Here is a 112,455-nt window from a genome sequence, read left to right as displayed (position 1 = left end):
GGCCGTTACCTGGACCCGGTCGAGACCCGCGCGGTGCTGGCTGCGCGCCTGGCGTCGCTGGTGCGTGGCATGTCCGGTGTCAGTGTGCCGCTGCTGGAAGGCCTGGCCACACTGCTGCAGCACGACGTGCTGCCGATGATTCCGGCCGAGGGCTCGGTGGGTGCCAGCGGTGACCTGACCCCGCTGTCGTACGTGGCCGCGGTGCTGTGCGGCGAGCGCGAGGTGCTGCACGACGGCCGCGTGCAGCCGGCGGCGGATGTGTTGGCGAAGATCGGCATGACCCCGTTGAAGCTGCGGCCGAAGGAAGGCCTGGCGATCATGAACGGTACCGCCGTGATGACCGGCCTGGCCTGCCTGGCCTGGCAGCGCGCCGATTACCTGGCGCGCATGGCCACGCGGCTGACTGCGTTCAACGTGCTGGCCAGCGACGGCAACGCGCATCACTTCGACGAAACCCTGTTCGCCGCCAAGCCACACCCGGGCCAGGGCCGCATCGCCGCGCGCCTGCGCAGCGACCTGCACAGCGAGCGTCCGCCGCGCAATGAACAGCGCCTGCAGGACCGCTACTCGCTGCGCTGCGCGCCGCATGTGATCGGCGTGCTGGAAGACAGCCTGCCGTTCCTGCGCCAGCTGATCGAAACCGAGCTGAACAGCGCCAACGACAACCCGCTGATCGACGCCGATGGCGAGCGCATCCTGCACGGCGGCCACTTCTATGGCGGCCACATCGCGCTGGCGATGGACACCCTGAAGAACACCGTGGCCAACCTTGCCGATCTGCTCGACCGGCAGCTGGCGCTGGTGGTTGATGCCCGCTACAACCACGGCCTGCCGGCCAACCTGTCGGCGGCCACCGGCCCGCGCGCGGCCATCAACCATGGCCTGAAGGCGCTGCAGATCAGCGTTTCGGCGTGGACCGCCGAAACGCTGAAGCAGACCATGCCGGCCAGCGTGTTCTCGCGCTCCACCGAATGCCACAACCAGGACAAGGTCAGCATGGGCACCATTGCCGCGCGCGATTGCCTGCGCGTGATCGAGCTGACTGAACAGGTGGTGGCCGCGATGCTGATCGCTGCCCGCCAGGGCCTGGCGCTGCGCGAACGGGTTGGCATGAACGCGCAGCTGCATGGCAGTCTGGCCGACATGTACGCCGACCTGGGGCAGCGCATCGCCCTGGTTGAAGAAGACCGCGCGCTGGATCGCGAACTGCGGGAGCTGCTGGTGGAGATCCGCGCGCAACGTTGGGAGCTGTATGCCGGTGAATGAAGCAATCGAACGGGCCGGCGAGATTTCGCTGACCCCCGCCTTCCATGACTGCGATCCGATGAACGTGGTCTGGCATGGCAACTACTTCAAGTACTTCGAGATCGCGCGCTGCGCGCTGCTCGGGCGCTACGACTACGACTACCCGCAGATGCTCGAATCGGGCTACCTGTGGCCGGTGGTCGATGCGCGGGTGAAGTACGTGCGTCCGTTGCTGTTCAACCAGGCCCTGCGCGTGATCGCGCGCATCGTGGAATGGGAGAACCGGCTGAAGATCGAGTACGAAATTCTCGATGCGCAGAGCGGCCAGGTGCTGACCCGTGCGATGACCATCCAGGTTGCGGTGGACGCGACCAGCAAGGAAATGCTGTACCAGTGCCCGCCGGTACTGTGGGAACGCCTGGGAGTGCCTGCTCCATGAACCGAGCGAACCGTTTCGCCCGTGCGCTGCTGTGCGCGCTGCTGCTGGCCGCACCGCTGGTGCAGGCGGCCGACCCCGCCATCGATGCGATCACCCAGGCGGTGGCGCGGCCGGACGTGCTGCGCGGCCAGTTCAGCCAGGAAAAGCAGGTCAGCGGCTTCAAGAATCCGCTGCGCTCGCAGGGCCGGTTCGTGGTCGCGCGCCAGCACGGTGTGATCTGGACCACGCTCAAGCCGTTCCCCTCCGAGGTGGTGGTCACCGCCGACCGCATCCTCAGCCGCCAGCGCGATGGCAGCACCCGCGTCGAACTCGATGCACGGCAGCAACCGGCGATGCGTTCGGTGAACGCGATCATGTTCGCGCTGATGAGTGGCGACGTGCAGGCGCTGTCCAGCCAGTTCAACGTTGCGGCCAGCCGTGAAGGACAAGGCTGGCGGCTGCGCCTGACGCCGAAGTCGGCGATGCTGGCCAAGGCTTTCGAATCGCTGACCCTGCAGGGCGACCGCTACGTGCGCCAGGTCGAGATCGTGGAGGCCAACAAAGACCGCACGCAGATCCAGTTCAGCGCGTTGAGCGAGACGCCGGCCACGCTCAATGCCGACGAGGCCCGCCGCTTTGAGTGAGGCCGCGGCATCGAACGCACCGGACCGGTTGCGGCGCTGGTGGCACTGGCTGGGCATCGCCTGGCTGCTGGTGCTGCTGGTAATGGGTGCGCAGCAGTGGCGCCTGTGGAGCCAGCAATCGCGGATCGACACCGACATCCTCGCCCTGCTGCCGCAGGATGCACACGACCGCCTGTTGAGCGATGTCACCCGGCGCATTGCCGATGGCAGTTCGCGGCAGGTGGTGGTGCTGCTGGGCAGCAAGGACGGCGCCGCCGCCAAGCGTGCGCAGGCGGCTTTTGCCGCGGCCATGGCCAAGGACGCCGATCACGCCCTGCTGGTACCCAGCGGCTCGATCGAAGGCTGGTTCGATGAGGCGCGCGCGTTCTACGCGCCGTACCGTGACCGCCTGCTGACCCCGGCCCAGCGCGAGCAGCTGCAGGGCAGCGAGCCGGGCGCGCTGGCCGAACAGGCGTTGGCCGCGCTGTACGGCCCGATGGGCGCGCCGCGCCTGACCGACTGGCGGCAGGACCCGTTGTCGCTGTGGTCGCAATGGTGGCAGCAGCAGGCGCAGGGGTCGGGGCTGCGGTTGGGCGATGACGGCCTGCTTGAAGCCGAGGGCAGGCACTGGGCCGTGCTGCAGTTCGATACGCCCGGCTCGGCGTTCCAGCTGGACGGCGAGCGCCATCTCGATGGCCTGCTGGAACGCGCCGGGCAGGCCGCCACGGCAGCGGCGCCGGAGCTGGAAATCCTGCATGCCGGCGTGCCACTGCACGCCGAAGCGGCCGCGGTGCAGGCCAACCAGGAGATCAACACCATCGGTTGGGGGTCGCTGGCGGCGGTGCTGCTGCTGGTGTGGCTGGCATTCCGCTCGCTGCGGCCGATCCTGCTGGTCGCCGCCTCACTGCTGATCGGCTGTGGCGTGGCGCTGGCAGTGACCGTGCTGGTGTTCGGCAAGGTGCACGTGCTGACCCTGGTGTTCGGTGCATCGCTGGTGGGCGTGGCCGAGGATTACGGCATCCACTGGTTTGCCTCGCGCCAGGCCGAGCCGGCCGATCGTCGCTGGAAGCTGCTGCGGCATCTGCTGCCTGGCCTGTGGCTGGCCCTGCTGACCAGTGCGCTGGCCTACCTGGCATTGGGCCTGGCCCCGTTCCCGGGCCTGCGCCAGATGGCGCTGTTCTCGGTGGTCGGCCTGGCTGCCGCCTTCCTCACGGTGATCTTCTGGTTCCCGTGGCTGGATGGTGGCGAGATCCGCCAGACCCGCTTCTCGCAGTGGCTGGGCAACACGCTGGAGCGTTTCCCGCGCCTGCATGGCCGCCGCGCGGTGACGATGTTCGTGGTGATCACGCTGGCACTGTCTGCCATCGGCATCGCGCGCCTGCAGAGCAACGACGACCTGCGCAGCCTGCAGTCGTCGCCGCCGGCATTGATGGCGCAGCAGATCCGCCTGAGCCAGTTGCTGGGCATGCCCAGCCCGGCGCAGTTCTACCTGGTGCAGGGTGCCGATGCCGCGCAGCTGCTGCAGCGCGAAGAAGCGCTGACCGAACGCCTGCGTGTATTGGCCAACGGCAAGCGCATTGGTGGCTATCGCGCGATCAGCGATTGGCTGCCGTCGCCGTCGCGGCAGCAGGCCGATGCCGCGCTGACCGCGAAGGTGGAACCCGGCGTGCTGTCAGCCGTGTCCGAGGCCGTGGGCGAGCCGCTGCAGCGACCGCAGTTCGCGGCAGCGCCGCTCAGCGCCGAAGCCTTCCTGGCCTCGCCGGCCTCGCAGCCGTTCCGTCATCTGTGGGTGGGCGAGGTCGGTGGGCAGATGATCAGCGTGGTGATGGTCGATGACCTGTCGCGCGCCGATGCGCTGACCACCCTGCAGGGCGCGGCCGAAGGCCTGCCGGGTGTGCGCTGGGTGGACCGCACCGCCGACTTCTCCACGCTGCTGGGTCACTACCGCAAGCTGATGGGTGGGCTGCTGCTGGTCGGCATCGCGCTGGTGTTCGGCGCGCTGTGGCTGCGCTACCGCCGCCAGGCCTGGCGCGTGTTCGCGCCGACCCTGATTGCCGGTGCCTTGACCCTGGGCCTGCTGGGCCTGTTCGGCCAGCCGCTGCAGCTGTTCAACGTGCTGGCACTGATGCTGCTGCTGGGCATGGGCATCGACTACGGCATCTTCCTGATCGAGCACCGTGGCGATGCCAGCGCCTGGCTGGCAGTGTGCGTGGGCGCGGCCAGCACCTGGCTGTCGTTCGGCCTGCTGGGCCTGTCGCAGACCCCGGCGCTGCGCGCGTTCGGCCTGACCCTGCTGTTCGGCATCGGCCTGGTCTGGTTGATCTCGCCGCTGTTCCGGCCGCCGCCACATGACCTGCCGCCAGCTTGAACCTGTCTTCCGACTTCCTTCTTTCCACCTGATCGAGCAACAAGGACGCACCGATGAATACTGCTGTGGATGCTGTCGAACGTACTGAAATCCTGATCATCGGCGCGGGCCCGGCCGGCTCGGTGGCCGCGGCGATGCTGCGCCAGCAGGGCCGCCAGGTGCTGATGCTGGAGCGCCAGCAGTTCCCGCGCTTCTCGATCGGTGAAAGCCTGCTGCCGCAGAGCATGGAGTACATCGAAGCGGCAGGCCTGCTGCAGGACGTGGTCGAAGCGGGCTTCCAGCACAAGAACGGCGCCGCCTTCGTGCATGGCGAGGCGCGCACCGCGTTCGACTTCAGGAAGAAGTTCTCGCCAGGTTGGGGCACCACCTACCAGGTGCAGCGCGCCGACTTCGACAACGTGCTGGCGCGCGGCGCCGAACGCATGGGCACCACGCTGCGCTTCGGCGATGAAGTGCTTGCGGTCGAGCAGGGCGAGCAGCCGGCGGTGACCGTGCGCCGTCCGGACGGCAGCGAGTACCGCATCGAAGCCGATTTCATCCTCGATGCATCCGGTTTCGCACGCCTGCTGCCGCGCCTGCTGCAGCTGGAATCGCCGTCCAACTTCCCGGTGCGCGGCGCGATCTTCTGCCACGTGCGCGACAACATTCCGGCCGAAGCGGACTTCGATCGCAACAAGATCCTGATCACCACCCATCCCGAGCACATCGACGTCTGGTACTGGACGATCCCGTTCTCCAACGGCTGCTGCTCGCTGGGCGTGGTCGCCGAGCCGTCGTTCTTCGAACGCTACGAAGGCGACGACCTGCAGAAGCTGCAGGCCATCGTCGGCGAGGACCCCAACCTGACCCGGCTGCTGGCCAACGCCGAATGGGCGGTGCTGCCGGTGCGTCGCATCACCGGTTACTCGGCCAATGTCAGCTCGTTGTGGGGCCCGGGCTACGCCCTGCTGGGCAATGCCGGCGAGTTCCTTGACCCGGTGTTCTCCTCCGGCGTCACCATCGCCTTCAAGTCCGCGCAGCTGGCCAGCGAATGCCTGGCGCGCCGCTATGCCGGCGAAACCGTCGACTGGGAAGCTGAATTCTCGATCCCGCTGCGTGCCGGCGTGAAGACCTTCCGCCGCTTCGTTGAAAGCTGGTACGAGGGCGGCTTCCAGAAGATCATCTACCACCCGCAGCAGCAGCCCGAAGTACGCGACATGATCAGTTCCATCCTGGCCGGCTACGCCTGGGACACCAACAACCCGTATGTGGCCGACGAAAGCGGCCGCCGCATGCGCGTGCTGGAGCAGCTGTGCAGCGCCTGATCGCCCGTACCGCGGCCGTGCTGCTGTGCCTGCTGCTGGCCGCCTGTGCCGGCCGCATGCCCAAGCCATTGGTGGAACTGCCGCCGCTGCGCCTGTCGCCGGCCAGCCTGCCGGCGCCGCTGGCATTGCAGCAGCAGCTGCATTTCCGTTTCGGTACGCATGAGCGCGACCTGGATGCTCTGCTGGAAGCCGATGCGCAGCAGGTGCAGCTGGCGGTGCAGGCGATGGGCCAGACCGGCGTGCGCCTGCAGTGGGACGGCCAGCAGCTGACCCAGCAGCGCGCACCGTGGCTGCCGCCGCAGGTACGTGCCGAGCGTGTGCTGGATGACCTGCAGTTCGCGCTGTGGCCGACCGCGGCCATTGCCGCCGCGCTGCCGGCCGGCTGGCAGGTCAGCGATGACGGCCGGCAGCGCAGCCTGTCGCGCGACGGCACGGTGTGGCTGCAGCTGCAGCGCCTGGACGATGGCAGCGTGCAGTTGGACAACCGCGCCGAAGGCTATGCGCTGCGCATCGAATCGATCGACATGGCCGGGCAGGACCGATGAGTGCACCGATCTACCTGAACGACCTGGGCGTGGTCTGCGCGCTCGGCGATGGCCGCGCCGCGGTCGCGTCGGCGATGTTCGCCGATGTGCCGGGCGGGCTCAGCGACAACGACAGCCTGCTGCCGGGGCGCACCCTGGCGCTGGGAGAGGTGCGCACGCCACTGCCGGCGCTGGAGGACCTGCCGGTGGCCCTGCGCGGGCGCAACAACGCCCTGCTGGACGTGGCACTGGCGCAGATCGCACCAGCGGTGGCCGCCGCGATCGCCCGCCATGGTGCCGAGCGTGTGGCGGTGGTGCTGGGTACCAGCACCTCGGGCATTGGTGAATCCGAGCAGGCCCTGCGCACCCACGCCGAACAGGGCCAGTGGCCGCAGGGCTTCGATTACGCCCAGCAGGAAATGGGCACCGCCGCGCAGTTCGTGCGCCAGCGCAGTGGTGCACAGGGGCCGGCATGGACCCTGTCCACCGCCTGCTCGTCCAGCGCCAAGGCGCTGATGTCGGCCGCCCGGATGCTGCGCGCCGGCATCGTCGATGCGGTGATTGCCGGCGGTGCCGATTCGCTGTGCCGCTTCACCGTGGCCGGCTTCAGCGCGTTGGAATCGGTGTCGGCACTGCGCTGCAATCCGTTCTCGCAGCACCGCTCCGGCATCAACATCGGCGAGGGCGCCGCGCTGTTCCTGCTTACCCGCGAGCCGGGTCCGGTGTGCCTGGCCGGGTGGGGCGAATCGGCCGATGCCCATCACATGTCCGCCCCCGATCCGCAGGGGATGGGGGCCATCGACGCCCTGCAGCAGGCGCTGCTGCGCGCCGGCTGGGGCGCCGACGAAGTGGATTACGTGAACCTGCATGGCACCGCCACCGGGCACAACGATGCGATGGAAAGCCTGGCGGTCTCGCAGGTGCTGGGCAATGGCGTGCCGGCCAGTTCGACCAAGCCGCTGACCGGCCATACGCTGGGTGCCTCGGGCGCGATCGAGGCGGCGCTGTGCTGGATCCTGCTGGCCGAGAACCCACAGCAGCAGCTGCCGCCGCACTGGTGGGACGGCGTGCCCGACCCCGCACTGCCGGTGCTGCCGCTGGTCGCGCCGGGCTCCTGCCTGGCGCAGGCGCCGCGGCGGGTGCTGAGCAATTCGTTCGCCTTCGGCGGCAGCAATGCCGTGCTGGCACTGGAGCGTCGATGAACACGCTGTACGCGATCGAGGACGTGGTGCCGCACCGCCAGGACATGTGCCTGCTGGAGCGCATCACGCAGTGGGACCAGGACACCCTCGAGGCTGAACTGGTGGTGCCCGAATCCGGCCTGTTCGTGGAGAACGGCGAAGTGCCGGCGTGGGTCGGCATCGAATACATGGCGCAGGCCATCGCGGCCTGGGCCGGCTGCCGCGCGCGTGCGGCCGGCAAGCCGCCGCAGCTGGGCTTCCTGCTCGGCAGCCGCCGCTACAGCAGCGCGCGCAGCAGCTTCCCCAGCGGTTCGCGGCTGCGCGTACAGGCGCGCTGCGAGCTGTTGGGTGACAATGGATTGGGGATGTTCGCCTGCCGCATCCTGGCGGGCGAGGACGAATGGGCGACAGCCAACGTGTCGGTGTTCGAACCGGCCGACGCGATGGCCTATCTGGAGAGTGGACAGGCATGACAGGGAATCGAAGCGTGCTGGTGACCGGCGCCAGCCGGGGCATCGGCCGGGCCATCGCGCTGCGCATCGCGCGCGATGGCTTCGACGTGGTGGTGCATTGCCGCAGCCGCCTGGAAGAGGCACAGGCCGTGGTGGCCGAGATCCAGGCCATGGGCCAGCAGGCCCGCGTGCTGGCGTTCGACGTAGCCGACCGCGAGGCCGCACGCGCCGCGCTGGAGGCCGATGTCGAAGCGCACGGCGCGTACTACGGCGTGGTCTGCAATGCCGGCATCGCCCGTGATGGCGCCTTCCCGGCGCTGTCGGCGGAGGATTGGGACCAGGTCATCCACACCAACCTGGATGGCTTCTACAACGTGCTGCATCCGCTGATCATGCCGATGGTGCGGCGGCGCAAGCCGGGCCGCATCGTCACCCTGTCGTCGGTGTCCGGGCTGGCCGGCAACCGCGGCCAGGTCAATTACAGTGCCGCCAAGGCCGGCATCATCGGTGCCACCAAGGCGCTGGCGCTGGAACTGGCCAGCCGCCAGATCACCGTCAACTGCGTGGCCCCGGGCCTGATCGAGACCGAAATGCTCAACGATGAAGTGATCGAACACGCGCTCAAGCTGATTCCCGCCGGCCGCGTCGGTCGTCCCGACGAAGTGGCGGCCACGGTGGCGTTCCTGCTGTCCGAGCCGGCCGGCTACATCACCCGCCAGGTGATCTCGGTGAACGGAGGCATGCTCTGATGGCTGCCGATCGTCGCGTGGTGGTCACCGGTGCCGCTGCCATCAGTCCGCTCGGCCACGACTGGCCGACCATCGAAGCGCACCTGCGCAGCTGCTGCAATGCCGTGCGCACGATGCCCGAATGGGATGTCTATGCCGGCCTGAACACCAAGCTGGCCGCGCCGGCGCAGGACTTCGAGCTGCCGCCGAACTACAACCGCAAGACCACCCGCTCGATGGGCAAGGTCGCGATCATGTCGGTGCGCGCCACCGAGGTGGCACTGCGCGAGGCTGGCCTGCACGAGCACCCGGTGCTGCGCAGTGGCCGCACCGGCGTGGCCTACGGCTCGTCCTCGGGCAGCCACGAGGCCACCGGTGAATTCGGCCGCATGCTCAACGAGTTCACCACCGACGGCATCAGTGCCACCACCTACCTGAAGATGATGAGCCACACCGCGCCGGTCAACATCGGTGTGTTCTTTGGTTTGTCCGGGCGCGTCTACACCACCTCCAGTGCCTGCACCTCGGGCAGCCAGGGCGTGGGCGCGGCCTACGAAGCGATCCGCAGCGGCAAGCAGACGGTGATGGTGGCTGGCGGTGCCGAGCAGCTCGATGCCACTGCCGCGGCAGTGTTCGACACCCTGTTCGCCACCAGCGTGCGCAATGATGCGCCGCAGACCACGCCGCGCCCGTTCGATGCCGGCCGCGATGGCCTGGTGCTGGGCGAGGGTGCCTGTACGCTGATCCTGGAAGACCTGGAGCACGCGCAGGCACGTGGTGCCACCATCCTTGCCGAAGTGGTCGGCTACGGCACCAACAGCGATGGCCAGCACGTCACCCAGCCCAGCGCCGACACCATGGCCCAGGCCATGCGCCTGGCGCTGGAGGATGCCGGGCTGGACGCGGCGCAGATCGACTACGTCAACGCCCACGGCACCGCCACCGACCACGGTGACATCGCCGAGACCCAGGCCACCGCGCAGGTGTTCGGCAGCCGCATGCCGATCAGCTCGCTGAAGAGCTACGTCGGCCACATGCTGGGCGCCTGTGGTGCGTTCGAGGCCTGGATGAGCATCGAGATGATGCGCGCCGGCTGGTTCGCGCCCACGCTGAACCTGGCCGAGGTCGATCCACGCTGCGGCCAGCTCGACTTCATCACCGGGCAGGGCCGTGAACTGCAGGCCGAGTACGTGATGAGCAACAACTTCGCCTTCGGTGGCATCAACACCTCGCTGGTGTTCCGCCGCTGGCGCGAGTGATCCACCGCCCCACCGCCGCTGTTCCCGCAACCTACCCGCACCCTCGACAAGGAGATGTTCCGATGCGCCGCACTCTCATGATCGCCACCGCCACCACGCTGCTGGCCCTGGCCTCCACCGCTTCTGCCCGCGATACCCGCGTGGAGCAGTCCCTGCAGGAACTGGTCAGTTCGCAGGCTGCCAAGGACGCCGGCATCGACGGCAGCGTCCGCTTTTACCTGGCCGGCCAGCCGGTCAGCGTGCAGCAGCGCCTGGGCGAAGACGTGACCAACAAGAAGACCAACGCCGCCAACAAGAGCGATGCCGAGGCCTGCCGCTGGGTCGCGCTGTCGGCGCTGCGCGCGCTGCAGGACGGTGCCAAGTCGCGCGGCGCCAACGCCGTGGTCGACATCGTCAGCTACTACAAGAAGAACGAGTTCAAGAGCAGCACCAACTACGAATGCTATGCCGGTGCGATCCTCGCCGGTGTCGCGCTGAAGGGCACCTACGCCAAGGTCAAGTAAGCGCCCGTGTGGCGGCGGCGTTGGCTGAACGCCGCCGCCACATTGCTGAATCCCGCCGGGGAAACGCCGCCGATCACGCCGCCATCGTCGGCTGACGGCTTTCCCCGGTGTCGGCTTTCCGACACAATCATGGCTCTTCCCGGGTTATCGTCCCGCGGACATGCACGCCTACGTCTATAAAAGCCAACTCAAGCCGGACACCTACGTCTACGTTCCCCGTCGCGATGATTTCAGCGCGCTGCCTGCGCCGCTGCTCACCTCGCTGGGGACGCTCGCCTTCGTCCTGGACGTGGCCCTGGATGCCCAGCGCCGCCTGGCCCAGGCCGATCCGGACAAGGTCCGCAGCGAAATGAGCGAGCGCGGGTTCTACCTGCAGGTGCCGCCATCGGTGGCCAGCCTGATGCCGCGCCACTATGACTGACACGTCCCGTCCGCGCGCCCTGTCGATCGCCTTCGCCGTGGGTGCCGTGCTGGCGCTTGGCGCCGCCGTGGGCGGCGTTCCGGGTGCCATCCTTGCTGCACTGGCGCAGCCGGCGTTCGCGCTGGGTGTGTCGTGGTGGCGTCGCAGCCGCGCGCTGCTGCCGCTGAAGATCGTCGCGCGCCAGGACCTGCCGGCGCTGCTGGCATTGTGGACGGCAGCGCCGCTGTTGCTGGCGCTGCTGCTGGCCTGGCCGCTGGCGGCGCTGCGTGACAGCGGCAGCCTGGCCGCGGTGCTGGGCCTGAGCGTGCTGGTCAGTGCCGGCCTGCTGGCGGCCTGGCGCACCTGGCCGCTGTGGAACGATGTCGAACGCCTGGATGGCAATCTCGCCCAGCATTGGCAGGCACTGGCCGGACGCGACCTGACCGCCTGGCGCGGTCTCGGTGTCGCCGCGCTGGTGATCGCGCTGGCCGCGCTGGTGGTGCTGCCGGCCTGGCCGGGCCTGTTGCCGGAAGGCGCGCGCTGGCCCGCCGCGCTGGCGGTGGTGCTGCTGTCTCCCGTGCTGCACCTGCTGCTGCAGCGGGTGGCGCCGGCACCCTTGGTGTCGCTGCGCGCGAGCCCGTTGGCCAGCGCCGGCAACGAGCACGAACCGATGTTCGCCGCTGCGGCCGAAACCGCGCCGCTGGAGGCGATGGCGCCGCAGGAGCTGACCCCGGCCCTGTATGAAGCCGCCCGCCATGGCCGCATCGACCGTGGCCTGCAGCTGCTGCAGGCCGGTGCCGATCCGTATGCGCTGCCGGACCCGAACTGGCGCGACCAGCGCAGCCTGGCGGTGCTGGCCGCGGTGCTGCCGGACCTGCGCCTGCTGCGCGAACTGATCGCCCGCGGCGTCGATGTGAATGCGCCGCACCGGGGCATGACCCCGCTGCTGGCCGCCACCCGCGACAGCTGGCACGGCCGTCCCGAAGCGGTGATGACCCTGCTCGCCAACGGTGCCGATTCGCGTGCCATCGACAGCGATGGCAACACCCCGCTGCACCATGCGGCGCGCAGTTCCGACCCGGGCGTGGCCGCGCTGCTGCGCGATGCCGCCGCCGAAGTCGACGCGCTGAACAACGAGGGCTGGTCGCCGCTGGCCGTGGCCTGCCAGGTCGGCAACTGGCGCCTGGCCCGCTTCCTGCTCGAACGCGGTGCGCGCAGCGAACCGGCCGAGGGTACGCCGGTGCTGCTGGCCGCCGCCGCCACCGAAGACGACGATCCGGCCGGCGTGCAGCTGCTGCTCAAGCACAAGGCGCGGGCTGACGCGCGTGATCGCCAGCGCCGCAGCGCGCTGCATGAGGCCGCACTGGCTGGCCACGTCGAGATCATCGGCGTGCTGCTGGGTGCCGGTGCCAATCTGGAAGCGCGCGATGCGCTGGGCCGTACGCCGTGGCTGGAAGCGGCCCGTGCCGGCCGCGCTGCCGTGGTCGAGCATCTGCTGCCGCACAAGCCGGATCTGGTTGCGGTGGACGGCGAAGGCCGCAATGCGGTGCAGCTGGCGGCGATGGCCGAGGATGTCTCGCCATTGCTGATCAAGCGCCTGGTCGAGCTGGGCATCGCCGCCGATGCCACCGATCCGGTTGGCCGCCGTGCGGTGGACTACGCCGCCGAAGCCGGTCGCTGGGCGATTGTGGCCCTGCTGGACCCGTCCTATCCGTTGCCGGCCGCCGTCAGTGATGGCCTGGCCGAGCGCGGCGAAGCCGCCAGCGCCAGTGGCCTGCTGCCGGACCGTCCGCCGCTGACCCTGCTGCGCGAAGCGCTGGGCTTCGGCAACACCGATGGCATGGCCGCGCTGGCCAAGCTGTGCCAGCCGGAAGAACTGGGTGGCCTGCTGCTCGATCCGGAACTGGCACTGGAGCCGCGTGCGGTCGATTGGCTGCTGGGCCACGGCGCCGATCCCTACGTGCGTGACGCCTGCTCCGACACGCCGATGTTCGCGCTGCTGTCGCGCGGCATCGATGCGGTGCCGGCGCTGCAGGTCATGCTGCAGCGCGGCCTGTCGCCGGCCGGACGCGGTGGCCTGGCGCGCTTCCTTGCCGCCTGCGCACAGCACGATCAGGCGGCCCGTGGCCTGGAGCAGCTGGCGCTGGAACTGCTGGAACGTGGTGCCGATCCGTTCGCGGCCTCGCCGGCGGGTGACCCGCCGTTGTCGCTGGCAGTGCGCCTGGGCTGGCTGCGCCTGCAGCAGGCCCTGCTCAAGGCCGGTGTCGATCGTGAAGCGCGTGACAGCCATGGCATGACCGCATTGCATCTGGCCACCGCATTGGCCCGCGAAGGCGCGCTGAAGCTGCTGGTGCAGCACGGTGCCTCGCCGGAAGCACGTGCCGCCGATGGGCAGACGCCGCTGGGCGTGGCGCTGTCGATCGGTCGCCGTGACCTGGCCGACTGGCTCGACTGGCGGGTGTGGCCGTTGCCGCGCCGCACCCTGCGCGAGGCCGATCTGCCGGCCGCTGCGATGGCCGGTGACGTCGATGCGGTGCGCCGCCTGATCGATCTGGGATTTGCCGTCGACGCAGTCGACGCACAGGGCTGCACCGCGCTGCTGCGTGCGGCCGGTGGTGGCCATCTGGCAGTAACCGACCTGCTGCTGGCACGCGGCGCCGATCCGCAGCACGCCGCTGCCAGTGGCGCGACGCCGCTGTCGGCGGCGGTCAGCATGCGCCAGGTGGACATCGTTTCGGCCCTGCTCGACGCCGGTGCCAAGCTGGAACACCGCCTGCCGGGCGGCGTGACCGTGCTGATGCTGGCCTCGGCGCTGGGCCTGCCGGACATCGTCGCGCGCCTGCTCACCGCCGGTGCCGACGTGCATGCCGGTGACGCGCAGCAGCTGGGCCCGCTGCACTGTGCCGCGCTGTACGGTTTCAGTGCCCGCGACCGCTCGCGCCTGCTGGCCCTGCTCGACACCCTGCTGCTGGCCGGTGCCGAACCGGACCAGGCCGCTGCCGGTTCGGTCACGCCGCTGCTGCTGCTGCTGGGTGCGCGTGCCGAGCCGGGTACCGCCTGCGACGAGCAGGTGGTGATGGCGGCGGTGGAACGCCTGCTGGATGAGGACGTGAGCCTGGACGTGCGTGATCCGCGCGGTTTCGGCCCGCTGCACCTGGCCGCGCTGCATGGTCTGCCGCTGCTGGTGCAGCGCCTGCTGCGCGCCGGTGCCGATCCGGAAGTGCGCGACAGCCTCAACCGCAGCCCGCGCGAGATCGCGGTGATGCGGGGCTTCATCGACGTGGCCGGCGAGTTCGAGCCGCGCGTGCCTGGCGTCTCGTCGATGGCGCGGTTCCTGCGCGACAACGGCTGATCGGGACCCAGTAGATCCACGCCATGCGTGGATGATCGTGTCCGGAATCCAAAGCATCCACGCATGGCGTGGATCTACTGCCGGAATCCGCAGTGGGTAGTGCCGGCCGCTGGCCGGCAACCTCATGAAACCACCGGAATTTCGAGGCTGCCGGCCAGCGGCCGGCACTACCGCAATCTGTGGTGGGTGCCGACCGTTGGTCGGCACGCCTACTTGCCGTCGCTTTCCGCGTCGGCCTCGAACAGGTGCATCAGGTCGTTGCGTGCATCGCGCGAGGTCTGGATCACCGCAGCCTCGTCGTCGTACACCAGGTACTGGTCGCGCAGCAGCTGCTCGTCGTGCTCACGGAAGCGCTGCACGTGGCGTTCAGCCACTTCAGGTGCAACACCCAATGCAGTCAGCACGCGCCCGCTCATTTCCAGGCTGGTGCCGAACACTTCGCGGAACGGCTCAGCCGACATGTCCATCAGGCGCCACGCATGCTGGCGGTTGCGTGCGCGCGCCAGCACCTTCGCGTCCGGGTACAACCGGCGCACCATGCGCACCGCGCGCAGGTTGGTCTCCGGGTCGTCCACGGTGATCACGAACACATCGATGTGCTCGCCGCCGGCCGCGCGCAGCATCTCCGGCCGGGTCGGGTCGCCGTAGTACAGCTGGTTGCCGAAGCGGCGCAGGTCGGCCACGGTATCGGGGTTCGCTTCCAGTGCCACGAACGGCACCTTCTGCGCGGTCAGCAGGCGCGCGATGACCTGGCCGAAGCGGCCCATGCCGGCAATCAGCACCTTCGGCCGGTTGTCCGGCGCCACCTTGTCGGCCTCGGCTGCCTCGCGCGGCGTTGCCTTCTCCTGGCCGAGCAGCTTGAGCAGCGCGATCATCAGCAGTGGCGTGATCGCCATCGACAGGCCGACGATCGCCACCAGGCGGTCATGGTTGGCGTTGCCCAGCAGGTGCGCGCGCTGCGCTTCGTTGAACACCACGAAGGCGAACTCGCCGCCCAGCCACAGCACGCTGCCCAGTAGCAGCGAGTGCCGTGAACTGAGCTTTGCGATGCGCCCGATCACGTACAGCAGGCTGAATTTGACCACCAGCAGGATCGCCACGCCGGCGGCGATCAGCCACGGCTCGGCAACGATGCGGTCGAGGTCGATGCCCATGCCCACCGCAATGAAGAACAGGCCCAGCAGCAGCCCCTTGAACGGCTCGATCTGCGCTTCCAGTTCGTGCCGGAACTCCGAATCGGACAGCAGCACGCCGGCCAGGAACGCGCCCAGGCTGGGGCTGAGGCCGGCCTCCTGCATGAACCAGGCGGTGCCCAGCACCACCAGCAGTGCGGTCGCGGTGAATACTTCCGGGCTGCGGGTACGCGCGATGATGCCGAACACCCTGCGCAGCACCGGTCGCCCGCACAGGATCACCACCGCCAGCGCGCCGAGGGCCACGGCGGCGTCTTCCCAGCGCAGGGTCTCGTTCTTTACCCCGCCCAGCAGCGGGATGGCCGCCAGCAGCGGAATCGCGATCAGGTCCTGGAACAGCAGGATGGCGAACCCGAGCCGGCCATGGTCGCTGTTGATCGCCTTGTGTTCTGACAGCAGCTGCAGGCCGACCGCGGTGGACGACAGCGCCAGTGCCACGCCCACCACCAGTGCGCTCTTCCATTGGAAATGGTCGAGCAGCAGCAGGCCGCCCAGCACCAGCCCGGACAGCGCCACCTGTGCCGCACCGGCACCAAACACCGAGCGCCGCATCACCTTCAGGCGGGCCGGCGACAGTTCCAGACCGATCACGAACAGCAGCATCACCACGCCGATCTCGGCGGCGCCGAGGATGCGGTCGGCGTCCTGCACAAAGCCCAGCCCGTCCGGGCCCAGCACCACACCGGCCGCCAGATAGCCCAGCACCGCGCCGAAGCCGAACTTCTTGAACACCGGCACGGCGATGACCGCCGCCAGCAGCAGCACCAGGGCCAGTTCCAGACCACCGCTATGCATGGGAATACCTGGTCATCGGAGAAGCCCGCGGTGCGTCCGTTCGGGTGGGGGAAGGGGAGGCGAGTGCCACCGCGTCATTATGCGCGCCGGCCCGTGTATGCACGAGAACAACCTGCCGGGCAGGCGCCCTGCGCAAGGCTGCCGGGTTGACCTGCATGGCCCACGGGTCCAGACTGCCCGCCGCTGGCGGCGCGTCCGTCGGCATACGCATCCCGGAGTCCCCAACCCATGTCCAGCGACAGTAGAAGTCGACCTCGTTCGACGCCAGCGATGGCCACCGCCTGACATCGGGACGGTTTGCCTGCGTTGGCGTTGCGCGAGGTCGCACCCCCACAAGGCAAAACCGATGAACCAGAAGCAATTGCTGCGCCCGGTGGCCGATGCCGCCGCACTGGCCGCACCGCTGGCGAACTACAACACCGCCGACGCGGTGGAATTCCTCAATACGCTGGAACTGACCCGCGCCGCGGAAACGCTGGCGGCGCTGCCGTTGCCGCGCGCGGTGAAGATGCTGGAAGCGCCGGAGCTGCACCGCAGTGGCGAACTGGTGGCCGCGCTGCCGCCGGCGCGGGCTGCGGCGCTGCTGGGACTGATGGCCGATGACCGCGCCACCGACATCGTCCACGAGCTGGATGAGGAAGAACGCGCGCGGCTGATACCGCTGCTGGGCACCGACGCCCGCCAGGCCATCCAGAAGCTGCTCAGCTACCCACCGAACACTGCCGGTGCGCTGATGACCACCGAGTATGTGGCGGTGCCTGCCAGCTGGACCGTGGCGCAGACCCTGCAGCACATCCGCCAGGTCGAGCGCACCCGCGAGACGGTGTACGCGATCTACGTGCTGGACCCAGCCAGCCAGCAGCTGCAGCAGGTAGTGACCATGCGCCGGCTGATCACCGGCCTGCCCGAGGAATCGATCCTGGATGTGGCCCAGGTCAATCCGCCGGTGACGGTGGATGCGCTGATGGACCAGGAGGAAGTGGCACGGCTGATCCGCCGCCACGACCTGCTGGCGATCCCGGTGGTCGACGCGCAGCAGCAGATGCTCGGCATCGTCACCGTGGACGACGTGCTCGATGCGCTGATCGAGGAATCCACCGAGGACGCGCACAAGTTCGGCGGCATGGAGGCACTGGACAAGCCGTACATGCAGATCGGCTTCTTCGAGATGCTGCGCAAACGCGCCGGCTGGCTGAGCGTGCTGTTCCTGGGTGAGATGCTGACCGCGAGCGCGATGCAGCACTACGAGGATGAACTGGCGCGCGCCGTGGTGCTGACCCTGTTCATTCCGCTGATCATGAGTTCGGGCGGCAACTCCGGCTCGCAGGCCACCTCGCTGCTGATCCGCAGCCTGGCACTGCGCGAACTGCGCCTGCGCGACTGGTGGAAGGTGGCCCTGCGCGAAGTGCCCACCGGCATGGTGCTGGGCGCGATTCTCGGCTGCCTGGCCATCGTGCGCATCGTGATCTGGCAGCTGGGCGGCCTGCACGACTACGGCGAGCACTGGATCCTGCTGGCGATCACCATCGGCGCGGCGCTGGTCGGCATCGTCACCTTCGGCTCGCTGTCCGGCTCGATGCTGCCCTTCATCCTGAAACGGCTCGGCTTCGACCCGGCCAGCGCTTCGGCGCCGTTCGTGGCCACCCTGGTGGACGTGACCGGCCTGGTGATCTACTTCAGCATCGCCGCGATGATCCTGCACGGCACGCTGCTGTAAGCCGGAACCATCGTGCTCCGGTAGGTGCCGACCTTGGTCGGCATGCAGAACAAAAAGGGGACGGAGGGGATTAAGTCGTTTAAGGCACATGAGGCACAAACGACTTAATCCCCTCCGTCCCCTTTTTTGGGTACCGTAGGCGCATGAGTACCTACCACCTGCAGTCTGTGTTCCGTCCGCAGTCGGTCGCGGTGATCGGCGGCAGCCCGCGCGAGCGCTCGGCCGGGCGCGCGGTGATGCGCAACCTGCGCGGCACCGGCTTCCCCGGCAAGGTGGCCTGGATCAACCCGCGACACGCCGAGATCGATGGCATCCGCACGGTCAAGCGGTTGAAGGACCTGGACTGGGTGCCCGAGCTGGTGGTGATCACCGCACCGGCGGCGATCGTGCCGCAGGTGATACGCACCGCCGCCGAGCGCGGCGTGCAGGCCGCGATCATCCTCACCGCGCATCTGGGCGAAGGCCCGGGCTCGTTGTCGGAACAGGTGGAAACGGTGGCGCGCAAGCACGGCCTGCGCATCCTTGGCCCGCACTGCCTGGGCGTGATCGCACCGCATGCGCGGCTCAATGCCAGCATCGCCGCGCACTTCCCGCAGGCCGGCGACCTCGCGCTGATCTCCGAATCCTCGGCGATTGCGGCGGCGCTGGTGGAATGGGGTGTGGCGCGCTCGGTCGGCTTCTCCGCCGTGGTCTCGCTGGGCGACACGATGGACGTCGACTTCGGCGACCTGCTCGACTACTTCGCCACCGACTACCGTACCCGCGCCATCCTGCTCTATGTCGAGCAGATCAAGGATGCGCGCAAGTTCATGTCGGCCGCGCGTGCCGCCGCGCGTGCCAAGCCGGTGGTGGTGGTGAAGTCCGGCCGTGCCGAGCGCGTGCAGCCGGGCAGCCGCGATACCCATGTGCAGGCCCTGGCCCGCGCCGATGATGTGTACGGTGCTGCCTTCAACCGCGCCGGCCTGCTGCGCGTGGGGGCGCTGGACGAGCTGTTCACCGCCGCCGAATCGCTGGGTCGGTTGGGGACGTTCCCCGGTCGCCGCCTGGCCATCCTCAGCAACGGTGGTGGTGTGGGTCGCCTTGCGGTGGACCAGCTGATCGCATTGCGTGGCACGCTGGCCAACCTGTCCGACAGCACCATCGAGAAACTCGACGCGGTGCTGCCGCAGGGCTGGTCGCGCAGCAATCCGGTCGACATCGTGGTCGACGCCGATGGTGATCGCTATGCCGCGGCCATCGAAGCGCTGCTGGCCGACAACGAGAATGACGCGGTGATGGTGGTGAACGTGCCGACCGCGTTCACCTCATCGGCGGACGCGGCGCAGGCGCTCACCCGCACACTCGGCCTGCGCCCGCGCCATCACCGCGACAAGCCGGTATTCGCGGTGTGGCTGGGCAACGACGACCAGGCCACGGCCACGCTCAACGCGGCACGCGTCCCGACCTACCCGACCGAGGCCGAAGCCGTACGTGGCTTCCAGCACCTGGTGCGCTACCGCGAAGCGCAGAACGCGTTGATGGAAACGCCGCCCAGCCTGCCGCAGGATTTCAGTGTCGACACGGCCGCCGCGCGCGCACTGGTCGATGCCGCGCTGGCCAACGGCCAGCAGTGGCTGGACCCGCTGGCCACCCATGAACTGCTCAAGGCCTATGGCATTCCGTCCGCGCCGGTGATGCATGCGCGCGATGCGCACGAAGCGATGGATCTGGCGCAGCCGCTGCTGGAGCGCGGTGCCACGGTCGCACTGAAGATTCTCTCGCCGGATATTCCGCACAAGTCGGAAGTGGATGGCGTGCGCCTCAACCTGGCCACGCTGCCGGCGGTGCAGAGCGCGGCCAACGCGATCCTGTCGCGCGCACGCCAGCTGCGGCCGGATGCACGCATTGATGGCCTGCTGGTACAGCCGACCATCGTCCGCCCGAAGGCGCGCGAACTGATCGTCGGCATCGCCGATGACGCGACGTTCGGTCCGGTGATCGTGGTCGGTCGCGGCGGCACTGCCGTCGAAGTGATCAACGACAAGGCACTGGCGCTGCCGCCGCTGGACCTGCGCCTGGCCCATGAGCTGATCGGCCAGACCCGCGCCTCGCGCATCCTCAAGGCTTACGGTGACGTGCCGGCGGCTGACGAGCGCGCACTGGCGCTGGCGCTGGTGAAGCTGGCACAACTGGCTGCCGATATCCCCGAAGTGCGCACGCTGGACATCAACCCGCTGCTGGTCGACGGCAAGGGCATCCTCGCCCTCGATGCCCGCGTAGCGGTGGCACCGTCGCGCATTCTGCACAAGGGCCGCGGCCATCCGCGTTTCTCTGTGTTCCCGTACCCGAAGGAGTGGGAGCGCACCATCGAGCTGTCCGATGGCGGCCGTGCCTTCGTGCGCCCGGTGCGGCCGGAGGACGACGCACTGTTCCGTGCGTTCTTCGCCCGCGTCAGTGACGAGGATCTGCGCCTGCGTTTCTTCCAGTCGGTGAAGCACTTCAGCCACGAGTTCATCGCGCGCCTGACCCAGCTCGATTACGCACGCTCGATCGCGCTGGTGGCGATCGAACCGCGCAGCGGCGAAATGCTGGGCGCGGTACGCCTGCACGCCGATGCCGATTACCACCGTGGCGAGTACGGCATCCTGATCCGTTCGGACCTGAAGGGCCACGGCATCGGCTGGCGGTTGATGGCGATCATGATCGAGTACGCCAAGTGGCTGGGCCTGGACGTGGTCGAAGGCCAGGTGCTGCGCGAGAACAGCACCATGCTGGCGATGTGCCAGAGCCTGGGCTTCAAGACCAGGCTGGATCCAGACGATCCGACGGTGATGATGGTGACCCTGCCGGTGCAGCAGGTCGAGGTGCCGGCACCGGACTTGTAGAGTCGAGCTTGCTCGACTGTCGCCATCGGGAAGCAGTCGAGCAAGCTCGACTCTACGGCCAGGTTAGCGGAGGGGCTCCACCACCACCGCCGTGCCATAGCACAGCACCTCGGTCAGCCCGGTCATCACATCGGTGGCGTCGTAGCGCATGCCGATGATGGCGTTGGCGCCCAGCTGCCGCGCGTGCTTGACCATGTCGCGGTAGGTTTCCTCGCGAGCCTGTTCGCACAGTTCGGTGTAGATGGTGATGTTGCCGCCGAAGATCGTCTGTATACCGCCGAGGAAATTGCCGACGATCGAGCGCGAGCGCACGGTGATGCCGCGGACCACACCCAGATTGCGCACGACGCGATGGCCGGGCAGCTCGAAGGCGGTGGTGACCAGCGCATCGTCGAAGCGCAGCGCGGGCGGGGAAGGGGAGCCGCTGTTGTAGGGGTCTGCCATGGTCGCGTCCGTGTCGTTGCTTTCTGTAGAGTCGAGCCATGCTCGACTGGCTGTGGCGCAGTCGAGCATGGCTCGACTCTACAACGCAGCCGCCCGTTGCGGCATGGCTCCGTCACCGTGATGGCGCGACAATACCCCCATGACCAACCGTATCCCCCTGTTGCTACTGCCCGGCCTGCTCAACGATGCCGAGCTGTGGCGCTCACAGCTGGCTGACCTGGCCGACATCGCCGATTGCACGGTGGGCGACCAGACCCGCGGTGAAACCCTGCAGGGCGTGGCCGAAGACGTGCTGGCTCAGGCGCCGGAGCGCTTTGCGCTGGCAGGTTTCTCGCTGGGCGGCTTCGTCGCCCAGCAGATCCTGCGCATCGCGCCGGAACGTGTGCTGCAGCTGGCGCTGATCGATACCTCGATCCATGCCGATTCGCCGGAACGTGCCGAGCAGCGCCGCAGCCAACGTGCCAGCGTGCGCTTGCCGGGAAAATTCCACGGCTTCGGTGACGCGTTGATGCGCAGCTACATCGATGCCTCGCGGCTGGACGACTACGTGCTGGTGCAGCGTGTGCGCGACATGACCGGGCGGTTGGGCGCCGAAGTGTTCCTGCGCCAGAGCGCGCTGGAGCGCCGCGACGGCCATGACGTGCTGGCCGGCTACCGCGATCCGCTGCTGATCGTCTGCGGTGCGAACGACCGCATCACGCCGCTGGCGGTGAGCGAGGAGATGCACGCCCTGGTGCCGCACTCGCAGCTGGTGGTGGTGCCCGATTGCGGGCACCTGGCACCGATGGAAAAGCCGGACGAGGTCAGTGCGGCCATGCGTGGGTGGTTGCTGCAAGGCGAGGGATAGCGCTGCCTTGGGTAGGTGCCGACCCTGGTCGGCACGATGTGTCATCGACTGACCAGAGGCCAGTGCCGACCATGGTCGGCACCTACGATTCCGATACGTAACCCCAGTTGGGATCAATCCCAGGCCGGGGCAATCCCTTCCGGATTCGCGAGGCGATGGCCGCGATCCAGCTTGGCGATCTGCGCCATGTCTTCGTCGGTCAGGCGTACGGCCGCTGCTTCCAGGTTGGCTGCCAGGTTTTCGCGCTTGGTCGACGACGGAATGACCGAGAAGCCCTGCTGCAGCGCCCACGCCAGCGCAACCTGCGCCGGCGTAGCCTGGTGACGGCCGGCAATGGCCTGGATCACCGGGTCCTTCAGCACTTCGCCATAAGCCAGACTCATGTAGGCGGTGATGTGGATGCCGTTGTCCTGCAGGAACTTCACCAGCAGGCGGTTCTGCAGGTACGGGTGGATCTCGATCTGGTTGGTGGCGATGGCTTCGGCGCCGAGGATCTCGATCGCCTTGCGGGTCTGCGCGATGGTGAAGTTGGAGATGCCGATCTCGCGGGTCAGCCCCTGCGCCTTGGCCTCGGCCAGTGCCGGCAGGTATTCCTCCATCGGCACGTCGACCTTGTCATTCGGTGACGGCCAGTGGATCAGCGCCAGGTCGACGCGGTCGGTGCGCATCTTCTCGAGGCTGGTACGCAGGCTGGCCAGCAGCGCATCGCGCTTGAACTCGGTGATCCACACCTTGGTGGTCAAGTACAGATCATCACGCGGCACGCCCGACTCGGCGATGGCCTGGCCGACTTCGGCTTCATTGCCGTAGATCTGCGCGGTATCGATGGCGCGGTAGCCGACCTCCAGCGCATTGCGCACCGAGTCGATCACGGTCTGGTCTTTGAGGCGGAAGGTGCCGAGACCGAAAGCGGGGACAGTCATGGGAAGCTCCAACGGGGGAAGGGAGTAGCAGAGGGAAGAGGGTAGGACAGGCACCGTATGCATGCCGGCAACGGTGCATTGCATGGATCAATGCGCGGTGGCGGCAATGCCGTCGGCGCGGTGGTCGACGCCATCGCGGCGGTCGAGGCGGCCACTGAGCACGGTCAGCGCGTAGGCCAGCACGACCACCAGCGCGCCCAGCCAGGGCGTATGCATCAGGCCGATGTGCTCCACCACCAGGCCGCCCAGCGAGGCGCCCAGGGCGATGCCGACGTTGAACGCGGCGATGTTCAGGCCCGAGGCCACGTCGGTGGCCTGCGGTGCATAGCGCTGCGCCTGCTTGACCACGTAGACCTGAAGGCCGGGCACGTTGCCGAACGCTACCGCACCCAGCGCCAGCACCGTCAGCAGCATCAACCAGGTGTTGTAGGCAGTGAACGTGAGCACGAACAGCACTAATGCCAGCAGTCCGAAGATGCGCTTCAGTGCGGGCACCGGGCCCATGCGGTCGGCCATGCGCCCGCCCCACAGGTTGCCGATCGCCACTGACACGCCGTACACCAGCAGCACCAGGCTCACGGCGTTGGCCGGAAGGCCGGTGACGTCCTGCAGGATCGGCGCCAGATAGGTGAAGGCCAGGAAGGTGCCACCGTAGCCCAGCGCGGTCATCGCATAGACCAGCAGCAGGCGTGGCTGGCCGAGCACGGCCAGCTGCTGGCGGAGGCTGGCCGGCGGACTCTGCGGCAGGGTGCGCGGTACGAACAGCAGCGCGCCGATCAGGGCGACCACGCCGAGGCCGGCCACCGCCAGGAAGGTCGCGCGCCAGCCCAGATGCTGGCCGATGAAGGTGCCCAGCGGCACGCCGGTCACCAGTGCCACGGTCAGGCCGGTGAACATGATGGCGATCGCGCTGGCTGCCTTCTCCTTCGGTACCACGGCGGTGGCGATGATCGCGCCGATCGAGAAGAACACGCCGTGCGCCAGGCCGGTCAGGATGCGGGCGATGATCAGCGAGGTATACCCGGGTGCCATCCAGGCGACGACATTGCCGAGCGTGAACAACACCATCAGCGCCACCAGCAGTTGCTTGCGCGGTACGCGTCCGGTCAGCGCAGTCAGCACCGGCGCGCCGATGGCCACGCCCAGCGCGTACAGCGAGACCAGCAGGCCGGCCGAGGGCAGGCTGACCTGCAGGTCTCCGGCGATGGTCGGGATCAGGCCGACGATGACGAATTCGGTGGTGCCGATGGCGAAGGCACCGAGGGTCAACGCCAGCAGGGCGAGGGGAATGCCACGGGTCATGACAGGGTCCAGCAGGAGGAAGAGGCTGCGCAGTCTGCGCCGCCGACCTTTGCCGAAAAACCGGTCTTCACGTCAATCACTATTGCCGTGCAGTCAATAATAGGGACATGAAGACCACTCTAGATGAAATGCAGGCGTTCCTTTCGGTGATCGACAGCGGCTCGATCAGTGCCGCCGCCGAGCAGCTGGGGCAGACACCCTCGGGCGTGAGCCGCGCGCTGGGGCGGCTGGAGGACAAGTTGGGGATCACCCTGCTGACCCGTACCACCCGCCGCCTGCACCTGACCGCCGAAGGCGAGGCGTTCCTGCGCCATGCGCGCGCGATCATCGATGCGGTGGAATCGGCCGAGGAACAGATGGCGGCGCGCCGCGAGCGCCCGGCAGGGCGCCTGCGCGTGGATGCGGCGATGCCGTTCGTGCTGCACGTGATCGCGCCGCTGGTGGCCGGCTATCGCGCGCGTTACCCGGAAGTGCAGCTGGAGTTGAACAGTTCCGACCGCTACATCGACCTGCTCGAACGGCGCACCGATCTGGCGATCCGGATCGGCCCGCTGGCCGACTCCACCCTGCATGCGCGGCTGCTGGGCCGCTGCCAGCTGCGGCTGGTGGCCAGCCCGGACTACCTGGCCAGGCACGGCGAACCGGCCAGCGTCGCCGCACTGGGCCAGCACACGCTGCTCAGCTTCAACGAGCCGGAATCACTCAACCGTTGGCCGCTGCCCGGAGAGTCGGATGGGCTGCTGCTGGTACGGCCGGATATCGCCGTGTCCAGTGGCGAGACGTTGCGCCGGCTGGCGGTGGAAGGTGTGGGCATCACCTGCCTGTCCGACTTCGTCACCGATCGCGACCGCAGCGCCGGCACCCTGGTGCAGGTGCTGGCGGGGCAGACGCTGGATGTGTACCAGCCGATCCATGCAGTGTACTACCGCAACACCGCCGTATCGTCGCGGATCAGCTCGTTCGTGGATTACCTGGCCGACGCGATGGCGCAGAGCGATTACGTGCGCTGAGGATGCCGGCCAGCGGCCGGCACTACCGCTCATCGCATGGGTAGTGCCGGCCGCTGGCCGGCAACCGGATCAATCAGGCCGCGCGCGCCAACGCGTCCTTCGCCGCTGTTGTGGTCGACAGATCGAACACATCCACCGCGTCGATCAAGCGGTTCGCCTGTTGTTCCAGGCTGCGTGCGGCGGCACTGGCTTCCTCCACCAGCGCGGCGTTCTGCTGGGTGGTGCCATCCATCTGGATCACGGTCTGGCTGACCTGCTCGATACCCGCGCTCTGCTCCTGCGAGGCCGCGGAAATCTCCGCCATGATGTCGGTCACGCGTTGCACCGATGCCACAATCTCGGCCATGGTGTCACCGGCCTCGCGCACGCGCTGTGCACCGTGTCCGACCTGCTCAACCGAGGTTTCGATCAACGCCTTGATCTCCTTCGCGGCCGCCGCCGAGCGCTGCGCCAGCGTGCGTACTTCACTGGCGACCACCGCGAAGCCGCGGCCCTGCTCGCCGGCACGCGCGGCTTCCACTGCCGCGTTCAGCGCCAGGATGTTGGTCTGGAACGCGATGCCATCGATCACGCTGATGATCTCGGCGATCTGCCGCGACGAGGTTTCGATCGCGCTCATCGTCGTCACCACCTGGCCGACCACGTTGCCGCCCTGCGAGGCGACCGTGTGCGCGCCGATCGCCAGCTGGTTGGCCTGGCGTGCGTGCTCGGCGTTCTGGCGCACGGTGGAGGTCAGTTCTTCCATCGACGCGGCGGTTTCTTCCAGATTGGCCGCCTGCTGCTCGGTACGGCGCGACAGATCATTGTTGCCGGCGGCGATCTCTGCAGCCGCAGTGTGGATGTTGCCGGAGGCGTGCTTGATGTCGGTGACGATGGTCGCCAGCTGCGCGGCGGTGGTGTTGGCATCGCCGGCGATGCGCGCGAACACGCCCTGGAAATCGCCATGCATGCGCGCGCCGAGGCGGCCATCGGCAATCGCGCGCAGCATGCTGGAGACCTCGCCGAGGTTCAGTTCGGTCGTCTGCATCAATCGGTTCAAGCCGTCGACCATCGCGCGGAAGTCATGCTCGAAGCGCGCGCTGTCGCCACGCTGGCTGAAGTCACCCCTGGCAGCGGCTTCGGCCAGGCGGCGGATCTCGCCATTGATCGTGCCCAGATTGGCCTTGGCGGTATCCAGTGCGTCGGTGATCACCGCCTTCTCGCCGGGCAGGCGTTCCATGTCCTGGCTGAGGTCACCGATGGCGTAGCGCCCCATGATCGCGATCGCGCGCAGCTTTACCTGGATGTGCGCATCGACCAGCGCGTTGCTGTCGGCCACCATCGTGCCGAACGCGCCGGGGAAGGCACTGGCATCCATGCGGTGGCTGATGGTGCCGGCTTCATGCGCCTGTGCCATCGTGGCCTGTGCATCGAGCACACCGCGCAGCGTGGACTGCACCGCCTGCATGGCCTGCGCGAGGCGACCGATCTCATCGCGGCTGCGCACCTGCACAACATGCTGCAGATCACCGGCGGCCACTGCACGCGCAGCGGCTTCCACCGCCAGCACCGGCTGCACCACCGCACGCCGCAGCCACCAGCCCAGGCCCATCAGCAGCAGCACGGCGGCCAGCACGGTCAGCGCCGCGCACAGCAGCAGCGTCTGCCGCGCCTGCTGCGAACGGGCCGCTACCGCCGCTTCGGCCACCTGCGTGGCGTGCGTACTCAACGCATCCAGCGCGGTTGCCACCGGGCGGTCCTTGCCGCGCACGAGGTTGTCGCCGGCGGCGGGATCGTAGCTGGCCTCGGCGAACGCCTGCAGCGCCGCGTGATAGTCCTGCTGCAGCTGCGCATGCAGGCCGATGAAGGCCTGCGCCAGTTCGCGCGTGCGTGCATCCGGGCTGCTGACCAGGCCCTTGGCCAGCTGCTCGACCAGACGACCCTCGCTGTCGAAGGCGTCCAGGTGGCGTTGGCGCAACGCGTCGTCGTGGCCGCGCAGCAGCACGTTCTTCCATTCCTGCACCTGGCCGCGGAACTCGCGCTGCAGGCGTTCGGCATCGCGGCTGTGCGCGACTTCGGGTGGAACCTCGGTGGACAACTTCAACCAGGCGGAGGCCAGGCCGGCCAGAGCGCACAGCAGGACCACAGCCAGACCAACAGAAACCGCGCCGAGCAGCTTGGACTGCAGGCGCGGAGCACGGACAGACGCATTCATGGGGAAGAACTCTCGGGAAGGGGCACTGCGGTATCGACCCGCTGCGCACGCCCTGAAGTGGGATGTTGATCACATTCGCGTTTCGTTTAGTGATGTGAAGGAGATGTTTCATAGGACAGATGTGTCCATATGGAACGAAAGCAGACCCTCGACAGAGGAATTAAATGTAACTAATGTTGTTACATGAAATCCGCGAACCCACTCTCCGACGCCCTGCACGTGATGGCGCATCTGGTCGGCCATGCCGCCCCGCGCACGTCCGAACAGCTGGCGTCGTGCCTGCCGACCCATCCGGTGGTGATCCGTCGTCTGCTGGCACAGCTGCACAAGGCCGGCCTGGTGCGCAGCACCCGTGGTCACGGCGGCGGCAGCCTGCTGGCACGCGATGCCGCGGCGATCACCCTGCATGACATCTATCTGGCGGTGGGAGCACCGCCGCTGGTCCAGGTCGGCGCTCGCGATTCCGGCGGTGGCTGCCCGATCCAGCAGCTGGTCAACAGCGCCCTGCTCGAAGGCGCGCGCGAGGCGCAGCGGCTGCTTGAGCAGCGCCTGCAGGCGACCACGCTGGACCAGCTCGGCGCCGACTTCGCCCGCCATCTTGCCCATCACCGTTCCCTGGAAGGTCACCATGAATCCTGATGTGCTCATCGTCGGCGGCAGCTACGCCGGCATTGCCGCCGGCCTGATCCTGGCCCGTGCCCGTCGCCCGGTCACCGTCATCGATGCCGGTTCACCGCGCAATCGCTTCGCCAGTCATTCGCACGGGGTGCTGGGGCTGGATGGCATCAGTGGCGCCGAGCTGCTGAAGACCGCGCGTCAGCAGCTGTTGGACTACCCCACGGTGCGTTGGGTGCATGCCGAAGTGGAGCACGCCCGCACCACCGCCGAAGGCGTGGAAGTGCGTACCGCCGATGGCCAGGTGCTGGCCGCGCGCAAGCTGCTGCTGGCCAGCGGCATCGCCGACCAGCTGCCGGAACTGCCCGGACTGGCCGAGCGCTGGGGCAGCACCGTGCTGCACTGCCCCTACTGCCACGGCTATGAAGTCGGTGGTGGTGCCATCGGCCTGCTCGGCGGCCATCCGATGTCCGCCAGCAAGGCGCCGCTGTTCGCCGACTGGGGCAATGTCACGTTCTTCAGCTTGGGTCTGGAGATCACCGATGAGGAACGCGCCGCCATGCAGCAGCGTGGCGTGCACATCGAGACGTCACCCGTGCTGGGTGTGCAGGGCGACCAGCCGACCTGGCTGGAAGTGGAGCTGGCCGATGGCCGCCGCATCGCACAGCGTGCGCTGTTCGTGCCGGCTACCCAGGCGATGGCCACGCCGCTGGTGCAGCAGCTGGGGTGCACCTTGGTCGAGAGCCCGCTGGGGGTGCTGATCGAGGTCGACATGATGAAGCAGACCTCGGTGCGGAACGTGTACGCCGCAGGCGATGCAACCACGGTTGGCAACATCACCCTGGCCACCGCCGAGGGCGTGCGTGCGGGGATCGGCGTGCATCATGCGCTGGTGGCCGAGGACAGCGTGCCGCGCTGACCCCCGACGCGACGTGCTGCTCTGGTAGATGCCGACCTTGGTCGGCGCCGTTTCATCCACGCATGGCGTGGATCTACTGCAGGGTGGTCGGGCACCATTGAGGCACGGTGGGTGCCGGCCGAGGCCGGCACCGTTCCATCATCCCTTCACGCACAGCACCTGGCGCAGCGTGTGCACCACGTCGACCAGGTCGAGCTGCGCCGCCATCACGTCGTCGATCGACTTGTACGCGGCCGGCGATTCATCCAGCACGCCGCTGTCCTTGCGGCATTCCACATGCGCGGTGGCCTCGCGGTGCTGGGCCAGCGTGATCTGCTGCCGCGCAGTGCCACGGCTCATCACCCGGCCGGCACCGTGGCTACAGCTGTGGAAGCTGTCCGCGTTGCCCTTGCCACGCACGATGTAGCTGCGCGTGCCCATGCTGCCGGGAATGATGCCCAGCTCGCCCTCGCGGGCACTCACTGCACCCTTGCGCGTAACGAGCAGCTCCTGGCCGTGGTGCGTCTCCTTCTGCACGTAGTTGTGGTGGCAGTTCACCGCCATCGCCGCCAGCTGGAACTTCGGCAGCCGGTGGCGCATCTCGGCCAGCACCCGCGACATCATTGCCTCGCGGTTCTGCCGGGCGTAGTCCTGCGCCCACGACACTGCTTCGACGTAGTCATCGAACAGCGGCTCGCCTTCCATGAAGAACGCCAGGTCCTTGTCCGGCAGGTGGAAGCCGAGCACACGGCGCGCAAGCTCTTCGCGCGCCTTCTCGATGAAGTAGGTGCCGATCAGGTTGCCGGTGCCGCGAGAACCGCTGTGCAGCATCACCCACACCGTGTCCGTCTCGTCCAGGCACAGTTCGATGAAGTGGTTGCCGCCGCCCAGCGTACCCAGCTGGCGGTCCAGCTTGTCGGTGCGGATTCTGCGGTGCTTGTCCTTGATCTTCTCCAGACCGGCGGCCAGCCCGGACTGCACCAGCCGCGTGTGGATGCTGTCGGGCATGCGGTGGTGCTCGCCGCCACGGCCGTTGCCGACCGGGATGCTGCGCTCGATGCTGGTGCGCAGCTGCCGCAGGTCATCGGGCAGGTCGTTGGCACGCAGCGTGGTACGCACCGCCGCCATGCCGCAGCCGATGTCGACGCCGACCGCGGCCGGGATGATCGCACCGCGGGTCGGGATCACCGAGCCCACGGTCGCGCCCTTGCCCAGGTGCACGTCCGGCATCACTGCCACCCACGGCCCAACGAACGGGATCGCGGCGATGTTGCGCAGCTGCTCATGCGCCTGCGCTTCCAGCGGCACACCGTTGACCCAGCCCTTGATCGGCGTGGTGCCCTCGGCGTGCAGCCATTGATAGTTGTGTTGAGTGTCCATGTCTTCGTGTTTGTCCTTGATGGGCCGGCGGCGCGTCCCTGCGCCGCCGCGACCCCCTACCTGATCGTCACCAGCTGCTTCAGCACGCCATCCAGGCCGCCGAACACGGTGAGCTTGTCGATCTTCTCGGTGACCTTCTCCAGTGCCTCCAGCTCCTTCAAGCGCATCAGCACCGGGTTGTCCTCGATCAGCTTTGCGGTGTTGAGCTGCGAACGCGTGGCGTTGGCCTCCTCGCGACGGCGGATCACGCTGGCCTGGGCCTGCTTCTCGGCCAGCACCACACCGTTGAGGATCTCCTTCATCTCACCCGGCAGGATCACGTCCTTGATGCCCACGCCGAGCAGCCGCACGCCGTGGCCCTCGATCGCTGCCTGCACATGCGCGGCGATCTCGCCGTCCAGTGCGGCCTTGTCGCCCAGCAGCTCGTCCAGGCTGCGCGCGGCAATCGCCTGGCGCAGGCCGAACTGCAGCTGCCGGTAGACGAACTCATCGGCATTGCTGAGCGTGCGGTGCGCACGCACCGGGTCGACCACCTGCACGGTCGCGGCCAGGTTCACCCGCAGGGTCACCTTGTCGCGGCTGAGCAGTTCCTGGCCGGACACGTCCAGCGAACGCGCACGCAGCTCCACACGCTCCACCGACACGTTGCCGTTGAAGTTCCAGAACGCGTGCAGGCCGGCGTCCAGCGTCTGTCGCAGCGTGCCATCGATGAACAGCAGGCCGACCGACTCGCTCGGCACGGTGCTGATCACTGCCACACGCGGCAGCACGCCCAACTGGCCCAGGCGCTGCTGCACGTCCGCCGGAATGCGCGGCTCGTCACCCAGCGCCATCACGCGCACCTGGGTGTCGACCGAACCCCGCCAGTACAGACGGCGGCTGCCCGGCGGCAGCACTTCATCGATGCGGCCGTTGCGCAGCAACAGGCCGACCTCGCTGGCGCCGACGTTGGCCAGCACGAAGTGCGTGTCCAGCTCGGTGCCCAGCGCCTCGATCAGGCTGTCCTGGTCGCTGCCGGTATAGGCCGCGCCCTTCGATGCGGTGTGGATGTCCACGTGCGGGCGGCCGCCGAACGGCGACAGGCGGTGCACGCCCGGCAGCAGGATCTGCTGGAAACGACGGTTGCGATACACCAGGCCGCGCTCGCCGTCGCCGATCACGACCTTGATGGTCCAGAACATGGGAGTCTCTCCTTGTATGGCTCTGGTGGTTCGACCCGATGGGAATGAATCGCCATGACCCGGGTCGATCAGGTCGTGGCGAGGCCGCCTGCACACCACGTGCAGGCAGCGGAAGAGGGCGGCCATCGGCGGGCGGTCCGCGCGCGGAGCCTTCGGTGCACCGGCACGGCTGCCATCGTCGTTCCCGGCAGGCAGCACCGGTGCGGAACGTGGCTGGCAGTGGCGGCGGGCCGGGGCCCGGCGTGCGGTCCGTTGCCTTCCACGTTCCTGCCCGAAGGCGTTGTCCGTGGACGGCGACGATGGCCGCTGGGGCTTGCGCCCCGGGTGTTGCTTCAAGTCATGACGTGACAGGTCATGTGGTTTGGAGTGGGAATCGAACCCACGACAGACGGAATCAGGATCCGTTGCTCTACCCGACTGAGCTATCCAGTGGTGAACCGCGCGGAATCGAACCGCGTACCGGCGAACCGGTGCCTGCCTCCAGCAGGCGATCCAGGCGATGGCATGTCCGCGACCTCCGGCATACGCCACGGCAACGCCGCGCGCACCAGCCCGTGGTGGAAACGGGACCGTTGGAGAATCGAGGGTGCAGGCCACCGACATTATCGCGAGCGATAATGTTTGGGTGCGATGCAGATAATGTCCAGGCGCTGCCACTCGCGCGAAGTAAATCCTTCGGCGGGGCGGAAAAGCCTGGGTCAGTGAGCGGCGGGTTGCCGCGCGGGGTGCAGTTCTGGCATCGCGGGTCCTTGTGCCGACGCAAACGAAAACGCCCCCGGGACTTGCGTTCCGAGGGCGTCGTCAGGCCTCGGAGATCGGGGTGGCCGATCTCCGCAGGGCGGGTATCAGGCCGTTGTCAGCTGGTCTTCCTTGCCGAACGCGCGCGCCAGCACGTCCATGCGCAGGCATGGCAGCAGTTTGGCGATGGCGACGGAATGCGCGTTCAAGGGAAGTTTCCAGTGGTTGTTGAAACGAGGTGCGCACGATAAACCACGATTTACTCGCGCGCAACCATTTTGTTCAATTATTTTCTTCTTTACCGCGCAATGCCGGCCAGCGGCCGGCACTACCGGGTCTCAAGCTTCCGTGCTGGCGGCATCCAGCTGCGCGACATCCTGCACGCTCAGCGACACGTTGGCTGCGGCCAGCAGATCGTGCAGCTGCTCGACGCTGGTGGCGCTGACGATCGGCGCGGTGATTGACGGCCGTGCGATCTGCCATGCCAGTGCGATCTGCGCGGCACTGGCGTTGTGCTTGCTGGCCACGTCATCCAGTGCCTGCAGGATGCGCAGGCCACGCGGATTCAGATAGCGCTTCACCACGTTCTCGCCACGCGCCGGGCTCTTGGCCGCATCGGCCGGCGTGCGGTATTTGCCGCTGAGGAAGCCACTGGCCAGCGCGTAGTAGCCGATCACCCCGATCTGTTCGCGCTGCACCAGCGGTTCCAGTTCCTTTTCGTAGCCGGCGCGGTCATACAAGTTGTACTCCGGCTGCAGGGTTTCGTAGCGTGGCAGTTTGTAGTCGGTGGATACCTTCAGCGCATCGGCCAGGCGCGTGGCGCTGTAGTTGGAGGCACCGATCGCACGCACCTTGCCGGCTTCGATCAGCCGGCCGAATGCGGCCAGGGTCGCTTCCAGCGGCGTTGACTCGTCATCCTCGTGGGCCTGGTACAGATCGATCACGTCGGTCTGCAGGCGGCGCAGCGAATCTTCCACCGCGGCGTTGATGTTGTCCGGGGTCAGGCCGGGGCGCTCGGCCCACTTGGCCACCTTGGTCGCCAGCACCACCTTGTCGCGCTTGCCGCTGCGGGCAAACCACTTGCCGATCAGCGTTTCCGATTCGCCGCCGGCATTGCCCGGCACCCAGGCCGAATACACATCGGCGGTGTCGACCAGGTTGAAGCCGGCATCGACGAAGGCATCGAGCAGGGCGAAGCTGGCCTTCTCATCGGCGCTCCAGCCGAACACGTTGCCACCGAAGGCGAGCGGACGTACATGCAGGCCGGAACGGCCCAGTTCGCGGGTTGCCGTCATGGGCACGGACTCCTTGGGGGAAGTGTTCCAGAATAGAACGCGTTGTGTGACCGTGCTGCGGCGGTGACCACAAAACAGTGTTCCGCGATACGCACGCAGCTAACGTTTTGTGAACACCTGGGACGCCGCGGCTGCTAGTCTCGCCGCATCTTCCGCTGGAGTCGCTCCGATGATGCCTGCTTCGTCCCTGCGTGGTTGCCGCCTGCTGCTTGCTTCGGCCCTGCTTACCGCTGTTCCCGCGTTCGCCGCACCGGCCACGGTGGCACCGGCGAAGATCCAGGTGTCACCGGCCATCGATGCGGCGGTGAAGGCGTCGACCCGTGATGCCAACAACGTCAAGCGCGATGGCTTCCGTCATCCGGCGCAGACGCTGTCGTTCTTCAAGGTGACGCCGGAAAAGACCGTCATCGAGATCACCCCCGGCAACGGCTGGTACTCGGAGATCCTGGCGCCGCTGCTGCACGACAGGGGCCACTACGTTGCTGCGGTGGTCGATCCGACGGCCGTTGCCGAAGGGCGCGGCCGTGACTACCAGCAGCGCAGCCGCGACAGCCTGGAAAAGAAGTACGCCGGTGCGCCGGCACAGTTCGGCAAGACCGCCGTGGTCGCCTACGATCCGGCCAAGCCGGTGTTCGGCCCGGCCAGTTCAGCCGACGTGGTGCTGACCTTCCGCAACGTGCACAACTGGCGCAAGGCCGGCCAGGCGCAGGGCATGTTCCAGGGCTTCTTCAACGTGCTCAAGCCGGGCGGCGTGCTGGGTGTGGTTGAGCACCGCGCCAAGGCCGACGTGGCCGATGACGATGACACCGGCTATGTCGGCCAGCAGCAGGTGATTGCAATGGCCGAAGCCGCCGGCTTCAAGCTGGACGCGCGCAGCGAGGTCAACGCCAACCCGCGCGACACCAAGGACCACCCGAACGGCGTGTGGACGCTGCCGCCGACCAACCAGCACGACAAGGCAGATGATGCGAAGTACCAGGCCATTGGCGAAAGCGACCGCATGACCCTGCGCTTCATCAAGCCGTAAGAGGGGTGCCGGGCTGGCGCATGTTGACTCTGTAGAGCCGAAGGCAGCGGCAGGAGCCGCTGCCAACGTCGCGTGCGACGGCCCGAAGGGTGCCGGTCAGGACGGCCGGCATCGTCCCTGCTCGGCTCATCGCGCGTAGCGCGGCGCATGGCTGGTCCCAAGACCGGCCATGCGCCGGAATTCGATCGTATGCAAGGACATGAATTGTTGAAGAAGGTCTTTTACATCGCTGTCGCGGTGCTGGTGCTGGGGCGGTTGATCGATTTTGTGTTCTACGGTGGTCATGCCCACGATCTGATGGCGACGGTAGGGTTTGCCGTGCTGTTCGCGGGTGCCATTCTGGAGGAACGTTCGCGCAAGGCCGACCCGCCGGCCGCAGGCCTGCGGCGCCGGGCCAATGTCATCGCCGCGTGCGGCATCGCACTGGTGCTGGGCTCGTTCCTGCTGGAATGGAAGGTTTTCGGCTGAGCCGGCCGAGATTGGGGCGGCAGGAAAGCGCAGCCGCAACCACGCTCACCGCGCGCAGCGCAACGTATGGCTGGCCCCAGGTCCGGCCATGCGCCGGAGTCCAATCGAATTCAAGGACATGGACCGTTGAAGAAGGTGCTGTATATCGTCATCGCGGTGCTGGTGCTGCCGAGGCTGTATGACTTTGTGTACCACGGTGGGCATGCTTACGACCTGCTGGGAGCGACGGGTTTTGCGGTGCTGTTCTTTGGCGGGGTGCTGGACGAACGCGCCCGCATGACCTGTCCGCCACCCGCGGCCCTGCGTCGCCGGGCCAATGTCGTCACGGCATGCGGTTTCGTGTTGGTGCTGGGGTCGTTCCTGCTGCAGTGGAAGGTATTCGGCTGAGCCCTTCGTGTTCGTGGTCGCAGGAAAGCGCAGCCGGGCATGGGCTATGCCGGCCGACTTGACCGGCACCTTTCGAGCCGCCGCAAGCGGCATGGGACAATGCCCCACCCGCCGCCTGCCGTGCCCGCAATGCTGATCGCCTTCAACAAGCCCTTCAACGTGCTCTGCCAGTTCACCGACCGCAGCGTGCCGCCGCGGCCGACCCTGGCCGGGTTCGGCCTGCCGCCGCGCGTGTATGCCGCCGGTCGCCTGGACCATGACAGCGAAGGCCTGCTGCTGCTGACCGACAACGGTACGCTGGCGCACAAGCTGACCGACCCGAAGCACAAGGCTGACAAGACCTACTGGGTGCAGGTGGAAGGCATGCCCAGCGACGAACAGCTGCAACAGCTGCGCGACGGCGTGGTGCTCAATGACGGGCCGACCCTGCCGGCGAAGATCGAGCGCCTCGATCCGGCGCCGTCGCTGTGGACACGCGATCCGCCGGTGCGCTTCCGCAAGACCGTGCCTGACAGCTGGTTGGCGATCACGATCCGGGAAGGCCGCAACCGGCAGGTCCGGCGGATGACCGCGGCGGTGAGCCTGCCGACGCTGCGGCTGGTCCGCGTGTCGATGGGGCCTTACCGGCTGGACGACCTGCAGCCGGGGCAGTGGCGGCAGATCGGTTGATGCAGAAAGGGCCGGATACCTTCCGGTGTCCGGCCCTCATGTAGTGCCTTGGGGTCAGAGTCCTTCCTGTGGAAAGGATCCGACCCCGGCAGGCTCAGGCGTCGCTGCCGATATCGCTGTGCTCGTCCACCACGGTGTCGTTGCGGCGGTCACGTGCGTTGATCCGCTGCGCCTGCCCATTCACCACGTGGCCATTGGCGGCCTTCTTCTTCTGCTGCTTGCGGTACAGCGCGTAGCCGAGCAGGCCTACACCGACCGCAGCGGCGGCCACGGCCACTGCCGGATTGCGGCGCACGAACTTGGTTGCGGCCTTGCCGCCGGTCTTCACTGCGCCGATGGCGGCGCCGGTCTTGATCCAGTCCGCATTGCGCAGGCTGCCACCGGCGCTCTTCAGGCCATCGCCAGCGGTGTGGGCCAGCTCCAGGGCGCGCTCCAGAGCGCGGTCGGTGATTACGGTCAGCTTGCTCATGCGGGGGTCCTTTGCCTCGGGTCGAAGTCCAGTGTCGCGTGTTGCCCGTAAACGGTATGTCAGTCGAGGTCACACGTGGCGTGACTTTACCGCAGCCATTCAGGATCAGGCAGGGTCCGCAGCCGGCCCCACCGGTCAGGTCCCGCGCGGCTTGGCCCGATGGGTGGCCGTCGCCGTCCACGGGTCATCCGGCCACGGATGGCGCGGGTAGCGGCCCTTCATTTCCTTTTTCACTTCCGCGTAGGTGTTTTCCCAGAAATTGCGCAGGTCCTGGGTGACCTGCAGCGGGCGGCCACCGGGCGAGAGCAGGTGCAGGGTAAGCGGCACGCGGCCGTCGGCGATGCGCGGGGTGTCAGCCAGGCCGAACAGTTCCTGCAGCTTCACCGCCAGCACCGGCGGCAGCGGTTCGCCGCTCTCGCTGTCCAGCGCATAGGTGATCGGCCGCTCCAGCCCGGACGGCACGGTGATGCGGGTCGGCGCATGACGCTCGACCAGCTGACGCTGTGACCACTCCAGAGGCGACTTCAGCGCTTCGCCGAAGCTGGACTCGTCCAGCGCATCCAGGCGGCTCTTGCCGGCGAACGCGGGCTGCAGCCATTGCGCACGCGTGGCCAGCAGGGCGTCGTCGCTGCAGTCGGGCAGGCCGAGTTCGGGCATCCAGCGCCGCAGCGACTCCACGCGTGCCTGCCATTGGCGCAGGCCTTCGGTCCACGGCAGCGCCTGCAGGCCGAGTTCGGCCACCGCGTCGGTCAGCGCCTGTGCGGCGTGCTGCGGATCAACCCGCCCGGCCGAGCGGCTGTCCAGCACGATGCGGTCGAAACGGGTCTCGCGCAGTGCCACCAGGGCGCGACGCTCGCTGTCCCAGCGCACCACATCCTCGGTCACGAAGCGCTCCGGCCACGCCTTGCGCAGCTGGCCCTCGTCCACCGGTGCGGCACGCAGCAGCAGCGCGTCGCGTGCCTCGAAGCGCAGTTCACTGGCTACCAGCCACGGCTCGCCGCGCAGGTCGCTCAGATCGTGCAGGCGTGCGCTGCGACCGTTGGCCAGCAGGTAGCGCAGTGGGTCGCTGGGGTGCTGGACACCGATGCGGTCGGGGAAGGCGTGTGCGAGCAGGTCACCGAGTTCATGGGCTTCGATGCTGGCCGGCGGTGCGGCATCGCAGCGCAGGCGGCGACGCCACTGTTTGGCGGCGGCATCAATCGCGGCCAGGCCGCTGCGGTTGGCGTCGCCCGGTGCGCGGCCATTGCGGAACGCCGCCAGCGCACGCCAACGCGCCGCCAGCGCGTCACCGCCCTGGCGCAGCGGGTCGCGCGCCTCCAGCAGGGCGGCCAGGTCGGCGGCCAGGGCTTGCGCACGTGCACCGGGCGCCGCCAGCAGCATCGCCGCCATCCGCGGATGCGTACCCAGCGCCAGCACGCGCCGGCCAAGTGCGGTGATCGCGCCGCTGCTGGACAGCGCGCCGAGCCGCTGCAGCAGTTCGCGGGCGGCACCCATCGGGCCGGCCGGTGGCGGATCGAGGAAGCGCAGGTCGCTGCTGCCCCAGGCGGCCAGTTCCAGCGCCAGTCCGGCCAGCTCGACCTGATCGATCTCGGCGCGGCGCTGCGGCTCCAGCCGCTGCGACTGCGGCCACAGCCGCCAGGCCACGCCTTCGGCCACGCGACCGGCGCGACCGGCGCGCTGGTCGGCCGACGCCTGCGCGATGGCCACCACGTCCAGCCGGGTGAAGCCACTGTTGGGGTCGTAGCGCGGTTCGCGCGCCTGGCCGCTGTCGATCACCACGCGCACGCCCGGCAGCGTCACCGAGGACTCGGCCACGTTGGTGGCCAGCACCACGCGCCGACGACCATCACTGGCCGCCTGCAGGACCCGCGCCTGCTGCTCCACCGGCAGTTCACCGTGCAGGGCCAGCACTTCAACACCCGCATCCAGCGATTCCTGGAGCCCGGCCTGCACCCGCGCGATCTCGCGCTGGCCGGGCAGGAATACCAGCAGGTCACCCGGGTGCTCGGCCAATGCCTGCTGCACCGCGCGGCGAACCTGCAGTTCCAGCGCCTCATCGCGGCGCGCCGGGAAATGGCTGACCGTCACCGGGTAGCTGCGGCCTTCGCTGCTCAGCCGCGGCGCATCAAGGAAGCGGGCAAGTCGCTCGCCATCCAGCGTGGCCGACATCACCACCAGGCGCAGGTCGTCGCGTAGCTGCGCCTGCACGTCCAGCGCCAGTGCCAGGCCGAGATCACCGCTGAGGTGGCGTTCGTGGAATTCGTCGAACAGGATCGCGCCGACCTCTTCCAGCATCGGGTCGTCCTGCAGCATGCGGGTCAGGATGCCTTCGGTAACCACCTCGATGCGGGTGCGCGACGAGACCTTGTTCTCGAAGCGGATGCGGTAGCCGACGGTGCCGCCCACCTCTTCGCCCAGCTGCCGCGCCATGAACAGCGCGGCGCTGCGTGCGGCGACCCGGCGCGGTTCCAGCAGGATGATCTTCCGCCCCTGCAGCCACGGTGCATCGAGCAGCGCCAGCGGCACCTGGGTGGTCTTGCCGGCGCCGGGCGGTGCCTCCAGCACCAGTCGTGGCTGCGCGGCGAGGTGCTGCTGGATCTGCGGCAGCAGCGGGGAAATCGGGAAGAGCGGGGCGTTCATGTGCAAAGGATAAAGGGCCATGGCAGCCGCAGGTACAATGCGCGGGCACTTTTCCCCCGCGATGACCATGCACCTGATCGATATCGGCGCCAACCTGACCCACGACTCCTTCGACCGCGACCGCGATGCCGTGCTGGACCGCGCGCGCCAGGCCGGCGTGGTGCAGATGGTCATTACCGGCGCCAGCCGCGAGCACTCGCCGCTGGCCGTGCAGCTGGCGCAGCAGCATCCTGGTTTCCTGTATGCGACCGCCGGCGTGCACCCGCACCATGCGGTGGAATACACCGAGGAATGCGACGCCGAGATGCGCGCGCTGCATGCCCACCCGGAAGTGGTGGCGGTGGGCGAGTGCGGGCTGGACTACTTCCGTGACTTCTCGCCGCGCCCGGCCCAGCACCGCGCGTTCGAGCGCCAGCTGCAGCTGGCCGCAGACAATGGCAAGCCGCTGTTCCTGCACCAGCGCGACGCGCATGCCGATTTCATGGCACAGATGAAGAACTTCGAAGGCCGTGTCGGCCCGGCGGTGGTGCATTGCTTCACCGGTGAGCGTGACGAGCTGTTCGATTACCTGGACCAGGACTGGTACATCGGCATCACCGGCTGGCTGTGCGACGAGCGCCGTGGCGCGCACCTGCGCGAACTGGTGAAGAACATCCCGGCCAACCGCTTGATGATCGAGACCGACGCGCCGTACCTGCTGCCGCGCACGCTGAAGCCGATGCCGAAGGACCGCCGCAACGAACCGATGTTCCTCTCGCACATCGTGGAAGAGCTGGCGCGCGACCGTGGTGAAGACGTGGCGGTGACCGCCGCGAATGCAACTGCCGCGACGCGTACGTTCTTCCGCCTGCCGGACGCGGGTTGATCAGGTAGTGCCGGCCGCTGGCCGGCAGCAGCATGAACGCCGCAAACATCGCGCGGTTGCCGGCCAGCGGCCGGCACTACCGGAGCAGGTCGCGCAGGCCCTCACGGTAGCTGGGGAAGCGCGGCTCCCAGCCCAGCGCCTCGCGCGTACCGGTGCTGTCGATGCGCTTGTTGCTCTCGTAGAAGCGCCGCAGCGTCGGGCTGAGTGCAGGGTCGTCCCATGCCACTGCAGGTGGCATCGCAAAGCCGCCCAGCTGCGCGGCGAAGGCCAGTACCTCCTGCGATGGTGCCGGCTCGTCATCGGCTGGCAGATACAGCCCATCCACGCACGGCCGCTGCATCGATGCGATAACGACCGTTGCCAGGTCATCCACGTGCAGGCGGTTGAACACCAACCCTGGACGCACTACGTGGCGCGCACGTCCCTGTGCCAGCTGCAGCAGCGCATTGCGTCCCGGCCCGTACAGGCCGGGCAGGCGGAATACCGCCGAGGCGATACCGCGCTGCTCCGCCAGCGCACGCCACTGGTCCTCGGCGCGTCTGCGTTGCATGCCGGTCGTTTCAGTGGCATCGGCCACGCTGGTTGCGTTGATCCAGCCGCCGGCCCGATCGGCATAGACCGACGTGGATGACAGATAGCCCACCCAGTGAAGTGCTGGACTTTCCTGCAGTGCCGGCAGCAACAGACGCAGTGCCGGGTCACCCCCGGCATCGGGCGGCACGCTGCACAGCACGGCCTCGGCCTGCGCGATCTCACCGAGCAGAGCGGGCGATGGCGTGTCGTCGGCACGTAGCTGATGGCGCAGCAGGCCATCGTGCGGTGCTGATGCCAGGTCGCGCACCGTGCCGGCCACGTGTACGCCCAACGCCCGCAGATGCGTGGCCAGCACGCACCCGCTCCAGCCCATGCCGAGGATCAACACCCGCGCGGGCAGGGCGTTGGCCTGCGTCGTATCGCTCACGCGCTGCGCAGCGCCTGGTAGGCCTGCAGGCTGCTGTAGGCGACCTGCAGCAGCAAAGCTTCCTGGTCGGCCTTGCGCGCGCGCGCCAGCATGTCGCCGACGATCTGCTCGGCTTCCACCTGCTGGCCGGCTTCCAGGTCTCGCAGCATCGATGCCTTCAACGCAGAGCCCGCCTGGGTGAGGGTGCCGCGTGCGGTGTCCTGCGCGGCATCAGGAATCGGTTCACCGGCAGCCTCGGCCACGGCCAGGCACTCGTCGTACAGGCCACGCACGATCGCCTCGCCATCATCGGTGGCGACGATGCTGCCGATATCCGCGCGCAGCAGGCAGGTCGCGGCGGCCAGCGCGGTCAGGAAGGTGTACTTGATCCACTGTTCCTGGCCGATGTGCTCGCTGGCCAGGTGATCGAGGTTGGCCTGCGCGCAGGCGGCGGCGAAGGCACGCATGCGTTCTGAGATGGCACCGCCGTCGCGCTCGCCGAAGGTGAGCTTGGCCGGCTTGCCCAGGTGCAGCACGGCGCCGTCGGGGGCCTTGGTGGCGCTGATGAAGCATAGGCCACCGAGCACAGCGTCGCGGCCGAAGCGCAGGTCCAGCGCGTTGTAGTGATGCAGGCCGTTGAGGATCGGCAGCACGGTGGTGTTTGCGCCCACGGCCGGAGCGATGGCATCGATTGAGCTGTCCAGGTCGTAGGCCTTGCAGCTGAGGATGACCAGGTCGAACGGCTTCTGTGCGGCCAATGCGGGTAGCGCATCGGCGGTGACGTGCTGCACCGGGAAGCTGGCATCGCCGAGTGGGCTGCGGATGACCAGGCCGTCGCGGTCCAGCTGGGCGGCGCGTGCGGGGCGCACGAGGAAGGTCACATCTACGCCGGCCTGAGCCAGGCGACCGCCGAAGTAACCGCCGGTACCGCCGGCGCCGAGGATCAGGATGCGCATTGCACGTTCACCGTTTTCTGGGGAATCAGGAGTGCGATTGTGCCGGAGATTGCGGCCAACGGCGGAGCCCCTCGTGGTGGAAGAAGCACAAGCCGTGCCTGGTCGGGCGGTCCCGGTGCGCGGGGGGCGCCGCAAGTACGTCCGTGTAGCAACTGTGTTGCTGGAGAGTCTCAGGCCCGTCAGGTAAACGGGCACGGTAGTGCCGGCCGCTGGCCGGCAGCCTTTGGTCTTTCGCCCTGGCTCGCCTCAGGCGGGGACTAGCCCGCTTTCAGCGTCGCGCACACGGGCGTTGAGGATGACCAGCATCTTCCGCATCACTGCCACGATGGCCACCTTGCCTTCCTTGCCGCGGGCTCGTAGCGACTGGTAAAAATCGCGCAGCCGAGGTTCATGCCGCATGGCCGACATTGCCGCCATGTAGAGCACTTGCCGGATTTCGGCTCTTCCACCGTGGATGCTTCGTTTTCCTCTCATCGTGCCGCTGTCGTGGGACATCGGGGCTACCCCGACCAGGCTGGCGATGCGCTTGCCAGTGATCCTGCCAAGCTCTGGCAGATAGCTGGCTAGAACTGCCTGCAGCACAGGCCCTACGCCCTTCATCGACTTCAGCATCTTCAGTTGAGGCTGCTGACCAACCTGCTCGACGATCTGCTTGCCCAGACGCTCAACCAACGTTTGTAGGCGGGTGATGTTGCCCTGCAGTAGTCGGCGCAGTTCACGATCAAGCACCATTTCCTGCTGTTGCCGCGCGATGGTCAGGGCGTCTATCGCCTGCCGACGTGCCCGAACGAACTCCCGCATCTTCTGCTGCCAAGACTGCAGCGGCTGATAGGGAGGCAGCTTCACCAGGGCGGCCATCTGCGCCAACGCGTAGGCATCCAAACGGTCGGTTTTGGCAGTCTGACCCAACCCCTGAGCCAGTTTCCGGGCGCGCAAGGCATTGGCACGGGCCACCGGATGACCGGCCTTGTGCAGGAAATCCAGCACCGGCTGCTCATAGCCACCCGTGGCTTCAAGCACGATCTGGCGGGTCGGACGCTTCTTCAGCCAAACATCCAGTTCAGAAAACCCGGAGCGGTTGTTGCTGACCTGCAGGGTTTCTCCGTCCGTCGTACCGATATCCAGCTGACGCTTGCTGACATCAATCCCGATCCCGTTCATCACCTGACTCCGTATAGTCTGGAAGGGTCGAGAGCTCCCCCGCTTGCCCAGTCTTATCGCTTCGAGTGGTCGCTCCAGCAACTGTTCGGGCGGATCAAGGGAGATTCCGGCGTGGGCGCCAAGCTACATGGCGATCGTCGCGATCCTGGTTACGGATCGTCGAGATCTAGGCTCGCACGGCGGCCCACGCCGGCTCTCGACGCCTACGCTGCCAGATTCCGATCAGATAAGGCTTGGCCGCCGCATCCATGCGGCGGACACCCCCGCGCACCCGGACCGCCCGACCCCTGACAGTTTCCGGGTGCGGCCACCACGGAAGACAGATCAGGAGCGAAAGCGGGTCGCTCGCTGCGCTCGCTCGTGTGGAGCGGTGCTCAGGGCAGTTGTTCGCTGAAGTCTTCGGTGTAGCCCAATAGCAGTGTGGTGCGGGTGGCCAGCGTTGCAGCCAGTTGTGACCAGGTGTCGTGCGTTCCGGCCGCGTAGACGCGCTGCAGGTCCGCGACCAACGCGCTCGCCTCTGCAGGCGACGGTGCGCGGTCGCGCTGGAAGCCGAGCCACGACGCACCGAGTCCGAACAGGCGGTAGCCGTATCGCTGCTGAAGGTGCCGGATCAGGGCGTGGTTCTGGAAGAGGTCCCAGTCCGCGCTGAAGTAGCCGTTGGGCAGGGCGGCAATCAGCAGGTCATCGCGGGCCACGGGTACCTGCTGCACGCAGACCACGTCATCGATGATGAGATCCGGCTTCGCATTGGCGGCGACCAGCGCCTCGATGTCTTCGTCGCTGCACATCAACGTACCCGCCAGCGCTGTCCACTGCAGCCGATGCGTGGAATGCTCAAGCTGCGCGACGACGTGCGCCAGCAACCGCCCGCGTGCCGCCAACGCATCTTCCGGCGTCGCCGGGTCTTCGTCCTCGTACAGCGCGATGCGTTCGTCATCGGACGCGTGCATGCTGGTGTAGCGGCACTGGCCGACATCGTCGAGCGTGCATAGATAACGATGAAGGGGATCAGCCGCCTGCAGCGAGGCCAGGCAACCGAGCACCTCATCCAGCGTAGGCGAATCGCTCAGCAGGACGTGGCTGAACGCATCGATCGGACCATCCGACACGGCCTTGTCCAACGGAATGGAAGTGATCTTCATCGCCACAGCCTAGCCGTAATCCGAAACGAAAAGAGCCAAGCATCGGCTTGGCTCTACAGGAACGCTTCATCCACGCATGGCGTGGATCTACCGTGTCGACCAAGGTCGACACCTACCAGCAGCAGCGGAGAACGCTGTCCCGACAGATCGCAGAAACCTGTCGAAGGCGGGGTGGGTCCGGTTGCGGGGGCGTGAGCCGCATGGGCCCGAGGCATGCCTCGGGCGGGTTGGGCAGGACGCCCAACCCCGGTCTTGCCGTGTGCGCAGGACAGCGCACACGAGCAAGCGGCGACCGAGCTTACATGGGTGAGGGCGCTTTGCTTGCGAAGCATTGCTTCGCAAGCGCCCGAACGCACAGCCGCCAGCGGCTGGGCCGGGCCCCGGAGGGGGACTTGCAGCGTCCCCCGCAACCGGATCCACCCCGCCAACCCACGGAATGCCAGCTTTTGACGTTGCCGTAGAAGTTGACGTTGACGTTGATTCGGCGGGTGCAGGGCCGCAGGCCCTGCAGGCAACCCTCAGCTGCGCATGCCCACGCCACGGCGCAGCAGCCACAGCGCCAGCGCCGTCAGCACCACCACGAATCCGATCATCAGCCCGTAGGCCACCGGCAGCGGCACATCGCTGCTGCCCAGCAGGCCATAGCGGAATGCATTGACCATGTAGAAGATCGGATTCGCGTGCGTGGCGGCCTCGGCCCAGCCCGGCAGCAGCTTCACCGAATAGAACACGCCACCCAGGTAGGTCAGCGGGGTCAGGATGAAGGTCGGCACGATCGCCACGTCATCGAACTTCTTCGCATACACCGCGTTGATGAAACCGGCCAGCGAGAAGATCGTCGCACCCAGGATCACCGTGGTCAGCATCACCAGCGGGTGCGGGATGCGCACCGGGGTGAAGAACATCGCGATGATCAGCACGATCACGCCCACCATCAGGCCGCGCAGCACCGCACCGGCCACGTAGCCCCACAGGATCACCCAGTTCGGCATCGGGCTGACCAGCAGCTCTTCCACGTGGCGGCCGAACTTGGCGCCGAAGAACGAGGAGCTGATGTTGCCGTAGCTGTTCTGGATCACGCTCATCATCACCAGGCCCGGCACGATGAACTGCATGTAGGTGTAGCCGCCCATGTCCCCCACGCGCGACCCGATCAGGTTGCCGAAGATCAGGAAGTACAGGGTCATGGTGATCGCCGGCGGCACCAGGGTCTGGCCCCAGATGCGCATGATGCGGGCGACTTCGCGGCGCACGATGGTCATCAGTGCGACGCGGTTGCGCTGGCCGTCGGTCAGCTCGGTGGTGCTCATGCAGGCTTCTCCAGGTTGCCGGTGAGGCGCACGAACAGCTCCTCCAGGCGGTTGCTCTTGGTACGCATCGAACGCACACGGATACCGGACTCGTTGAGCGTGGCAAACACGCGGTTGAGGTCCATTGCGCGCGGCATGTCGATGTCCAGCGTGTGCGGGTCCGGTGCGGTCAGCGTCGCGCCCTCGATCACCGGCAGCTGCGCAGGCAGGTCACCGTCGATGTCCAGCAGGAAGCCTTCCACGTCCAGCTTGGCCAGCAGGGTGCGCATCGGCCCCTGCTCGACGATCTGGCCATGATTGATGATCGCCAGGTGGCGGCACAGGTACTCGGCTTCTTCCAGGTAGTGCGTGGTGAGGATGATCGTGGTGCCGGCGGCGTTGATCTCCTTCAGCACGCGCCACATGTCGCGGCGGATCTCGATGTCCACGCCGGCGGTCGGCTCGTCCAGGATCAGCAGGCGCGGGCGGGTCATCATCGCGCGGGCGATCATCAGCCGGCGCTTCATGCCACCGGACAGCGTACGGCTCATCACCTGTGCCTTTTCCCACAGGTGCGCCCGCTTCAGTTCCTCTTCGGCACGCTGCTCGGCTTCCTCGCGCGGCACGCCATAGAAACCGGCGTAGTTCACCAGGATGTCGAAGGGCTTTTCGAACAGGTTGAAGTTGATCTCCTGCGGCACCAGCCCGATCAGGCGCATGGTGGCGCTGCGGTTGCGCACCAGGTCGCTGCCGAACACTTCCACCTGGCCCTCGCTGAGGTTGACCAGGGAGCTGATGATGCCGATCAGGGTGGACTTGCCGGCACCGTTGGGGCCGAGCAGGGCGAAGAAGTCGCCCGGGGCCACTTCCAGGGAAACCCCCTTCAGGGCCTGGGTGCCGTTGTCATAGGTCTTGCGCAGGTCGCGCACGCGCAGGGCGGGCGCCGTATCGTTCTGGGATGCCAAGCTCGAAGCCTTCGCGCCCATGGGCTGGCGCTGGAGAGGGGCGGGGAGGGGCTATTATAGAAGACCCCGAGGGCTTGCCCCGGCTACACACTGTCCCGAAAAGTCGTGCCTGTTCAATTCCCCCTCAAGCTGGTCGGCTGCCGCATGCTGGCCCCGACCGTCGGCCACTACCAGTTCGTGCGTGACGATGGACAGCCGCTGGATTTCCAGCCCGGCCAGTTCATCCAGGTCCATTTCAGCTACGCCGACGGCACCGAAACCAAGCGCAGCTACTCGCTGGCGACCATCCACGACCACGCGCTGGGCCCGGGCGAGGCGGTGGATATCGCGGTCAGTTTCGTCCCCGGTGGCGCCGCCACGGCCCTGTTCGAGGCGCTGGAGCAGGGCGGCCAGATCAGTGCGTCCGGCCCCTATGGCCGGTTCTGCCTGAATCCCGGTGACCACAATGCCCGCTACCTGCTGATCGCCACCGGCACCGGCGTTACCCCGTACCGCTCGATGCTGCCGCTGCTGGAAAAGGCCATGGCCGAGCGCGGCGTGCAGATCGTGCTGCTGCAGGGCGCGCGCAGCCCGGGTGAGCTGCTGTACAGCGAAGATTTCTACAGCTTCGCCGAAAAGCACCCGAACTTCCGTTATGTTCCATGCCTGTCGCGCGAACTGCCGGCTGATCCGCACCCGGACGTGCAGCACGGCTACGTGCAGCAGGCGCTGGCCGGCTTCACCCCGGACCCGGCCACCGACATTGCCTACCTGTGCGGCAACCCGGACATGGTCGACGCCTGTGCCGAACTGCTGAAGGGCGCGGGGCTGGGCAACCCGCAGATCCGCCGCGAGAAGTACGTCAGCAGCAAGTAAGCCTGCGTAGTGCCGGCCGCTGGCCGGCAGCCCATGAACCAGGGGCGGCATCACGCCGCCCCCGGTGTCCTGCCTCAGTACGCGATCCAGGCGTCGCGCCACGCATAGCCGGTGCCCGGACGATAGGCATCGGCATTGATGTTGCACCAGGCGCCTTCCGGGAACGGGCGGCAGGCATACAGCTTGCCGTCAGTGCCCTTCACCACGGTCTCGCCCGGCTTGTAGCTGCCGAGGCCGGCCGGGTACACGAAGTCGAAGTCGCCGCCCGGCGGATCGACTGGATCGATCGGGCCCGGACCCGGCACCTGGGTTTCCAGCTGGAAGCGGTTGCCCTGCTTCAGGTACACGCGGTTGTCGGTGGCCGAGGCGACCGGCGTGATCACGCCGTTCTTCATCACGCCCACGCGCGCATGCTGTGCACTGGCATTGACCTTGCGGGCCAGGGCCAGCGGCCACTGCGTCGGGCTGGTCTGGCCAGCGGCCAGTTTGGTTTCCACGCGCTCCAGATCATTGCCGTTGGCATTGAACACACGCAGGGTCACGGTGCTGTCCACGTCCAGTGCGCCATTGGCGGTCACCGCGCCGGCATCCTGCCACTGCGGCGGCGGAACCACGCCACCGCCACCTTCGAAGCGCACGTCCATGCAGGTGTAGAACGCTTCCTGCGAATCCGAGCGCTGCCAGGTGTTGTAGATGATGTGCTGGCCAGTGCGCTTGGGCAGCGGGCAGTCCAGCTTGTAGACACCGCCTTCGGACAGCGGCACGTTGCCCAGGGTGCAGAATTCCTGCAGGTCGGCCCAGCGCAGCGGGCTGCCCGGCTGCCAACCGTCACGGGTGACGTAGAACTTCCACTCGCGGGTGGCGTGCGGCGCCGGCGCCAGGAATTCGAAGGTGTAGCGGCCACGCGAATCGGCGCGCATCGGCGTGGTCGGCCAGTCGCTGCGATTCAGATCGAGGCCGCGGTACTTGGGGATGCTGGCGCTGCACAGCTCGCCATCGCGCACCAGGTCGCGGTGGTTGCCATTGGCGTTGCCGTGGGCGATCGCGCTCCAGTCATAGAACGGCTGCGCGCCGCCGATGGCCTTGGCCGCGGCACAGGCCGGGTTGGTCGGGTTTTCCGGATTGCCTTCGTGGCACTGCTTCACGCGGCTGAGCGGCTTGGACATGGTGCCGTGGGCGAGGGCGCTGCCGGACAGGGCCAGGCCGGCAACGACGGACAGAGCGAGGACTGCCCGGTGGGACAGGTGCATGCAGGAACTCCTTTGCGAAGTGTGGGAAACCTCGCGCAGTCTTCACATGCAGGGCCGTCGGCAACATCGGACAAGTTTGAAATCGATGGCGGCTGTGTTCGATCTGCAACACGGTGCTCACTGTGCCGCCATCCGGGCGAAAGGCGGTGCACTGTGCACCGCCTCCCGCATCACTGCCTCAGTACGCGATCCACGCATCGCGCCATGCTGCACCCACGCCCGGCCGGTAGGCTTCGGCGTTGACGTTGCACCATGCACCTTCCGGGAACGGGCGGCAGGCATAAAGCTTGCCGTCGCCGCCCTTCACCACGGTCTGGCCCGGCACGTAGCTGCCGATACCGGCGGGATACACGTGGTCAAAATCACCGCCCGGTGATGGCGTGCCGGGGTCGGGCACCTGGGTATCGAGCTGGAAGCGGTTGCCATCCTTCAGGTACACGCGGTTGGCGGTGGCCGAGGCCGTCGGTGTGATCACGCCATTGCTGAGCACGCCCACGCGTGCGTGCTGGGCGCTGGTATTGACCTTGCGGGCCAGCGCCAACGGCCACTGCGCGGCCGCAGTCTGGCCACTGGCCAGGGTCGCTTCCACGCGTTCGACATCATTGCCGTTGGCGTTGAACACGCGCAACGCCAGGGTGGTGCCGACCGGCAGCTCGCCGCGCGCGGTGACCGGGCCGGCATCCTGCCACTGCGCTGCGGGCGGGGTGCTGCCACCGCCTCCTTCAAAGCGCACGTCCATGCAGGTGTAGAACGCTTCGGTCGAATCCGAGCGCTGCCAGGTGTTGTAGATCACATGCTGGCCGCTGCGCTGTGGCAGCGTGCACTGCAGCTTGTAGGTGCCATCGGCCGACAGCGGCGTGTTGCCCAGCGTGCAGAACTCCTGCAGGTCGGCCCAGCGCAGCGGACTACCCGGCTGCCAGCCGTCGCGGGTGACGAAGAAGCGCCAGTCACGCGTGGCGTGCGGCGCGGTTGCCTTGAACACGAAGGTGAACTTGCCGTTGGCATCTGGCTGGATCGGCGTGGTCTGCCAGTCGCTGCGGTTCACATCCAGCCCGCGGAAGGTCGGGTTGTTGCCGCTGCACAGCTTGCCATCGGGCACTACGGCCTGGTGGTTGCCGTTGGCGTTGGCCTGATTGATGCCGTTCCAGTCGTAGAACGCCTGCGAACCACCGACGGCCTTGGCGGCAGCACAGGCCGGGTTGGTCGGGTTCTCCGGATTGCCCTGGAAACAGGCATAGACGCGGCTGACCGGCGTGGTCATGGTGCCGTGGGCGAATGCGTTGCCGGCCAGGCACAGGCCCGCAGCGGCGAACGAGGTGGCCAGCAACAGCGGTGTGGATCGGAATGACATGGCGCTTCCTTGTGGTCGTCGAAAGAAAACGGTGACCGCAGGAGCTACGCTGCACGGCGGACTTTCGGCGGCACCACAGCGAGTATCGAGTCGCGATGCAGGGTGCGGAACCACCGAAGCGCCGATCCGTGACTGGGGGTGTGAAGCCCTTCCCGCAGGCTTCACGCGGGACTGAACGGATGCGTTGACCATCACGTCTTCGGCGTGGCATCGATCACGTCGTGGAGATCCTGCTACGTCGCCGGCATACCCACCCGATCTGCCTGGCACGAGAAGCAGCCGTGGGCCGCGTTGTGCAGTTGCACGAAGGCCACGGCAGGGTCGGCAAACAGCGCGTCCAGCCGGGCGGCAACATCACTGCCCGCGCTGATCTCTGCGGCCAGCATCAATGCAGTGTGGTCATAGGCGCGCAACGAGATCGTACGGCGCTGTACATAGGCGGGTACCTCGCCCGGCGGCAGCACGCAGCGCGTTACGCCACGCTGCACGAAGATCGGGCCCGAGGCGTGATAGGGCGAGTGCAGCGGCAGGTGCACATGGGACAACAGCAGCAGCTCGCTGCCGCTGGGCGGATCGCTCAGGCCGATCCGGCAGGGGTGTCCTCCTGTTTCGCCGGCCCAGCGACGCTGGATGCCCAGCGCAGCCAGCGCGGTGTCACTCTTCTCGAACAGATGCTGGAAGGGGCGGTGGTCGAGGCCACCGAGGTACCACGCATGCATGGGCGTCTCCTTGGTTTTCCCCGGATTCTGCGCACGCACCGGCCGTCATGCTCGCCGTTTTCAGACCCGGCATCGCCATCGGGCCAGGCAGTGCCACGGGGATCGCACCGCAAGGCGCTAAGATGCGCGCGCCGCCCCGGCCGATGAGCGCCGCATGTCCCTGGATTTCCCCACCATCACCGTGCTTGGCTTCCTGCTCTGCATCGGCATCGCCGTGGGGTTCTCATTGCTGCTGGTGGTGCTGCGCGGGCAACCGGTGCTGCGCCTGTGGACCGCCAGCCTGTGGCTGCTGACCCTGGGCGTGACCCTGCTTGCGCTGCGCCCCTACCTGCCGTTGGCGCCGGCCATACTGGCCGGTAATGCGGCGATGGCCGGTTGCGCGGTGCTGATGCTGCGCGGCGTGGCGCTGCATCTGGAACAGCCGCTGCCGCTGTGGCGGCCGTTGTTGTTGGCGGCCGCGTTCATGGCCTGCATCTTCGCCTTCCTGGTGTTCTGGCCGGACCTGGGCGTGCGCCTGCAGGTGTTCAGTGTGTTCACGCTGCTGGTCGATGGCTGGATCGCATGGCTGCTGCTGCGGCATGCCCCCGTGCAGCAGCGCACCAGCTGCCGTCTGGCGGCGGCGGTGTTCCTGGCCGAGGCGGCACTGTACGCGGTGCGCCTGTTCCTGCCGGTGGCGCCCGATGCCGGTGAGGACATCATGCGCACCGGCACGCCGATGTTCGTCACCTACATTGCCGGGGTGATGCTGGAGCTGGCGCGATGTTTCGCGATGGTGCTGCTGCTGGTCGAGCGCATGCTGGTCGATCTGCGGCGTGCGGCACGCACCGATGGCCTGACCGGGCTGCTCAACCGCAGCGCGGTGCTGGCCGATGGCCAGGCGCAGTTGCAGCGGCTGCGTCGGCAGGGCCGGCCACTGGCCCTGCTGCTGGTCGACGTCGATCACTTCAAGCAGATCAACGACCGCTGGGGCCACCTGGCCGGTGACCAGGTACTGCGTCACTTCGCTGCGCTGCTGCAGCATGGTTTGCAGGGCCACGACACGCTGCTGGGCCGCTACGGTGGCGAGGAGTTCGTGCTGGTGCTGGCCGGCAGCACACAGGGTGAAGCGATGGCGTGGGCCGCCGCGATCCGTACCGCTCTGCAGCAGAAGCCGGCGCGGCTGGGCACCGGGCCGGTGACGGTCACCGCCAGCATCGGCCTGGCCATGGACGACGGCCATGGCGACCTGTCCACGCTGCTGGCAGCGGCGGATGCGGCGCTGTACCGGGCCAAGGCCGCAGGCCGCGACCGCCTGGCCTGCGCCACGCCCGCGGAGATTTCGCGTCTGCCCATCGCCGACGACGCCGTGCCCGTGTAAGTTGAGTCACATCTTCCGCGGCAGCCCGTCGTGGTTGCCAGGAACGTCCTCCAGGGGAAACGAGCACGATGCAAAGACACCACCTCGCGTTGGCCGCAGCGTTGGCCAGCCTGATGCTTGCCGGTTGCAGCCAGTCACCGTCACCCGGCGCCGAAAGCGCCAGCGATGCACCCAGCCGCCGTTTCGGCACGATCGACTTCCAGCCCTGCACGTTGTCCACCGAAGGCGCCAGCGCCAACGTGGAAGCGCAGTGCGCCACCCTGCAGGTGCCGGAGGACCGGGCCCAGCCCGATGGCCGACGCATTGGCCTGCGCATCGCCTGGCTGGAATCGGGCAGCAGCGGCTCCAGCCAGCCCGACCCGGTGTTCTTCCTGGCCGGTGGTCCCGGCCAGGCGGCCAGCGAAGTGGCGGTCATCGTCGATACCGCGCTGCGCCAGGTGCGCAAGCAGCGCGACATCTTCCTTGTCGACCAGCGGGGTACCGGTGGCTCCAACCCGCTCAGCTGCCTCGGCGCGGATGGCAAGGAACTGGCCATGGACGAGGATGCCGCACCCACTGAAGCGTCGCTGCGCGACTACGCGCAGCGCTGCGCGGCCTCGCTGCAGGGGCGTGCCGATGCCCGCTTCTACACCACCACCGAAGCCATCGCCGACCTGGATGCGGTACGCCAGGCCTTGGGCGTGGACCGGATCAACCTGGTCGGCGGCTCCTACGGTACCCGCGTGGCCCAGCGCTATGCCGGTGCCTATCCGCAGCACACCCGCAGCATCGTCATCGATGGCGTAGTGCCCAATGAACTGGTGGTGGGCGGCGACTTCGCCACGACGTTCGAGGATGCGATCGCCCTGCAGTCGGCGCAGTGCCGCAAGGATGCCGCCTGCAGCAAACGCTTCCCGACCGACACCCGCGCGCAGCTGCGCAGCGTGGTCGAGACCCTGCGCCGTGCGCCGGTCTCGGTGGAGTATCGCGACCCCGGCACCAACCAGACCCGGCAGGATGTGCTGAGTCCGGACAGCGTGATCGGCCTGGCGTTCGCCTTCTCCTATGTGCCGCAGTATTCCTCGCTGCTGCCGCTGGTGCTCGATGAAGCCGCGCATGGCCGCTATGCACCGCTGGCGTCGCTGGCACGCGGTGCGAGCCGCAGCATGGATTTCCAGATCAACCGAGGCATGCAGTGGTCGGTGATCTGCAGCGAGGATGCGCCGCGTTACAAGGCGCCGGCCGAGGACCCGGAGCGACTGTTCGGCAACGACGTGGCCAGTGCCTTCTTCGCGGCCTGCCCGGTATGGCCGCACCAGCCGGCGCCAGCGGCCAATGCCGTGCCGCTGCGCAGTGACGTACCGGCGCTGCTGCTGTCCGGTGAACTCGACCCGGTGACGCCACCGCGCTATGCCGAACAGGTCCTCAAGGGCCTGCCCAATGGCCGCGCGCTGGTCGCCCGCGGCCAGGGCCACGGCACGCTGAGTGCTGGCTGCATGCCGCGCCTGCTCGGCCAGTTCATCGACAAGACCGATGCCAAGGCGCTGGATGCCGGCTGCCTGGACACGCTGAGCTACGTGCCGGCGTTCACCTCGTTCAACGGATGGGAACCATGATCGTCGCCGACAACCTGCACAAGGCTTTCGACACCCGCACCGGCCGCATCCAGGCGGTCTCCAATGTCGGCTTCCGCGCCGAGGACGGCCGCATCACCGGCCTGCTGGGCCCCAATGGTGCCGGCAAGACCACCACCATGCGCATGCTGTACACGCTGATGACCCCGGACCAGGGCAGCATCAGCGTCGATGGTGTCGATGCCGCACGCAATCCGGTGGAAGTACGCCGCCACCTTGGCGTGCTGCCCGATGCGCGTGGCGTCTACAAGCGCCTGACCGCGCGCGAGAACATCGCCTACTTCGGCGAGCTGCATGGCCTGTCGGCCGAGCGCATCCGCGAACGCATCGAAGTGCTGTCGCATGCCCTGGACATGGGTGACATCCTCGACCGCCAGACCGATGGCTTCTCGCAGGGCCAGCGCACCAAGACCGCGATCGCCCGCGCGCTGGTGCACGACCCGCGCAACGTCATTCTGGATGAGCCGACCAACGGCCTGGACGTGATGACCACGCGCGCACTGCGCCGCTTCCTGCTGGGCCTGCGCGAAGAGGGCCGCTGCGTGATCCTGTCCAGCCACATCATGCAGGAGGTGGCCGCGCTGTGCGATCACATCGTGATCATCGCCAAGGGCACGGTGATGGCTGCCGGCAGCGCCGATGAACTGCGTGCGCAAGCCGGCGAATCCAACCTGGAAGACGCGTTCGTGAAACTGATCGGCAGCGAAGAGGGCCTGCACGCATGAGCATGATGTCGACCCTGATGACGGTGATGCGCAAGGAACTGCGCGACCTTTCCCGTGATCGCCGCACGCTGCTGCTGACCCTGCTGTTCGGGCCGCTGCTATACCCGGTGCTGCTGCTGGGCATGGGCAAGCTGGCCGAGAGCCGGGTACGCACCCAGATCGAGCAGCCGCTGCAGATTCCGACCATCGGTGCGGAGAACGCCCCCAACCTGGTGCGTTTCCTCGCCGCGCAGGGGCTGAACACCGCACCTGCACCGAAGGACCTGGCCGAGGCCATCCGCAGCCAGGAGATCGACGTGGCGCTGCGCATCAGCGATGACTTCGGCAAGGACTGGGCCGATGGCAAGCCGGCGCTGGTGGAGGTGATCAAGGACAGTACCCGTCGTGCCGCCGAAGTGCCCAGCGCACGTCTGGAGGCGGCACTGGCCACCTACAACGGCCAGGTGGGGGCACTGCGATTGATGGCGCGCGGCATCGACGCACAGGTGGCGCGGCCGCTGGATGTGGCGCGCCAGGACCTGGCCAGTGCCGAGGCCAAGCGCGGCATGATCCTGTCGATGCTGCTGCCGGTGCTGCTCACGCTGACCTCGTTCATCGGCGGCGCCTATCTGGTGATGGATGCCACCGCCGGCGAGCGCGAGCGGCAGTCACTGGAACCGCTGCTGGCCACGCCCGGCTCGCGCAGCGCGATCGTCAGCGGCAAGATCGCTGCTGCCTGCGTGGTCGGGTTCGTATCGCTGCTGCTGACCCTGGTGGCGTTCAAGGTGAGCGCACAGATCGCGCCCGGCAACATCGGCCGCCAGTTCAACATGAACGTCGGTTCGATGCTGCAGATGCTGCTGGTGATGCTGCCGATGCTGATGATCGGCACCTCGCTGCTGACCTTCCTGTCGGCCGCGGCCAAGAGCATGAAGGAAGCGCAGAGCCACATGACCTGGCTGATGCTGCTGCCGATGATGCCTGGCTACGCACTGGTGGCGTACCCGCTGAAGAGCGAGCTGTGGCAGTACGCGGTGCCGTTCCTGTCGCAGAACCAGATGCTGCTGAAGGTGATCCGCCACGAGACGATCACGCCTGCGGTGTGGGCGATCTATCTCGGCGCCAGCCTTGGCCTGGCCGCAGTGCTATGGTTCGCCGCCGTGCGCCGTTACCACAACGAGCGTCTGGCGATCTCGGGCTGACTGCAAAAAGGGGACGGAGGGGATTAAGTCGTTTTTAACCCTCCGCCCCCTTTTTCTGAGGGCGCCCCCGCTTGCGCAGCACCACGGGGCGGCCCAGTGTCTGTTCCACCATCCGCAGGTAAGCTGCATTTCCCAACGGATGCTGCCCGGCACTGTGCGCGCGTATTGCCGGCAGGTCGGCGGACGCGTTCACGTCCCGCAGGAACTGCGCATAGAGCGTCGTCCGCTGTCGCTTGGTCGAGGCCAGTGCCTGAAAGGCGGGGTGTTCTGTCAGCATCGGATCATCGCGGCGCTGCAGGTTTCCATGCACGCTCGACCATGGGTGATCTTCCGGGGCGCCTGTCCTGCCTGCACGAACCGGATTGAGTTCGATGTAGCGATAAACGCTGAGCAGATAGGCGTCGCTGTCCACCATCGAAGAATGGAAGCGGCCCTGCCAGAGTGGTCCGCTGCGCTCATGCCGCTGATTGAACGCCTGGACATAGTTGTTGCCCTGCATCCGCATCGCGTTGGCCAAGCCGGCCTGAGTGGAGGGTGTGGCCAATAGATGGACGTGATTGCCCATCAATACATAGGCATGCAGCGCGACCTGATGCTTCAGGAAGGCGCTGTGCAAAAGGTGCAGAAACAGCTGGCGGTCGATATCGTCAACGAAGATCGCCCCCTTGTTCACACCGCGCTGGGTTACGTGATACGGCTGTTCGGCCAACATCAGGCGTGCTTGTCGAGGCATGGCAGTTCAGGGGTTTCAAGGAATCATCAGCCTGCCGCCTCCGTGACCGCGAAGGGCATCAGGCGATGCCGCGAGTTGATGTGGGGGAGGGCAGAAGCGACTTAATCCCCTCCGTCCCCTTTTCCATACCGCGCAGGCGTCACCCCCATCTCGCGCTTGAACACGGCGATGAAGGCACTGGGTGTGTCGTAGCCCATCGACAGCGCGACGCTGATCACCGGCTCGCCGGACAGCAGGCGTGGCAGTGCCAGCAGCACCCGCAGGCGCTGCCGCCACTGGCTTGGCGACAGGCCGGTCTCGGCCAGCCAATGGCGGGCGAGGCTGCGGCTGGACAGACCGCTGCTGGCGGCCCAGTCCTCGATGCTGCGGTTGTCGTGCGGTGCGCGCGCCAGTGCGGCGGCAAGTTTTTGCAGTCGCCGGTCATGCGGTTGTGGCAGGGCAAGCGGCAGAGGCGTGCTGGCGGCAATCTCATCGGCGATCACACCGGCCAGTCGTGCCTGTGTGGCATCCAGTGGAACATGCGGCCACTGCAGCGCCCGAATCACCGCGGCCTGCAGCAGCGGCCCCGGCTGGAAGATGCGAGGGGCTACAGGCAGGTCGGTGCAGGCCTGCGCGCTGAAGTACAGGCTCCAGCCGTCGAACGCACTGGTACTGGCCAGAGCGTGGGGCAGCGAAGGCGGTATCCAGGCGACATGACCCGCCGGCAGCAGCCAGTGCAGGTCGCCGACCTCGATCCGCAGCAGGCCCTGATGTGCACCCAGCAGCTGCCCACGTGCGTGCTGGTGGCGTGCCGTGCGGCGCGGACCCGGCAGGCGCAGCTGCGCCCCCAGCAATGCAGGCCCATCGGCGGCATTGGCCAGCGCCGGGTCAATCAATGCGGTGGTTGTCTGATCTGCCATATCAATTGGCAGTTATACGGCAGAAACGTCGCGTCCGGGCTCCGACACTGGAGCCCACTTCAACGGAGCGCTTCCCCATGCAGCCACAGGACATTCTTCCGGACCATCAGAACGAGGTGCAGGTAAATGGCCTCACCGTGCGCAAGGGCAGCGTGGGTGCTTTCCTGGCCAGCGTCCGCGACTGGCAGGATCCCGCCAGCGATGATGCCACCCGCGCCACAGCCGAATCTGACCTGCGTGCGTTGCTGCCGGGCCTGCACGCGCTGGGCCTGTTCCAGGTGCTGGCTGCGCGCGATCCGGCGCTGCAGCGCCTGATTGATGGCGCTGCCTGAAACGGACAAGGCCCGGACGGACCGGGCCTTGGCGTCATGGAGGTGGCAGAAACGACTTAATCCCCTCCGTCCCCTTTTTTGCGGTCAGCCGCCCGGTGCGAACACCAGGGTGCGGCGGGTGGTGACCGGCGCGTTGACCGGCTCGAAGCGCCAGCGCTTGACCGCGTTCAGGGCTTCGCGGTCGAAGGTCCGTCCCGACGTCGCGCGCAGCACGCGGGCGCTGACCACTGAGCCGTCGGTACCGACGGTGATCTCCACCAGCACTTCGCCCGACGTTCCCGAACGCAGTGCCTCGGCCGGATAGCGCGGCGCCGGCGTGCTGACCGGGCGGAGGGTGGGAGCTGCCGCGGCGGCTGCCTGGCGTGCGGCGCTGGCCTGTTGGGCGGCGGCCTGCTGCTGTTTCTGTTCGGCATCGCGACGGGCCGCGGCCTGGCGCTCGGCCTCCTGGCGCTCGTTGTCGCGGCGTGCGGCATCCTGCTGCGCGGCAATCTGCTTGGCCGCATCGGCTTCCTTGGCGCGCTGCTCGGTCAGGCGCTGCTGTTCGGCCTGCTGCTTGGTCCGGTCTTCGGCGTCCTTCTTGGCCTTCTCGGCTTCGGTCTCGCTGCGCTTGGCCGCATTTTCCACGCCCTTGGCCAGGCCTTCCTTCAGGCGCGGCAGGGCGGGAGCGGAGGCGTCCACCTTCTCGATCAGTGCCACCAGGCGCTGCGCCTCGGTGTAGTCCTCGCGGCCCAGGTGCTGCTCGGCGGCGATCAGGGTGTAGGGCAGCAGGTCGGTCAGCGCGCTCTTCACCGACGCGTCGTCCGGTGTCTTGTCGCGCAGGGCGAGGTAGTACTCGATGGCGTTGTCGCCGGCCGGCGCGTACATGCGGTTCTCGCGCAATGCCTGGCTGGCCGATTCACGCAGCTGTTCGGTGCCCATGGACTGCACCTTGGCGGCGACCACCGGTGCGGCCGGTGCAGCAGCGGCGGGTGCGGCGGCCGGGGCCGGTGCTGCAGATTCTTCCTTTCCCGAGCAGGCGGCCAGCGCCAGTGCCAAAGCAACCGGCAGCCACCGGCGCGCGGCGGTGATCGTTGAGACGTGCGACATCCTGCTCCCCTCTAGAAGACGACGTGACGTAAATCATTGATACGCATGGCCGGGACCTGTGGTCCGGGCGCGGAACGATGACGTTTCCCGACGCCACCGCCGGCAACGGCGAGGGTGCAATCTAGCATCCCGGCCACCGCCGCGTACAAGGGGCAGGGGCCGGGATGGGGCAGCGGCGAAGGATCGCTGCCGGTTGCCGCATCAGTGGTCGTGCGACTTGCTGTGGCTGTTGGACATCAGCTTGTCGGTCCAGGCAATACCGATCGCCGACAGGATGAACACGCAGTGGATGATGGTCTGCCACAGCACGCCTTCCTGGGTCATGGTCGTGCAGGTATCGACACCAGCGTTGTAGAAGCTGGTCGAAGCCGACGACACTGCTGCTGCCCATTGTTCCGGCTTGCACAGCGGCAGTCCCTTCAGCGCGCTGGTGGCGATGAAAGTCTTCAGCAGGTGGATCGAGGAGATGCCGATGATCGCCATTGCCAGCTTCACCTTCAGCACGCTGGCGTTGACGTGGCTCAGCCATTCCGGCTGGTCCGGGTGGCCTTCCAGGCGCAGGCGCGAGACGAAGGTCTCGTAGCCACCGACGATCACCATCACCAGCAGATTGGAGATCATCACCACGTCGATCAGGCCCAGCACGATCAGCATGATCTGCTGTTCGCCCATCGAGACCGAGTGGGACAGCAGGTGCCACAGTTCCTTGCCGAACAGGAACACGTAGACGCACTGGGCAAGGATCAGGCCCAGGTACAGCGGCAGCTGCAGCCAGCGCGAGGCGAAGATCAGCGAGGACAACGGGGACAGGGGGCGAGGACTGTGGCTCATGCAGGACAGTGCGTTTCGGGGGAGCCGCGAGGTTACCGGCCCGTCGTGACGGTGCCAACCCAACTCTCGCACTAGACTTCAGGTTCCTTTCCGCACCCCGAGCCGCCGCCATGATCGACCTGTATTACTGGCCCACCCCGAACGGCCACAAAGTGACCCTGCTGCTGGAAGAAGCCGGCCTGGAGTACCGCATCCATCCGGTCAACATCGGCTCGGGCGACCAGTTCAAGCCGGAATTCCTTGCGATCTCGCCGAACAACAAGATGCCTGCGATTGTCGACCACGCCCCGGCCGATGGCGGCGCCCCGCAGAGCGTGTTCGAGTCCGGCGCGATCCTGCTGTATCTGGCCGAGAAGACCGGCCAGTTCCTGCCCAGCGACCCGCGCGGCCGCGTGACCACCCTGGAGTGGCTGTTCTGGCAGATGGCTGGCCTGGGTCCGATGAGCGGCCAGATGGGCCACTTCAATGTGTATGCGCCGGAGAAGATCCCGTATGCGATCGAGCGCTATGACAACGAAGTGCGCCGCCTGCACGGGGTGATGGACAAGCGCCTGGCCCAGCACGCCTTCCTGGCCGGGGACGCGTACACCATCGCCGACATGGCCAGCTACCCGTGGATCGGCGCCTACGACAAGCTGCCGGTGGATTTCGCCGCGTTCCCGAACCTCAAGCGCTGGCACGAAGCGATTGCTGCACGCCCGGCCACCCAGCGCGCCTATGCCCTGCGCCAGCAGGTGAACCCCAACGCCGGCAAGCCGCTCAGCGACGAAGAGCGCAAGCACCTGTTCGGCCAGCGTTGACCCGGAACGGTGGGTGCCGACCGTTGGTCGGCATGCCTCATGGGCAGAAGGTCATGCTGCCTTCCCGCACGGGCTTGGTTAGGATGGGGGACGACCGCCCCGCGTCCATCGCGGTGGCGGACCTGCCGTTTGCCGGGATCCTCCATGCGCCACCTGTTCGCTTCGCTCGCCCTCATGCTCGCCACCAGTACCGCCGCCCACGCTGAAAAGCTGACCCTGGAAGCCATCACCGGCCCGCTGCCGCTTTCCGGCCCGACCCTGATGAAGCCGAAGGTCGCCCCCGATGGTTCGCAGGTCAGCTTCCTGCGCGGCAAGGACAGCGACCGCAACCAGCTGGACCTGTGGACCTATGACATCGGCAGCGGCCAGACCCGCCTGCTGGTGGATTCGAAGGTGGTGCTGCCCGGCACCGAGACCCTCAGTGATGAGGAAAAGGCCCGCCGCGAGCGCCAGCGCATCGCCGCGATGACCGGTATCGTCGATTACCAGTGGTCGCCGGACGCGCAGCGCCTGCTGTTCCCGTTGGGCGGTGAGCTGTACCTGTACGACCTCAAGCAGCAGGGCCAGGCCGCAGTGCGCCAGCTGACCCACGGTGAAGGATTCGCCACCGACGCCAAGCTGTCGCCCAAGGGCGGTTTCGTCAGCTTCATCCGCGGCCGCAACCTGTGGGTGATCGACCTGGCCAGCGGCAAGCAGCTGCAGCTCACCCGCGACGGCAGCACCACCATCGGCAACGGCGTGGCCGAGTTCGTCGCCGACGAGGAAATGGACCGCCACACCGGCTACTGGTGGGCGCCGGATGATTCGGCCATCGCCTTCGCGCGCATCGATGAAGCACCGGTGCCGGTGCAGAAGCGCTACGAGGTCTACGCCGACCGCACCGACGTGATCGAGCAGCGTTACCCGGCCGCGGGCGACGCCAACGTGCGCGTGCAGCTGGGCGTGATCGCACCGGCCGCCGATGCGCAGCCGCGCTGGGTCGACCTCGGCAAGGAACAGGACATCTATCTGGCTCGTGTCGATTGGCGCGATGCGCAGCACCTGAGCTTCCAGCGCCAGTCGCGCGACCAGAAGCAGCTGGACCTGGTGGAAGTGGCGCTCGATTCCAATCGCCAGCGCGTGCTCGCCCACGAGACCAGCCCGACCTGGGTGCCGCTGCACAACAGCCTGCGTTTCCTCGATGACGGCAGCGTGCTGTGGTCGTCCGAGCGCACCGGTTTCCAGCATCTGTACCGCATCGACAGCAAGGGCAAGGCCACCGCGTTGACCCACGGCAACTGGCCGGTGGACGAACTGCTGGCGGTCGATGAGAAGGCTGGCAAGGCCTACTTCCGCGCCGGCATCGAGACCTCGCGCGAAAGCCAGATCTACGCGGTGTCGCTGCAGGGCGGTGAGCCGCAGCGCCTGTCCAAGGCACCGGGCATGCACAGCGCCAGCTTCGCCCGCAATGCCAGCGTCTATGTCGACAGCTGGTCCAACAGCACCACGCCGCCGCAGATCGAACTGTTCCGCGCCAATGGCGAGAAGATCGCCACCCTGCTCGAGAACGATCTGGCGGACCCGAAGCATCCGTATGCGCGTTACCGCGATGCACAGCGCCCGATCGAGTTCGGCACGCTGACCGCGGCCGACGGCAAGACCCCGCTCAACTACAGCCTGATCAAGCCGGCCGGCTTCGATCCGTCCAAGCGTTACCCGGTGGCGGTGTACGTCTACGGTGGCCCGGCCAGCCAGACCGTCACCGACAGCTGGCCCGGCCGTGGCGACCACCTGTTCAACCAGTACTTGGCCCAGCAGGGCTACGTGGTGTTCTCGCTGGACAACCGCGGCACCCCGCGCCGTGGCCGTGACTTCGGTGGCGCGTTGTACGGCAAGCAGGGCACGGTGGAAGTGACCGACCAGCTGCGCGGCGTGACCTGGCTGAAGCAGCAATCGTGGGTGGACCCGGCGCGCATCGGCGTGCAGGGCTGGTCCAACGGTGGCTACATGACCCTGATGCTGCTGGCCAAGGCCTCGAACCAGTACGCCTGTGGCGTGGCCGGTGCGCCGGTCACCGACTGGGGCCTGTACGACAGCCACTACACCGAACGCTACATGGATCTGCCGGCGCGCAATGAAGCGGGTTACCGAGAAGCGCGCGTGCTGACCCATATCGACGGCCTACGCTCGCCGCTGCTGCTGATCCACGGCATGGCCGATGACAACGTACTGTTCACCAACTCGACCAGCCTGATGAGTGCGCTGCAGAAGCGTGCACAGCCGTTCGAGCTGATGACCTACCCGGGTGCCAAGCATGGCCTGTCCGGCGCCGATGCCCTGCATCGCTACCGCGTGGCCGAAGCCTTCCTGGGACGTTGCCTCAAGCCCTGATCCAGCAACGGGAAGGAGCCCGCCGATGACCCTGCCACCGCCGATTCCCGCCCATGACCCGGCATCCGCCGGTTGGTGGTGCCGCCACTGGCGCTGGGCGATGCCGTTGATGGTGGTGCTGGTGCTGGGTGGTGCAGGGGGTGTGGTGACCTGGAGCGTGCTGCGCTGGAGCGAGGCGGCACGCGAGAGCCCGCCGATGCGCGAGGCGCTGCGACGCGCGGGCTGCAGTATTGAACTGGTGGAAGCCTTTGGCGAGCCGCTGCATATCGAATCGATGCCGCTGGGCAGCATGCAGACCGCGATGAACGGCCAGCGCGACGTCGGCCTGACCGTTGCGCTGGAAGGACCGCATGCGCACGGCCGGCTGTTCGTGCAGGGCAGCCGTCGCGATGAAGTCTGGGATTACCCGGTGATGTATGTACTGGCCGAAGACAAGCAGACCTTCGACCTGACTGCACTGGATGACGACGAGGCTGCGGGGGAGTGCGAGCTGCAGGCCTGCCGTGAGCGTGGCGAATGCCCGCTGACCGCCGCGCTGTGACCGCAGGTCGCGCGGCCGGGTAAGGGCGGCCATGTAGAGTCGACTGTTAGTCGACTGCTCTCCACAAGACGCCTGAAAAACCCCGCGCTGCGCGCGATAGTCGACTGACAGTCGACTCTACCCATCAGCCGCGCCGTGACCTCCAGCCGATTGTCGCCATCGCCGTGAGCGCGTAAGTTGCGGGCAACCCTTTGCTGGAGTGTCCCATGAAGCCGATTGCGCTCGCTGTTGCCCTGGCCCTGACTGCCGCCCCGTTGCTGTCCGCACCGCCGGCGCTGGCTGCACCCGCCGCCAAGGCCGCCACTCCTGCCAGCCCGGCCTGGGTGGCCCGCAGCAATGCACTGGCGCAGATCCTGCTTGATGCACAGGGTCCGTTCCAGCCGGAGGAAACCGGCTTCTTCGGCGTTCCCGGCTACGACGACAAGGTGGCCGACCTCGGCCCGGACAACGGCAAGCGCTACCGCGCCGCGATGGCCAAGGCCCGCGACGAACTGAAGGCGAAGCTGGCCACCGAGCAGGATCCCAATGTCCGCCAGGACCTGGAGATCATGATCCACGCCGCCAGCCAGAACATCGAAGGCAGCGAGCTCAACGAGAAGTACCTGTTGCCGTGGAGCGATGCGCCGCAGACGGTGTTCAGCGGCCTCAACCTGCTGCTGTCCGACCAGGTGCCGGCCGAGCGCCGGGCCAAGGCGCTCGACCGCCTCAAGGCCTACGCCGGCCTGCAGCCGGGCGGCACCGCCTTCACCACGCTGGCGCGCCAGCGCTATGAAGAGCGCTTGAAGGACAGCAGCCTGCTGCAGCCGACGAAGATCGAAGTGCAGCAGTCGCTGGACAACGTCGAGACCTACATCACCGGTATCGAGTCGCTGCTGAAGAAGTACCAGATCGCCGGTGCCGATGAAGCAATGAAGGCGCTGGCCGGGCAGATGAAGGACTACGCCGCCTGGACGCGCACGACCGTGCTGCCGAAGGCACGTGCCGACGCACGCCTGCCGGCGCCGCTGTACGCCTACCAGCTCAAGCAGGTCGGCATCGACATCGACCCGAAGCTGTTGATGCAGCGCGCGCAGCTGGAGTTCATGGAAACCCGATCGGCGATGCAGCAGCTGGCGCCGCTGGTGGCGAAGGACAAGGGCCTGAAGGTGGCCGACCCGAGCGACCCGGTGGCGGTGATCCGCGCGCTGAAGGCTGACAAGATCGCCGACGATCATCTGGAAGGCCACTACCGCAAGGTGATCGACGCGATCGATCCGCTGATCCGCGAGCACGCCATCGTCGACGTGCCCAAGCGTGCCATGCAGATGCGACTGGGTTCGGCCGCCGAGAGCGCCGCCAGCCCGGCGCCGCACTTCCTGCCGGCGCCGCTGGTCAACAACACCGGGCAGCAGGGCACCTTCGTGCTGCCGCTGGGCAATCCGGCCGCCGGTCCGGGTGCGCAGTACGACGACTTCAACTTCGGCGCGGCGGCGTGGACGCTGAGCGCGCATGAAGGCCGCCCCGGCCACGAGCTGCAGTTCACCGCCATGGTCGAGCGCGGCGTCTCGCTGGCACGCACGATGTTCGCGTTCAATTCGGTGAACGTGGAAGGCTGGGCGCTGTATGCCGAAGCCGAGATGGTGCCGTACGAGCCGCTGGACGGGCAGATGATCGCCCTGCAGTTCCGCCTGCTGCGGGCTGCGCGCGCGATGCTGGACCCGATGCTCAACCTCGGCCTGACCGACCGCGCCAACGGCGAGCGCGTGCTGATCGAGCAGGTCGGCCTGTCCAAGGCGATGGCCACCCAGGAACTGGATCGCTACATGGTGCGCATGCCGGGCCAGGCCGGCAGCTATTTCTACGGCTACACCCGCATCCTGGAACTGCGCATGCAGACCGAGCTGGCACTGGGCGCGAAGTTCGACCGCCTGGCGTTCAACAACTTCCTGCTCGACCAGGGCCTGCTGCCGCCGGACCAGCTGGCCGATGCGGTGAACAAGGTGTTCGTGCCGAAGTACAAGCGCTGAGCATCACCGGTAGTGCCGGCCACTGGCCGGCGCCGCGGGTTTCGTGCCAACCAAGGTTGGCACCTACCAGAGCGATGCGTCGGTTGTTGCAGGGGTAGTGCCGGCCGCTGGCCGGCAATCGCCGTTGGTAGATGCCGACCTTGGTCGGCGCTGTGGGTTTCGTGCCAACCAAGGTTGGCACCTACCAGAGCGATACGTCGGTTGTTGCAGGGGTAGCGCCGGCCGCTGGCCGGCAACCGGTGTTGGTAGATGCCGACCTTGGTCGGCGCTGTGGGTTTCGTGCCAACCAAGGTTGGCACCTACCAGAGCGATGCGTCGGTTGTTGCAGGGGTAGTGCCGGCCGCTGGCCGGCAATCGCCGTTGGTAGATGCCGACCTTGGTCGGCGCTGTGGGTTTCGTGCCAACCAAGGTTGGCACCTACCAGAGCGATACGTCGGTTGTTGCAGGGGTAGTGCCGGCCGCTGGCCGGCAATTGCCGTTGGTAGATGCCGACCTTGGCCGGCGCTGTGGGTTCGTGCCAACCAAGGTTTGCACCTACCAGAACGATGCGTCGGTTATTGCAGGGGTAGTGCCGGCCGCTGGCCGGCAATTGCCGTTGGTAGATGCCGACCTTGGTCGGCGCTGTGGGTTTGTGCCAACCAAGGTTGGCACCTACCAGAGCGATGCGTCGGTTGTTGCAGGGGTAGTGCCGGCCGCTGGCCGGCAAGCGCCGTTGGTAGATGCCGACCTTGGTCGGCGCTGTGGGTTTCGTGCCAACCAAGGTTGGCACCTACCAGAGCGATACGTCGGTTGTTGCAGGGGTAGTGCCGGCCGCTGGCCGGCAATTGCCGTTGGTAGATGCCGACCTTGGCCGGCGCCGCGGGTTTCGTGCCAACCGAGGTTGGCACCTACCAGAGCGATGCGTCGGTTGTTGCAGGGGTAGTGCCGGCCGCTGGCCGGCAAGCGCCGTTGGTAGATGCCGACCTTGGTCGGCGCTGTGGGTTTCGTGCCAACCAAGGTTGGCACCTACCAGAGCGATACGTCGGTTGTTGCAGGGGGAGTGCCGGCCGCTGGCCGGCATTTCCCTTGGGCGAAGAGGATTTCTGAGGTTGCCGGCCAGCGGCCGGCACTACCGGCGGTGACCCTCTCGGGTCACCGCTGCGGCTGCGGTGTGATCACCTGTGTCGGCAACCGCGCGGGCGGTGCCGGATTCGGCACCCAGATCGCGACGCCGGCGGCGCGCTTCTGCGTGGTCGGAATACCGATGCCGACGCCGCCACCGACGTGCGAACCGAACGTGCCGGCGCCGACCGACATGCCCACCGGCGAGCCACTGCTGCCCACGCCCATCAACACCACGCCATTGGCGCCGAGCGCGGCGGCCTCACGCTTCAGGCGTGCCACGGCGGCATCGGTCTGGCCCTGGGTGCCGAAGCCGACGGCGGACGCCGATTCCAGCTGGGCGATTTCCTGGGAACCGGCCGGTGGCGTCGAATAGATCTGCACCAGCGCCGGATCGATCGGTGCGCGGGCGCGGCCCAGCATCACCTTGGAGGTACTGGCACAGCCAGCGGCGACCAGCAGGATGGCCGCCAACGCGGCCCAACGGATGTTCATGGCACGACCCCTGTAGGACTGGTTGCGATCATCGGCGGGCCACTCTGAATCGGCGCCAACACCCGGGCCAGGGCACGCACGGCAGCACGCTAGCACGGCGGGGGTGACAGCCCCGCCAATGGCAGTAGGCGGCGGCAGCGGGAACGTCTATGGTTGGGGCAGGAACCAACTGCGGGAGAGCGGCATGGGTGTGATCAGTCTGTTGTGGGGCGTACTGGCGCTGTTGTGGATGATCCTGGCGCTGATTCCACTGCTGGGCTGGGGCAACTGGTTCCTGATCCCGTTCGCTGCGGTGGGCGCGGTCATCGCCGCGCTCGGCATCCTGTTCACCCACCCGAGCAAGCGTGGCCGGGCCTGGGCCGGGCTGGTGCTGAACGGCATCGTGGTGGTGGTGGGCATCCTCCGCCTCGGCCTGGGTGGCGGCGTGATCTGAGCCCGCACCCGGGTGCGACAGGGCGTCGCAGGCGCACGGCCCATGGCCGGGCAGGGGCGTACAATGAATGGCTGCGCGAGCCCCCCGCGTGCCTGTGAATCCGCGCCCGGCGCGGCTGCCCCATGATCATCCGACCCCGTCCCCACGGCTGGCAACTGCTTTACATCCTGCGCGGTTCGATCGTCAAAGCGATCGCGCCCAAGGTGCTGGCCATCCTGATCCTGTCCATTGCCGTGGCTGCGGTGGTGGAACTGGCGCCGCCCACCGGCATCGAACGCGTTTCCGTCACGCCGTTCACCCTGCTCGGCCTGGTCCTGTCGATCTTCCTCAGCTTCCGCAACAGCGCCTGCTACGAGCGCTGGTGGGAAGGCCGCAAGCTGTGGGGCCAGCTGGTCTACGAATCGCGCTCGCTGGCCCGCCAGGTGAACCTGCTGCTGGCCGATGACACCGGCCGCCGCCGCCGCATCGCCTACCTCACCACCGCCTTCGCCCATGCACTGGCCGGTCGCCTGCGCGGGCGCATCGTGGCGCTGATGGCCCTGCCGTGGCTGGACAAGCGCCAGCGCGAACAACTCGGGCAGCGCGAGAACGTGCCCGACGCGCTGCTCTCGATGATCGCTGCGGAACTGGCGCAGGCCCTGCGTGCCGGTGACCTCGACCCGATCCTCTACACCCAGCTGGAAGAACGCCTGCACGCGATGTCGTCGATCCAGGCCGGCTGCGAGCGCATTCTCACCACACCGCTGCCGTTCGCCTACACCCTGCTGCTGCACCGCTGCGCGTGGATGTTCTGCGTGCTGCTGCCGTTCGGCCTGGCCAGTTCGCTGGGCTGGGGCACGCCGGTGCTGTCGGCGGTGCTGGCCTATGCCTTCTTCGGCCTGGACCAGCTGGGCGAAGAAATGGAAGACCCGTTCGGCCTGGAGCCGAATGACCTGCCGCTGGACGCGCTGGTGCGCACGATCGAGATCGACCAGCTCGACGCGCTCGGCGAACGCCCATTGCCCGAACCCCTGCTGCCGCAGGGCTACCTGTTGCAATAGCCACTCCTCGGAGCCTGCCATGTCCCACCCGCTTTACCGCCCGCGCCGCATGCGCCATGACGAGTTCTCGCGCCGCCTGATGCGCGAGAACACGCTGACCACCGACGACCTGATCTACCCGGTGTTCGTGCACGAACTGGCTGGCCGCACCGCGGTGCCGTCGATGCCGGGCGTGGAGCGGCTGTCGATCGAAGAACTGCTGAAGGTGGCCGAAGAGGCGCTGGAGCTGGGCATTCCGGTGATCGACCTGTTCCCGGTGATCGACCCGTCGCTGAAGTCGCTGGATGCATCGGCGGCGTGGGCCGAGGACGGCCTGGCGCAGCGTGCGATCCGCGCGCTGAAGTCGCGCTTCCCGGAACTGGGGGTGATGACCGACGTGGCGCTGGACCCGTACACCACCCACGGCCAGGACGGCATCATCGACGACAAGGGCTATGTGCTGAACGACATCACCGTCGAGGCGCTGGTCAAGCAGTCGGTATCGCACGCCGAGGCCGGTGTGGACATCGTCTCGCCGTCGGACATGATGGACGGCCGCATCGGCGCGATCCGTCGTGCGCTGGATGCCGACAACCACATCAACGTGCGCATCATGGCCTACTCGGCCAAGTACGCCTCGGCGTTCTACGGTCCGTTCCGTGATGCGGTGGGCAGCGCCGCCAGCCTCGGCAAGGCCGACAAGAAGACCTACCAGATGGACCCTGCCAACGGCGACGAGGCCCTGCGCGAGATCGCGCTGGACCTGGAAGAGGGCGCCGACATGGTGATGGTCAAGCCGGGCATGCCGTACCTGGACCTGGTGCGCCGGGTGAAGGAGAAATTCGGCGTGCCAACCTTCGCCTACCAGGTGAGTGGCGAGTACGCGATGATGAAGGCCGCCTTCGCCAACGGCTGGCTGGACGAGCGCGCCTGCGTGCTGGAGTCGCTGCTGGGCTTCAAGAGGGCCGGTGCCGATGGCGTGCTGACCTATTTCGCGCCGCAGGTGGCGCGATGGCTGCGCGAGCGCTGACAATAGCGCCACGATAGACGGAGGACTGCGCGATGGGACCCGAACTGGGGTGGATGCAATGGCTGATCTGGGGCACCGGTACGCTGGTGTTCGGCGCCATCATCGTCGGTGTCTTCATCGCCGCCTGGCGGGCCGGCAAGCGCCCGCCGGAGCAGCTCTCCGCCGCGCGCCACGTGGCCCGTGAGCAGGCCCTGCCGGACAGCGTGCAGGCCGAACTGGCCGCGCTGAACCAGCGCAAGGACAATGGCCAGCTGAGCGAGATCGAGTACGAGCAGCAGCGCGCCAAGGTGTTGTCGCGCTGACGGGTGGGTGCCAACCTTGGTTGGCACTTTCCCGCATGCCAACCAAGGTTGGCATCTACCAAACGGCCATCCACGCACGGCGTGGATCTACCGCACGCACCTGGCGCCTCCATCGCCCTGGTAGCCGCCAACCTTGGTTGGCGTTTGCCGTCACCGTGCGCCCGGCACGCACCCCGCAACCGCCACCACCTTCGGCACCGCCAACCGGTACACATCCACGCCACCGGCACGCGGTGCCTTCGCCGCACTGCTGGCGACCATCATCTCGCCCGGCTTGGCGTTGTCGATCACCGGCGCGCCGGTCCAGCCGCTGGCCTGGTTGAACGACAGCCCCAATGGCTGCAGCGCCGCACCGGTCCACGCACAGCCGCTGCTCCACACCTGCGTGGTCGTGCCGTTGCCGCGGCTGAACACCACGGCGCCGTCATGCCCCAGCCAGTCGCCGTCGGTCTCGTCGTCGGCACTGTTCAACGCGCTCAGTGCGCTGGCCGGGCCACGCAGTCCCTGCGCATCCAGCGTCGCCACGAACAGGTCCCAGCCGGCACCACGGCCCTGCTGGCGGGCAAACAACAGCTGCCTGCCATCCGCGCTCAGGGCCGGCCCGCGCTCTTCCCGGCGGCCCGCGTCGCCCGCCAGCAGCTGCGCGGTACCCAGTTGGCCATCGGTGGCGAGAGCGGCCCGATACAGCGCCAGCTTGCCCTCGCGGCCGGCCGCGAACAGCAGCCAGCGGCCGTCGCGGCTGAAGTAGGGATCATGGGCTTCACCGGCCACGCCTACCGGCAAGGCCTGCGCCTGCTGCCAGCGGCCGTCCACCACGCGCGCCTCCCACAGGCCCCAACCGGCCTCGCCACGGCGGGCGAAAACGATGCGCTGGCCATCGGCGCTGATCGTGGCGCGGCCCTCGTCGGCACGGGTCGAGACCACGCCCATGCCTTCGATGCCGTACTCGTTCAACGCCATCGCCACGGGGGCAGAGAGTAGACTGGCGGCAAGCACCAGCAGGGGCGGGGTGATGCGCATCATCCGGGTCCGTGCACGAAAGAGCATCAGTCTAGCCAGCTTGAGGATTCCATGACCGACCGTTACGCCGTCTTCGGACACCCCGTTGCCCACTCGAAGTCGCCGCAGATCCACGCGACGTTCGGTCGCCAGGAAGGCATCGCGGTGGATTACCGCGCGATCGACCTGGCCCCGGATGCGTTCCTGGCCGGCCTGGAAGCCTTCGCCGCCGACGGCGGTGTCGGTGCCAACGTCACCTCGCCGCACAAGGAAGCCGCGTTCTCGGTGTGCACCACGCTGACTGCACGTGCGCGCCGCGCCGGCTCGGTCAACACGCTGCTGCGCAAGGGCGACCGCTGGCATGGCGACACCACCGACGGCATCGGCCTGGTGCGTGACCTGACCGACCGCCATGGCCTGGACCTGCGTGGCCGCCGCATGCTGCTGATCGGTGCCGGCGGCTCCGCGCGCAGCGTCGCTCCGGCCTTCCTCGATGCTGGAATCACCGAACTGGTGGTGGTCAACCGCACGCCGGAACGTGCCGATGAACTGATCGACGCCATGGGCGAGCCGGGCCGCGCGATCAGCCGCTACTGGGAAGACCTGCGCGAGCTGGGCGACTTCGAGCTGATCGTCAATGCCACCTCGGCCGGCCGCGACCGTGACGTCGAGTTCAAGCTGCCGCTGTCGCTGGTCAACTCGATGACCACCGCCGTCGACCTGAACTACGGCGAGGCCGCCATCGCCTTCCTGGCCTGGGCGCGCGCAGCGAACTGCCGCAATACCGTGGATGGCCTGGGCATGCTGGTCGAGCAGGCCGCCGAGAGCTTCCTGCAGTGGCACGGTGTGCGTCCGCAGACCGACGAGGTCTACCAGACGCTGCGGCAGGGCTCGGCCGTGCTGGCCGGCGAGGACTGATCGATGGACAACACGACCCTGATGGTGACGGTGCTGAGCATCGTGGGCGTGCGCCTGCCGGTGCTGATCGCACTGTGCGTGGGCCTGGTCTGGGTGGTCGGCGCACCGCGCGATGCCACCCGCACCGGCGCCCTGGTCGGCCTGGTGCTGTTGCTGCTGTCCAGCCTCGGCGGCATGGCCGCCGGCATCCTGCCGATGTGGTTGATCAACAGCGGCAACTTCGACGCCATCTCGGGCATGAGTGCCATCCTTGGCGTGCTGCACTTCGCGCTGGCGATGGTCGAGGCCATCGGCGTGGTGCTGCTGGTGTGGGCGCTGGTGCGCCTGCTGCGTACCCGCACGATCCCGGCATCCTGACCGGTAGCGCCGGGCCATGCCCGGCGTATCTGGCCCTTGGGCGGTCCGCCCATCGGACCGTGACCGCCGCCTGGCGTCGTCGCTGGCCCGTTCAGGGTGCCAGCGACGGTGAACGCGGCCGGCCATGCGACAATGACCGGCCTGATCCAGCTACGGTACTTCCCGGCGTGACCGAAACCGTCGCCGCTCCGCGCACGCTCGATGACACCTTGAAGGACGCGATCCGCAAGGCGTACACGACGCTGCAGGCCAATACCCCCGGCTTCTCCACCCGCCGCTCGCAGAGCCAGATGATCGGCGTGGTGTCGCGTGCGTTGTCGAAAAGCGGTGGCGTCGGCGTGGTCGAAGCGCCCACCGGCGTCGGCAAGAGCCTGGGCTACCTCACTGCAGGTGTACCGATCGCGCTGGCCAGCAAGAAGAAGCTGGTGATCAGCACCGGCACCGTGGCGCTGCAGTCGCAGCTGGTCGAGCGCGACATTCCGAATTTCCTGAAAGCCACCGGCCTGGAAGCGACCGTCGCGCTGGCCAAGGGCCGTACCCGCTACCTGTGCACGCGCAATGCTGCCGAAGCGCAGGGCGAGGGCTCGCAGGGTGGCATGTTCGAGGACGACGCACCCTTGTTCGACCGGCCACTGGCGCCGATCGAGATGGACATCGCCAAGCGCCTGACCGATGCCTTCACCGGTGGCAGCTGGGATGGCGACATCGACAACGCGCCGGAGACCATCAGCCCCGGCCTGCGCAGCCGCATCACCACGCCGGCTTCGGGCTGTGCCGGGCGCCGCTGTGCCTATTCGGCGCAGTGCGCGGTGCTGCGTTCGCGCAATACGGTGCGCGACGCACAGATCGTGGTCACCAACCACGCGCTGCTGCTGTCGGCGCTGTCGATCGGTGACAGCGACAACGGCCAGCCGTTGATCGCCCCGCCGTCGGACATGCTGCTGGTGTTGGACGAAGGCCATCACATCGGCAACGTGGCGATCGACCAGGGCGCGGCCAGCCTGGCGCTGGACGAGATGGCCAAGCGCACCGGCCGCCTGCAGATCCTGATCGCCGGCGCCTACCGCGCGGTCGACAAGGATCGGTTGGGCAACCTGTTGCCGAACGAGGCGATCGAGGTGGCCAGCAACGTGGCCAAGCAGCTGCGCGCGTTCCGCGACCACGTCGAGCGGGTGTGGATGCCGGCACCGGCCGACGAGGAACCGATGTGGCGCGCCGCCAATGGTCGTCTGCCCGAGGCCTGGCGCGAGCCGATCGAAGCGCTGGCCGACGACACCCGCAGCCTCTACAACTGGGCGCATGCCGCCACCGCGCAGGTCGCCAAGGGCAAGCCGGACGATGCCGCGCGCGAGCGCCTGCAGCGCAACCTGGGCATGGCGCTGGAAATGATCGAGCAGCAGTACAACCTGTGGCAGGCCTGGCGCCGCGAGGACAAGGACGGCGCGCCGCCGATGGCGCGCTGGGTCACCGCCACCCGCGACGGCGACCTGGTGCTGCATGGCTCGCCGGTGTCGGCCGCGCACGTGCTGCGCAAGCTGCTGTGGGATGAAGTGGACTCGGTGGTGATGACCTCGGCGACGCTGACCGGCGGTGGCGACTTCCAGTCGCTGGCGATCGACAACGGCATTCCCGAAGAGGCCGAGATGGTCTCGCTGTCGTCGCCGTTCGACCTGCCCAACCAGGCCGAGCTGATCGTGCCGAAGTTCCCGGTCACCCCGGACGATCGCGAAGGGCACCCGCGCGAAGTGGCGCGCTACCTGGACACCGAACTGGACTGGGCCAAGGGCTCGATGGTGCTGTTCACCTCGCGCTGGAAGATGGAGAAGGTAGCCGGGCTGATGTCGGCCGCGCGCCGAAAGCAGGTGCTGGTGCAGGGCGAGATGTCCAAGACCCGGCTGATCGACGAGCATCTGCGGCGCGTGGCGGCAGGCGAAGGCTCGGTGCTGTTCGGGCTGAATTCGTTCGGCGAAGGCCTCGACCTGCCCGGTGAGGCCTGCACCACGGTGGTGATCACCCAGGTGCCGTTCGCGGTGCCGACCGATCCGCAGACCGCCACGCTCAGTGAGTGGTTCGAGGGGCGTGGCCTCAATGCCTTCAACCTGATCGCCATTCCGCACGCGCTGCGCACGCTGACCCAGTTCGCCGGCCGCCTGATCCGCACCTCCACCGACACCGGCCGCGTGGTCATTCTTGATTCGCGACTGCTGACCCGCCGCTACGGCAAGCGCATCATCGACGCGCTGCCACCGTTCAAGCGCGTGATCGGCTGACCGGTAGCAAAAAGGGGACGGAGGGAATTAAGTCGTTTATGGCAAAAACGACTTAATTCCCTCCGTCCCCATTTTTGCGAGCACTGTACAGATGCCGGCCAGGGGCCGGCACTACCGCACGGGCTGACGATCGGACAGCGGCGCTTGGTGGTTACCGGGTGCCTGTTTCAGGCGTCCGGCAGCCTGGCCCATAGGCCTCCATGTAGGGTTTGCCGAAGCAGCGCAGTAGCCCATCAAGCACATCCAGGTTGGGCGGCCACGGCATCTGCACCTGCTGCCCGCCTTCGGTGGTGAACTGGTAGCGACCGTCCTTGATGTTCTCCGCCATCGCGGTGGGCGTCGGTATCGCGACCAGCCTCGCACGAGCCTTCTCCAGGGCGCTGCGGTCCTGGCGCAGGAACGCGACCATGCCGTCCACGTAGGCATTCCAGTAACCCGGGTCGCCCGCGTTCACGGGTTTGTGGCTGCGTTCCATCAGCGTGATCGCCTGCGCGGTCTGCCCCAGCTCCGCGCGCAGCTGGCCCTCGTGCCAGGTGATGATGACGTTGCCTTCTGCCTTGGGCAGAGCGCCGTAGGCGGACAGCAGGTCGGCCGCTTCGCGGGTACAGCCACGGTCGGCCAGCGGGCGCCAGCCACCTGCCAGGTCCTGATCGAATCGGCCAGGTTCCATCGCCAGCATCGCGGCACGGTCGTAGCTGCAGTCCGGGGCTTTGGGCGGTTCGGCTGACGTGCCCATGGCAGTGGCCAGCGCAAAGGAAAGCAACATCATCTCAACCTCCGTGTTGGTGACTTCCTGGACCACCATAACGGATCAGGAGGGGTAGCGCCGGCCGCTGGCCGGCAACCTCATTGATTTGCAGACGCATTGTGCAGATGCCGGCCAGCGGCCGGCACTACCGCACGGGGATCAATCGCCGAGCAGCGCGGTGTTGCGTACGGCGCCCTTGTCGGCACTGGTGGCCAGCAGCGCGTAAGCCTTCAGCGCGCTGGTGACCTTGCGCGGGCGCGGTGCGCGCGGCTTCCAGCCGCGGGCATCGGCGTCGGCGCGGCGCTGGGCCAGCGTGGCCTCATCCAGCAGCAGATCGATGCGGCGCGCCGGGATGTCGATGCGGATGCGGTCGCCGTTTTCCACCAGGCCGATGACACCGCCACTGGCGGCTTCCGGCGAGACATGGCCGATCGACAGGCCCGAGGTTCCGCCGGAAAAGCGGCCATCGGTGAGCAGCGCACATTGCTTGCCCAGCCCCTTCGATTTCAGATAGCTGGTCGGGTACAGCATCTCCTGCATGCCGGGGCCGCCCTTCGGGCCTTCGTAGCGGATGACCACCACCTCGCCCGGCTGCACCTCGTCAGCGAGGATGCCGGCGACGGCGGCGTCCTGGCTTTCGTAGACGCGCGCGGGGCCTTCGAACACATGGATCGACTCGTCCACGCCGGCGGTCTTCACCACGCAGCCATCGATGGCCAGGTTGCCGCGCAGCACGGCCAGCCCGCCTTCCAGCGAATACGCGTGCTGCAGCGAACGGATGCAGCCCTCGGCGCGGTCCACATCCAGCGTCGGCCAGCGCGTGGCCTGGCTGAAGGCTTCCTGGGTGGGGATGCCGGCCGGGCCAGCCTTGAAGAAGGTATGCAGGGTGTCGTTGTCACTGCGCACCACGTCCCAGCGTTCCAGTGCTTCGGCCAGGCTGGCGCTGTGCACGGTCGGCACCGTGGTTTCGAGCAGGCCGGCGCGGTCCAGTTCACCGAGGATGCCGAACACGCCGCCGGCGCGGTGCACGTCCTCGATGTGGTACTTCGGCGTGTTCGGCGCCACCTTGCACAGCTGCGGTACGCGCCGCGACAGCGCGTCGATGTGGGTCAGGTCGAAGTCGACCTCCGCTTCCTGCGCGGCAGCCAGCAGATGCAGGATGGTGTTGGTGGAACCGCCCATGGCGATGTCCAGGGTCATCGCGTTGGCGAACGCGGCCTGGGTGGCGATGCCGCGCGGCAGCGCGCTCGGGTCTTCGCCGCCATACCAGCGGTGGCAGAGTTCGACGATCAGGCGGCCGGCGCGGCGGAACAGCGCCTCGCGGTCGGCATGGGTGGCCAGCGTGGTGCCATTGCCCGGCAGCGACAGGCCCAGCGCTTCGGTCAGGCAGTTCATCGAGTTGGCGGTGAACATGCCCGAGCAGGAGCCGCAGGTGGGGCAGGCGCTGCGCTCGAACGCGGCGACCTTCTCGTCGGAGGCGCTGTCATCGGCGGCCACCACCATCGCATCGACCAGGTCCAGCTTGTGCTCGGACAGCTTGGTCTTGCCCGCTTCCATCGGCCCGCCGGAGACGAACACCACCGGGATGTTGAGGCGCAGCGCGGCCATCAGCATGCCGGGGGTGATCTTGTCGCAGTTGCTGATGCACACCAGCGCGTCGGCGCAGTGCGCGTTGACCATGTACTCCACGGCATCGGCGATGATCTCGCGGCTGGGCAGCGAATACAGCATGCCGTCGTGGCCCATCGCGATGCCGTCGTCCACGGCGATGGTGTTGAATTCCTTGGCGACGCCGCCGACCTGTTCGATCTCGCGCGCGACCAGCTGGCCGAGGTCCTTCAGGTGCACGTGGCCGGGCACGAACTGGGTGAAGGAGTTGGCGATGGCGATGATCGGCTTGTGGAAGTCGCCGTCCTTCATGCCGGTGGCACGCCACAGGGCGCGGGCGCCGGCCATGTTGCGGCCGGCGGTGGAGGTGCGGGAGCGGTATTCAGGCATGGCTGGCGGAACGGGCGGGCCGTACAACGTGGGGGTCGCCCGATCATGGCCAATTTTTTCGGTTGCTGCTGCAACCACCCGTTTTCGGTAGATGCCGACCTTGGTCGGCGCCGTGCCGTGTGTGCCAACCAAGATTGGCACCTGCCAGAGCGGTGCGCCGCCCGGGGTCGGATCCCATCGCGGCGCGATGGGCTCTGACCCCAATGCCCGACGAAAATGAAAGTCCGTTCATCTTTCGGACTTTGCCGATTCCGGTTGCTGGTCCGGATTTGGCATCATTGGGGCATTGATCCGTCGACAGGGCATGAGGCCATGAAACGTTCCCGCACCACCGCGCTGCTGCTGATGAGCGCTGCGCCGCTGCTGTTCACCGCCTGCCAGAAGGAGCCGGAGGTGAAGGTGCAGGAAGGCCTGTACACCTCGGTGGAGGCCTGCACCGAGGCCACCGGCGATCCCTCGTCGTGCCGCAATGCCTTCGCCGAAGCGCAGAAGCAGGCCGCCGATGCGGCGCCGAAGTACGCCAGCAAGGAAGCCTGCGAGAAGGACTACAAGCCGGAACAGTGCGTGCAGCAGCACACCTCGGCCGGTACCTCGTTCATCGGCCCGATGATGATGGGCTTCTTCATGTCGCAGATGCTGAGCAACCGCGGCGGCCTCGCGCCGCAGGCGCCGGCGGCGGCGCCGGCCTACCAGGACAAGAGCGCTGGATGGGCGCGTCCGGCACCGGGCGGTACCGGTGGCCTGAACACCGCCAGCGGCATCGGCGCGGGCAAGGCCGGCCTGGCCCCGGTCACCAGCGAGCCGAACCGTGCGGTCACCGCCAGCCGTGGTGGCTTCGGCAACACCAGCGCACGCCGCAGCACCAGCGGCAGCTACGGCGGCTGATCGACCCATGCAGCGCATCCGGATTGCCGAGCGTGCCCAGTGGCGGGCACGTGCGGATGAAGCGGGTTTCCGCTTCCACACCATCGACGGCCAGCCGTATTGGGATGAAAGCGCGTACTACGCCTTCACCCTGCGCCAGATCGAACAGGACATCGAAGACCCCAGCGCCGAGCTGCACCAGATGGCGCTGGACCTGGTCGGTGATGTCATCGGCAGCGAACGATTGATGGACCAGCTGGCGATTCCGTCGCATTACCGCGACTGGATCGCCAACAGCTGGCGCCAGCGCCAGCCGCATCTGTACGGTCGCCTGGACCTGGCCTACGACGGTACCGGCCCGGCCAAGCTGTACGAACTGAACTACGACACGCCGACCTCGCTGTTCGAGGCCAGCTTCTTCCAGTGGCAGTGGCTGGAAGACCAGCGCAACGCCGGTCGCCTGCCGCAGCATGCCGACCAGTTCAACGCGATCCACGAAGCGCTGGTCGAACGTTTCGGCGAACTGGCCACGCAGTTGCCGCCACCGCTGTATTTCAGCGCCGTGGGCAGTTCGGAAGAAGACCGCGGCACCGTCGACTACCTGCGCGACTGTGCGTCGCAGGCCGGCCTGCATGGCCAGGCCATCGCCATCGAGGATATCGGCCTGTCCGAGGACGGCCGCTTCACCGCGCTGGACGATTCGGTGATCGGCACGCTGTTCAAGCTGTACCCGCTGGAAGACCTGATGGCGGAAGAGTTCGGCCGCGCGCTGCCCGGTTCGGGCGTGCAGCTGCTGGAGCCGGCGTGGAAGGCGGTGCTGAGCAACAAGGGCATCCTGCCGCTGCTGTGGCAGCGCAACGTGGGCCATCCGAACCTGCTGGAAGCGCATTTCGATGACGGCAGCACGCTGGCCTCGGGCTGGGTGCGCAAGCCGCTGTTCTCGCGCGAAGGCGCGAACATCGAGATGCACCTGGCCGATGGCAGCACCCAGCGCAGCGACGGTCCCTACGACGGCCCGGCGATCATCCAGCGTGCGCACCCGCTTACCCGCTTCGAGGGCGGCTATCCGCTGATCGGAAGCTGGGTGGTGGGCGACCACGCCTGCGGCATCGGTATCCGCGAGGACGACAGCGCGATCACCCGCGACAGCGCGCGCTTCGTGCCGCACGCGATCGTTGATGAGGCGCCGACGCGGATCTACGTCTGATGACGGTGTAGCGTCCCCAGGGCCGGCGCGGGCGACCGACGCCGGTGGCAGGGCGACATGGGTAGTGCCGGCCGCTGGCCGGCAACCGCAATTGGTAGTGGCCGACCTTGGTCGGCGGTTGGGTTTTGTGCCAACCAAGGTTGGCACCTACCAGAGCGGCTGCGAACCAGAGCAATGTGCCGGTAGCGCCGGGCCATGCCCGGCGAGCGCAGCGGTCCCGACAGAGCCGCCGGGCATGGCCCGGCGCCATCGATTAGAGCAGCCCTTCGCGCTTCACCGCCAGATAGCGTTCCACCAGCGCACCAGGCAGGGCATCGGCGGTCACGTCCAGCACCATCACCTTCTCGCTGCGCAGCGCTTCATGCGCCTTCGCGCGCTGCTGCAGGTACAGCGCAGCGGCACCGGCCTGGGTGGCGTCTTCCAGGGTCTGCACGTCACCCTCCAGCGCAGCGTCCAGTTCGCGTTCGCGCAGGCTGGCCACGCACACCAGGTGGCGGCGCTGCAGCAGGCGCACCGCTGCCAGCAGGTCCTCGATATCCTCGTCACGCACGTTGCTGACCAGCATCACCAGCGCCCGCCGACGCTGGCGCAGTGATACTTCGGTGGCGGCCGCCAGATAGTCGGTGGCCACCGCGCGCGGCTGCAGGTCGTAGCTGGCGCGCAGCAGGTGCTCGACGGTGCCCATGCCGCGCTGCGGCGCCACCCAACGGCGCTCGCCACCGGTGGCGAACAGGCCGGCGGCGTCGCCCTGGCGCAACGCCAGGTAGGCCACCACCAGCGAGGCGTTCAAGGCATGGTCGAAGTGCGAGAGCCCGCCTTCGCTGGCCAGCATGCGCCGACCGCTGTCGAGCATCAGCAGCAGCTGCTGGTTCTTCTCGTCCTGGTATTCGCGCGAGATCAGCTTGCGCGCACGCGCGGTGGCCTTCCAGTCGAGCTGGCGCAGGCTGTCGCCGATGCGGTACTCGCGCATCTGGTGGAAGTCGGTGCCTTCACCGCGGCGGCGCTTCACGTGTGCACCGACCAGCCGCGAGGCCTGGTCGGCACTGAACAGGGCAAAGCGGGTGAGCGGCACGAAGTTCGGATAGACCCGCACGTCCAGTGCGGGCGGCAGCGTGCGTTGCTGCCACCACAGCCACCACGGTGAACGCATGCGCAGATGCACGCCTTCGAAGCGGAAATGCCCACGCTGCAGCGGCTGCAGGTGGTAGTGGAGGGTGGAAGCACTGCCCGCCTGCAGGCGCACGCGCTGCGGCAGTGATTCCAGCGGCCAGCCGCCGGGGACCAGGTCGAACACCTGCACCGTCATCGATGCGTCCGCCTGCAGCCGCAGCGCGGCCTCGCGGCGCACGCCCAGTGCCAGCGCTTCGGGCAGCTCACGCTGGATCTGCGGCGATGGACGCCGCGTCTGCCGCCACAGATCCATCAACGCTGGCACGGCAATCGCCACCGCGGCCAGCGCCCAGCTCCAGCGCGGCAGCAGGCCGCCCAGCACCAGGCCACCCAGGGCGGCCCAGGCCAGCAGCAGCGCCAGCAGCAGCGGGGCCGGCCTCATCGGCGCGGTGCTTCCACCTTGGCCAGCAGTGCACCCAGCACGTCGTCGGCGTCCTGGCCTTCGATCTGCAGTTCCGGTGCCAGCGCGATGCGATGGCGCAGCGCGGGGCGCGCGATGTCGCGCACGTCGTCGGGGGTGACGAAGTCACGGCCGGCCAACACCGCCTGCGCGCGCGAGGCACGTACCAGCGCGATGCTGCCACGCGGGCCAGCGCCGACCGCGATACCCGGCCACTGCCTCGTGGCCGCCACAATCCGCACCGCGTAGTCGATCACTTCGTCATCGACGGTGATCGCCGCGGTGGCACGCTGCAACTCCAGCAGTTCGCCGGCACCGAGCACGCGTGGCACCTGGCTCAGGTCGAAATCGCTGGCGGCACGACCACTGGTGATCGCGGTCACCATGCGCTTCTCGTCCTCCAGCTGCGGGTAGTCGATCAGCACCTTCAACAGGAAGCGGTCCAGCTGTGCTTCCGGCAGCGGGTAGGTGCCTTCCTGCTCCAGCGGGTTCTGCGTGGCCAGCGCCATGAACGGCGGCGCCAGGGTGAAGGCCTTGCCTTCGATGGTCACCTGGCCTTCCTGCATCACTTCCAGCAGCGCCGACTGGGTCTTGGCCGGTGCGCGGTTGATCTCGTCGGCCAGCAGCAGGTTGGTGAACACCGGGCCGCGACGGATCTTGAAGCTCTCGCTCTTCGGGTCGTACACCGCGTGGCCACTGACGTCGCTGGGCATCAGGTCGGGGGTGAACTGTACACGCCCGTAATCCAGCTCCAGGGCCTGTGCCAGTGCGCGCACCAGCAGGGTCTTGCCCAGCCCGGGCACGCCCTCGATCAGCACGTGACCACCGGCAAGCAGCGCCACCAGGATCTGGTCCAGCACATCGGCCTGGCCGATGAAGGCGTGGCCGACGGCATCGCGGATGGCATCGACGCGTTCGATCAGGCGGGCGTTGGCAGCCGCCGGCAGCTCGGGGACTTCAGTCATAGCAGGGATCTCATCTGGAGCAGCAAGCGGATGCGCTCGCGCAGGGCGGAGGAATCGTGCGGCGGTGGGGGCGTGAGCGCGCTGGCGACGCGGCCCTGCGGCCACTTCAGCAGCTCGGCGATGGCCTGATCGCGCGGCGCACCATCCAATGCGGCGGCAATCGGTGCGCGCAGGCGCAGGCGGTGCAGGAACAGGGCGAGCACGGCCTCGTACAGGCGTATGCCGTGACCGAAGCGCAGCAGCAGTTCGCCACTGGCACGCACGTGCTCCAGCAGTGAACGACGTTCCAGCACCGGCGACGGCAGCAGGCTGCCGAAGCGCTGTGAACGGCCCCACAGCCAGCCCAGCAGGGCCAGCAGCAACGGCACCCACAACGGCCAGCCCTGATAGAACATGCGCGACCACAGCGACGGCGGGCGGCTGGCATAGACCAGCCAGACCGCACCCTTGCCATAGTTCGGATCGAGCAGGTAGCGGGTCAGGTCGCGATGCGACGCGTCGTGCAGGCCGTCGCTGGCCCCGCCACCTGCCGACGCCAGGCGCGCTGCCGGTGAGTCCACTTCGCTGCGCATGAACTCCATGTCGGCCAGCACGCTCACTCTGCCCTGGCCGTGGCGCAGGCGCGCGAACACCAGGTCGCGATCAGTGCCCCAGCGGCGTTCGGCCTGCGCACTGGCCGCAAACCCCAGGGTGAAGCGGCGGCCACCACAGAATTCGACGTGGCCCGGATCGTCGTCGACATGGAAGGCCTGGCAGTCGCTGCGCTGGAACAGGCTGTCTACGCCCAGCCGGTCCAGCAGGGGGCCCTGCGTGCTGCCGGCATCGTCCTCGGCCGGCGGCGGCGTACGTACCAGCAGGTGACCACCCCCGTCGACCCAGTCCAGCAGTGCGCTGGCGACGGGCGGCGGCAGTTCGCTGCTGTCCTGCAGCAGCACTACCGTGTCGTGGCGCCCCAGCGTCATCTGCTGCAACTCCAGCCGCGGTCGCGAATGCACGTCGATGCCATCGGCGCGCAGGGCCTGGCCGAGCACGTACAGCGGGTTGTAGGCGGCCTCGCCCTGTGGCGGCAGCCGGATCGTCTCGGTCACCCGCTCGTGCGTGCGCAGGTAGAGGATGGTCAGCGGTACGCCGAACAGCACCAGCGCACCGAGCAGCAGCGACCAGAACAGGCGCGGACTCATGCCTGCCACCCGTACTGCTGGCGCAGGGTATCGGCCAATGCATCGAAATCGGCGCGGCTGGGCAGGCGGCCACCGTAGGCGGCGTACTGCCACATGCGCACGATGCGCGCGAACAGGTCACGGTCGCTGGCCTGGGGCATGCGTCGCGATGCGCGCAGGCATTGCGCTTCGGTGGCACCGGGTGGAAGCGCGATACCGCTGCGCTCGCCCACCGTGCGCACGCTGGCGCGGTACAGCAGGGCCAGCGCCTGCCGCGGCCGGCCCTGGTCCCAGAGCAGGCCGGCCTGGGTGGCCACGTCCGGCGGCAGCACCACCGGCAACTCCACCTGCTCCTCCAGCACCTTCGGTGCAGCGTCGGCCTTGCGCCGGCCACTGCCACGCAGCCACGGCAGCCACAGCCGCGCGGTCAGCAGCAGCACCAGCAGCAGGATGCCGAGCAGGCCCCAAAGGCCCCATTCGGCCAGCCGTGCCAGCCAGGCGATGCCGTCCTTGCGCGCTTTGCGTTCACCTTTGCTGTTGGTGTCACGCTGCAGCTGCTTGTCTTCCTTCTTTTTTTCCTCGGCCTGCTCGATCGGCTTCCAGCGGGTGACCTGGCGGGTCGGGCGCTGCAGCGGGTCTTCATAGGCGCGGTTCACTGCCTGACGGAAACCGGCGGTGTCCACCGGCGCTGTACCGAAGATCATTGCCGGCGTATTGGCGGGGTCGTTGGCCGCGGTGGCCGGTTCTTCCGCACTGTCTTCGTCCTCTTCGGCATCGCCTGCCTGCTCCGCGACCGTCTGCGCGTCCTGCGCATGCACCGGTGCGGACACCAGCGGCAGTGCCAGCCACAGCAGCAGCGCCAGCGTCGATGCTGCCGGCAGCAGCCGCTCGCGCAGGCGGCGCAGGGCGATTTCGACGTCCCAGGCTTCCATCTGCGTTCGACGGTTCAGGTACAGGCCAAAGCCCGCACCGACGAAGAACGGGCCGATCAGCACCGAGGCCAGCCAGCACGCCAGGTTGAAGCCCAGCCGTGCCCATGCCGGCGTGTCCTTGCCAATCATGTCCCACGCCGCACGCCACGATTCGGACATCAGCTCCAGTGGCATGAACATGAACACCGCACCGATCGCGCCGGATACCAACACGGCTTCGAACGCCAGGCAGGTCACCGTCAGTACCAGTGCCGCGCCCGCTGCGCCGGCTGCCACCGCACGACGGCGTGGGCCGCGCTGGCCCAGTGTGTTGCCTTCCAGCAGGTTCACCGGCAGGCACAGGCTGCGCAGCACGCTGAAGCGGCGCCAGCCCAGGTAGCCCCAGAAGCCGCTGTTGCCCCAGCTTCGCTGCGCGCGCAGGGCGGCCAGCGTGCCGACCGGCTCGCCGAAAATGCCGCGCGACAGCACGTACAGCGGCGCGCGTTCGAACAGCGGCTTGCACCACCACATCGCCAGCCAGGCCCAGCCGAAGGCATCCAGCCACCAGCCCAGCGCGTTGAAGATCACGAACAGCGGTGCACTGGCCAGCAGCCAGCTGCCCCACAGCGCACGCGCGTGACGGCGGGACAGGGCGGTGCCCAGCTCCATCGCTTCCCAGCCACTGCGGGCGCGCAGCGCCACATCCAGGCGGTCAATGCGCATGGCCGCCCCCACGTCCGCCGCGCCACAGCCACAGCAGCACGCCGGCCCACAACACACCGGCCACGCTGAACTTGCCCCACGCCGGTACTTCGGCAAGCGAGGACCAGAAGGCTTCGATGAAGGCGGCCACCAGCAGCATGAAGGCGACGCCGAGGCACAGCCGTGCGCCGATGCGGCCGCCTTCGACCAGTGCATCCAGGCGGCTGCGCCGACCCGGTGCCAGCAGCTTCATGCCCAGCTGCAGACCGGCACCGCCGGCGATCACGATCGCGGTCAGCTCGAAGGCACCGTGGCCGACCACGAAGCGCCAGAACGGGTCGCCATGGCCGATGTGCTGCAGGTGACCGGCCACCGAACCGATGATCACGCCGTTGAACAACAGCACCAGCAGCGTGCCCAGCCCAGCCAGCAGCCCGCTGGCGAAGGTGCGCAGGGCGATGCTGATGTTGTTCATGATGTAGTGGCCGAACATCATCCAGTCGGTGCCGCTGTCACGCCCCAGGCGCTCGGCGGCGGGATCGTACATGCGCTCCATCTCGGCGATCTGGCGGTTGTCCATCAGCATGTGGATCAGGTCCGGATAGACCTGCACCAGCACGAAGCAGGCCACCGCCGGCAGCGCGAACATCGCCAGCGCCACCCACATGCTGCGCGCCTGGCTGCGCACCAGTAGCGGGAAATCGGCCACCAGGAACTCCAGGGCACCCCGCCAGCGCGTCGGCGGCGTGCGGTACAGCACGCTGTGGCCCTGCTGCATGAGCTGCTGCAGGCGCTGCACCAGCTGCGGGCTGTAGCCGCGTTCGCGGGCCAGCGCCAGTTGCTGGCACAGCCGCCGGTAGCGCTGCGGGAAGGTGGTGTCGTCCAGTGCCAGGCCGCTGGCCTTGCGGCGCGTGCGGCGTGAGGCACCAGCACGCAGCAGCAGCCACTGCTCCAGGTCCTGCCATTCCTGCTGGTAGCGGGCGACGAACTGTTCCTGCTTCATCGCCGCCCCAGCAGCCAGTTGGCCATCGCATACAGGCGCAGCACGCCGACCTGGCCATGGGTGCCGGTCAGTGGCTCGGCAATACCGGCCAGCTCCTGCTGGCGCGCCGCCGACAACCGTGGCGCGCGCTCGGCGAAGGCCATCAACGCAGCCTGTTCCTCTGGTCGCAGGGGCTGCGGCGGGGCCAGCACGCTGTCGATGGTCGGCGGCGGTGGCAGGTACAGCGCGGGTGCGTGCACCACCACGGTGCCCGCCACCAGGTCGCCAAGGCGGCGGCCATGCGGATCGAACAGGCTGCTGATCAGGCCCAGCGCATAGCCGAACGGCAGCATGTCCACCGTGCGCAGCAGGTTGCGGGTGATCGCCGCCATCCAGCCTACCGGCGCGCCATCGCGGGACAGCACGCGCAGCCCCAGCGCACGCTTGCCCAGCGTGCGCCCCCACAACGCTTCGCAGACGATCGGGTAGGCCCAGTAGACCAGGAACATCAGCACCAGGTAGAGGCCGGAGCCGAACTTGTCCAGCAGCGCCAGCGGAATGGACACCAGCACCAGTGCCGCGATGCGCACGCCAAGATCGACCAGCCAGGCCATCGCCCGCGGTACCGGGCCGGCGGCAGGCAACTGCAGCGGCACACCCTCCGGCGTCACCACCTCGCGGTAGGTATCGAGCATCGGTGCGGCCATCAGCGCGATGGCCTTCGTTGTGGGCGCCGGAGTCCTCTCCGGCGGGCAGCCACAGGCATGGGGGTCTCGACAGGTCCTGGTCGGGCCAAGACTTTAGCAGAGCCGCATGGCAGCGTCGGGGGCTCAGCCCCGGTATTCGTCCTTCAGCCGCACGTAGTGGTCGGCCGAGTAATGCAGCGCCTCGATCTCCTTGTCACTGAGCGTGCGTGCCGGTCGTGCAGGGTTGCCGACCCACAGCTCGCCTTCGCCCACCACCTTGCCGGGGCCGATCACCGCACCGGCGCCGACGAAGCCATGGCGCTCCACGCGGGCGCCATCGAGGATGCAGGCGCCCATGCCGATCAGGCTGTAATCGCCGATCGTGCAGGCATGGATGATGCAGCCGTGGCCAACGGTCACGCCTTCGCCGATCAGGGTCGGGTAGCCGGCCTTGTTGTACGGGCTGTGGTGGCTGACGTGGATGATGGTGCCGTCCTGCACGTTGGTGCGTGCACCGATGCGCACATGGTTGACGTCGCCGCGGATGACCGTGCCCGGCCATACCGACACGTCATCGGCCAGCTCCACGTCGCCGATGATGGTGCAGGCCGGATCGATGTACACGCGTTCGCCGAGGACGGGCATCTTGTCGCGGAAGGGGCGCAGCGGGTTCATCGAAGTCTCCGGAAATCAGGGCGTTCACGACGATGATACCTGCGTGGTCTGCACGCCGCGCGCGCGCCGCAGGGTAGTGCCGGCCGCTGGCCGGCAACCTCAAGGTCATGTCTGGAGTTCTGCGGTTGCCGGCCAGCGGCCGGCACTACCCGCTACGGTTCGTAGCTGTAGCCGATGCTGTATGCGGAACAGCGGATCGCGCGCAGCATTGCAGTAGATCCACGCCATGCGTGGATGGCATCTATCGCGCTCGTGTTATGCCACGCGTCCCCGGCGTGCGCGCTCCAGATGCACCAGCAGCAGCGAGATCGCTGCCGGGGTCATGCCCGGAATGCGCTGTGCCTGGCCGATGGTCTGCGGGCGTACGCGCTCCAGCTTCTGCAGCGCTTCGGCCGACAGCCCGCGCACCGTCGCGTAATCGAAGGCTTCAGCGATCGGCGTGGCTTCGTGCCGCTGCTGGCGCTCGATCTCCTCGCGCTGGCGGTCAAGGTAGCCGGCGTACTTCACGCCGATCTCCACCTGCTCGGCGACCTTGCCATCGGCCACCGCTGGGCCCAGCGAGGGCACCTGCATCAGCTTGGCGTAATCCAGCTCGGGGCGCTTGATCAGGTCCAGCACATTGGTCTCGCGACTGACCGCCACGCCCAGTGTCTCGTTCACTTCGCGGCCCAGTGCATTGGCCGGGGTTGCCCACAGCGCACCCAGGCGTGCGCGCTCGGCAGCGACGGCGGCCTGCTTGGTCTCGAACGCGCTCCAGCGGCGATCATCCACCAGGCCCATTTCGCGGCCGGTCGGGGTCAGGCGCTGGTCGGCATTGTCCTCGCGCAGCTGCAGGCGGTACTCGGCGCGGCTGGTGAACATGCGGTACGGCTCGTTGGTGCCGTGGGTGATCAGGTCATCCACCAGCACGCCCAGGTAGGCCTCGTCGCGACGCGGGCACCAGCCGTCCAGCCCGCGCACCTGGCGTGCGGCGTTGAGGCCAGCCAGCAGGCCCTGCGCGGCGGCCTCTTCGTAGCCAGTGGTGCCGTTGATCTGGCCAGCGAAGAACAGGCCGTTGACCAGCTTGGTCTCCAGCGAGGCCTTCAGCCCGCGCGGGTCGAAGAAGTCGTACTCGATCGCGTAGCCGGGGCGGGTGATGTGTGCGTTCTCGAAGCCACGGATGCTGCGCACCATCTCCAGCTGCACGTCGAACGGCAGCGAGGTGGAGATGCCGTTGGGGTAGATCTCGACGATGCCCAGGCCTTCGGGTTCGACGAAGATCTGGTGGCTGGCCTTCTCGGCGAAGCGCACCACCTTGTCCTCGATGGACGGGCAGTAGCGCGGGCCGATACCTTCGATCTGGCCGCTGTACAGCGGCGAGCGGTGCAGCGCGTCGCGGATGATCTGATGGGTCTGTTCAGTGGTGTGGGTGATCCAGCAGCTGACCTGCTGCGGATGCTCGTCCACCGAGCCGAGGAAGGACATCACCGGCCGCGGCGAATCGCCGGGCTGCTCGTCCATCACGCTGTAGTCCAGCGAGCGGCCATCGATGCGCGGCGGCGTGCCGGTCTTCAGGCGGTCCACCTGGAACGGGCGCTCGCGCAGCCGCGCGGCCAGTGTGGTGGCCGGCGGGTCGCCCATGCGGCCGGCGGCGTACTGGGTCGGGCCGACATGGATCTTGCCGGCCAGGAAGGTGCCGGCGGTCAGCACCACGGCCTCGGCATCGAAGCGCAGCCCGGTCTGGGTGATGACCCCGCGCACGGCGTCGCCTTCGATGACCAGGTCGTCCACGGCGGCCTGGAACACGGTCAGGTTGGCCTGGCCTTCGACGATGGCGCGGATCGCCATGCGGTACAGGTTGCGGTCGGCCTGGCAGCGGGTGGCGCGCACGGCCGGGCCCTTGGAGGCATTGAGCGTGCGCCACTGGATGCCGGCGCGGTCGGCGGCATGCGCCATCGCACCACCGAGGGCGTCGATCTCCTTGACCAGGTGGCCCTTGCCGATGCCGCCGATGGCCGGGTTGCAGCTCATCGCACCCACCGTTTCGATGTTGTGGGTCAGCAGCAGGGTGCGCACGCCGGTGCGGGCCGCGGCCAGCGCGGCTTCGGTGCCGGCGTGGCCACCGCCGATGACGATGACGTCGTAACGATGGAAGGACGGATTCATGGGGGCTGTTCAGCTGGGGGCGGGCGCGGCCGGAGGCGGCGCCGGGGTGGCGATTTTAGCGCCATTCGGGGCCGGGACGTCGCCGCCGGCCGGCCAGCGCCGAAATCAGCCCTAAAGTTGGCAGGATTTTTGCAGATAACCCAATAGCACCCACCGTGGCTGGCGCCGTAGGCGCCCGTGACCGGAATTGGAACAGGGGCCGGTACAGGCGCACGGTGGGGGAGCAGAGGGCCGGCAGTCGGGGGACTGTCCGGCCCTGTTTTTTTGCGGTTGTCGGGAAGGCGCCATCCACGCATGGCGTGGAGCTACTGATGCTGGGGCCCTCGCCGGTTGGCGACCCAACAAAACAAACGGCCCCGCATTGCGGGGCCGTCTGTTTTCAGAGGTGCCGACATCCGACAGGGCCGGAACAGGGGGGATCCAGATGTTCCTGTCGGATATCGACGTAGAGCTTTTTGCGGCGGCCCGTGTCGTTTTTGTCACTTTGTGACGCGGGCCGTCACTGTCCGCGTAGATTGCGGCTTAGACCGTGTGAAATGCAAGACGGTTCAGCGCTCAACTGTGCGCTGCGTCGCACGATCCATATTGCGCCAGGGGGAACCGTTCATCCTCGGCGCACTCGGTGCCGGTGCCGGACGGGCCTGCGGCGGGGGCGCCGACGGCTGGGCGTTCGATTGCGGCGGGCGGCGCATGGAGTCCATGTTCCGCCACGGCGACCCCCCGTTGTACGACGGACGCGACGGCGGCGGCGGACGGTGCTCGCCGCCATTGCCCGGACGCGGCGGCGGGCGGTGGTTGTGCGGCGGACGGTAGATCGGGCGCGAGTAATACGGGTTGCCGTAGCCGCCGTAGTAGCCGCCATAGCCACCGTAGTAGGGGCCGTAGTTGTAGGGATAGCCGGCCGGGTAGCGGTATTCCACCGACGGCGCACCGTGGTAGTAGCTGCCGCTGCGGCCGCCGCCGACATAGTCGTAGGTGGTGCAGCCGGTCAGGGCCAGCAACAGGCCACCGGCAAGCATCAGGCGCATTTTCATGGTGGGTCCCCCCAGAGGACGGGTGTGCAGTCAGCTTCTGGCGCCAGCGTTGAATCGGCCCTTAATTCCGCCGGCCAGGATGAATGGAGGCGTAGGGCTGCATGCTGGCATGACCTGTGTCCCGGTCGCCAGCGCGGGGGCATACGTTAATCTTGCGTCATGAGCGATTCACTGTTGCCCCGCGCCGACGACGTCCTGCTTGCTGCCGCGAGGATCGCCCCGCATGCCAGCGTGACCCCGGTGCTGCGCTCGCACACGCTCGATGCGCTGGCCGGGGCACAGCTGGCCTTCAAGGCCGAGCACCTGCAGCGTGGTGGTGCGTTCAAGTTCCGCGGTGCCTGCAACGCGGTGTGGTCGCTGGAGGCTGATTCCGCCAGTGCCGGCGTGGTCACCCACTCCTCTGGCAATCACGGCGCCGCCCTGGCGCTGGCCGCGCGCACCCGTGGCATTCCCTGCCATGTGGTGGTGCCGGAAGGCGCGGTGGCGGCCAAGCTGGCCAATATTGCCCGGCATGGCGCCACGCTCTGGCACTGCCCGCCGACCATTGCCGACCGTGAGGCCACCTGCGCCAAAGTGCAGGCCGACACCGGTGCGACCCTGGTTCATCCCTATACGAATCCGGCGGTGATGGCCGGACAGGGCACCGCCGCCCTGGAACTGCTGCACAGCGACGGCCCGTTCGACGTGCTGGTGGTGCCGGTGGGCGGCGGCGGCCTCGCCAGCGGCACTGCGCTGGCGCTGCAGCACGCCAGCCCGCAGACCCGTCTGGTGCTGGCCGAGCCGGCCGGTGCCGACGATACCGCGCGCTCGCTGGCCGCTGGCGAGCGCCAGGACGCGTTCACCCCGGACACGATCTGCGATGGCCTGCGTACCCTGATCGGCGCGCCCAATTTCGAACTGCTGCGCGCGGCCAGTGCCGAGGTGATCGTGGTCGATGACGCGGCGACGATGGCCGCGATGCGCCTGCTGTGGGAGGTGCTCAAGCAGGTGGTTGAGCCGTCCTCGGCCACCGTGCTGGCTGCGGTGCTGGCGCAGCCGCAACGTTTCTCCGGACTGCGCGTGGGCCTGGTGCTGTCCGGCGGCAACGTCGACCTGCCAGCGCTGCGCTGGGGGTCGCCTTGAGCCGCGACCGGCAGCGGCCTCGCACCGGCCTGCTGGGCTGGCTGTGGCGGCTGTTTGTCCTGCTGGTGATCTGGCTGCTGGGCGTGACTGCCTGGATCGTCTGGGTCGGCGAGCGTGACCAGGCCGCCAAGGCCGACGCCATCATCGTGCTGGGTGCGGCCGCCTATGACGCCAAGCCGTCACCGGTGTTCGAAGAGCGTATCCGGCATGGGCTGGACCTGTACGAGGCCCAGTACGCGCCGCTGCTGATCTTCACCGGCGGCTACGGTGGCACCGGTGCGCGTTTTTCCGAATCGCAGGTGGCGCGGCGTTATGCGCTGAAACATGGCGTGCCGGACGATGCGATCCTGATCGAAACCGCCTCGCGCAATACCGTGCAGAACCTGGTTGAAGCCAAGCGGCTGATGGACCAGCGCGACCTGCACCGGGTGATCATCGTCAGCGATCCGCTGCACATGGCGCGCGCGCTGCGCCTGAGCAAGGCGCTGGGCATCGATGCGCTGGCCTCGTCCACGCCCAGCACGCGCTTCCGCAGCTTCCACACCAGCTGGCGCTTCCTGGCGCAGGAAATCTATTTCTTCCACCGCGACCTGGTGCGCCCGCCGCTGAGTTCGCCGGCCAATACCTGAGGGTGCCGCTGCGCTCGCCGGGCATGGCCCGGCGCTACCCGGTTCACGTGCCGGCCCATACCCGCCTTTGGTAGGTGCCGACCTTGGTCGGCACACTGCTGGCGGCACCGCGATCTGATGGGGTGTGCCAACCAAGGTTGGCACCTACCAGAGCGATTCGCGTGCGGTGTGGAATGCGTTAGTGCCGGCCGCTGGCCGGCAGATGCCCAGCATGGAATCATGAAGTTGCCGGCCAGCGGCCGGCACTACCGGACGATCAGCTCTGCTTGCGCCGGATCGGAATCGCCGACACCGGCACCGCGGCCACGTCATGCCCGCCTTCGCGGATCGGCGCGCCCGGGTCCGGTGCCCAGGCGTGCGCATAGATCACTTCCCAGCTGCTGGGCAGCTTGCCGTCGGCACGGCGCATCGGTTCATACGCCGCTGCCGCAGCGGCGAAACGGCCACGCCCGGTCAGCGTGTGGCGTCGGTCCACCCGTGCATTGGTCGCGCCCATCGCACGCAGTTCGCGCATCAGTGACGGCAGGTCGTCGTAGGTCAGGGTGAACAGGTCGCGGTCCAGCACCGGGTCGCGGAAGCCGGCCATCATCAGCGCATCGCCGAACTGGGCGATCTGCGCGAAGCGGCTCACGTGCGGGCGGTCATCGGCGGCCGCGAATGCCTCGTTGAGTTCGATCAGGGTTTCCGGGCCGAAGGTGGAACACACCAGCAGGCCGCCCGGCTTGAGTACGCGACGGAATCCGGCAAACACCGCCGGCAGGTCGTCCACCCACTGCAGGCACAGGTTGCTGAAGATCACATCCACGCTGTTGTCGGCCAGCGGCAGCGCGGCGGCGTCACCGCACAGGCGCTGGAACGGCTTCCACCACCCGGCCTGGCGCTTGGCCTGGTCCAGCATCGGCAGCGCCACATCCAGCGCGATCACCTGCGCCTTCGGCCAGCGCTTTTTCATCAACGCACTGGCATGGCCGGTACCCGCGCCGATGTCCAGCACCACCTCGGGCTTGCGTGCTTCCAGGTAGTCCAGCGATTCGATCAGCCGCGACTGCACCTCGCGCTGCAGGGCGGCGGCGGCGTCGTAGCTGCTGGCGGCACGCGCGAACGCGCGGCGGACGTGGCGGGCATCGAAGTGGGACGGCATTGCGAAAGTCTCTTAGAACGTACCGGGGTAGGCGCCGCCGTCGATCAGCAGGTTCTGCCCGGTGAGGTAACCGGCCTGCGCACTGCACAGGAAGGCGCAGGCGGCGCCGAACTCGTCCGGCGTGCCGAAGCGGCCGGCGGGAATCTGTTGGCGGCGGCGTTCGGCCACTTCGCCAGCATCGCCGTCCTTGCCCGCACTGTGGGCGAAGTTGGCGCGCAGGCGGTCGGTGTCGAACTGGCCGGGCAGCAGGTTGTTGATGGTGACGTTGTGGGCCACGGTGCGGCGCGACAGGCCGGCGACGAAACCGGTCAGGCCACTGCGCGCGCCGTTGGACAGCGCCAGGAAATCGATCGGGGCTTTCACCGCCGACGAGGTGATGTTGACGATACGGCCGAAGCCGCGCTCGATCATCGCGTCGACGGTGGCGCGGATCAGCGCGATCGGCGCCAGCATGTTGGCGTCCAGCGCGGCAATCCAGTCGTCACGCTCGAAATTGCGGAAATCACCGGGCGGCGGGCCACCGGCGTTGTTGACCAGGATGTCCACCTGCGGGCATGCGGCCAGCGCCGCGACGCGGCCGGCTTCGGTGGTGACGTCGGCGGCGACCGCGCGCACCTCGGCGGCACCGGCCAGCGCGCGCAGCTCTTCAGCGGCGGCCTGCAGGGCGGCTTCACCGCGGGCCACGATCACCACGTTGACGCCCTCGCGCACCAGCGCACGCGCGCAGCCCAGGCCCAACCCCTTGCTTGCGCCGCAGACCAGTGCCCAGCGGCCATTGATACCCAGATCCATGTGTCAGTCCTGCGGAATTCGGAAGGCGCTCATTGTCCGCCATCGGCCGGTGACAGGCCGGCAACGAAGTGTTGCAGGGCGGCGGCAACCTCGTCGGCATGGCCGAGGAAGGGCGCATGGCCGCCGTGGGCGATGGTCAGCGCCTGCCCGCCCGGGGTCAGTGCCGCGGCGGCCTGCATCGCCGCCGGAGATACCAGCCGGTCGCGTTGGCCGGCGATCCACAGGCTGGGCCTGCCCAGCGTCGGCAGCGCGCCGCGCAGATCGGTGCTTTCCAGCAGGCGCAGGCCCTCCAGCAGGGCGCGTTCGGTGGGTGCACCGCGCTCGACCAGGCGCTGGCGCAGCGTGCGCAGCTCCTCGCGGGCGTGTGCCGAGCCCATCACATCCAGCGCCAGGAAGCGCTCCAGGGTGCCACCGAAGTCGCTGGCCAGCTCGCGCCCGAACTGTTCGAACACCGCCGGTTCCACCGCGTGCGGCCAGTCTTCGCCACGCACGAAGCGCGGCGTGGCCGCGATCATCGCCAGCCCGCGCACCTTCGGCAGCGTCGCGGCAGCATGCAGCGCGAACAGGCCGCCCAGCGACCAGCCGCACCACACCGCCGGCGGCGTGGCCGCAGCAATGGCATTGACCACGAACGGCAGGCGCAGCGGCGTGGTGTCCTCGCGGCTGTGGCCATGGCCGGGCAGGTCTACCAGGTGCAGGGTGAACTGGTCCGCCAGGCGCTGCACCAGTGGTGCGAACACACCGCCCTGCAGGGCCCAGCCGTGGATCAGAACCAGGTCCGGCCCACGGCCGGTCACTTCAATATGCATGGGCAACGACACGGAACTCAGGCAAAAGCGGGCAGCGGCGGTGGCGCGGCTTCACGCACGGCCAGGGTCACGCGGTCGCGCGCGCTGGCGATGGCCTCCACCAGGCCGCGCACCTGTTCCGGCGTATGCAGTGCGGACAGGGTGACGCGCAAGCGTGCCTTGCCTTCCGGCACCGTCGGTGGGCGGATTGCGCCGACCAGCCAGCCGGCCTGTTCCAGCGTCGTGGACATCGCCACGGCGGTATGATCATCACCACATAGCAGCGGCTGGATCGGCGTTTCCGAAGCCATCAGGTCCAGGCCGTGGCGACGTGCTTCACTGCGGAACAGCGCGATCAGGTCGGTCAGTTTGGTGCGGCGCCAGTGGTCGCGGCGCGCCAGGCGCACTGCTTCAAGCGCCGCAGCGGCCATCGCCGGTGGCACGGCGGTGGTGTAGATGTACGGGCGCGCGGTTTCGGCCAGATGCTCGATCAGGTCGTCACGGCCCAGTACCAGTGCACCGGAACCGCCCAGTGCCTTGCCCAGCGTGACCAGTTGCAGCGGTACGTCGTCCACGCCCAGCCCGGCGGCGGCCACGGCACCACGGCCATCACCGACCACGCCCACGCCGTGCGCGTCATCGACGTAGAACAGCGCCTGCTGCAGGCGTGCCACAAGCGACAATGCACGCAGCGGTGCGATGTCGCCATCCATGCTGAAGACACCATCGGTGGCCAGCATCGCCGCGCCATCGGGCGCGTGCTTGAGCTGACGCATCGCGCCTTCTGCATCCAGATGCGGATAGCGGCGCAGGCGTGCACCGGCCAACCGCGTCGCATCGAGCAGGCTGGCGTGGTTGAGCTTGTCCTGCACGCAGACATCGTTCTCTTCGCTCAGCAATGCCTGCTGCACCGCCAGGTTGGCTGCGAAGCCACTGCCGAACAGCAGCGCACGCGGATAGCCCAGCCACTCGGCCACTTCGCGTTCAAGTGCCTCGTGCAGGGCGTGGTGGCCGCAGACCAGGTGCGAGGCACCAGCGCCAGCACCTTCGCGCGCGGCAGCATCCTGCAGCGCATTGACCACGCTGAACTGCTGGGCCAGGCCCAGGTAATCATTGCTGCAGAAGCCGGTCAGCCACTGGCCGTCCACTTCCAGGCGCACGCCATCACGACGGCTGACCGTGCGTCGCGGGCGGCGACGGCCTTGGGCATCGCGCAGGGCGCGCTGGGCGTGGAGGCGGGCGGTCAGGTCGGGGCGGGCCATGGTGGCTGAATGCGTCGACGGGGCGGCTAGGGTAGCGCGTTGCCGCGGCGCCTGCTTGCGGCCCGTCTCAGGCCGCGTGAGCGCAGCCACAGCCGGGCGTATCGGCACTGATATCGGCGTGCACGGTGCCGCCGTGGTCGTGGCCCTCGGCATCCACCTGCACCGACATCGGCTGCAGTCCCAGCCGCGCGAACAGCGCCAGGTCGCGCTCGCTCTCCGGGTTGCCGGTGGTCAGCAGCTTGTCGCCGTAGAAGATCGAATTGGCACCGGCAAGGAAACACAGCGCCTGCAGTTCGTCGCTCATCGCCTCGCGCCCGGCCGACAGCCGCACCATCGAGCGCGGCATGGCGATGCGTGCCACCGCCATCATGCGCACGAACTCGAACGGGTCCAGTTCGGCACTGCCATGCAGGGGCGTGCCCGCCACCTGTACCAGCTTGTTGATCGGCACCGAATCGGGATGTGCCGGCAGCGAGGCCAGCGCCAGCAGCAGGCCGACGCGCTGCGCGCGCGTCTCGCCCATGCCGACGATGCCACCGCAGCAGGTCTTCAAGCCGGCATCGCGCACGTGCTCCAGCGTATCCAGACGGTCCTGGTACTGGCGCGTGTGGATGATCGAATCGTAGTAGTCCGGCGCGGTGTCGAGGTTGTGGTTGTAGTAGTCCAGGCCCGCATCCTTCAGCGCACGCGCCTGCTCGCCGCTGAGCATGCCCAGCGTGGCGCAGGTCTCCAGGCCCAGTGCCTTCACCCCGGCGATCATCGCCGCCACCTTCGGAATGTCGCGGTCCTTCGGCGATCGCCACGCGGCACCCATGCAGAAGCGCGAGGCACCGGCGGCCTTGGCCTGGCGTGCCTTGGCCAGCACCGCGTCGGTCTCCATCAGCTTCTGCGCGTTCACCCCGGTGCTGTAGCGCTGCGCCTGCGGGCAGTACGCGCAGTCTTCCGGGCAGCCGCCGGTCTTCACCGACAGCAGCGTGGAAACCTGCACCTGCGACGGGTCGAAGTGCTCGCGATGGACCGCTGCGGCGCGGAACAGCAGCTCGGGGAACGGCAGATCGAACAGCGCCTGCAGTTCGTCGTGTTGCCAGTCGTGGCGGATGGCGGCAGCCATGGCGGGACCTTGGGTACGAGTGGAGCGAGGGCGGCAGTGTGGGTGGGCGTGCGCAGGCTGTCAACAATATTCATGTTCACATGGTTTACAGTGTTTGCACTCCGGGCGATCCCGCCCGGAGCGTTGCTTCTGTCGTCGAGCGCGAAAAGTGATCGGCATCAAGGCGTGTGCGGTGTTTCGCTGATCAACGCGGTCACCTTGCCGAGGATGAAGGGACCGTCATCGAAGTAGCCGTGGCCCCAACCTTCGCGCTGGTCGGCATTGAGGTCATCAAGGGTCCACCAGCTCACCGCGCTTTTTCCCTTCCGGGCGAAGAACGCCTGGCAGGCCGAGATGTCTGCCCACGCCGCAGAGTTGCGATAGACGTTCTCCCGGGTGAAGAAGCGCTCCATGCCGAGCAGAGGCTCATCGGCAGCATCTTCGAAGATGTTGGACACGATGTAGAGCAGCGAACCGGGAAAGAACAGTGAGCGCTCGTTGGCTTCGTCGGCATCCTTCATCGCCAATTGCCGGAACCTCCCGATTCGGTCCTCGTGCTTCGAGATGGCACGCGCGAACCGACGACACGTCACCGCAGGCGCTTCGAGAATAAGGTCGAACTTCAGATCCGGAAGGATCTGCGCCGCCTGGTCCAACAGCTCGCACAGGAAGATGCTGCCGGCGCTGTGGCCGACGAGCGTGATGCGGGGAACAGAGGCTTCGGACTGCAACTGCCTGTGCAGCTCGCGCAGGAATCTGACGCCACCCGATGCCGGGCCGTCGAATGAATCCTGTGCATCCTTCTTCATGGGATTCCACCAGCCGATGCGCCCCACGTCATCGAGATAGAACTCTCGCAGTACTTCTTCCACGATCACGGCGGAGACGGCACCTGGCCGGCCCCGGCCACTGTGCTGGCGTTGCCAAACGCGTATCACCAGTCTGGCCACCTTGATGGCCAGCGCGATCCAGTTCAATGCTACGGCCTTGTTGGGTGACGGAGTGCCAAACAGTTCCATTGCCGTGCGCTCGTTGACGATGGCCGCGTGTTCGGCTGGCGGTTCATGTGCCAGCATCTTGTTTACGGGCGTCAGCGTCGCCTCCCTGTAATCCTCCCGGGCCTCGGCAAGGGCCTGGTTCACCTCGGGATCTTCAGCGAACTCCTGTGCGAGATCTGCCGAAAGGCTCTCCTCGTCGTGTGGCGCGGCGTTGAGGATCTTCATGCCGGGCGTGAATGCCTGTTCACCGCCGAGCTTTTCAAGGATCTTGTCCTGGACTTTCCTGAAGAGCAGTTTGGCGAGTACTGCACCCAGGATCTCGCCCAGGTTGTTCAACGGAGCTTCGATGTCACCCGTTTCCCAGACGAAGAACAAGGGGTAGGCCTGTGCCCGCACATAGGGGTCATGCAGGGTTTCTGCGATGCGCCGTCCACGCTTCTGCGAAACGCGGCCGCCATGTACATGGATGACGATTCCGGAAGGTGACCTAGCCTGCAGCGCGCGACCGACAATCCGGCGAAGGTCTGATTCCTGCAGCGTGCCATCACGAAGATGGATGATGTGATCCAGCGGGTCGTAGGCATTCATCTCACACTCCATTGTCATTGAGGATGTCGAGAACGAAGCAATTCACGCAGATGTCGGCACGCAGGTGCTGGCAAGCGCTACCGCGATGACGAGCGGTGGCGGCCTTTCGTTGCCGGCGGAGCTGCACCCCTCCCCAGAGGGCAGCGGCTGCAATGCTACCTCCACGAGGCGCGGTGGACGAACCCGGCAGGAATCGGCCGGCCTTCACGCATGTGGGACGGCATGCCATTGCTGCCAAAGCATGCGGTTCCCGGCGCGTGAGCGTATTCACCACATCCTGCAAGGCCTTCGGCCACAGTGGCCGCTGCCCAACCAAAGCGCTGGCGCGCAGACTCTGTCCCATGACTGATCGCCATCGCCTCCGCGGCCGCATCACCGCGCTGGTTCTCAGCGAGGCCTGGCGCCGCCGTGCCGCGCTCTGGGGCGGCGCCGTGGCCGTGGCACTGGTGGCCATCCTGTTCGCCAAGGCCAGCGACGCGGCCTTCCATCTGTTCCAGCGCATCACCGCGCACTCGCGGTGGTGGGCCCTGCTGCTTACGCCCGGCATCTTCGCGCTGTTGGCCTGGTTGACCGCGGGCGTGCTGAAGCCCACGCGGGGCAGCGGCATTCCGCAGGTCATCGCCGCGTTGGACAAGCCGGATGAGTTGTTTCGCAGGACCAATCTTTCGCCTGCGGTCTCGGCCGGCAAGCTGTTGCTGACCTCGTTGTCGCTGCTTGGCGGCGCGTCGGTCGGGCGCGAGGGCCCGACGGTGCATGTGGGTGCCAGCCTGATGTACCTGTTCGGCCGCTGGTTCGGCTTCAAGGACCCGCGCGAGCTCTCGCACTTCCTGCTGGCCGGTGGCGCGGCAGGCATCGCGGCGGCGTTCAACACGCCGTTGGCCGGTATCGTCTTCGCCATCGAAGAGCTCAGCGGCCGCTTCGAGCATCGTTTCTCCGGCACCTTGCTGACCGCGGTGATCGTGGGCGGCGTGGTGTCGCTGGGCCTGCTGGGCAACTACACCTATTTCGGCCATGTAAGCGCGCGGCTACCGCTGGGCCAGGGCTGGCTGGCGATCCTGCTGTGTGGCGTGGTGGCCGGGCTGCTCGGAGGCTTGTTCGCGCGTGCGGTGCTGGCGAGTGCGGCGGGCCGCCCACGTTGGCTGGGCCAGTTGCGGCAGCGACATCCGGTTCTGTTGGCCGCAGGCTGCGGCCTGGTGGTGGTACTGCTGGCCCTGGTCTTCGGTGAAGGTGCGTTCGGCACCGGCTACGAACAGGCGCGCAGCCTGGTGCAGGGGCAGGCGATGGTGGGCCATGAATTTGGTTTGATGAAGCTGCTGGCCAATCTCGCATCGTACGTGGCCGGTATTCCCGGCGGCCTGTTCTCGCCGGCGCTGGCGGTCGGTGCCGGCCTTGGCCACAACCTGGCGGTGTTGATGCCTGGCGTGGACCCGCGTGCATTTGTACTGTTAGGCATGTGCGCCTATCTGACCGGCGTCACCCAGGCACCGCTGACCTCGGCGGTGATTTCGCTGGAGCTGACCGACAGCGGCGATCTGCTGCTGCCGATCCTGGCCACGGTGCTGATCGCTCGTGGCGTGTCCGGGCTGGTGTGCCGCGTGCCGATCTATCGCGGGTTGGCGGAGTTGTTGATGATGCCCGCCGTCGCGCCACACTCGCCTCCCAGCGGAAAGGATTTCACGAAATGAGCTACACCATCGCCCCTGAACAGGTCATCGATTACCCGCCCGAGCGCTTGCGCGAGTTCCATGGCAGCGTGGTCGAGTACATCGACAACCGGGTGTTCATGCTGGATCCGGGGCAACTGGTCGGCGAGCCTGCCGCGCAGGCCTACCGGGAGACCGCAGCCGGGATGTTCACCGCACTGGGCTGGCAGGGAGATGGCCGCATCGAGCTGTTGTGGCTGCCTGCCTTCGTTTTCCCGCTGTCGGAGCACATGGCGGATGTCGGAATTGGCGTCTGGCACGTCAAGCAGGACGAAGACGGTATCTCCTACCTGTTATCGCCGGTGCCGATGCCGTTCGAGGCACTGCACAACACGCCACACTGGAAGGAGGTCGGTCAGACGGCAGACCGCAGGCGCGGTGCACTGGGCCGAGCGGTGGATGAAGTCCTGCACTATGTTTGGGATCCAATAGGCATCCAGGCCAATCCGGACTGCCGTGGCGAGTACGCCGCCTATGCAGATCGCATCGAGTCCCAGCTCCTGCGCGGTGCAGGCGAACAGGAACTGTGTATGGCCCTTGCCGGCATGGCGCGCAATGAGATGGGCGTCAATCCGGATGAGTACAGGACCCAGCGTGCCGCCGCCGCCCTGGTGGCTTGGCGGGCATCGCTGCGTGACTGACCCGATGAGACGGCCGACAGCACTGCGTCCGCTTTCCTGACCGTCCGGTGTGGTTGCCGGTGATGGTTCCGGCATCGCTGCGCGGGCAGGTTGGGGTATGCCTCTTGCCTACCTCCCTCTACCGGCGGATTGGCCCGCAGTGCTGCTTCGCGTGCTCCTGCCACTGCGGTGTCTGGTCTGCGGCGACCCGGGCCACGATGATCTTGACCTGTGCCGCGCCTGCCTTGCCGACCTGCCGTGGGCCGGCCGCGCCTGCCTGCGCTGTGCATTGCCGCTGCCCGACAACGCCCTGATCGTCTGCGGCAGCTGCCGCGAGGAAGCGCCACCGCAGGCCGCTACCCATGCCAGCCTGCTGTACCTGCCACCGGTCGACCAGCTGCTGGTGCGCTACAAGTTCCATCAGGATCTCGCCGCCGGTCGCCTGCTCGCGCAGTTGATGCAGCGCGCGCCGCCGCCCTGGTGGTGTCCGCCACTGGTGCCGGTTCCGCTGCACAATCGCCGGTTGCGCCAGCGCGGCTACAACCAGGCGGGCGAGCTATGCCGGTTGCTGCCGATGCCGGTCTGGCAAGGGCTGTACCGGCGGCGGCATACCGCGCCGCAGTCCGAGCGTACGGCCGAACAGCGCAGGGAAAACCTGTTCGATGCGTTCGATGTACGTGGTCCGGTGCCGCCGCGACTGACCGTGGTGGACGATGTGATGACCACCGGCAGCACGGTGATGGAGGTTGCGGAGACGCTGCGGTGGGTGGGAGCGGACGAGGTGCGGGTATGGGTCTGCGCGCGGGCGCCGTGATCGCCCTCTTCATCACCAGGGGCTAGGATGAGCCCGGTTCCGGATCGAAGGAGTGGCCATGAATTCCCCCTTGTCTCCCTTGTTGTCGGCGGTTGGGCGCAGCTGGTGGATCCTCCTGCTGTATGGGCTGGTTGCGCTGGGCTTTGGCATCGTCGCCATCGGCTGGCCGCTGTCTGCAGCCATGGCATTGGCATGGACGCTGGGTGTGATGGCCATCGTTGAAGGTGTCATCAGCCTGTTCGCACTGGTCAGCGGCGGCAGCGGTGCCTCGCGTGGCTGGCTGGCGCTGTATGCCATCGCCTCGCTGGGTTTCGGCATCCTGGCGGTGATCAATCCGCTGGCCACCGCCAGCGTGCTGGTGCTGTTTCTGGCAGCGTGGCTGCTGGTGGCCGGCATCTATCGCATCGTGTTCGCGATCCGCGTGCGCAAGCAGATCCAGGGCGAGTGGCTGCTGATCCTCAGTGGCGTGCTGGCGGTGGTGCTGGGCGTGCTGTTCGCGGCCAACCCGTATGCGGGCGTTGCGGTGACCACGCTGTGGATCGGCATCGGCAGCCTGCTGTACGGGCTGTTGCAGGTGCTGGTGGCGTTCAAGCTGCGGAAGCTGAAGTGAAGGCTGCGCTTCCCCTGTTGCTGGGCATGGCGTTGACCCTGACCGGATGCATGCCGGGCGCTACGCCCGGTGCGTTGGCAGGCAAGGATCATGCGCCACGCCCCGGCGTGGACGTGCGCCTGAGTGCGGTCGATGCGGCGGGCAAGGGTACGCCGGCGCAGTGGCAGGGCGAGACCCTCGCCCTGCGCGAGCCGCCGATTGCCGGCAGCGCGGATATTGCCGATGTGCGCTATGTGCTGGATGAAGGCAAGCAGCCGGGCCTGCAGATCCGCTATCGGCCGGAGGCGCATCAGCGCATCCACGATGGCACCGCGGCACTGGTGGGCCAGCGTGCGGCGATCAGCGTGGATGGCCGCGTGCTGATGGTGGCGACGGTGCAGGGGCCGTTCGGCGAATCGATGATGCTGAGCGGCTTGTCCAGCGTTGCCGAAGCGCGGGAACTGGCCAGGCACATCACCGGCGAATGACGGGCGCACCATGAACCCGCGCTGCGCGCGGAGGTCGACCAAGGTCGACCGCTACCGGGCGAACCGTGCTTCGATTTCTTCCAGCGACTTGCCCTTGGTTTCCGGCAGCCAGAACGCGGCCACCAGGAAGAACACGAAGGTGCACGCCGCCCAGAACACGAACATGCTGGCATAGCCGTAGTGGCCGACCGTGGGCAGGAAAATCGCGGCAATGGTGGTCGACACGAACTGGTTGATCAGCAGCGCGATGCTCATGCCGTTGGAGCGGATGCGGTTCGGCATCAGCTCCGACAGTGCCAGCCACACACAGACGCCGGGGCCAACCGCGAAGAACGCGACGAACACCAGGATGCAGGCGGCCACCGCCCAGCCATGCGCCGGCGGCGGTACCGGGCCGATGCGGGCCTGTTCGATGCGCAGCGGCGCCTGCGCTGCAGCGGCCGGATCGGCGAACGGGTTCAGGTGCAGTTTGCGGAAGAACGCGCCGATCACGCTGTCGGGCTGCACGGTGCCGGCGCGCTCGATGCGCAGCTCGCGGTCGGTCAGGTTGTCGCTGCGCAGGGCGCGCACGTTGGTGAAGTCACCGTAGGCGTAGGAGACGGTCAGCTGCATCGGCCGGCCTTCGCTGTCGATGCCAGCGCCCAAGCGCTGCCACTGCGTATCGTCCAGTACCAGCTGCAGGCCATCGCCGCTGACCGCCGCCTGCAGCTGCGGCTGCACGTCGGTGCGACCGCGTTCGGCCTGGAAGAAGAGGGTGGCGGCGGCCAGCAGGGCCACGCAGATGCCGCCACTGCCGAGCATCAGCAGGAACTTGCGGCCCTTGCGGTCGACCAGCAGCAGCGCGACCACGGTCATCACCGCATTGAGCAGCTTGATCGCCACATCGGCACCATTGGCCACCGAGCCGGACAGGCCCGCCTGGTTGAGAATGTTCACCGCGTAGGCCAGCACCGAGTTGATGCCGGTGGCCTGGGTGCAGGCCAGCACTACGCAGGCGAGCAGGAAAGGCACCACGTAGCGGCGGCTGAGCAGCGGGTCGCGCTTGCCGCTGCCGCTGCTCGATTCCGGTGCCTGGATCTGTGCAAGCGTCGGCTCCACCTCCGAAGCGGGCAGCACGCGCTGCAGGCTGCGGCGCGCATCATCGATGCGGCCGCGACGCACCAGCCAGCGCGGCGATTCGGACAACCAGAAGATGCCGGCGCAGAACAGCAGGCCCGGCGCCAGGCAGGTCCAGAAGATGGTGCGCCAGGCGTGGTCCTTCACCGCAAACAGCTCCTGCGCCTGCTGCGCGACCGGCAGTGAGCGCACGGCTTCGGCGGCGGCATCCACGGCGTGCGCGTGGTAGAGGCCGATCAGGGCAGCCAGCACCAGGCCAACGGTCAGCAGCAGCTGGAACATGGCCGCGCCGCGCCCGCGTCGCTCGGGGCTGAGCACTTCGGCCAGGTACAGCGGAATCACCACGCCGATCAGGCCGCCACTGATGCCCTGCAGCAGCCGGCCGAGCAGCAGGGGCGTGTAGCCCGAGGCCAGTGCCATGATCGGGATTGAGGCGGTGAACAGCAGCCCGGCCAGCAGCATCGCACCGCGGCGGCCGATCAGGTCGGCAATCATGCCGGCGAACAGCGAGGACAACACACTGCCCAGCAGCACCGCAGCCACAACAAAACCGAGCTGCTGGCTGCTGAGTTGCCACGCGTGGCTGGCAGTCGCTTCAAGATAGGGCAGGGCGCCGGCGATGATGCCGATGTCGATGCCATACAGCAGGCCACCGAGGCCGCCGATGAAGAGCAGGTAGCGTACGGGCCAGCGCGGAGCGGTGGAAGCGGGTACGGCAGGTGCGGCGGCTGCGGTCATCGGCGTATTCCTGGAATAACGGGGATGGTGCGTGGCTGAGGCATTGCGCTTGCGCGCTTCATGTAGAGCCGAGCCATGCTCGGCTGCTTTCCGTTCCGATATTGAGGTTCTCCATGCCGCGCTTCGCGCGGTGAGCCGAGCATGGCTATGCCGATCGTCCTGATCGGCACCCTCCGGGCCGTCGCAAGCGACGTTGGCAATGGCTCCTGCCATTGCCTTCGGCTCTACAAAAACGCAGATATCAGGCGTTTGCGGCGTTCAAATCGACTACCCGCCCACCAACCACCACCTGCTGCAGGCGCAGTTCGGCGTCCAGCACCACCAGGTCGGCGCGGGCGTCGGGCGCGATGCGGCCGCGATCGTCCAGGCCCAGGTAGTCCGCCGGGAAGGTGGAAACACGTTGCGAGGCATCGGCCAGCTCCAGGCCCACTTGCACCAGGTTGCGCAGCGCCTGGTCCATGGTCAGTGCACTACCTGCCAGCGAACCGGTCGCCAGGCGCACGCAGCCGCCGCACTTGTGCACGCGCTGTTCGCCCAGCGCGTACTCGCCATCGGGCATGCCGGTGGCGGCGGTGGCGTCGGTCACCGCGTACAGGCGCGGGATCGCGCGCGCGGCCAGGCGGATCACGCCGGGGTGGATGTGCTGCAGGTCGGGAATGATCTCGGCGTACTGCGCATGTGCCAACGCCGCCGCTGCAATGCCCGGGCGATAGTGATCGACGCCGGTCATGCCGTTGAACAGGTGGGTGAAGCCGGAGGCACCGGCCTGCAGCGCGGCCACGCCTTCCTCGTAGGTACCGGCGCTGTGACCTAGCTGCACGCGGATGCCCATCGCCGAGAGCGCGGGAATCAGCGCGGTGTGCTCACCGATTTCCGGGGCCAGCGTCATCACCCGGATCGGAGCCAGCGCATGCAGCTGCTGCACCAGTGCCAGCGTCGCCTCGATCGTGCGGTTGGGCTGCGCACCCAGACGCTGCGGGCTGATGAACGGTCCTTCCAGATGCACACCGACGATGCTGGCGGCGTCTGCATCGGGTGCCGCCATGGTGGCGGCCACGCCCTGCAGCGCGTGCTCGATCTCGTCCAGCCCGGCGGTCATGGTGGTCGCCAGCAGCGTGGTGGTACCGAAGCGCAGATGGGTGCGGGCGATGGTGCGTGCCACGTCGCCGCCCTGCATCAGGTCCACGCCGGCCGCGCCATGCACATGCAGGTCGATGAAGCCGGGCAGGATCACCGGCAGCTGCAGGTCGTCAGCACCGCTGTGGTCATCCACCTGCAGCTGGCGCACCTGCGAATCGAAGTGGACGTGGCCGCGCCGCCAACCCAGCGGGGTGAGGATGCGGCCATGCAGAGTGCGGGTGTCGGTCATGCGGCGGGCTCGGCGATGATCACTTCGATGCCCAGCCGCTGCAGCCCCTCACGGGTTGCGTCGTCAATGCCGGCGTCGGTGATGATGGCGTGGATCTGATCCAGCAGGGCGATGCGGTGCAGGCTGACGCGGCCGAACTTGGAGGCGTCGGTCAGCACCACGATGCGGCGCGCACGCTCGACCATGCGGTGGTTGAGGCGGGCTTCGGCCTCGTCGTGGGTGGTCAGGCCGAACTGCAGGTCCAGGCCGTCCACACCCAGGAACAGGGTGTCGAAGCTGTACGAATTGAGGCTGGCCTCGGCCTGGCTGCCCTGCAGCGACAGCGACTGCTGGCGCAGCAGCCCACCGGTCAGCAGTACGGTGATGCCTGCGGCATTGGCCAGTTCCCAGGCGATATTCAGGCCGTTGGTCATCACCGTCACGTCGCGATGCGCGCGCAGGTGGCGGGCCAGGGTCATCGTGGTCGAGCCGGAGTCGATGATGATGTTGTCGCCGGGCTGCACCAGGCGCGCAGCGCGCGCACCGATCGATTCCTTCAGCGGCAGGTTCAGCGCGTCTTTCTCGTGGATGTCCTGTTCCTGCGGCGGCGTACGAACGAGCGTGGCGCCGCCATGGGTACGGTTGGCCAGGCCCTGCGACTCGAAGTGGGTCAGGTCGGCACGGATGGTCACCGCCGACACGCCGAAGCGCTCGACCAGATCGGCCACCTGCACCGAGCCATGCTCGATCAGCAGCTGCAGGATCTGTTGCCGGCGGGAGCGGGTGTTGCGCATGGCCATTCTCGGTTTCGCGGGAAAAGGTAGAGATTAGCCGTTCGCAGGAACGCCGGCAGCCGAGCCCGCATTCTGCGTGCGGGGGCCGGCCTGGTTGGCGCTGCAGGCGCGGGCGTATTCGCCCAGGCACAGGCCGATGCGGTGCTGCACCAGGGCGGTGGGGGTGTTGGCCAGGCTGCCCTCGCGCACGGCGCGGTACTGCTCCGGCAGGTGCTGGCTGAGCAGTACCAGCGGCGGCGCGTGCTGTTCCAGGTTGGCGAACAGGGTCTGCACCGCCTGCACCAGCGCCGGCTCGCCCCAGTAGTAGCGGCAGCGGTCGCTGAAGGAGTAACTGCGCAGCAGGCGAAGCGTGGCGTCATCGCCCTGGTAGTAGGACTGCCAGTATTTCGGCTGCGCCAGCATCACCTCGTCCAGCACCTGCGGCAGGCGCGAGCACTGCGCGGCCGGCAGCAGCTCGGCCTCGATCGCGGCCAGCGCGAACAGCGCCTCGCGATAGGCGAAGGTGGCGGCCGGGCCGACCTTCAGGATGGCGAAGTGATCGCGCACCAGTGCATGCAGGCCGCTTTCGCGCTGGTAGTCGGTGGAATGCGCTTCGAACACGATGCGCGGCTGCTGTTCGAGGAAGCCGGCCAGCGTGCTGGCGGCGGTCGCGTCGTACTCGTGCACGCTGCTGTGGTCGAAGTCCACGCCCGGCTGCACCACCATCGCGATCACGCGCTGCCACGCGTCGCGCAGCTGCGGCGTGTCGAACGCCTGCTGGTGGATGGCCAGGGTCTGTGCGGCGGCGGCCGGCGTGGTTACCTGCAGGCCTTCGGCCAGCGAGGCTTCGCCACCGGGAATCGGCACTTCGGTACCGATCACGTAGACCGGCGGCGGCAGGCCGTGCTCGGCGGCGGTACGTTCGGCGATCTCGGCCAGCTCGGCCGAACGCGCGGCGACGATGGCATCGGGCAGCGGCACCGGGTCATCGGCGCAGGACATGCTGCAGTCCAGGTGGATCTTGTGGAAGCCGGCGGCGACGTAGGCTTCGATCAGCACGCGCGCGTGGGTCATCGCTTCGGCGGCCGGGCGCTTCTGCCAGGCATTCGGGCCGAGGTGGTCACCGCCCAGGATCAGCCGTTCGCGCGGGAAGCCTTCCTCATCGGCCAGCGTGCCCACGTAATCGCGGTACTGCGGCGGGGTCATGCCGGTGTAGCCGCCGAACTGGTCGACCTGGTTGGAGGTGGCCTCGATCAGCAGCACGGTGCCGTGTGCCAGCGCCACGTGCATGGCCGCGCGCAGCACCTGCTCGTTGCTGCAGCAGACGCTGTACAGGCCGACGTTGGCACCGGCGCGGTGGGAGGCAAGCAGGGTCTGCAACGGGGACATGGTCAGGCTCCGGACATCAGGAAAACGAGGGTTGGCAGGCGAGCAGGGCAGCACCACGTGCGCCACCGGCATCGCCGAAGCGTGGCGGCACGATCGGTGGCACCTGCACACCCTTGAACAGATGGGCGGCGATGGCGTCGGGCAGTTGCTGGTACAGCGGCGCGTACTGCGAAAGACCGCCGCCGAGCACGATCACGTGCGGGTCCAGCGCCAGCACCAGCGCGGCCAGGCTGTGGCCGAGCAGGTCGCGATGGATGTCCAGCGCCTTGCGCGCGCGCGCATCGCCGGCTTCGGCCAGCGCGATCACCGCGCTGGCGTCGGCGGCGCTGCCACCGAGGTGACGCTCGATCATCGCCACGCCACTGCCGGACACATAGCGCTCCACGCAGCCCTGCAGGCCGCAGGCGCAGTCGATCAGCGACAGGCCGTGGCGCTGCAGCAGATGACCGGGCACGCTCCAGTGGCCCCATTCGCCGGCCAGCCCGTTGAAACCGGACAGCAGGCGGCCGTGCAGGCAGAAGCCACCACCCGCGCCTGTGCCGAGGATGGCGCCGAACATGCTGGGGTAGCCGTCAGCGGCACCGCCGTGTGCTTCCGACAGGGCAAAACACTGCAGGTCGTTACCGAAATGCAGCGGCCGCTGCAGGCGCGCCTGCAGGTCGGCCGCCACGCTGTGGCCGGTCAACGCCGGCACGTTCGCGCTGAGCTGGCGGCCGCTGCGGCGGTCGCGCACGCCGGGCAGGGCGATGCCGATCGCCGCATCACTGCGGCCCAGCGCGGCATCGGCCTCGGCGACCAGGGTCACCACCGCCTGCAGGAAACCGTCGTAGTCGCCCTGCGGCGTGGCCACGCGGCGGCGCCAGGTGACCTGCATCGCCGCATCGCACGCCACCAGCTCGATCTTGGTGCCGCCGATGTCGATGCCGTAGCAGGCGTGGGCGATCAGCTCAGCCATGGTGGATGGTGACGCCCTTGACCACGCGGTTGACGGTGCCGTCCGGGAACGGGTTGTCCGGGGTCAGGCCCAGCGCAGCCGAGCGCTGCAGCGCGAACAGCTGCGCGAAGCCCAGCCACACCGGTGCCAGCCAGGGATCATCCAGTGCCGGTACGGTGAGGGTGTACTCGTCGTCGGCGCCGATGTCCGAATGCGGGCCGATTGCCAGCACCTGGCCGGCCACGCCATCGCGGCGCAGTTCTTCCAGCAGGTCCTGTTCGTAGCGGCGCGCCAGTGGCTGCACGCTGCGCAGCACCACCACCAGGGTGTTGCCATCCAGCGTCGACTTCGGACCATGACGGAAGCCCAGCGGGGTGTTGGCCAGCGCCAGCACGCGGCCGGCGGTCAGTTCCAGCACCTTCAGCGCGCACTCGCGTGCCAGCGCTTCCAGCGGGCCGCTGCCGAGGTAGATGATGCGGTTGAACGGGCGCTGTGCCAGCGCCGCCACCGGTGCATCCCACTGCGCCTGGCCTTCGCGGGCCAGCGCGGCGATCTGCTTCAGGCGCGCCACACGCGCATCCCACGGCGAGCGGTCGAACACGGTCAGTGCGGCCAGCAGCATGCAGGTCAGGCTGCTGGTCATGGCGAAGGCGCGGTCGCAGCTGGCCGACGGCATCAGCAGGGTGCAGGTATCGGCACGGCCGGCGCCACGACGGGCCAGTTCGCCATCGGCATTGCAGGTGATGTCGAGGAAGCGCGCGTCATCCACGTCGCTGCGCACGCGGTCCACCGCCGCCACGCTTTCCGGGCTGGAGCCGCTGCGGCCGAACGAGACCAGCAGGGTCGGGCGCTCGCGCTGCAGGTACAGCGCCGGGTGGGTCAGCAGGCTGGTGGTATGCACCACGCGCACATCGGCCGGCCATTGCGCGTTGATGGCATCGGCCACCATTTCGGCAATGAAACCGGAGCTGCCGGCGCCGGTGAACAGCACGCGCTGGTTGGGATCGTTGAGGCTGTCGCCGAGGAAGGCCTGCAGGCGGTCGCGGGCACGCGACAGGTCCTGTGCGAGGGCGTCCCACAGCGCAGGCTGCTGGGCGATTTCGGTAGCGGTATCGGCTCCGCCAAGGCGCTGCCAGGCGGACACATCGGAAAGCAGGGTGACGTCCATTCGGAGGTTCCAGTTGGGCCAGCGCACCATCTGTGTTTTCTTTCGAAATGTCAAATAGCGAAAGTAAAAAGAAAGAAAATGGGGGGATGACTTTTCCCGCCGTGGAGTGCTCCGAAAAACGAAAGAACGAGCCGAATGCCGTATCGCACAATACTTAACAGGCGCCTGCAAGCGCTTACACAAAGTGTTGCGGCGCAACAACTTTCGTTTCAATGGAATATATCTTCCTTTTTCCTTTCAATTTGTTGACATCTTTCGAATCGCTGCCCTAGAGTCGGCCCAATCGCTTTCGAAACGCCCGGTGAACGGGTTGGGAGTCCGCGTGGAAATCTGCGTTCGTCGCTCGCCGCTGATGCTGGCCCTGTTGCCGGCATTGATGCTGGCGTCCATGCCGGCCCGGGCCGAGCCCGTCGGCAACCTGCGTTCGGTCAGCGCCAGCGACAGCCGCGACGGCGTGCAGGGCTGGGACCTGCAGACCGACAAGGGCGCGCGCATCCGCATCGAGCTGCCGGCCACCGACATCATCCGCGTGCAGGCCGGCCGCAACGGCAAGCTCACCGGTGCAGGTGACAAGGCCGCACCGATCGTACTGCCGCAGCCCAAGGCGAACGTGCGGGCGCAGCTGGAAGAAGACGTGCAGGAAATCCGCGTGCGCACCGATGCACTGGTGCTGCATGTACAACGGCAGCCGCTGCGCCTGCGTCTGGAGCGCTTGGACAACGGCCAACCCACCGCCCTTTGGCAGGAGCTGCAGCCGCTGGACCTGGATGCCACGCAGAGCGTGCAGGTGTTGTCCTCGCAGGCCGATGAAGGCTATTACGGTGGCGGCCAGCAGAACGGCCGTTACCAGTTCAAGGGCCGCGAGCTGGACGTGTCCTACTCCGGCGGCTGGGAAGAGGGCGACCGCCCCAGCCCGGCGCCGATGCTGCTGAGCAGCCGTGGCTGGGGCATGCTGCGCAATACCTGGAGTGATGGCAGCTACGATCTGCGCGAGGCCGACCAGGCCACGCTGCTGCACCGCGAAGACCGCTTCGATGCGTACTACTTCGTCGGCGCCGACCTGCCGAAACTGATCGAGCGCTACACCCAGCTGACCGGCCGCCCCAACATGGTGGCGCGCTGGGCGCTGTCCTACGGCGATGCCGATTGCTACAACGACGGCGACAACAGCAAGAAGCCCGGCACCGTGCCCGAAGGCTGGAGCGACGGCCCGACCGGCACCACCCCGGATGTGATCGACAGCGTGGCCAAGCAGTACCGCGCCCACGACATGCCCGGTGGCTGGATCCTGCCCAATGATGGTTACGGCTGCGGTTACAAGCAGTTGCCGGAAACGGTGAAGGGCTTGGCCAAGTACGGTTTCCGCACCGGTCTGTGGACGGAGAACGGCGTCGACAAGATCGCCTGGGAAGTGGGCAAGGCCGGCAGCCGCGTGCAGAAGCTGGACGTGGCCTGGACCGGCAAGGGCTACCAGTTCGCAATGGACGCCAACCGCCAGGCATTCAATGGCATCCTCGACAATTCCGATTCGCGCCCGTTCCTGTGGACGGTGATGGGCTGGGCCGGCATCCAGCGCTATGCGGTGGCATGGACCGGCGACCAGAGCAGCAGCTGGGACTACATCCGCTGGCACGTACCGACGCTGGTCGGTTCGGGCCTGTCCGGCATGGCCTACGCCAGCGGCGACGTCGATGCGATCTTCGGCGGCAGCGCCGAGACCTTCACCCGCGACCTGCAGTGGAAGGCCTTCACCCCGGTGCTGATGGGCATGAGCGGCTGGTCGTCGAACGCGCGCAAGCACCCGTGGTGGTACGACGAGCCCTACCGCAGCATCAACCGCGACTACCTGAAGTTGAAGATGCGCCTGACCCCGTACATGTACGGGCTGGTGCACGAGGCTGCGCAGACTGGCGCACCGCCGGTGCGTGGCCTGATGTGGGACAACCCGCGCGATCCGCATGCGCAGGATGAAACCTACAAGTACCAGTTCCTGCTCGGCCGCGACCTGCTGGTGGCGCCGGTGTATCGCAGCCAGGCCGCAAGCCGTGGCTGGCGCCGCGACATCCACCTGCCTGCCGGCGGCTGGATCGACTACTGGGATGGCCGCCGCGTGCAGGCCGCCGCCGATGGCCGCCAGCTCGACCGCCAGGTGGACCTGGCCACGCTGCCGGTGTTCGTGCGTGCCGGTGCGATCCTGCCGATGTACCCGTCGATGCTGTTCGATGGCGAGAAGCCTCTCGATGAAGTGACGTTCGACCTGTACCCGCAGGGCGAGTCGCAGTACACGCTGTACGAAGACGACGGCAACACCCGCCGCTACCAGCAGGGCGAATCGAGCACGCAGCAGATCCGCGTGCAGGCGCCGGCGCAGGGCAGCGGCCCGGTGCAGGTGCAGATTGATGCCGTGCAGGGCC

At 67.7% G+C, this 112,455-nt stretch carries 99 protein-coding genes and 1 tRNA gene (2 of these 100 cut by a window edge); 51 read left to right on the top strand and 49 right to left on the bottom strand.

Annotated features, from left to right (window positions below; translation table 11 throughout):
• From ACZK4Z_RS21790 to ACZK4Z_RS21730, 13 genes are all read left to right on the top strand, one after another.
• Nucleotides 1–1,266: the 3' portion of an HAL/PAL/TAL family ammonia-lyase gene (locus ACZK4Z_RS21790; protein WP_478451078.1), read on the top strand. Its footprint begins 285 nt before the window's first position; only the last 1,266 of its 1,551 coding nucleotides appear in the window; its start codon lies off the left edge, out of view; the stop codon is at nt 1,264–1,266.
• Nucleotides 1,253–1,684: an acyl-CoA thioesterase gene (locus ACZK4Z_RS21785; RefSeq protein ID WP_478451076.1), complete on the top strand. Its 432-nt coding sequence runs from the start codon at nt 1,253–1,255 to the stop codon at nt 1,682–1,684. The genes ACZK4Z_RS21790 and ACZK4Z_RS21785 overlap by 14 nt, the downstream gene beginning before the upstream one ends.
• Nucleotides 1,681–2,307 carry an outer membrane lipoprotein carrier protein LolA gene (locus ACZK4Z_RS21780; protein ID WP_180837871.1) on the top strand — a complete coding sequence of 209 codons (627 nt, stop codon included), beginning with the start codon at nt 1,681–1,683 and terminating at the stop codon, nt 2,305–2,307. Before ACZK4Z_RS21785 ends, ACZK4Z_RS21780 begins: the two co-directional genes overlap by 4 nt.
• On the top strand, nt 2,279–4,654 hold the full coding sequence (locus ACZK4Z_RS21775; protein ID WP_478451074.1) for an MMPL family transporter: 2,376 nt from the start codon (nt 2,279–2,281) through the stop codon (nt 4,652–4,654). Before ACZK4Z_RS21780 ends, ACZK4Z_RS21775 begins: the two co-directional genes overlap by 29 nt.
• 53 nt (nt 4,655–4,707) lie before the next feature.
• Nucleotides 4,708–5,958, top strand: a complete 1,251-nt coding sequence (locus ACZK4Z_RS21770; protein WP_049398624.1) for an NAD(P)/FAD-dependent oxidoreductase — start codon at nt 4,708–4,710, stop codon at nt 5,956–5,958.
• The gene (locus ACZK4Z_RS21765) at nt 5,946–6,503 is read left to right on the top strand and encodes a DUF3261 domain-containing protein (RefSeq protein WP_107433485.1); all 558 of its coding nucleotides are present in this window, start codon (nt 5,946–5,948) and stop codon (nt 6,501–6,503) included. The genes ACZK4Z_RS21770 and ACZK4Z_RS21765 overlap by 13 nt, the downstream gene beginning before the upstream one ends.
• On the top strand, nt 6,500–7,684 hold the full coding sequence (locus ACZK4Z_RS21760) for a beta-ketoacyl-[acyl-carrier-protein] synthase family protein (protein WP_049424190.1): 1,185 nt from the start codon (nt 6,500–6,502) through the stop codon (nt 7,682–7,684). The genes ACZK4Z_RS21765 and ACZK4Z_RS21760 overlap by 4 nt, the downstream gene beginning before the upstream one ends.
• Nucleotides 7,681–8,136 carry a hotdog family protein gene (locus tag ACZK4Z_RS21755; RefSeq protein WP_032129169.1) on the top strand — a complete coding sequence of 152 codons (456 nt, stop codon included), beginning with the start codon at nt 7,681–7,683 and terminating at the stop codon, nt 8,134–8,136. Before ACZK4Z_RS21760 ends, ACZK4Z_RS21755 begins: the two co-directional genes overlap by 4 nt.
• Nucleotides 8,133–8,864: a 3-ketoacyl-ACP reductase FabG2 gene (locus ACZK4Z_RS21750; protein WP_012512461.1), complete on the top strand. Its 732-nt coding sequence runs from the start codon at nt 8,133–8,135 to the stop codon at nt 8,862–8,864. Before ACZK4Z_RS21755 ends, ACZK4Z_RS21750 begins: the two co-directional genes overlap by 4 nt.
• A complete protein-coding gene (locus ACZK4Z_RS21745; RefSeq protein WP_125893365.1) occupies nt 8,864–10,102 on the top strand; it encodes a beta-ketoacyl-ACP synthase in 1,239 nt (412 codons plus the stop codon). The genes ACZK4Z_RS21750 and ACZK4Z_RS21745 overlap by 1 nt, the downstream gene beginning before the upstream one ends.
• Nucleotides 10,103–10,164: 62 nt before the next feature.
• On the top strand, nt 10,165–10,605 hold the full coding sequence (locus ACZK4Z_RS21740; RefSeq protein ID WP_125893367.1) for an excinuclease ATPase subunit: 441 nt from the start codon (nt 10,165–10,167) through the stop codon (nt 10,603–10,605).
• Nucleotides 10,606–10,765: 160 nt separating this feature from the next.
• The gene (locus tag ACZK4Z_RS21735) at nt 10,766–11,026 is read left to right on the top strand and encodes a YcgL domain-containing protein (RefSeq protein ID WP_107431495.1); all 261 of its coding nucleotides are present in this window, start codon (nt 10,766–10,768) and stop codon (nt 11,024–11,026) included.
• The gene (locus tag ACZK4Z_RS21730) at nt 11,019–14,357 is read left to right on the top strand and encodes an ankyrin repeat domain-containing protein (protein ID WP_125893369.1); all 3,339 of its coding nucleotides are present in this window, start codon (nt 11,019–11,021) and stop codon (nt 14,355–14,357) included. The genes ACZK4Z_RS21735 and ACZK4Z_RS21730 overlap by 8 nt, the downstream gene beginning before the upstream one ends.
• A 209-nt stretch (nt 14,358–14,566) precedes the next feature.
• On the opposite strand, the gene ACZK4Z_RS21725 is transcribed toward ACZK4Z_RS21730, so the two are convergent.
• Nucleotides 14,567–16,345 (bottom strand): monovalent cation:proton antiporter-2 (CPA2) family protein, encoded by a 1,779-nt coding sequence (locus ACZK4Z_RS21725; protein ID WP_125893371.1) that lies wholly within the window; start codon nt 16,343–16,345, stop codon nt 14,567–14,569.
• A gap of 346 nt (nt 16,346–16,691) precedes the next feature.
• On the opposite strand from ACZK4Z_RS21725, the gene mgtE reads away from it, so the two are divergent.
• Nucleotides 16,692–18,062: a magnesium transporter gene (gene mgtE / locus ACZK4Z_RS21720; protein ID WP_125893373.1), complete on the top strand. Its 1,371-nt coding sequence runs from the start codon at nt 16,692–16,694 to the stop codon at nt 18,060–18,062.
• Between the two features lie 143 nt (nt 18,063–18,205).
• Nucleotides 18,206–20,926, top strand: coding sequence for a bifunctional acetate--CoA ligase family protein/GNAT family N-acetyltransferase (locus ACZK4Z_RS21715; protein ID WP_125893375.1), 2,721 nt, complete (start codon nt 18,206–18,208; stop codon nt 20,924–20,926).
• 63 nt (nt 20,927–20,989) lie between these two features.
• Here the strand turns inward: ACZK4Z_RS21715 and ACZK4Z_RS21710 are convergent, their stop codons facing one another.
• Entirely contained in the window at nt 20,990–21,370 is a 381-nt protein-coding gene (locus ACZK4Z_RS21710) for a YbjQ family protein (RefSeq protein WP_071228577.1), read from the bottom strand.
• A 139-nt stretch (nt 21,371–21,509) separates the two neighbouring features.
• Between ACZK4Z_RS21710 and ACZK4Z_RS21705 the strand changes: the two genes are divergently transcribed.
• Nucleotides 21,510–22,217, top strand: a complete 708-nt coding sequence (locus ACZK4Z_RS21705; RefSeq protein WP_125895753.1) for an alpha/beta fold hydrolase — start codon at nt 21,510–21,512, stop codon at nt 22,215–22,217.
• A 113-nt stretch (nt 22,218–22,330) separates the two neighbouring features.
• Here ACZK4Z_RS21705 and dkgB read toward each other — a convergent pair whose 3' ends face one another.
• On the bottom strand, nt 22,331–23,140 hold the full coding sequence (gene dkgB, locus ACZK4Z_RS21700) for a 2,5-didehydrogluconate reductase DkgB (protein WP_125895752.1): 810 nt from the start codon (nt 23,138–23,140) through the stop codon (nt 22,331–22,333).
• Nucleotides 23,141–23,227: 87 nt separating this feature from the next.
• Complete coding sequence (locus tag ACZK4Z_RS21695) at nt 23,228–24,442, bottom strand: MFS transporter (RefSeq protein WP_125895751.1); 1,215 nt, start codon at nt 24,440–24,442, stop codon at nt 23,228–23,230.
• A gap of 107 nt (nt 24,443–24,549) precedes the next feature.
• Here ACZK4Z_RS21695 and ACZK4Z_RS21690 point away from each other — a divergent pair, with 107 nt between their 5' ends.
• Nucleotides 24,550–25,452, top strand: coding sequence for a LysR family transcriptional regulator (locus ACZK4Z_RS21690; protein WP_125895750.1), 903 nt, complete (start codon nt 24,550–24,552; stop codon nt 25,450–25,452).
• A 73-nt stretch (nt 25,453–25,525) separates the two neighbouring features.
• Here ACZK4Z_RS21690 and ACZK4Z_RS21685 read toward each other — a convergent pair whose 3' ends face one another.
• A complete protein-coding gene (locus ACZK4Z_RS21685) occupies nt 25,526–27,646 on the bottom strand; it encodes a methyl-accepting chemotaxis protein (RefSeq protein ID WP_125895749.1) in 2,121 nt (706 codons plus the stop codon).
• Nucleotides 27,647–27,829: 183 nt separating this feature from the next.
• On the opposite strand from ACZK4Z_RS21685, the gene ACZK4Z_RS21680 reads away from it, so the two are divergent.
• Both ACZK4Z_RS21680 and ACZK4Z_RS21675 read left to right on the top strand, forming a co-directional pair.
• Entirely contained in the window at nt 27,830–28,285 is a 456-nt protein-coding gene (locus ACZK4Z_RS21680) for an Rrf2 family transcriptional regulator (protein WP_033833804.1), read from the top strand.
• Complete coding sequence (locus ACZK4Z_RS21675; protein ID WP_125895748.1) at nt 28,275–29,180, top strand: NAD(P)/FAD-dependent oxidoreductase; 906 nt, start codon at nt 28,275–28,277, stop codon at nt 29,178–29,180. Before ACZK4Z_RS21680 ends, ACZK4Z_RS21675 begins: the two co-directional genes overlap by 11 nt.
• A gap of 138 nt (nt 29,181–29,318) precedes the next feature.
• Here ACZK4Z_RS21675 and ACZK4Z_RS21670 read toward each other — a convergent pair whose 3' ends face one another.
• The 4 genes from ACZK4Z_RS21670 to ACZK4Z_RS21655 form a co-directional block, all read right to left on the bottom strand.
• Nucleotides 29,319–30,539, bottom strand: a complete 1,221-nt coding sequence (locus tag ACZK4Z_RS21670; protein ID WP_125895747.1) for an RtcB family protein — start codon at nt 30,537–30,539, stop codon at nt 29,319–29,321.
• A 56-nt stretch (nt 30,540–30,595) separates the two neighbouring features.
• Nucleotides 30,596–31,720 carry a slipin family protein gene (locus tag ACZK4Z_RS21665; RefSeq protein ID WP_049398660.1) on the bottom strand — a complete coding sequence of 375 codons (1,125 nt, stop codon included), beginning with the start codon at nt 31,718–31,720 and terminating at the stop codon, nt 30,596–30,598.
• Between the two features lie 357 nt (nt 31,721–32,077).
• A tRNA-Gln gene (locus ACZK4Z_RS21660) sits at nt 32,078–32,150 on the bottom strand.
• 646 nt (nt 32,151–32,796) lie between these two features.
• On the bottom strand, nt 32,797–33,753 hold the full coding sequence (locus ACZK4Z_RS21655) for an aldo/keto reductase (protein ID WP_049424161.1): 957 nt from the start codon (nt 33,751–33,753) through the stop codon (nt 32,797–32,799).
• A 169-nt stretch (nt 33,754–33,922) separates the two neighbouring features.
• Between ACZK4Z_RS21655 and ACZK4Z_RS21650 the strand changes: the two genes are divergently transcribed.
• From ACZK4Z_RS21650 to ACZK4Z_RS21635, 4 genes are all read left to right on the top strand, one after another.
• A complete protein-coding gene (locus ACZK4Z_RS21650; RefSeq protein WP_125895746.1) occupies nt 33,923–34,780 on the top strand; it encodes a class I SAM-dependent methyltransferase in 858 nt (285 codons plus the stop codon).
• Between the two features lie 147 nt (nt 34,781–34,927).
• Nucleotides 34,928–35,248 carry a hypothetical protein gene (locus ACZK4Z_RS21645; protein WP_258015832.1) on the top strand — a complete coding sequence of 107 codons (321 nt, stop codon included), beginning with the start codon at nt 34,928–34,930 and terminating at the stop codon, nt 35,246–35,248.
• A gap of 135 nt (nt 35,249–35,383) precedes the next feature.
• Nucleotides 35,384–35,635: a hypothetical protein gene (locus ACZK4Z_RS21640; RefSeq protein ID WP_223224685.1), complete on the top strand. Its 252-nt coding sequence runs from the start codon at nt 35,384–35,386 to the stop codon at nt 35,633–35,635.
• 129 nt (nt 35,636–35,764) lie between these two features.
• Entirely contained in the window at nt 35,765–36,304 is a 540-nt protein-coding gene (locus ACZK4Z_RS21635) for a pseudouridine synthase (RefSeq protein ID WP_125895755.1), read from the top strand.
• Between the two features lie 94 nt (nt 36,305–36,398).
• Here the strand turns inward: ACZK4Z_RS21635 and ACZK4Z_RS21630 are convergent, their stop codons facing one another.
• Together ACZK4Z_RS21630 and hrpB are read right to left on the bottom strand one after the other, a co-directional pair.
• Nucleotides 36,399–36,773: a hypothetical protein gene (locus ACZK4Z_RS21630; protein WP_019336760.1), complete on the bottom strand. Its 375-nt coding sequence runs from the start codon at nt 36,771–36,773 to the stop codon at nt 36,399–36,401.
• A 135-nt stretch (nt 36,774–36,908) separates the two neighbouring features.
• Complete coding sequence (gene hrpB / locus ACZK4Z_RS21625; RefSeq protein ID WP_125895745.1) at nt 36,909–39,413, bottom strand: ATP-dependent helicase HrpB; 2,505 nt, start codon at nt 39,411–39,413, stop codon at nt 36,909–36,911.
• Between the two features lie 67 nt (nt 39,414–39,480).
• On the opposite strand from hrpB, the gene ACZK4Z_RS21620 reads away from it, so the two are divergent.
• A complete protein-coding gene (locus ACZK4Z_RS21620) occupies nt 39,481–40,278 on the top strand; it encodes a TatD family hydrolase (RefSeq protein WP_125895754.1) in 798 nt (265 codons plus the stop codon).
• 76 nt (nt 40,279–40,354) lie between these two features.
• Here ACZK4Z_RS21620 and ACZK4Z_RS21615 read toward each other — a convergent pair whose 3' ends face one another.
• From ACZK4Z_RS21615 to ACZK4Z_RS21590, 6 genes are all read right to left on the bottom strand, one after another.
• Nucleotides 40,355–41,185: a Rossmann-fold NAD(P)-binding domain-containing protein gene (locus ACZK4Z_RS21615; protein ID WP_478451569.1), complete on the bottom strand. Its 831-nt coding sequence runs from the start codon at nt 41,183–41,185 to the stop codon at nt 40,355–40,357.
• Nucleotides 41,186–41,235: 50 nt separating this feature from the next.
• Nucleotides 41,236–42,174 (bottom strand): 2-dehydropantoate 2-reductase, encoded by a 939-nt coding sequence (panE, locus tag ACZK4Z_RS21610; RefSeq protein WP_125895743.1) that lies wholly within the window; start codon nt 42,172–42,174, stop codon nt 41,236–41,238.
• Nucleotides 42,175–42,420: 246 nt separating this feature from the next.
• Nucleotides 42,421–43,335: an IS110 family RNA-guided transposase gene (locus ACZK4Z_RS21605; protein WP_197631883.1), complete on the bottom strand. Its 915-nt coding sequence runs from the start codon at nt 43,333–43,335 to the stop codon at nt 42,421–42,423.
• 374 nt (nt 43,336–43,709) lie between these two features.
• On the bottom strand, nt 43,710–44,477 hold the full coding sequence (locus ACZK4Z_RS21600; protein WP_125896005.1) for a hypothetical protein: 768 nt from the start codon (nt 44,475–44,477) through the stop codon (nt 43,710–43,712).
• A gap of 518 nt (nt 44,478–44,995) precedes the next feature.
• Nucleotides 44,996–45,787, bottom strand: coding sequence for an ABC transporter permease (locus ACZK4Z_RS21595; RefSeq protein ID WP_010482250.1), 792 nt, complete (start codon nt 45,785–45,787; stop codon nt 44,996–44,998).
• Entirely contained in the window at nt 45,784–46,752 is a 969-nt protein-coding gene (locus ACZK4Z_RS21590) for an ABC transporter ATP-binding protein (RefSeq protein ID WP_049400895.1), read from the bottom strand. The genes ACZK4Z_RS21595 and ACZK4Z_RS21590 overlap by 4 nt, the downstream gene beginning before the upstream one ends.
• Nucleotides 46,753–46,836: 84 nt before the next feature.
• Between ACZK4Z_RS21590 and ACZK4Z_RS21585 the strand changes: the two genes are divergently transcribed.
• On the top strand, nt 46,837–47,586 hold the full coding sequence (locus ACZK4Z_RS21585; RefSeq protein WP_080356485.1) for a ferredoxin--NADP reductase: 750 nt from the start codon (nt 46,837–46,839) through the stop codon (nt 47,584–47,586).
• 74 nt (nt 47,587–47,660) lie between these two features.
• Here the strand turns inward: ACZK4Z_RS21585 and ACZK4Z_RS21580 are convergent, their stop codons facing one another.
• The 3 genes from ACZK4Z_RS21580 to ACZK4Z_RS21570 form a co-directional block, all read right to left on the bottom strand.
• Complete coding sequence (locus ACZK4Z_RS21580) at nt 47,661–48,836, bottom strand: lytic polysaccharide monooxygenase (protein WP_125895399.1); 1,176 nt, start codon at nt 48,834–48,836, stop codon at nt 47,661–47,663.
• Between the two features lie 178 nt (nt 48,837–49,014).
• Complete coding sequence (locus tag ACZK4Z_RS21575; RefSeq protein ID WP_049400887.1) at nt 49,015–50,187, bottom strand: lytic polysaccharide monooxygenase; 1,173 nt, start codon at nt 50,185–50,187, stop codon at nt 49,015–49,017.
• Nucleotides 50,188–50,420: 233 nt separating this feature from the next.
• Nucleotides 50,421–50,906, bottom strand: a complete 486-nt coding sequence (locus ACZK4Z_RS21570) for a DUF1203 domain-containing protein (RefSeq protein ID WP_125895400.1) — start codon at nt 50,904–50,906, stop codon at nt 50,421–50,423.
• A 154-nt stretch (nt 50,907–51,060) separates the two neighbouring features.
• Here ACZK4Z_RS21570 and ACZK4Z_RS21565 point away from each other — a divergent pair, with 154 nt between their 5' ends.
• The 4 genes from ACZK4Z_RS21565 (at nt 51,061) to ACZK4Z_RS21550 (ending at nt 55,782) form a co-directional block, all read left to right on the top strand.
• Nucleotides 51,061–52,263, top strand: coding sequence for a GGDEF domain-containing protein (locus ACZK4Z_RS21565; protein WP_125895401.1), 1,203 nt, complete (start codon nt 51,061–51,063; stop codon nt 52,261–52,263).
• A gap of 68 nt (nt 52,264–52,331) precedes the next feature.
• Nucleotides 52,332–53,858 carry an alpha/beta hydrolase gene (locus ACZK4Z_RS21560; protein WP_100469880.1) on the top strand — a complete coding sequence of 509 codons (1,527 nt, stop codon included), beginning with the start codon at nt 52,332–52,334 and terminating at the stop codon, nt 53,856–53,858.
• Nucleotides 53,855–54,601 (top strand): ABC transporter ATP-binding protein, encoded by a 747-nt coding sequence (locus ACZK4Z_RS21555; protein WP_012512433.1) that lies wholly within the window; start codon nt 53,855–53,857, stop codon nt 54,599–54,601. Before ACZK4Z_RS21560 ends, ACZK4Z_RS21555 begins: the two co-directional genes overlap by 4 nt.
• On the top strand, nt 54,598–55,782 hold the full coding sequence (locus ACZK4Z_RS21550; RefSeq protein WP_125895402.1) for an ABC transporter permease: 1,185 nt from the start codon (nt 54,598–54,600) through the stop codon (nt 55,780–55,782). The genes ACZK4Z_RS21555 and ACZK4Z_RS21550 overlap by 4 nt, the downstream gene beginning before the upstream one ends.
• 34 nt (nt 55,783–55,816) lie before the next feature.
• Here ACZK4Z_RS21550 and ACZK4Z_RS21545 read toward each other — a convergent pair whose 3' ends face one another.
• Nucleotides 55,817–56,515 carry a transposase gene (locus tag ACZK4Z_RS21545; RefSeq protein WP_125895403.1) on the bottom strand — a complete coding sequence of 233 codons (699 nt, stop codon included), beginning with the start codon at nt 56,513–56,515 and terminating at the stop codon, nt 55,817–55,819.
• A 101-nt stretch (nt 56,516–56,616) separates the two neighbouring features.
• Nucleotides 56,617–57,414: an AraC family transcriptional regulator gene (locus ACZK4Z_RS21540; protein ID WP_125895404.1), complete on the bottom strand. Its 798-nt coding sequence runs from the start codon at nt 57,412–57,414 to the stop codon at nt 56,617–56,619.
• Nucleotides 57,415–57,491: 77 nt separating this feature from the next.
• Here ACZK4Z_RS21540 and ACZK4Z_RS21535 point away from each other — a divergent pair, with 77 nt between their 5' ends.
• Nucleotides 57,492–57,746 carry a hypothetical protein gene (locus tag ACZK4Z_RS21535; protein WP_125895405.1) on the top strand — a complete coding sequence of 85 codons (255 nt, stop codon included), beginning with the start codon at nt 57,492–57,494 and terminating at the stop codon, nt 57,744–57,746.
• Between the two features lie 84 nt (nt 57,747–57,830).
• On the opposite strand, the gene ACZK4Z_RS21530 is transcribed toward ACZK4Z_RS21535, so the two are convergent.
• Both ACZK4Z_RS21530 and ACZK4Z_RS21525 read right to left on the bottom strand, forming a co-directional pair.
• A complete protein-coding gene (locus ACZK4Z_RS21530) occupies nt 57,831–58,832 on the bottom strand; it encodes an energy transducer TonB (protein ID WP_125895406.1) in 1,002 nt (333 codons plus the stop codon).
• A 201-nt stretch (nt 58,833–59,033) separates the two neighbouring features.
• Complete coding sequence (locus ACZK4Z_RS21525; protein ID WP_032129129.1) at nt 59,034–59,663, bottom strand: TIGR00645 family protein; 630 nt, start codon at nt 59,661–59,663, stop codon at nt 59,034–59,036.
• 110 nt (nt 59,664–59,773) lie between these two features.
• Between ACZK4Z_RS21525 and ACZK4Z_RS21520 the strand changes: the two genes are divergently transcribed.
• The 4 genes from ACZK4Z_RS21520 (at nt 59,774) to ACZK4Z_RS21505 (ending at nt 65,380) form a co-directional block, all read left to right on the top strand.
• On the top strand, nt 59,774–60,463 hold the full coding sequence (locus ACZK4Z_RS21520; protein ID WP_032129128.1) for a glutathione binding-like protein: 690 nt from the start codon (nt 59,774–59,776) through the stop codon (nt 60,461–60,463).
• 144 nt (nt 60,464–60,607) lie between these two features.
• On the top strand, nt 60,608–62,833 hold the full coding sequence (locus ACZK4Z_RS21515; protein WP_032129127.1) for a S9 family peptidase: 2,226 nt from the start codon (nt 60,608–60,610) through the stop codon (nt 62,831–62,833).
• 25 nt (nt 62,834–62,858) lie between these two features.
• Nucleotides 62,859–63,374, top strand: coding sequence for a cytochrome c oxidase assembly factor Coa1 family protein (locus ACZK4Z_RS21510; protein ID WP_293798438.1), 516 nt, complete (start codon nt 62,859–62,861; stop codon nt 63,372–63,374).
• A 206-nt stretch (nt 63,375–63,580) separates the two neighbouring features.
• Nucleotides 63,581–65,380: a DUF885 domain-containing protein gene (locus ACZK4Z_RS21505; RefSeq protein WP_180838682.1), complete on the top strand. Its 1,800-nt coding sequence runs from the start codon at nt 63,581–63,583 to the stop codon at nt 65,378–65,380.
• A 1,131-nt stretch (nt 65,381–66,511) separates the two neighbouring features.
• Here the strand turns inward: ACZK4Z_RS21505 and ACZK4Z_RS21500 are convergent.
• Nucleotides 66,512–66,976 carry a hypothetical protein gene (locus ACZK4Z_RS21500; RefSeq protein ID WP_014038879.1) on the bottom strand — a complete coding sequence of 155 codons (465 nt, stop codon included), beginning with the start codon at nt 66,974–66,976 and terminating at the stop codon, nt 66,512–66,514.
• A 184-nt stretch (nt 66,977–67,160) separates the two neighbouring features.
• Between ACZK4Z_RS21500 and ACZK4Z_RS21495 the strand changes: the two genes are divergently transcribed.
• From ACZK4Z_RS21495 to ACZK4Z_RS21480, 4 genes are all read left to right on the top strand, one after another.
• A complete protein-coding gene (locus tag ACZK4Z_RS21495) occupies nt 67,161–67,409 on the top strand; it encodes a hypothetical protein (protein WP_006475755.1) in 249 nt (82 codons plus the stop codon).
• Nucleotides 67,410–67,531: 122 nt separating this feature from the next.
• Complete coding sequence (locus tag ACZK4Z_RS21490; protein ID WP_010482217.1) at nt 67,532–68,449, top strand: bestrophin family protein; 918 nt, start codon at nt 67,532–67,534, stop codon at nt 68,447–68,449.
• A gap of 19 nt (nt 68,450–68,468) precedes the next feature.
• Entirely contained in the window at nt 68,469–69,458 is a 990-nt protein-coding gene (gene hemB / locus ACZK4Z_RS21485) for a porphobilinogen synthase (RefSeq protein ID WP_032129123.1), read from the top strand.
• A 32-nt stretch (nt 69,459–69,490) separates the two neighbouring features.
• Entirely contained in the window at nt 69,491–69,760 is a 270-nt protein-coding gene (locus tag ACZK4Z_RS21480; protein ID WP_180838704.1) for an SHOCT domain-containing protein, read from the top strand.
• A 150-nt stretch (nt 69,761–69,910) separates the two neighbouring features.
• Here ACZK4Z_RS21480 and ACZK4Z_RS21475 read toward each other — a convergent pair whose 3' ends face one another.
• Nucleotides 69,911–70,783 (bottom strand): TolB family protein, encoded by an 873-nt coding sequence (locus ACZK4Z_RS21475; protein ID WP_180838705.1) that lies wholly within the window; start codon nt 70,781–70,783, stop codon nt 69,911–69,913.
• Nucleotides 70,784–70,831: 48 nt separating this feature from the next.
• Between ACZK4Z_RS21475 and aroE the strand changes: the two genes are divergently transcribed.
• The 3 genes from aroE (at nt 70,832) to dinG (ending at nt 74,304) form a co-directional block, all read left to right on the top strand.
• Nucleotides 70,832–71,677 (top strand): shikimate dehydrogenase, encoded by an 846-nt coding sequence (gene aroE, locus ACZK4Z_RS21470; RefSeq protein ID WP_071228545.1) that lies wholly within the window; start codon nt 70,832–70,834, stop codon nt 71,675–71,677.
• Between the two features lie 3 nt (nt 71,678–71,680).
• Entirely contained in the window at nt 71,681–72,034 is a 354-nt protein-coding gene (locus tag ACZK4Z_RS21465) for a hypothetical protein (RefSeq protein WP_006400655.1), read from the top strand.
• Nucleotides 72,035–72,201: 167 nt separating this feature from the next.
• Nucleotides 72,202–74,304 (top strand): ATP-dependent DNA helicase DinG, encoded by a 2,103-nt coding sequence (gene dinG / locus ACZK4Z_RS21460; RefSeq protein ID WP_071228543.1) that lies wholly within the window; start codon nt 72,202–72,204, stop codon nt 74,302–74,304.
• A gap of 151 nt (nt 74,305–74,455) precedes the next feature.
• Here the strand turns inward: dinG and ACZK4Z_RS21455 are convergent, their stop codons facing one another.
• Together ACZK4Z_RS21455 and ilvD are read right to left on the bottom strand one after the other, a co-directional pair.
• Nucleotides 74,456–75,073 carry a hypothetical protein gene (locus tag ACZK4Z_RS21455; protein WP_125895411.1) on the bottom strand — a complete coding sequence of 206 codons (618 nt, stop codon included), beginning with the start codon at nt 75,071–75,073 and terminating at the stop codon, nt 74,456–74,458.
• A gap of 138 nt (nt 75,074–75,211) precedes the next feature.
• Nucleotides 75,212–77,050 (bottom strand): dihydroxy-acid dehydratase, encoded by a 1,839-nt coding sequence (gene ilvD / locus ACZK4Z_RS21450; protein ID WP_049424111.1) that lies wholly within the window; start codon nt 77,048–77,050, stop codon nt 75,212–75,214.
• Nucleotides 77,051–77,362: 312 nt separating this feature from the next.
• On the opposite strand from ilvD, the gene ACZK4Z_RS21445 reads away from it, so the two are divergent.
• Both ACZK4Z_RS21445 and ACZK4Z_RS21440 read left to right on the top strand, forming a co-directional pair.
• Nucleotides 77,363–77,935 carry a DUF1190 domain-containing protein gene (locus tag ACZK4Z_RS21445; RefSeq protein WP_125895412.1) on the top strand — a complete coding sequence of 191 codons (573 nt, stop codon included), beginning with the start codon at nt 77,363–77,365 and terminating at the stop codon, nt 77,933–77,935.
• Between the two features lie 7 nt (nt 77,936–77,942).
• Nucleotides 77,943–79,121, top strand: a complete 1,179-nt coding sequence (locus ACZK4Z_RS21440) for a glutathionylspermidine synthase family protein (RefSeq protein ID WP_125895413.1) — start codon at nt 77,943–77,945, stop codon at nt 79,119–79,121.
• 253 nt (nt 79,122–79,374) lie between these two features.
• On the opposite strand, the gene ACZK4Z_RS21435 is transcribed toward ACZK4Z_RS21440, so the two are convergent.
• The 9 genes from ACZK4Z_RS21435 to ACZK4Z_RS21395 all read right to left on the bottom strand — a co-directional run bounded on the left by ACZK4Z_RS21435 (nt 79,375) and on the right by ACZK4Z_RS21395 (nt 89,951).
• A complete protein-coding gene (locus ACZK4Z_RS21435; RefSeq protein ID WP_125895414.1) occupies nt 79,375–80,673 on the bottom strand; it encodes a DUF58 domain-containing protein in 1,299 nt (432 codons plus the stop codon).
• On the bottom strand, nt 80,670–81,656 hold the full coding sequence (locus tag ACZK4Z_RS21430; RefSeq protein ID WP_005411535.1) for an AAA family ATPase: 987 nt from the start codon (nt 81,654–81,656) through the stop codon (nt 80,670–80,672). The genes ACZK4Z_RS21435 and ACZK4Z_RS21430 overlap by 4 nt, the downstream gene beginning before the upstream one ends.
• A complete protein-coding gene (locus ACZK4Z_RS21425) occupies nt 81,653–82,837 on the bottom strand; it encodes a DUF4350 domain-containing protein (protein ID WP_049461684.1) in 1,185 nt (394 codons plus the stop codon). Before ACZK4Z_RS21425 ends, ACZK4Z_RS21430 begins: the two co-directional genes overlap by 4 nt.
• On the bottom strand, nt 82,834–84,450 hold the full coding sequence (locus ACZK4Z_RS21420; RefSeq protein ID WP_125895415.1) for a DUF4129 domain-containing protein: 1,617 nt from the start codon (nt 84,448–84,450) through the stop codon (nt 82,834–82,836). Before ACZK4Z_RS21420 ends, ACZK4Z_RS21425 begins: the two co-directional genes overlap by 4 nt.
• Nucleotides 84,440–85,432, bottom strand: a complete 993-nt coding sequence (locus ACZK4Z_RS21415; protein WP_032129115.1) for a stage II sporulation protein M — start codon at nt 85,430–85,432, stop codon at nt 84,440–84,442. Before ACZK4Z_RS21415 ends, ACZK4Z_RS21420 begins: the two co-directional genes overlap by 11 nt.
• Nucleotides 85,429–86,118: an RDD family protein gene (locus ACZK4Z_RS21410; RefSeq protein WP_049400866.1), complete on the bottom strand. Its 690-nt coding sequence runs from the start codon at nt 86,116–86,118 to the stop codon at nt 85,429–85,431. Before ACZK4Z_RS21410 ends, ACZK4Z_RS21415 begins: the two co-directional genes overlap by 4 nt.
• Before the next feature lie 123 nt (nt 86,119–86,241).
• On the bottom strand, nt 86,242–86,772 hold the full coding sequence (locus ACZK4Z_RS21405; RefSeq protein ID WP_032129113.1) for a gamma carbonic anhydrase family protein: 531 nt from the start codon (nt 86,770–86,772) through the stop codon (nt 86,242–86,244).
• A gap of 255 nt (nt 86,773–87,027) precedes the next feature.
• Nucleotides 87,028–88,917: a tRNA uridine-5-carboxymethylaminomethyl(34) synthesis enzyme MnmG gene (gene mnmG, locus ACZK4Z_RS21400; RefSeq protein ID WP_049400865.1), complete on the bottom strand. Its 1,890-nt coding sequence runs from the start codon at nt 88,915–88,917 to the stop codon at nt 87,028–87,030.
• A 548-nt stretch (nt 88,918–89,465) separates the two neighbouring features.
• On the bottom strand, nt 89,466–89,951 hold the full coding sequence (locus tag ACZK4Z_RS21395) for a hypothetical protein (RefSeq protein WP_019337023.1): 486 nt from the start codon (nt 89,949–89,951) through the stop codon (nt 89,466–89,468).
• Between the two features lie 159 nt (nt 89,952–90,110).
• Between ACZK4Z_RS21395 and ACZK4Z_RS21390 the strand changes: the two genes are divergently transcribed.
• Both ACZK4Z_RS21390 and ACZK4Z_RS21385 read left to right on the top strand, forming a co-directional pair.
• On the top strand, nt 90,111–91,073 hold the full coding sequence (locus ACZK4Z_RS21390; RefSeq protein ID WP_125895476.1) for a pyridoxal-phosphate dependent enzyme: 963 nt from the start codon (nt 90,111–90,113) through the stop codon (nt 91,071–91,073).
• Nucleotides 91,058–91,702, top strand: coding sequence for a YdcF family protein (locus ACZK4Z_RS21385; RefSeq protein WP_478451568.1), 645 nt, complete (start codon nt 91,058–91,060; stop codon nt 91,700–91,702). Before ACZK4Z_RS21390 ends, ACZK4Z_RS21385 begins: the two co-directional genes overlap by 16 nt.
• Nucleotides 91,703–91,958: 256 nt before the next feature.
• On the opposite strand, the gene bioC is transcribed toward ACZK4Z_RS21385, so the two are convergent.
• From bioC to ACZK4Z_RS21355, 6 genes are all read right to left on the bottom strand, one after another.
• Nucleotides 91,959–92,843: a malonyl-ACP O-methyltransferase BioC gene (gene bioC, locus ACZK4Z_RS21380; protein WP_125895475.1), complete on the bottom strand. Its 885-nt coding sequence runs from the start codon at nt 92,841–92,843 to the stop codon at nt 91,959–91,961.
• 12 nt (nt 92,844–92,855) lie between these two features.
• Nucleotides 92,856–93,635 (bottom strand): SDR family oxidoreductase, encoded by a 780-nt coding sequence (locus tag ACZK4Z_RS21375; RefSeq protein ID WP_125895474.1) that lies wholly within the window; start codon nt 93,633–93,635, stop codon nt 92,856–92,858.
• Nucleotides 93,636–93,664: 29 nt separating this feature from the next.
• The gene (gene bioH, locus ACZK4Z_RS21370) at nt 93,665–94,444 is read right to left on the bottom strand and encodes a pimeloyl-ACP methyl ester esterase BioH (protein ID WP_125895473.1); all 780 of its coding nucleotides are present in this window, start codon (nt 94,442–94,444) and stop codon (nt 93,665–93,667) included.
• 17 nt (nt 94,445–94,461) lie between these two features.
• Complete coding sequence (bioF, locus tag ACZK4Z_RS21365; protein ID WP_125895472.1) at nt 94,462–95,685, bottom strand: 8-amino-7-oxononanoate synthase; 1,224 nt, start codon at nt 95,683–95,685, stop codon at nt 94,462–94,464.
• A 67-nt stretch (nt 95,686–95,752) separates the two neighbouring features.
• Entirely contained in the window at nt 95,753–96,796 is a 1,044-nt protein-coding gene (gene bioB, locus ACZK4Z_RS21360) for a biotin synthase BioB (RefSeq protein WP_125895471.1), read from the bottom strand.
• Between the two features lie 158 nt (nt 96,797–96,954).
• The gene (locus tag ACZK4Z_RS21355; RefSeq protein ID WP_125895470.1) at nt 96,955–98,361 is read right to left on the bottom strand and encodes a hypothetical protein; all 1,407 of its coding nucleotides are present in this window, start codon (nt 98,359–98,361) and stop codon (nt 96,955–96,957) included.
• 341 nt (nt 98,362–98,702) lie between these two features.
• Between ACZK4Z_RS21355 and ACZK4Z_RS21350 the strand changes: the two genes are divergently transcribed.
• The 5 genes from ACZK4Z_RS21350 (at nt 98,703) to ACZK4Z_RS21330 (ending at nt 102,575) form a co-directional block, all read left to right on the top strand.
• Complete coding sequence (locus ACZK4Z_RS21350) at nt 98,703–100,046, top strand: chloride channel protein (protein ID WP_478451069.1); 1,344 nt, start codon at nt 98,703–98,705, stop codon at nt 100,044–100,046.
• On the top strand, nt 100,043–100,705 hold the full coding sequence (locus ACZK4Z_RS21345; protein ID WP_125895468.1) for a hypothetical protein: 663 nt from the start codon (nt 100,043–100,045) through the stop codon (nt 100,703–100,705). The genes ACZK4Z_RS21350 and ACZK4Z_RS21345 overlap by 4 nt, the downstream gene beginning before the upstream one ends.
• 97 nt (nt 100,706–100,802) lie before the next feature.
• Entirely contained in the window at nt 100,803–101,498 is a 696-nt protein-coding gene (locus ACZK4Z_RS21340) for a ComF family protein (RefSeq protein ID WP_125895467.1), read from the top strand.
• Nucleotides 101,499–101,556: 58 nt separating this feature from the next.
• Entirely contained in the window at nt 101,557–102,108 is a 552-nt protein-coding gene (locus ACZK4Z_RS21335; RefSeq protein WP_049461697.1) for an HdeD family acid-resistance protein, read from the top strand.
• 50 nt (nt 102,109–102,158) lie between these two features.
• Entirely contained in the window at nt 102,159–102,575 is a 417-nt protein-coding gene (locus tag ACZK4Z_RS21330; RefSeq protein WP_219630880.1) for a SecDF P1 head subdomain-containing protein, read from the top strand.
• Between the two features lie 51 nt (nt 102,576–102,626).
• Here the strand turns inward: ACZK4Z_RS21330 and ACZK4Z_RS21325 are convergent, their stop codons facing one another.
• The 6 genes from ACZK4Z_RS21325 to ACZK4Z_RS21300 form a co-directional block, all read right to left on the bottom strand.
• Nucleotides 102,627–104,429, bottom strand: a complete 1,803-nt coding sequence (locus ACZK4Z_RS21325; RefSeq protein ID WP_125895465.1) for an MFS transporter — start codon at nt 104,427–104,429, stop codon at nt 102,627–102,629.
• 241 nt (nt 104,430–104,670) lie between these two features.
• Nucleotides 104,671–105,798: an N-acetylglucosamine-6-phosphate deacetylase gene (nagA, locus tag ACZK4Z_RS21320; protein ID WP_125895464.1), complete on the bottom strand. Its 1,128-nt coding sequence runs from the start codon at nt 105,796–105,798 to the stop codon at nt 104,671–104,673.
• Entirely contained in the window at nt 105,795–106,571 is a 777-nt protein-coding gene (locus ACZK4Z_RS21315) for a DeoR family transcriptional regulator (protein WP_012512390.1), read from the bottom strand. Before ACZK4Z_RS21315 ends, nagA begins: the two co-directional genes overlap by 4 nt.
• 33 nt (nt 106,572–106,604) lie before the next feature.
• Entirely contained in the window at nt 106,605–107,939 is a 1,335-nt protein-coding gene (locus ACZK4Z_RS21310; RefSeq protein WP_125895463.1) for a D-tagatose-bisphosphate aldolase, class II, non-catalytic subunit, read from the bottom strand.
• A gap of 16 nt (nt 107,940–107,955) precedes the next feature.
• Nucleotides 107,956–108,894, bottom strand: coding sequence for an ROK family protein (locus tag ACZK4Z_RS21305; protein ID WP_125895462.1), 939 nt, complete (start codon nt 108,892–108,894; stop codon nt 107,956–107,958).
• Complete coding sequence (locus tag ACZK4Z_RS21300; protein WP_125895461.1) at nt 108,887–110,041, bottom strand: SIS domain-containing protein; 1,155 nt, start codon at nt 110,039–110,041, stop codon at nt 108,887–108,889. The genes ACZK4Z_RS21305 and ACZK4Z_RS21300 overlap by 8 nt, the downstream gene beginning before the upstream one ends.
• Nucleotides 110,042–110,363: 322 nt before the next feature.
• Between ACZK4Z_RS21300 and ACZK4Z_RS21295 the strand changes: the two genes are divergently transcribed.
• On the top strand, nt 110,364–112,455 hold the 5' portion of the coding sequence (locus ACZK4Z_RS21295; RefSeq protein WP_125895460.1) for a TIM-barrel domain-containing protein. 1,268 nt of this gene lie beyond the right edge of the window; 2,092 of the gene's 3,360 nt are visible here — the first part of the coding sequence; its start codon is at nt 110,364–110,366; the stop codon falls past the right edge of the window.

Source organism: Stenotrophomonas sp. 71799_Sma (assembly GCF_056482505.1).
This window is presented reverse-complemented; position numbering and strand designations above follow the sequence as displayed.

Bases quoted from the DNA above. Each gene is read 5' to 3' on its own strand.
- ACZK4Z_RS21785 (WP_478451076.1), top strand. From the start codon at position 1,253: ATGCCGGTGAATGAAGCAATCGAACGGGCCGGCGAGATTTCGCTGACC.
- ACZK4Z_RS21780 (WP_180837871.1), top strand. From the start codon at position 1,681: ATGAACCGAGCGAACCGTTTCGCCCGTGCGCTGCTGTGCGCGCTGCTG.
- ACZK4Z_RS21775 (WP_478451074.1), top strand. From the start codon at position 2,279: ATGCCGACGAGGCCCGCCGCTTTGAGTGAGGCCGCGGCATCGAACGCA.
- ACZK4Z_RS21770 (WP_049398624.1), top strand. From the start codon at position 4,708: ATGAATACTGCTGTGGATGCTGTCGAACGTACTGAAATCCTGATCATC.
- ACZK4Z_RS21760 (WP_049424190.1), top strand. From the start codon at position 6,500: ATGAGTGCACCGATCTACCTGAACGACCTGGGCGTGGTCTGCGCGCTC.
- ACZK4Z_RS21755 (WP_032129169.1), top strand. From the start codon at position 7,681: ATGAACACGCTGTACGCGATCGAGGACGTGGTGCCGCACCGCCAGGAC.
- ACZK4Z_RS21750 (WP_012512461.1), top strand. From the start codon at position 8,133: ATGACAGGGAATCGAAGCGTGCTGGTGACCGGCGCCAGCCGGGGCATC.
- ACZK4Z_RS21745 (WP_125893365.1), top strand. From the start codon at position 8,864: ATGGCTGCCGATCGTCGCGTGGTGGTCACCGGTGCCGCTGCCATCAGT.
- ACZK4Z_RS21740 (WP_125893367.1), top strand. From the start codon at position 10,165: ATGCGCCGCACTCTCATGATCGCCACCGCCACCACGCTGCTGGCCCTG.
- ACZK4Z_RS21735 (WP_107431495.1), top strand. From the start codon at position 10,766: ATGCACGCCTACGTCTATAAAAGCCAACTCAAGCCGGACACCTACGTC.
- ACZK4Z_RS21730 (WP_125893369.1), top strand. From the start codon at position 11,019: ATGACTGACACGTCCCGTCCGCGCGCCCTGTCGATCGCCTTCGCCGTG.
- ACZK4Z_RS21725 (WP_125893371.1), bottom strand. From the start codon at position 16,345: ATGCATAGCGGTGGTCTGGAACTGGCCCTGGTGCTGCTGCTGGCGGCG.
- mgtE (WP_125893373.1), top strand. From the start codon at position 16,692: ATGAACCAGAAGCAATTGCTGCGCCCGGTGGCCGATGCCGCCGCACTG.
- ACZK4Z_RS21715 (WP_125893375.1), top strand. From the start codon at position 18,206: ATGAGTACCTACCACCTGCAGTCTGTGTTCCGTCCGCAGTCGGTCGCG.
- ACZK4Z_RS21710 (WP_071228577.1), bottom strand. From the start codon at position 21,370: ATGGCAGACCCCTACAACAGCGGCTCCCCTTCCCCGCCCGCGCTGCGC.
- ACZK4Z_RS21705 (WP_125895753.1), top strand. From the start codon at position 21,510: ATGACCAACCGTATCCCCCTGTTGCTACTGCCCGGCCTGCTCAACGAT.
- dkgB (WP_125895752.1), bottom strand. From the start codon at position 23,140: ATGACTGTCCCCGCTTTCGGTCTCGGCACCTTCCGCCTCAAAGACCAG.
- ACZK4Z_RS21695 (WP_125895751.1), bottom strand. From the start codon at position 24,442: ATGACCCGTGGCATTCCCCTCGCCCTGCTGGCGTTGACCCTCGGTGCC.
- ACZK4Z_RS21690 (WP_125895750.1), top strand. From the start codon at position 24,550: ATGAAGACCACTCTAGATGAAATGCAGGCGTTCCTTTCGGTGATCGAC.
- ACZK4Z_RS21685 (WP_125895749.1), bottom strand. From the start codon at position 27,646: ATGAATGCGTCTGTCCGTGCTCCGCGCCTGCAGTCCAAGCTGCTCGGC.
- ACZK4Z_RS21680 (WP_033833804.1), top strand. From the start codon at position 27,830: ATGAAATCCGCGAACCCACTCTCCGACGCCCTGCACGTGATGGCGCAT.
- ACZK4Z_RS21675 (WP_125895748.1), top strand. From the start codon at position 28,275: ATGAATCCTGATGTGCTCATCGTCGGCGGCAGCTACGCCGGCATTGCC.
- ACZK4Z_RS21670 (WP_125895747.1), bottom strand. From the start codon at position 30,539: ATGGACACTCAACACAACTATCAATGGCTGCACGCCGAGGGCACCACG.
- ACZK4Z_RS21665 (WP_049398660.1), bottom strand. From the start codon at position 31,720: ATGTTCTGGACCATCAAGGTCGTGATCGGCGACGGCGAGCGCGGCCTG.
- ACZK4Z_RS21655 (WP_049424161.1), bottom strand. From the start codon at position 33,753: ATGACGGCAACCCGCGAACTGGGCCGTTCCGGCCTGCATGTACGTCCG.
- ACZK4Z_RS21650 (WP_125895746.1), top strand. From the start codon at position 33,923: ATGATGCCTGCTTCGTCCCTGCGTGGTTGCCGCCTGCTGCTTGCTTCG.
- ACZK4Z_RS21645 (WP_258015832.1), top strand. From the start codon at position 34,928: ATGGCTGGTCCCAAGACCGGCCATGCGCCGGAATTCGATCGTATGCAA.
- ACZK4Z_RS21635 (WP_125895755.1), top strand. From the start codon at position 35,765: ATGCTGATCGCCTTCAACAAGCCCTTCAACGTGCTCTGCCAGTTCACC.
- ACZK4Z_RS21630 (WP_019336760.1), bottom strand. From the start codon at position 36,773: ATGAGCAAGCTGACCGTAATCACCGACCGCGCTCTGGAGCGCGCCCTG.
- hrpB (WP_125895745.1), bottom strand. From the start codon at position 39,413: ATGAACGCCCCGCTCTTCCCGATTTCCCCGCTGCTGCCGCAGATCCAG.
- ACZK4Z_RS21620 (WP_125895754.1), top strand. From the start codon at position 39,481: ATGCACCTGATCGATATCGGCGCCAACCTGACCCACGACTCCTTCGAC.
- ACZK4Z_RS21615 (WP_478451569.1), bottom strand. From the start codon at position 41,185: ATGGGCTGGAGCGGGTGCGTGCTGGCCACGCATCTGCGGGCGTTGGGC.
- panE (WP_125895743.1), bottom strand. From the start codon at position 42,174: ATGCGCATCCTGATCCTCGGCGCCGGCGGTACCGGCGGTTACTTCGGC.
- ACZK4Z_RS21605 (WP_197631883.1), bottom strand. From the start codon at position 43,335: ATGAACGGGATCGGGATTGATGTCAGCAAGCGTCAGCTGGATATCGGT.
- ACZK4Z_RS21600 (WP_125896005.1), bottom strand. From the start codon at position 44,477: ATGAAGATCACTTCCATTCCGTTGGACAAGGCCGTGTCGGATGGTCCG.
- ACZK4Z_RS21595 (WP_010482250.1), bottom strand. From the start codon at position 45,787: ATGAGCACCACCGAGCTGACCGACGGCCAGCGCAACCGCGTCGCACTG.
- ACZK4Z_RS21590 (WP_049400895.1), bottom strand. From the start codon at position 46,752: ATGGGCGCGAAGGCTTCGAGCTTGGCATCCCAGAACGATACGGCGCCC.
- ACZK4Z_RS21580 (WP_125895399.1), bottom strand. From the start codon at position 48,836: ATGCACCTGTCCCACCGGGCAGTCCTCGCTCTGTCCGTCGTTGCCGGC.
- ACZK4Z_RS21575 (WP_049400887.1), bottom strand. From the start codon at position 50,187: ATGTCATTCCGATCCACACCGCTGTTGCTGGCCACCTCGTTCGCCGCT.
- ACZK4Z_RS21570 (WP_125895400.1), bottom strand. From the start codon at position 50,906: ATGCATGCGTGGTACCTCGGTGGCCTCGACCACCGCCCCTTCCAGCAT.
- ACZK4Z_RS21565 (WP_125895401.1), top strand. From the start codon at position 51,061: ATGTCCCTGGATTTCCCCACCATCACCGTGCTTGGCTTCCTGCTCTGC.
- ACZK4Z_RS21560 (WP_100469880.1), top strand. From the start codon at position 52,332: ATGCAAAGACACCACCTCGCGTTGGCCGCAGCGTTGGCCAGCCTGATG.
- ACZK4Z_RS21555 (WP_012512433.1), top strand. From the start codon at position 53,855: ATGATCGTCGCCGACAACCTGCACAAGGCTTTCGACACCCGCACCGGC.
- ACZK4Z_RS21550 (WP_125895402.1), top strand. From the start codon at position 54,598: ATGAGCATGATGTCGACCCTGATGACGGTGATGCGCAAGGAACTGCGC.
- ACZK4Z_RS21545 (WP_125895403.1), bottom strand. From the start codon at position 56,515: ATGCCTCGACAAGCACGCCTGATGTTGGCCGAACAGCCGTATCACGTA.
- ACZK4Z_RS21540 (WP_125895404.1), bottom strand. From the start codon at position 57,414: ATGGCAGATCAGACAACCACCGCATTGATTGACCCGGCGCTGGCCAAT.
- ACZK4Z_RS21535 (WP_125895405.1), top strand. From the start codon at position 57,492: ATGCAGCCACAGGACATTCTTCCGGACCATCAGAACGAGGTGCAGGTA.
- ACZK4Z_RS21530 (WP_125895406.1), bottom strand. From the start codon at position 58,832: ATGTCGCACGTCTCAACGATCACCGCCGCGCGCCGGTGGCTGCCGGTT.
- ACZK4Z_RS21525 (WP_032129129.1), bottom strand. From the start codon at position 59,663: ATGAGCCACAGTCCTCGCCCCCTGTCCCCGTTGTCCTCGCTGATCTTC.
- ACZK4Z_RS21520 (WP_032129128.1), top strand. From the start codon at position 59,774: ATGATCGACCTGTATTACTGGCCCACCCCGAACGGCCACAAAGTGACC.
- ACZK4Z_RS21515 (WP_032129127.1), top strand. From the start codon at position 60,608: ATGCGCCACCTGTTCGCTTCGCTCGCCCTCATGCTCGCCACCAGTACC.
- ACZK4Z_RS21510 (WP_293798438.1), top strand. From the start codon at position 62,859: ATGACCCTGCCACCGCCGATTCCCGCCCATGACCCGGCATCCGCCGGT.
- ACZK4Z_RS21505 (WP_180838682.1), top strand. From the start codon at position 63,581: ATGAAGCCGATTGCGCTCGCTGTTGCCCTGGCCCTGACTGCCGCCCCG.
- ACZK4Z_RS21500 (WP_014038879.1), bottom strand. From the start codon at position 66,976: ATGAACATCCGTTGGGCCGCGTTGGCGGCCATCCTGCTGGTCGCCGCT.
- ACZK4Z_RS21495 (WP_006475755.1), top strand. From the start codon at position 67,161: ATGGGTGTGATCAGTCTGTTGTGGGGCGTACTGGCGCTGTTGTGGATG.
- ACZK4Z_RS21490 (WP_010482217.1), top strand. From the start codon at position 67,532: ATGATCATCCGACCCCGTCCCCACGGCTGGCAACTGCTTTACATCCTG.
- hemB (WP_032129123.1), top strand. From the start codon at position 68,469: ATGTCCCACCCGCTTTACCGCCCGCGCCGCATGCGCCATGACGAGTTC.
- ACZK4Z_RS21480 (WP_180838704.1), top strand. From the start codon at position 69,491: ATGGGACCCGAACTGGGGTGGATGCAATGGCTGATCTGGGGCACCGGT.
- ACZK4Z_RS21475 (WP_180838705.1), bottom strand. From the start codon at position 70,783: ATGATGCGCATCACCCCGCCCCTGCTGGTGCTTGCCGCCAGTCTACTC.
- aroE (WP_071228545.1), top strand. From the start codon at position 70,832: ATGACCGACCGTTACGCCGTCTTCGGACACCCCGTTGCCCACTCGAAG.
- ACZK4Z_RS21465 (WP_006400655.1), top strand. From the start codon at position 71,681: ATGGACAACACGACCCTGATGGTGACGGTGCTGAGCATCGTGGGCGTG.
- ACZK4Z_RS21455 (WP_125895411.1), bottom strand. From the start codon at position 75,073: ATGATGTTGCTTTCCTTTGCGCTGGCCACTGCCATGGGCACGTCAGCC.
- ilvD (WP_049424111.1), bottom strand. From the start codon at position 77,050: ATGCCTGAATACCGCTCCCGCACCTCCACCGCCGGCCGCAACATGGCC.
- ACZK4Z_RS21445 (WP_125895412.1), top strand. From the start codon at position 77,363: ATGAAACGTTCCCGCACCACCGCGCTGCTGCTGATGAGCGCTGCGCCG.
- ACZK4Z_RS21440 (WP_125895413.1), top strand. From the start codon at position 77,943: ATGCAGCGCATCCGGATTGCCGAGCGTGCCCAGTGGCGGGCACGTGCG.
- ACZK4Z_RS21435 (WP_125895414.1), bottom strand. From the start codon at position 80,673: ATGAGGCCGGCCCCGCTGCTGCTGGCGCTGCTGCTGGCCTGGGCCGCC.
- ACZK4Z_RS21430 (WP_005411535.1), bottom strand. From the start codon at position 81,656: ATGACTGAAGTCCCCGAGCTGCCGGCGGCTGCCAACGCCCGCCTGATC.
- ACZK4Z_RS21425 (WP_049461684.1), bottom strand. From the start codon at position 82,837: ATGAGTCCGCGCCTGTTCTGGTCGCTGCTGCTCGGTGCGCTGGTGCTG.
- ACZK4Z_RS21420 (WP_125895415.1), bottom strand. From the start codon at position 84,450: ATGCGCATTGACCGCCTGGATGTGGCGCTGCGCGCCCGCAGTGGCTGG.
- ACZK4Z_RS21415 (WP_032129115.1), bottom strand. From the start codon at position 85,432: ATGAAGCAGGAACAGTTCGTCGCCCGCTACCAGCAGGAATGGCAGGAC.
- ACZK4Z_RS21410 (WP_049400866.1), bottom strand. From the start codon at position 86,118: ATGGCCGCACCGATGCTCGATACCTACCGCGAGGTGGTGACGCCGGAG.
- ACZK4Z_RS21405 (WP_032129113.1), bottom strand. From the start codon at position 86,772: ATGAACCCGCTGCGCCCCTTCCGCGACAAGATGCCCGTCCTCGGCGAA.
- mnmG (WP_049400865.1), bottom strand. From the start codon at position 88,917: ATGAATCCGTCCTTCCATCGTTACGACGTCATCGTCATCGGCGGTGGC.
- ACZK4Z_RS21395 (WP_019337023.1), bottom strand. From the start codon at position 89,951: ATGAAAATGCGCCTGATGCTTGCCGGTGGCCTGTTGCTGGCCCTGACC.
- ACZK4Z_RS21390 (WP_125895476.1), top strand. From the start codon at position 90,111: ATGAGCGATTCACTGTTGCCCCGCGCCGACGACGTCCTGCTTGCTGCC.
- bioC (WP_125895475.1), bottom strand. From the start codon at position 92,843: ATGCCGTCCCACTTCGATGCCCGCCACGTCCGCCGCGCGTTCGCGCGT.
- ACZK4Z_RS21375 (WP_125895474.1), bottom strand. From the start codon at position 93,635: ATGGATCTGGGTATCAATGGCCGCTGGGCACTGGTCTGCGGCGCAAGC.
- bioH (WP_125895473.1), bottom strand. From the start codon at position 94,444: ATGCATATTGAAGTGACCGGCCGTGGGCCGGACCTGGTTCTGATCCAC.
- bioF (WP_125895472.1), bottom strand. From the start codon at position 95,685: ATGGCCCGCCCCGACCTGACCGCCCGCCTCCACGCCCAGCGCGCCCTG.
- bioB (WP_125895471.1), bottom strand. From the start codon at position 96,796: ATGGCTGCCGCCATCCGCCACGACTGGCAACACGACGAACTGCAGGCG.
- ACZK4Z_RS21355 (WP_125895470.1), bottom strand. From the start codon at position 98,361: ATGAATGCCTACGACCCGCTGGATCACATCATCCATCTTCGTGATGGC.
- ACZK4Z_RS21350 (WP_478451069.1), top strand. From the start codon at position 98,703: ATGACTGATCGCCATCGCCTCCGCGGCCGCATCACCGCGCTGGTTCTC.
- ACZK4Z_RS21345 (WP_125895468.1), top strand. From the start codon at position 100,043: ATGAGCTACACCATCGCCCCTGAACAGGTCATCGATTACCCGCCCGAG.
- ACZK4Z_RS21340 (WP_125895467.1), top strand. From the start codon at position 100,803: ATGCCTCTTGCCTACCTCCCTCTACCGGCGGATTGGCCCGCAGTGCTG.
- ACZK4Z_RS21335 (WP_049461697.1), top strand. From the start codon at position 101,557: ATGAATTCCCCCTTGTCTCCCTTGTTGTCGGCGGTTGGGCGCAGCTGG.
- ACZK4Z_RS21330 (WP_219630880.1), top strand. From the start codon at position 102,159: ATGCCGGGCGCTACGCCCGGTGCGTTGGCAGGCAAGGATCATGCGCCA.
- ACZK4Z_RS21325 (WP_125895465.1), bottom strand. From the start codon at position 104,429: ATGACCGCAGCCGCCGCACCTGCCGTACCCGCTTCCACCGCTCCGCGC.
- nagA (WP_125895464.1), bottom strand. From the start codon at position 105,798: ATGACCGACACCCGCACTCTGCATGGCCGCATCCTCACCCCGCTGGGT.
- ACZK4Z_RS21315 (WP_012512390.1), bottom strand. From the start codon at position 106,571: ATGCGCAACACCCGCTCCCGCCGGCAACAGATCCTGCAGCTGCTGATC.
- ACZK4Z_RS21310 (WP_125895463.1), bottom strand. From the start codon at position 107,939: ATGTCCCCGTTGCAGACCCTGCTTGCCTCCCACCGCGCCGGTGCCAAC.
- ACZK4Z_RS21305 (WP_125895462.1), bottom strand. From the start codon at position 108,894: ATGGCTGAGCTGATCGCCCACGCCTGCTACGGCATCGACATCGGCGGC.
- ACZK4Z_RS21300 (WP_125895461.1), bottom strand. From the start codon at position 110,041: ATGGACGTCACCCTGCTTTCCGATGTGTCCGCCTGGCAGCGCCTTGGC.